The 113,319-nt window shown below is 58.5% G+C and carries 112 protein-coding genes, 1 tRNA gene, 1 other RNA gene and 1 pseudogene (2 of these 115 running past the window's edge); 78 read left to right on the top strand and 37 right to left on the bottom strand.

Annotated elements, in window-relative coordinates:
• Nucleotides 1–526, top strand: the final stretch of a protein-coding gene (locus TAN611_RS19200) for a polysaccharide deacetylase family protein (RefSeq protein WP_105232460.1). The gene continues 758 nt to the left of window position 1, outside the view; only the last 526 of its 1,284 coding nucleotides appear in the window; the start codon falls outside the window, past its left edge; it ends in the stop codon at nt 524–526.
• Between the two features lie 55 nt (nt 527–581).
• Here TAN611_RS19200 and panD read toward each other — a convergent pair whose 3' ends face one another.
• The 3 genes from panD to panB form a co-directional block, all read right to left on the bottom strand.
• Entirely contained in the window at nt 582–962 is a 381-nt protein-coding gene (gene panD / locus TAN611_RS19195) for an aspartate 1-decarboxylase (protein ID WP_015673742.1), read from the bottom strand.
• 119 nt (nt 963–1,081) lie between these two features.
• On the bottom strand, nt 1,082–1,936 hold the full coding sequence (panC, locus tag TAN611_RS19190) for a pantoate--beta-alanine ligase (RefSeq protein ID WP_105232459.1): 855 nt from the start codon (nt 1,934–1,936) through the stop codon (nt 1,082–1,084).
• Nucleotides 1,937–1,965: 29 nt separating this feature from the next.
• Nucleotides 1,966–2,760 carry a 3-methyl-2-oxobutanoate hydroxymethyltransferase gene (gene panB / locus TAN611_RS19185; protein ID WP_105232458.1) on the bottom strand — a complete coding sequence of 265 codons (795 nt, stop codon included), beginning with the start codon at nt 2,758–2,760 and terminating at the stop codon, nt 1,966–1,968.
• A gap of 214 nt (nt 2,761–2,974) precedes the next feature.
• Between panB and qseB the strand changes: the two genes are divergently transcribed.
• Both qseB and qseC read left to right on the top strand, forming a co-directional pair.
• Nucleotides 2,975–3,637, top strand: coding sequence for a quorum sensing response regulator transcription factor QseB (gene qseB, locus TAN611_RS19180; RefSeq protein ID WP_105232457.1), 663 nt, complete (start codon nt 2,975–2,977; stop codon nt 3,635–3,637).
• Nucleotides 3,634–4,983, top strand: a complete 1,350-nt coding sequence (gene qseC / locus TAN611_RS19175; protein ID WP_203066882.1) for a quorum sensing histidine kinase QseC — start codon at nt 3,634–3,636, stop codon at nt 4,981–4,983. The genes qseB and qseC overlap by 4 nt, the downstream gene beginning before the upstream one ends.
• A gap of 27 nt (nt 4,984–5,010) precedes the next feature.
• Here qseC and folK read toward each other — a convergent pair whose 3' ends face one another.
• The 6 genes from folK to thpR form a co-directional block, all read right to left on the bottom strand.
• Nucleotides 5,011–5,499, bottom strand: coding sequence for a 2-amino-4-hydroxy-6-hydroxymethyldihydropteridine diphosphokinase (folK, locus tag TAN611_RS19170; RefSeq protein WP_105232455.1), 489 nt, complete (start codon nt 5,497–5,499; stop codon nt 5,011–5,013).
• Nucleotides 5,499–6,815 carry a polynucleotide adenylyltransferase PcnB gene (gene pcnB / locus TAN611_RS19165; RefSeq protein ID WP_232251609.1) on the bottom strand — a complete coding sequence of 439 codons (1,317 nt, stop codon included), beginning with the start codon at nt 6,813–6,815 and terminating at the stop codon, nt 5,499–5,501. The genes folK and pcnB overlap by 1 nt, the downstream gene beginning before the upstream one ends.
• Before the next feature lie 353 nt (nt 6,816–7,168).
• The gene (gene gluQRS, locus TAN611_RS19160; protein ID WP_203066881.1) at nt 7,169–8,080 is read right to left on the bottom strand and encodes a tRNA glutamyl-Q(34) synthetase GluQRS; all 912 of its coding nucleotides are present in this window, start codon (nt 8,078–8,080) and stop codon (nt 7,169–7,171) included.
• 53 nt (nt 8,081–8,133) lie between these two features.
• A complete protein-coding gene (dksA, locus tag TAN611_RS19155; RefSeq protein WP_015673734.1) occupies nt 8,134–8,589 on the bottom strand; it encodes an RNA polymerase-binding protein DksA in 456 nt (151 codons plus the stop codon).
• Between the two features lie 182 nt (nt 8,590–8,771).
• A complete protein-coding gene (gene sfsA, locus TAN611_RS19150) occupies nt 8,772–9,479 on the bottom strand; it encodes a DNA/RNA nuclease SfsA (protein ID WP_203066880.1) in 708 nt (235 codons plus the stop codon).
• A 12-nt stretch (nt 9,480–9,491) separates the two neighbouring features.
• On the bottom strand, nt 9,492–10,019 hold the full coding sequence (gene thpR / locus TAN611_RS19145; RefSeq protein ID WP_105232452.1) for an RNA 2',3'-cyclic phosphodiesterase: 528 nt from the start codon (nt 10,017–10,019) through the stop codon (nt 9,492–9,494).
• 79 nt (nt 10,020–10,098) lie between these two features.
• On the opposite strand from thpR, the gene hrpB reads away from it, so the two are divergent.
• From hrpB to TAN611_RS19110, 7 genes are all read left to right on the top strand, one after another.
• The gene (hrpB, locus tag TAN611_RS19140; RefSeq protein ID WP_203066879.1) at nt 10,099–12,537 is read left to right on the top strand and encodes an ATP-dependent helicase HrpB; all 2,439 of its coding nucleotides are present in this window, start codon (nt 10,099–10,101) and stop codon (nt 12,535–12,537) included.
• A 101-nt stretch (nt 12,538–12,638) separates the two neighbouring features.
• Nucleotides 12,639–15,152 (top strand): bifunctional glycosyl transferase/transpeptidase, encoded by a 2,514-nt coding sequence (mrcB, locus tag TAN611_RS19135; protein WP_111736508.1) that lies wholly within the window; start codon nt 12,639–12,641, stop codon nt 15,150–15,152.
• Nucleotides 15,153–15,401: 249 nt separating this feature from the next.
• Nucleotides 15,402–17,600 (top strand): ferrichrome porin FhuA, encoded by a 2,199-nt coding sequence (gene fhuA / locus TAN611_RS19130; protein WP_105232450.1) that lies wholly within the window; start codon nt 15,402–15,404, stop codon nt 17,598–17,600.
• A gap of 48 nt (nt 17,601–17,648) precedes the next feature.
• A complete protein-coding gene (gene fhuC / locus TAN611_RS19125; RefSeq protein ID WP_105232449.1) occupies nt 17,649–18,446 on the top strand; it encodes a Fe3+-hydroxamate ABC transporter ATP-binding protein FhuC in 798 nt (265 codons plus the stop codon).
• The gene (fhuD, locus tag TAN611_RS19120) at nt 18,446–19,342 is read left to right on the top strand and encodes a Fe(3+)-hydroxamate ABC transporter substrate-binding protein FhuD (protein WP_105232448.1); all 897 of its coding nucleotides are present in this window, start codon (nt 18,446–18,448) and stop codon (nt 19,340–19,342) included. Before fhuC ends, fhuD begins: the two co-directional genes overlap by 1 nt.
• Entirely contained in the window at nt 19,339–21,327 is a 1,989-nt protein-coding gene (gene fhuB / locus TAN611_RS19115) for a Fe(3+)-hydroxamate ABC transporter permease FhuB (protein WP_203066878.1), read from the top strand. The genes fhuD and fhuB overlap by 4 nt, the downstream gene beginning before the upstream one ends.
• Nucleotides 21,328–21,523: 196 nt before the next feature.
• Nucleotides 21,524–21,850 (top strand): hypothetical protein, encoded by a 327-nt coding sequence (locus tag TAN611_RS19110; protein WP_105232446.1) that lies wholly within the window; start codon nt 21,524–21,526, stop codon nt 21,848–21,850.
• A 152-nt stretch (nt 21,851–22,002) separates the two neighbouring features.
• Here TAN611_RS19110 and TAN611_RS23570 read toward each other — a convergent pair whose 3' ends face one another.
• The 4 genes from TAN611_RS23570 to TAN611_RS19090 form a co-directional block, all read right to left on the bottom strand.
• On the bottom strand, nt 22,003–22,173 hold the full coding sequence (locus TAN611_RS23570) for a hypothetical protein (protein WP_238404480.1): 171 nt from the start codon (nt 22,171–22,173) through the stop codon (nt 22,003–22,005).
• Between the two features lie 133 nt (nt 22,174–22,306).
• Nucleotides 22,307–22,609, bottom strand: coding sequence for a contact-dependent growth inhibition system immunity protein (locus tag TAN611_RS19100; protein ID WP_105232445.1), 303 nt, complete (start codon nt 22,607–22,609; stop codon nt 22,307–22,309).
• A gap of 31 nt (nt 22,610–22,640) precedes the next feature.
• Complete coding sequence (locus tag TAN611_RS19095; RefSeq protein ID WP_370576235.1) at nt 22,641–23,447, bottom strand: RNase A-like domain-containing protein; 807 nt, start codon at nt 23,445–23,447, stop codon at nt 22,641–22,643.
• Nucleotides 23,448–23,634: 187 nt separating this feature from the next.
• On the bottom strand, nt 23,635–24,567 hold the full coding sequence (locus TAN611_RS19090) for a LysR family transcriptional regulator (protein WP_203066877.1): 933 nt from the start codon (nt 24,565–24,567) through the stop codon (nt 23,635–23,637).
• Nucleotides 24,568–24,666: 99 nt separating this feature from the next.
• Here TAN611_RS19090 and TAN611_RS19085 point away from each other — a divergent pair, with 99 nt between their 5' ends.
• Both TAN611_RS19085 and TAN611_RS19080 read left to right on the top strand, forming a co-directional pair.
• Nucleotides 24,667–25,101 carry a DMT family transporter gene (locus TAN611_RS19085; RefSeq protein ID WP_105232443.1) on the top strand — a complete coding sequence of 145 codons (435 nt, stop codon included), beginning with the start codon at nt 24,667–24,669 and terminating at the stop codon, nt 25,099–25,101.
• 10 nt (nt 25,102–25,111) lie between these two features.
• Complete coding sequence (locus TAN611_RS19080; RefSeq protein WP_105232442.1) at nt 25,112–25,564, top strand: DMT family transporter; 453 nt, start codon at nt 25,112–25,114, stop codon at nt 25,562–25,564.
• Nucleotides 25,565–25,627: 63 nt separating this feature from the next.
• Here TAN611_RS19080 and metK read toward each other — a convergent pair whose 3' ends face one another.
• Nucleotides 25,628–26,782 carry a methionine adenosyltransferase gene (metK, locus tag TAN611_RS19075; protein ID WP_105232441.1) on the bottom strand — a complete coding sequence of 385 codons (1,155 nt, stop codon included), beginning with the start codon at nt 26,780–26,782 and terminating at the stop codon, nt 25,628–25,630.
• A gap of 984 nt (nt 26,783–27,766) precedes the next feature.
• On the opposite strand from metK, the gene speA reads away from it, so the two are divergent.
• The 3 genes from speA to rluF all read left to right on the top strand — a co-directional run bounded on the left by speA (nt 27,767) and on the right by rluF (nt 31,774).
• Nucleotides 27,767–29,743, top strand: coding sequence for a biosynthetic arginine decarboxylase (gene speA / locus TAN611_RS19070; RefSeq protein WP_160030078.1), 1,977 nt, complete (start codon nt 27,767–27,769; stop codon nt 29,741–29,743).
• A 205-nt stretch (nt 29,744–29,948) separates the two neighbouring features.
• Nucleotides 29,949–30,869, top strand: a complete 921-nt coding sequence (speB, locus tag TAN611_RS19065) for an agmatinase (protein ID WP_105232439.1) — start codon at nt 29,949–29,951, stop codon at nt 30,867–30,869.
• A gap of 59 nt (nt 30,870–30,928) precedes the next feature.
• Nucleotides 30,929–31,774, top strand: coding sequence for a 23S rRNA pseudouridine(2604) synthase RluF (rluF, locus tag TAN611_RS19060; RefSeq protein WP_105232438.1), 846 nt, complete (start codon nt 30,929–30,931; stop codon nt 31,772–31,774).
• A gap of 121 nt (nt 31,775–31,895) precedes the next feature.
• Here rluF and TAN611_RS19055 read toward each other — a convergent pair whose 3' ends face one another.
• Nucleotides 31,896–33,134: an MFS transporter gene (locus TAN611_RS19055; RefSeq protein WP_203066876.1), complete on the bottom strand. Its 1,239-nt coding sequence runs from the start codon at nt 33,132–33,134 to the stop codon at nt 31,896–31,898.
• A gap of 381 nt (nt 33,135–33,515) precedes the next feature.
• Here TAN611_RS19055 and TAN611_RS19050 point away from each other — a divergent pair, with 381 nt between their 5' ends.
• The 14 genes from TAN611_RS19050 to TAN611_RS18985 all read left to right on the top strand — a co-directional run bounded on the left by TAN611_RS19050 (nt 33,516) and on the right by TAN611_RS18985 (nt 46,540).
• Nucleotides 33,516–33,833, top strand: a complete 318-nt coding sequence (locus tag TAN611_RS19050; RefSeq protein ID WP_105232436.1) for a non-heme iron oxygenase ferredoxin subunit — start codon at nt 33,516–33,518, stop codon at nt 33,831–33,833.
• Between the two features lie 3 nt (nt 33,834–33,836).
• Nucleotides 33,837–34,145: a recombinase-like helix-turn-helix domain-containing protein gene (locus TAN611_RS19045; RefSeq protein ID WP_105232435.1), complete on the top strand. Its 309-nt coding sequence runs from the start codon at nt 33,837–33,839 to the stop codon at nt 34,143–34,145.
• Nucleotides 34,146–34,164: 19 nt separating this feature from the next.
• The gene (locus TAN611_RS19040) at nt 34,165–35,208 is read left to right on the top strand and encodes an aromatic ring-hydroxylating dioxygenase subunit alpha (RefSeq protein ID WP_105232434.1); all 1,044 of its coding nucleotides are present in this window, start codon (nt 34,165–34,167) and stop codon (nt 35,206–35,208) included.
• Entirely contained in the window at nt 35,205–35,960 is a 756-nt protein-coding gene (locus TAN611_RS19035; protein ID WP_160030081.1) for an SDR family oxidoreductase, read from the top strand. The genes TAN611_RS19040 and TAN611_RS19035 overlap by 4 nt, the downstream gene beginning before the upstream one ends.
• A 30-nt stretch (nt 35,961–35,990) precedes the next feature.
• Nucleotides 35,991–36,785, top strand: coding sequence for an IclR family transcriptional regulator (locus TAN611_RS19030; protein WP_105232432.1), 795 nt, complete (start codon nt 35,991–35,993; stop codon nt 36,783–36,785).
• A gap of 147 nt (nt 36,786–36,932) precedes the next feature.
• On the top strand, nt 36,933–37,862 hold the full coding sequence (locus TAN611_RS19025) for a VOC family protein (RefSeq protein ID WP_105232431.1): 930 nt from the start codon (nt 36,933–36,935) through the stop codon (nt 37,860–37,862).
• Nucleotides 37,859–39,073: an NAD(P)/FAD-dependent oxidoreductase gene (locus TAN611_RS19020; protein ID WP_203066875.1), complete on the top strand. Its 1,215-nt coding sequence runs from the start codon at nt 37,859–37,861 to the stop codon at nt 39,071–39,073. Before TAN611_RS19025 ends, TAN611_RS19020 begins: the two co-directional genes overlap by 4 nt.
• 66 nt (nt 39,074–39,139) lie before the next feature.
• A complete protein-coding gene (locus TAN611_RS19015; RefSeq protein WP_105232429.1) occupies nt 39,140–40,396 on the top strand; it encodes an MFS transporter in 1,257 nt (418 codons plus the stop codon).
• Between the two features lie 30 nt (nt 40,397–40,426).
• Nucleotides 40,427–40,954, top strand: coding sequence for a cupin domain-containing protein (locus TAN611_RS19010; RefSeq protein WP_105232428.1), 528 nt, complete (start codon nt 40,427–40,429; stop codon nt 40,952–40,954).
• The gene (locus tag TAN611_RS19005) at nt 40,951–41,769 is read left to right on the top strand and encodes an alpha/beta fold hydrolase (protein ID WP_203066874.1); all 819 of its coding nucleotides are present in this window, start codon (nt 40,951–40,953) and stop codon (nt 41,767–41,769) included. Before TAN611_RS19010 ends, TAN611_RS19005 begins: the two co-directional genes overlap by 4 nt.
• Nucleotides 41,766–42,560: an SDR family oxidoreductase gene (locus TAN611_RS19000; protein WP_105232426.1), complete on the top strand. Its 795-nt coding sequence runs from the start codon at nt 41,766–41,768 to the stop codon at nt 42,558–42,560. The genes TAN611_RS19005 and TAN611_RS19000 overlap by 4 nt, the downstream gene beginning before the upstream one ends.
• Before the next feature lie 10 nt (nt 42,561–42,570).
• Nucleotides 42,571–43,365: an aspartate dehydrogenase gene (locus TAN611_RS18995; RefSeq protein WP_187044162.1), complete on the top strand. Its 795-nt coding sequence runs from the start codon at nt 42,571–42,573 to the stop codon at nt 43,363–43,365.
• A gap of 14 nt (nt 43,366–43,379) precedes the next feature.
• Complete coding sequence (locus TAN611_RS18990) at nt 43,380–44,849, top strand: aldehyde dehydrogenase (protein WP_111736520.1); 1,470 nt, start codon at nt 43,380–43,382, stop codon at nt 44,847–44,849.
• A 50-nt stretch (nt 44,850–44,899) separates the two neighbouring features.
• The gene (locus TAN611_RS18985; RefSeq protein WP_203067800.1) at nt 44,900–46,540 is read left to right on the top strand and encodes a thiamine pyrophosphate-binding protein; all 1,641 of its coding nucleotides are present in this window, start codon (nt 44,900–44,902) and stop codon (nt 46,538–46,540) included.
• 77 nt (nt 46,541–46,617) lie between these two features.
• Here TAN611_RS18985 and TAN611_RS18980 read toward each other — a convergent pair whose 3' ends face one another.
• Nucleotides 46,618–47,373 (bottom strand): M48 family metallopeptidase, encoded by a 756-nt coding sequence (locus TAN611_RS18980; protein ID WP_105232422.1) that lies wholly within the window; start codon nt 47,371–47,373, stop codon nt 46,618–46,620.
• A gap of 238 nt (nt 47,374–47,611) precedes the next feature.
• On the opposite strand from TAN611_RS18980, the gene tkt reads away from it, so the two are divergent.
• Nucleotides 47,612–49,606: a transketolase gene (gene tkt, locus TAN611_RS18975; RefSeq protein ID WP_105232079.1), complete on the top strand. Its 1,995-nt coding sequence runs from the start codon at nt 47,612–47,614 to the stop codon at nt 49,604–49,606.
• Between the two features lie 80 nt (nt 49,607–49,686).
• On the opposite strand, the gene TAN611_RS18970 is transcribed toward tkt, so the two are convergent.
• Nucleotides 49,687–50,019, bottom strand: coding sequence for a putative quinol monooxygenase (locus TAN611_RS18970; protein ID WP_105232420.1), 333 nt, complete (start codon nt 50,017–50,019; stop codon nt 49,687–49,689).
• Nucleotides 50,020–50,419: 400 nt separating this feature from the next.
• Here TAN611_RS18970 and epd point away from each other — a divergent pair, with 400 nt between their 5' ends.
• From epd to TAN611_RS18935, 7 genes are all read left to right on the top strand, one after another.
• Nucleotides 50,420–51,436 (top strand): erythrose-4-phosphate dehydrogenase, encoded by a 1,017-nt coding sequence (gene epd, locus TAN611_RS18965; RefSeq protein WP_111736523.1) that lies wholly within the window; start codon nt 50,420–50,422, stop codon nt 51,434–51,436.
• Between the two features lie 110 nt (nt 51,437–51,546).
• Nucleotides 51,547–52,710, top strand: a complete 1,164-nt coding sequence (pgk, locus tag TAN611_RS18960) for a phosphoglycerate kinase (RefSeq protein ID WP_105232418.1) — start codon at nt 51,547–51,549, stop codon at nt 52,708–52,710.
• A 165-nt stretch (nt 52,711–52,875) separates the two neighbouring features.
• Nucleotides 52,876–53,955, top strand: coding sequence for a class II fructose-bisphosphate aldolase (gene fbaA, locus TAN611_RS18955; RefSeq protein WP_105232417.1), 1,080 nt, complete (start codon nt 52,876–52,878; stop codon nt 53,953–53,955).
• Between the two features lie 36 nt (nt 53,956–53,991).
• Complete coding sequence (locus TAN611_RS18950; RefSeq protein WP_158684836.1) at nt 53,992–54,168, top strand: hypothetical protein; 177 nt, start codon at nt 53,992–53,994, stop codon at nt 54,166–54,168.
• Nucleotides 54,169–54,181: 13 nt separating this feature from the next.
• Complete coding sequence (gene mscS / locus TAN611_RS18945; RefSeq protein WP_105232416.1) at nt 54,182–55,048, top strand: small-conductance mechanosensitive channel MscS; 867 nt, start codon at nt 54,182–54,184, stop codon at nt 55,046–55,048.
• 289 nt (nt 55,049–55,337) lie between these two features.
• Nucleotides 55,338–55,952 carry an arginine exporter ArgO gene (gene argO, locus TAN611_RS18940; RefSeq protein WP_105232415.1) on the top strand — a complete coding sequence of 205 codons (615 nt, stop codon included), beginning with the start codon at nt 55,338–55,340 and terminating at the stop codon, nt 55,950–55,952.
• 200 nt (nt 55,953–56,152) lie between these two features.
• On the top strand, nt 56,153–56,884 hold the full coding sequence (locus TAN611_RS18935; RefSeq protein ID WP_015673690.1) for an oxidative stress defense protein: 732 nt from the start codon (nt 56,153–56,155) through the stop codon (nt 56,882–56,884).
• A gap of 41 nt (nt 56,885–56,925) precedes the next feature.
• Here the strand turns inward: TAN611_RS18935 and TAN611_RS18930 are convergent, their stop codons facing one another.
• Nucleotides 56,926–57,819 carry a LysR family transcriptional regulator ArgP gene (locus tag TAN611_RS18930; protein WP_105232413.1) on the bottom strand — a complete coding sequence of 298 codons (894 nt, stop codon included), beginning with the start codon at nt 57,817–57,819 and terminating at the stop codon, nt 56,926–56,928.
• Nucleotides 57,820–58,003: 184 nt separating this feature from the next.
• Between TAN611_RS18930 and rpiA the strand changes: the two genes are divergently transcribed.
• The gene (gene rpiA, locus TAN611_RS18925) at nt 58,004–58,660 is read left to right on the top strand and encodes a ribose-5-phosphate isomerase RpiA (protein ID WP_015673688.1); all 657 of its coding nucleotides are present in this window, start codon (nt 58,004–58,006) and stop codon (nt 58,658–58,660) included.
• Nucleotides 58,661–59,032: 372 nt separating this feature from the next.
• Nucleotides 59,033–60,271, top strand: a complete 1,239-nt coding sequence (serA, locus tag TAN611_RS18920) for a phosphoglycerate dehydrogenase (RefSeq protein ID WP_105232412.1) — start codon at nt 59,033–59,035, stop codon at nt 60,269–60,271.
• A 49-nt stretch (nt 60,272–60,320) separates the two neighbouring features.
• Here the strand turns inward: serA and TAN611_RS18915 are convergent, their stop codons facing one another.
• From TAN611_RS18915 to zapA, 3 genes are all read right to left on the bottom strand, one after another.
• Nucleotides 60,321–60,929 (bottom strand): 5-formyltetrahydrofolate cyclo-ligase, encoded by a 609-nt coding sequence (locus TAN611_RS18915; RefSeq protein ID WP_145961169.1) that lies wholly within the window; start codon nt 60,927–60,929, stop codon nt 60,321–60,323.
• Between the two features lie 52 nt (nt 60,930–60,981).
• Nucleotides 60,982–61,163: non-coding RNA, 6S RNA (gene ssrS / locus TAN611_RS18910), on the bottom strand.
• A 41-nt stretch (nt 61,164–61,204) separates the two neighbouring features.
• Nucleotides 61,205–61,537 (bottom strand): cell division protein ZapA, encoded by a 333-nt coding sequence (gene zapA, locus TAN611_RS18905; RefSeq protein ID WP_015673685.1) that lies wholly within the window; start codon nt 61,535–61,537, stop codon nt 61,205–61,207.
• Between the two features lie 321 nt (nt 61,538–61,858).
• On the opposite strand from zapA, the gene TAN611_RS18900 reads away from it, so the two are divergent.
• From TAN611_RS18900 to gcvP, 7 genes are all read left to right on the top strand, one after another.
• Nucleotides 61,859–62,437 carry a YecA family protein gene (locus tag TAN611_RS18900; RefSeq protein ID WP_105232410.1) on the top strand — a complete coding sequence of 193 codons (579 nt, stop codon included), beginning with the start codon at nt 61,859–61,861 and terminating at the stop codon, nt 62,435–62,437.
• A 50-nt stretch (nt 62,438–62,487) separates the two neighbouring features.
• Nucleotides 62,488–63,801 (top strand): Xaa-Pro aminopeptidase, encoded by a 1,314-nt coding sequence (gene pepP / locus TAN611_RS18895; RefSeq protein WP_203066873.1) that lies wholly within the window; start codon nt 62,488–62,490, stop codon nt 63,799–63,801.
• 1 nt (nt 63,802) lies between these two features.
• A complete protein-coding gene (gene ubiH / locus TAN611_RS18890) occupies nt 63,803–64,981 on the top strand; it encodes a 2-octaprenyl-6-methoxyphenyl hydroxylase (protein WP_203066872.1) in 1,179 nt (392 codons plus the stop codon).
• A gap of 58 nt (nt 64,982–65,039) precedes the next feature.
• Nucleotides 65,040–66,239 carry an FAD-dependent 2-octaprenylphenol hydroxylase gene (ubiI, locus tag TAN611_RS18885; protein ID WP_105232407.1) on the top strand — a complete coding sequence of 400 codons (1,200 nt, stop codon included), beginning with the start codon at nt 65,040–65,042 and terminating at the stop codon, nt 66,237–66,239.
• A 503-nt stretch (nt 66,240–66,742) separates the two neighbouring features.
• Nucleotides 66,743–67,840: a glycine cleavage system aminomethyltransferase GcvT gene (gene gcvT, locus TAN611_RS18880; RefSeq protein ID WP_203066871.1), complete on the top strand. Its 1,098-nt coding sequence runs from the start codon at nt 66,743–66,745 to the stop codon at nt 67,838–67,840.
• Nucleotides 67,841–67,871: 31 nt separating this feature from the next.
• On the top strand, nt 67,872–68,258 hold the full coding sequence (gene gcvH / locus TAN611_RS18875; RefSeq protein ID WP_105232405.1) for a glycine cleavage system protein GcvH: 387 nt from the start codon (nt 67,872–67,874) through the stop codon (nt 68,256–68,258).
• Between the two features lie 91 nt (nt 68,259–68,349).
• Nucleotides 68,350–71,229, top strand: a complete 2,880-nt coding sequence (gcvP, locus tag TAN611_RS18870; protein ID WP_187044169.1) for an aminomethyl-transferring glycine dehydrogenase — start codon at nt 68,350–68,352, stop codon at nt 71,227–71,229.
• 151 nt (nt 71,230–71,380) lie between these two features.
• On the opposite strand, the gene TAN611_RS18865 is transcribed toward gcvP, so the two are convergent.
• On the bottom strand, nt 71,381–72,061 hold the full coding sequence (locus TAN611_RS18865; RefSeq protein ID WP_105232403.1) for a GntR family transcriptional regulator: 681 nt from the start codon (nt 72,059–72,061) through the stop codon (nt 71,381–71,383).
• A gap of 126 nt (nt 72,062–72,187) precedes the next feature.
• Between TAN611_RS18865 and TAN611_RS18860 the strand changes: the two genes are divergently transcribed.
• The 4 genes from TAN611_RS18860 to TAN611_RS18845 are packed head-to-tail and all read left to right on the top strand — an operon-like array spanning nt 72,188 to nt 76,264.
• Nucleotides 72,188–72,898 (top strand): DUF2848 domain-containing protein, encoded by a 711-nt coding sequence (locus TAN611_RS18860; RefSeq protein ID WP_105232402.1) that lies wholly within the window; start codon nt 72,188–72,190, stop codon nt 72,896–72,898.
• Complete coding sequence (locus tag TAN611_RS18855; protein WP_203066870.1) at nt 72,898–74,247, top strand: amidase; 1,350 nt, start codon at nt 72,898–72,900, stop codon at nt 74,245–74,247. The genes TAN611_RS18860 and TAN611_RS18855 overlap by 1 nt, the downstream gene beginning before the upstream one ends.
• A 47-nt stretch (nt 74,248–74,294) precedes the next feature.
• Entirely contained in the window at nt 74,295–74,948 is a 654-nt protein-coding gene (locus TAN611_RS18850) for a DUF4286 family protein (protein ID WP_203066869.1), read from the top strand.
• Nucleotides 74,945–76,264: an MFS transporter gene (locus TAN611_RS18845; RefSeq protein WP_105232399.1), complete on the top strand. Its 1,320-nt coding sequence runs from the start codon at nt 74,945–74,947 to the stop codon at nt 76,262–76,264. Before TAN611_RS18850 ends, TAN611_RS18845 begins: the two co-directional genes overlap by 4 nt.
• A gap of 33 nt (nt 76,265–76,297) precedes the next feature.
• On the opposite strand, the gene TAN611_RS18840 is transcribed toward TAN611_RS18845, so the two are convergent.
• The gene (locus TAN611_RS18840) at nt 76,298–76,906 is read right to left on the bottom strand and encodes an HD family hydrolase (RefSeq protein ID WP_105232398.1); all 609 of its coding nucleotides are present in this window, start codon (nt 76,904–76,906) and stop codon (nt 76,298–76,300) included.
• A gap of 194 nt (nt 76,907–77,100) precedes the next feature.
• Here TAN611_RS18840 and TAN611_RS18835 point away from each other — a divergent pair, with 194 nt between their 5' ends.
• On the top strand, nt 77,101–77,781 hold the full coding sequence (locus TAN611_RS18835) for a hemolysin III family protein (protein WP_105232397.1): 681 nt from the start codon (nt 77,101–77,103) through the stop codon (nt 77,779–77,781).
• Between the two features lie 36 nt (nt 77,782–77,817).
• Here TAN611_RS18835 and ygfZ read toward each other — a convergent pair whose 3' ends face one another.
• The gene (ygfZ, locus tag TAN611_RS18830) at nt 77,818–78,810 is read right to left on the bottom strand and encodes a tRNA-modifying protein YgfZ (RefSeq protein WP_105232396.1); all 993 of its coding nucleotides are present in this window, start codon (nt 78,808–78,810) and stop codon (nt 77,818–77,820) included.
• 330 nt (nt 78,811–79,140) lie between these two features.
• Here ygfZ and sdhE point away from each other — a divergent pair, with 330 nt between their 5' ends.
• The gene (gene sdhE, locus TAN611_RS18825) at nt 79,141–79,407 is read left to right on the top strand and encodes an FAD assembly factor SdhE (protein WP_105232395.1); all 267 of its coding nucleotides are present in this window, start codon (nt 79,141–79,143) and stop codon (nt 79,405–79,407) included.
• Nucleotides 79,388–79,807 carry a protein YgfX gene (locus TAN611_RS18820; RefSeq protein WP_105232394.1) on the top strand — a complete coding sequence of 140 codons (420 nt, stop codon included), beginning with the start codon at nt 79,388–79,390 and terminating at the stop codon, nt 79,805–79,807. Before sdhE ends, TAN611_RS18820 begins: the two co-directional genes overlap by 20 nt.
• A gap of 30 nt (nt 79,808–79,837) precedes the next feature.
• Here TAN611_RS18820 and fldB read toward each other — a convergent pair whose 3' ends face one another.
• Nucleotides 79,838–80,356, bottom strand: coding sequence for a flavodoxin FldB (gene fldB, locus TAN611_RS18815; protein ID WP_105232393.1), 519 nt, complete (start codon nt 80,354–80,356; stop codon nt 79,838–79,840).
• Nucleotides 80,357–80,447: 91 nt separating this feature from the next.
• Here fldB and xerD point away from each other — a divergent pair, with 91 nt between their 5' ends.
• The 13 genes from xerD (at nt 80,448) to TAN611_RS18750 (ending at nt 93,159) form a co-directional block, all read left to right on the top strand.
• Nucleotides 80,448–81,347 carry a site-specific tyrosine recombinase XerD gene (gene xerD / locus TAN611_RS18810; protein WP_105232392.1) on the top strand — a complete coding sequence of 300 codons (900 nt, stop codon included), beginning with the start codon at nt 80,448–80,450 and terminating at the stop codon, nt 81,345–81,347.
• A 27-nt stretch (nt 81,348–81,374) separates the two neighbouring features.
• On the top strand, nt 81,375–82,091 hold the full coding sequence (dsbC, locus tag TAN611_RS18805; protein ID WP_015673664.1) for a bifunctional protein-disulfide isomerase/oxidoreductase DsbC: 717 nt from the start codon (nt 81,375–81,377) through the stop codon (nt 82,089–82,091).
• Between the two features lie 12 nt (nt 82,092–82,103).
• Entirely contained in the window at nt 82,104–83,834 is a 1,731-nt protein-coding gene (gene recJ / locus TAN611_RS18800; protein ID WP_105232391.1) for a single-stranded-DNA-specific exonuclease RecJ, read from the top strand.
• 203 nt (nt 83,835–84,037) lie between these two features.
• Nucleotides 84,038–85,136 (top strand): peptide chain release factor 2 gene (prfB, locus tag TAN611_RS18795; RefSeq protein WP_105232390.1). Its coding sequence is split into 2 segments (ribosomal slippage): nt 84,038–84,112 and nt 84,114–85,136, totalling 1,098 coding nucleotides; the frame shifts between segments, so codons are not numbered across the junction.
• 9 nt (nt 85,137–85,145) lie between these two features.
• Nucleotides 85,146–86,666 (top strand): lysine--tRNA ligase, encoded by a 1,521-nt coding sequence (gene lysS, locus TAN611_RS18790; RefSeq protein ID WP_105232389.1) that lies wholly within the window; start codon nt 85,146–85,148, stop codon nt 86,664–86,666.
• 158 nt (nt 86,667–86,824) lie between these two features.
• Nucleotides 86,825–86,898 (top strand) — tRNA-Gly (locus TAN611_RS18785).
• Between the two features lie 503 nt (nt 86,899–87,401).
• A complete protein-coding gene (locus TAN611_RS18780; RefSeq protein ID WP_203066868.1) occupies nt 87,402–87,977 on the top strand; it encodes a magnesium transporter in 576 nt (191 codons plus the stop codon).
• Nucleotides 87,978–87,998: 21 nt separating this feature from the next.
• A complete protein-coding gene (locus TAN611_RS18775; protein WP_203066867.1) occupies nt 87,999–88,787 on the top strand; it encodes a hypothetical protein in 789 nt (262 codons plus the stop codon).
• A gap of 480 nt (nt 88,788–89,267) precedes the next feature.
• Nucleotides 89,268–89,723 carry a hypothetical protein gene (locus tag TAN611_RS18770; protein ID WP_203066866.1) on the top strand — a complete coding sequence of 152 codons (456 nt, stop codon included), beginning with the start codon at nt 89,268–89,270 and terminating at the stop codon, nt 89,721–89,723.
• A 165-nt stretch (nt 89,724–89,888) separates the two neighbouring features.
• Nucleotides 89,889–90,671 carry a helix-turn-helix domain-containing protein gene (locus TAN611_RS18765; RefSeq protein WP_203066865.1) on the top strand — a complete coding sequence of 261 codons (783 nt, stop codon included), beginning with the start codon at nt 89,889–89,891 and terminating at the stop codon, nt 90,669–90,671.
• 12 nt (nt 90,672–90,683) lie between these two features.
• Nucleotides 90,684–91,115: a hypothetical protein gene (locus tag TAN611_RS18760; protein WP_203066864.1), complete on the top strand. Its 432-nt coding sequence runs from the start codon at nt 90,684–90,686 to the stop codon at nt 91,113–91,115.
• Nucleotides 91,116–91,249: 134 nt separating this feature from the next.
• On the top strand, nt 91,250–91,723 hold the full coding sequence (locus TAN611_RS18755; RefSeq protein WP_203066863.1) for a hypothetical protein: 474 nt from the start codon (nt 91,250–91,252) through the stop codon (nt 91,721–91,723).
• Between the two features lie 1,214 nt (nt 91,724–92,937).
• On the top strand, nt 92,938–93,159 hold the full coding sequence (locus tag TAN611_RS18750; protein WP_238404479.1) for a hypothetical protein: 222 nt from the start codon (nt 92,938–92,940) through the stop codon (nt 93,157–93,159).
• Between the two features lie 14 nt (nt 93,160–93,173).
• Here TAN611_RS18750 and TAN611_RS18745 read toward each other — a convergent pair whose 3' ends face one another.
• The 3 genes from TAN611_RS18745 to TAN611_RS18735 form a co-directional block, all read right to left on the bottom strand.
• Nucleotides 93,174–93,620: a hypothetical protein gene (locus TAN611_RS18745; RefSeq protein WP_203066862.1), complete on the bottom strand. Its 447-nt coding sequence runs from the start codon at nt 93,618–93,620 to the stop codon at nt 93,174–93,176.
• 262 nt (nt 93,621–93,882) lie between these two features.
• Nucleotides 93,883–94,557, bottom strand: a complete 675-nt coding sequence (locus tag TAN611_RS18740) for a DNA N-6-adenine-methyltransferase (protein WP_203066861.1) — start codon at nt 94,555–94,557, stop codon at nt 93,883–93,885.
• Nucleotides 94,558–94,611: 54 nt separating this feature from the next.
• Nucleotides 94,612–95,184 (bottom strand): hypothetical protein, encoded by a 573-nt coding sequence (locus TAN611_RS18735; protein WP_370576234.1) that lies wholly within the window; start codon nt 95,182–95,184, stop codon nt 94,612–94,614.
• A gap of 1,398 nt (nt 95,185–96,582) precedes the next feature.
• On the opposite strand from TAN611_RS18735, the gene TAN611_RS18730 reads away from it, so the two are divergent.
• From TAN611_RS18730 to TAN611_RS18715, 4 genes are all read left to right on the top strand, one after another.
• Nucleotides 96,583–96,948: a hypothetical protein gene (locus TAN611_RS18730; protein WP_203066860.1), complete on the top strand. Its 366-nt coding sequence runs from the start codon at nt 96,583–96,585 to the stop codon at nt 96,946–96,948.
• Nucleotides 96,949–96,963: 15 nt separating this feature from the next.
• Nucleotides 96,964–97,995, top strand: a complete 1,032-nt coding sequence (locus tag TAN611_RS18725; RefSeq protein WP_203066859.1) for a major capsid protein — start codon at nt 96,964–96,966, stop codon at nt 97,993–97,995.
• A gap of 60 nt (nt 97,996–98,055) precedes the next feature.
• Nucleotides 98,056–98,235, top strand: coding sequence for a hypothetical protein (locus tag TAN611_RS18720; RefSeq protein ID WP_203066858.1), 180 nt, complete (start codon nt 98,056–98,058; stop codon nt 98,233–98,235).
• Nucleotides 98,236–98,342: 107 nt separating this feature from the next.
• The gene (locus tag TAN611_RS18715; protein WP_203066857.1) at nt 98,343–98,657 is read left to right on the top strand and encodes a hypothetical protein; all 315 of its coding nucleotides are present in this window, start codon (nt 98,343–98,345) and stop codon (nt 98,655–98,657) included.
• A gap of 50 nt (nt 98,658–98,707) precedes the next feature.
• Here the strand turns inward: TAN611_RS18715 and TAN611_RS18710 are convergent, their stop codons facing one another.
• Together TAN611_RS18710 and TAN611_RS18705 are read right to left on the bottom strand one after the other, a co-directional pair.
• Entirely contained in the window at nt 98,708–98,953 is a 246-nt protein-coding gene (locus TAN611_RS18710) for a hypothetical protein (protein ID WP_121535418.1), read from the bottom strand.
• Between the two features lie 164 nt (nt 98,954–99,117).
• Nucleotides 99,118–100,344 carry a tyrosine-type recombinase/integrase gene (locus tag TAN611_RS18705; protein WP_203066856.1) on the bottom strand — a complete coding sequence of 409 codons (1,227 nt, stop codon included), beginning with the start codon at nt 100,342–100,344 and terminating at the stop codon, nt 99,118–99,120.
• A gap of 432 nt (nt 100,345–100,776) precedes the next feature.
• On the opposite strand from TAN611_RS18705, the pseudogene TAN611_RS23735 reads away from it, so the two are divergent.
• Nucleotides 100,777–100,887 (top strand): annotated as a pseudogene (locus TAN611_RS23735) (STM2901 family protein); the annotation flags it as partial.
• Nucleotides 100,881–101,207: a DUF1493 family protein gene (locus TAN611_RS18700; RefSeq protein WP_111736530.1), complete on the top strand. Its 327-nt coding sequence runs from the start codon at nt 100,881–100,883 to the stop codon at nt 101,205–101,207. The pseudogene TAN611_RS23735 and the gene TAN611_RS18700, both read left to right, overlap by 7 nt.
• 150 nt (nt 101,208–101,357) lie before the next feature.
• Here TAN611_RS18700 and TAN611_RS18695 read toward each other — a convergent pair whose 3' ends face one another.
• From TAN611_RS18695 to TAN611_RS18685, 3 genes are read right to left on the bottom strand one after another with little or no spacing between them, the layout of a single operon-like run.
• Entirely contained in the window at nt 101,358–102,125 is a 768-nt protein-coding gene (locus tag TAN611_RS18695; protein ID WP_203066855.1) for a molybdopterin-dependent oxidoreductase, read from the bottom strand.
• Nucleotides 102,115–102,723: a cytochrome b/b6 domain-containing protein gene (locus TAN611_RS18690; protein WP_203066854.1), complete on the bottom strand. Its 609-nt coding sequence runs from the start codon at nt 102,721–102,723 to the stop codon at nt 102,115–102,117. Before TAN611_RS18690 ends, TAN611_RS18695 begins: the two co-directional genes overlap by 11 nt.
• 14 nt (nt 102,724–102,737) lie before the next feature.
• A complete protein-coding gene (locus TAN611_RS18685) occupies nt 102,738–103,361 on the bottom strand; it encodes a DUF5666 domain-containing protein (RefSeq protein WP_203066853.1) in 624 nt (207 codons plus the stop codon).
• Nucleotides 103,362–103,500: 139 nt separating this feature from the next.
• Here TAN611_RS18685 and TAN611_RS18680 point away from each other — a divergent pair, with 139 nt between their 5' ends.
• Together TAN611_RS18680 and TAN611_RS18675 are read left to right on the top strand one after the other, a co-directional pair.
• Nucleotides 103,501–104,172: a heavy metal response regulator transcription factor gene (locus TAN611_RS18680; RefSeq protein ID WP_203066852.1), complete on the top strand. Its 672-nt coding sequence runs from the start codon at nt 103,501–103,503 to the stop codon at nt 104,170–104,172.
• Entirely contained in the window at nt 104,169–105,608 is a 1,440-nt protein-coding gene (locus TAN611_RS18675) for a heavy metal sensor histidine kinase (protein WP_105232385.1), read from the top strand. Before TAN611_RS18680 ends, TAN611_RS18675 begins: the two co-directional genes overlap by 4 nt.
• Nucleotides 105,609–105,653: 45 nt before the next feature.
• Here the strand turns inward: TAN611_RS18675 and TAN611_RS18670 are convergent, their stop codons facing one another.
• The gene (locus TAN611_RS18670; RefSeq protein ID WP_203066851.1) at nt 105,654–106,292 is read right to left on the bottom strand and encodes a glutathione S-transferase family protein; all 639 of its coding nucleotides are present in this window, start codon (nt 106,290–106,292) and stop codon (nt 105,654–105,656) included.
• Nucleotides 106,293–106,471: 179 nt separating this feature from the next.
• Here TAN611_RS18670 and actS point away from each other — a divergent pair, with 179 nt between their 5' ends.
• Nucleotides 106,472–107,227 (top strand): amidase activator ActS, encoded by a 756-nt coding sequence (gene actS / locus TAN611_RS18665; RefSeq protein WP_105232383.1) that lies wholly within the window; start codon nt 106,472–106,474, stop codon nt 107,225–107,227.
• Nucleotides 107,228–107,262: 35 nt separating this feature from the next.
• Here actS and lldD read toward each other — a convergent pair whose 3' ends face one another.
• The 3 genes from lldD to TAN611_RS18650 all read right to left on the bottom strand — a co-directional run bounded on the left by lldD (nt 107,263) and on the right by TAN611_RS18650 (nt 111,282).
• Nucleotides 107,263–108,402 carry an FMN-dependent L-lactate dehydrogenase LldD gene (gene lldD / locus TAN611_RS18660; protein ID WP_203066850.1) on the bottom strand — a complete coding sequence of 380 codons (1,140 nt, stop codon included), beginning with the start codon at nt 108,400–108,402 and terminating at the stop codon, nt 107,263–107,265.
• Between the two features lie 46 nt (nt 108,403–108,448).
• On the bottom strand, nt 108,449–110,029 hold the full coding sequence (locus TAN611_RS18655) for an L-lactate permease (RefSeq protein WP_197950954.1): 1,581 nt from the start codon (nt 110,027–110,029) through the stop codon (nt 108,449–108,451).
• A 332-nt stretch (nt 110,030–110,361) separates the two neighbouring features.
• Complete coding sequence (locus tag TAN611_RS18650) at nt 110,362–111,282, bottom strand: LysR family transcriptional regulator (protein ID WP_105232380.1); 921 nt, start codon at nt 111,280–111,282, stop codon at nt 110,362–110,364.
• Nucleotides 111,283–111,758: 476 nt separating this feature from the next.
• Between TAN611_RS18650 and TAN611_RS18645 the strand changes: the two genes are divergently transcribed.
• From TAN611_RS18645 to TAN611_RS18635, 3 genes are all read left to right on the top strand, one after another.
• Nucleotides 111,759–111,959, top strand: a complete 201-nt coding sequence (locus TAN611_RS18645; RefSeq protein WP_105232379.1) for a DUF4762 family protein — start codon at nt 111,759–111,761, stop codon at nt 111,957–111,959.
• A 190-nt stretch (nt 111,960–112,149) separates the two neighbouring features.
• Nucleotides 112,150–112,824 (top strand): thiol:disulfide interchange protein DsbA/DsbL, encoded by a 675-nt coding sequence (locus TAN611_RS18640; protein ID WP_105233505.1) that lies wholly within the window; start codon nt 112,150–112,152, stop codon nt 112,822–112,824.
• Nucleotides 112,824–113,319 carry the 5' portion of an ABC transporter gene (locus tag TAN611_RS18635; RefSeq protein WP_203066849.1) on the top strand. Its footprint extends 452 nt past the window's final position, so only the first 496 of its 948 coding nucleotides appear in the window; it begins with the start codon at nt 112,824–112,826; its stop codon lies beyond the right edge, outside the window. The genes TAN611_RS18640 and TAN611_RS18635 overlap by 1 nt, the downstream gene beginning before the upstream one ends.

Here is a 113,319-nt window from a genome sequence, read left to right as displayed (position 1 = left end):
TGATGACGGCCTGAAATCGGTATACCGCTATGCCTATCCGGTGCTGAAACAGTACGGCTTCCGCGCGACGGCATTTATTATTTCGTCACGCATCAAGCGTCATCCGCAGAAGTGGAACCCGGACTCGCTGCAGTTTATGAGCATTTCAGAGCTGAAGCAGCTGCAGGATGTGTTTGATATCCAGTCACATACCCACTTCCTGCACCGCATCGACGGCTATAAGCGGCCGATCCTGCTAAGCCGCAGCCTGCACAATATTACGTTTGATTTTGAGCGCTCACGCCGCGCGCTGTCGCAGTTCAACCCGCATGTGTTGTACCTGTCCTATCCGTTCGGCGCCTATAACCAGAAGGCGGTGCAGGCTGCAGAAGACGCCGGCTTCCATCTGGCGGTGACGACGGTGCAGGGAAAAGTAAAGCCGGGCGACAACCCGTATAAGCTGAAGCGGTTGTATATTCTGCGTACCGATTCGATCCAGACGATGGCGGATCGCATCGCCAATAAGCCGGGCACGGTGGTGCAGTAACGCCGATAAAAAAGGGGCTGAACCCGGTTCAGCCCCTCGTCATGTTTTCCGACCGTCAGGCAACCTGTACCGGCACCGCTTTTGCTTTGCGCTGCAGCTGGTTATCGCCCTCAAAGTAGGCGACTTTCGGGTGATGCTGGCGGGCATCGGCATCGCTCATCTGCACGTAAGAGCAGATAATCAGCAGATCGCCGACGCAGGCGCAGCGGGCCGCCGCGCCGTTGACGGAAATAATGCGTGAGCCGCGTTCGGCGGCGATGGCGTAGGTCGAAAAACGCTGACCGTTATCAACGTTATAAATATCGATAGCTTCATATTCCAGAATGCCGGCGGCATCCAGAAAATCCTGGTCGATGGCGCAGGAGCCTTCATAATGCAGGTCTGCCTGGGTGACTTTTACCCGGTGCAGTTTGCCTTGCAGCATAGTACGTATCATAGCGTTACCTTTCACAGGCGTGAGTTAAGTTCCGACAGCGAACAGCAATATCGTCACCGATATCTCCGGCCTTGTCTACTTGGCAGCGGGGGAAATGGTGACGACTGTGCAAAAAATAGTTACTCGGTCAGGTCGACCTGCTGATTATCAATCAGCCGGGCCTTGCCCAGCCAGGCGGCCATCAGCACCACCGCGCGCCGGCTGTCGGTGCCGAGCGGCTGCAGGCTGTCGGCGTCGCGGATAAACAGCTCGTCCGGGGTGAAGCCGGCGTTGCGCAACTGCTCGGCGGTCTGCGCCAGCAGTTCATCAATCTGCCGCTCACCGTTGCTCAGCCGTTCGGCCAGCGCCTGCATGATGCGGCTGAGCTGCGGCGCCTTCTTGCGTTCGTCCGCCGTCAGATAACCGTTGCGCGAGCTGAGCGCCAGGCCGTCTTTGGCGCGCACGGTCGGCACGCCGACGATCTCAATGTCGTAACCCATATCGGCCACCATTTTGCGAATCAGCGCCAGCTGCTGGTAGTCTTTCTCGCCGAAGCAGGCCAGATCCGGCTGCACCAGGTTGAACAGTTTGCTGACGATGGTCGACACGCCGCGGAAATGGCCGGGACGGCTGGCGCCCTCCAGCATTGCGGAAATGCCGGGGACTTCGACGAAGGTCTGCTCGCCCAACCCTTGCGGATAGACCTCCGCCGGCGCCGGCGCAAACACCAGATCGACGTTGTTGCGGGTCAGTTTCTCGCAGTCTTCCTGCAGGGTGCGCGGGTAGTTGGTCAGATCTTCCGGCCGGTCGAACTGCATCGGATTGACGAAGATGCTGACCACCACGATATCGCCGCGGGCGCGGGCCTCGTCGATCAGCGTCATATGACCGTCGTGCAGATTGCCCATGGTCGGCACCAGCGCGATGCGTTTTCCTTCCTGACGATAGCGGCGAATATGCTGGCGCAGCAGCGGCAGGGTTTGAATAATTAACATGTTGGCTCCCGGTTCAATAGGGCTGACGCTTAGTTAAATGAGTGTTCGGCCGCAGGATAAATACCCTGTTCGACTTCCTGAATATATTGCTGCACCGCGCTGCGCAGATCGCCGCTCTGGGCGAGGAAGTTTTTGGCGAATTTCGGCGTATGGCCGCCGGTGATGCCAAAGGCGTCGTGCATCACCAGAATCTGGCCGTCGGTGCCGTTGCCCGCGCCGATGCCGATCACCGGAATAGACAGCATGGCGGTGATTTTACGCGCCAGCTCGGTCGGCACGCACTCCAGCACCAGCAGCTGAATGCCGGCCTGCTCCAGATTCCTGGCGTCTTCAATCAGCTGGTTGGCTGCCGCCTCATCGCGGCCCTGCACCTTGTAGCCGCCGAAGATATTGACCGACTGCGGGGTCAGCCCCAGGTGGCCGCACACCGGCACGGCGCGGTCCACTAACATCTTCACCGTATCGCACAGCCAGCTGCCGCCTTCGATTTTGATCATATTGGCGCCGGCGCGCATCACTTCCGCCGCGTTGGCGAAGGTCTGTTCCGGGGTGGCGTATCCCATAAACGGCAGATCGGCCAGCAGCAGGCAGGCCGGCGCGCCGCGGCGTACCGCGCGGGTGTGATAGGCGATGTCGGCCACGGTGACCGGCAGCGTGGAGTCGTGTCCCTGCAGCGTCATGCCCAGTGAGTCGCCAACCAGCATGAGTTTGATACCCTGTTCTTCAAACAGTCTGGCGAAGCTGGCATCGTAGGCGGTCAGCGTCGCAAATTTGCGTTGCTCCTGTTTCCACTGGCGTAAGTGGGTCACGGTGGTGGGTTTCATCACAACGTCTCCTTGATAGCGCCGTGTGGCGTGCACCGGCGCTGACGGAAAAAAAGTGCAGTCATTCTACTGTAACCCTTCGGGGGTGGGTAGCGACGATAGTTATGGTTAAGATGTTCTTAAGAACCTTATGATGTAATAAGTAAATATCTCTTTCCAGACGGCCCGGCGAGCGCTGAAAACATGGCCGCCTGCGGCGAACAAAAGGACGCGCATGAGAATTCTGCTGATTGAAGACGACAAGATTATCGGTGACGGCATCAAGGTCGGGCTGAGCCAGCTGGGTTTCACCCTCGACTGGTTTACCGACGGCAAGCTCGGCAGACAGGCGCTGGGCAGCGCGCCCTATGATGCGGTGATCCTCGATCTCAGCCTGCCGGGCATCGACGGCCTCGATCTGCTGCGCGAATGGCGTCAGGCCGGCGAGGACGTGCCGGTGCTGATCCTGACCGCGCGCGATGCGCTGTCGCAGCGGGTGGACGGTCTGCAGAGCGGCGCCGATGACTACCTGTGCAAGCCGTTTGCGCTGGCGGAGGTGGCGGCGCGCCTGCAGGCGCTGATTCGCCGGCGTCACGGCCAGCTGAGCGCGCAGCTGACGCACGGCCGGCTGGTGTTCGACACCGCCGCGCGCAGCGTCACGCTGGACGGCGAGGTGGTGACGTTGACGCCGCGCGAACTGGCGGTGCTGGAGCTGTTCTTGCACAACAAGGGGCGGGTGCTGGCGCGGCCGCTGATTCAGGAAAAGCTGTACAGCTGGGACGATGAGGTGAGCAGCAACGCGGTTGAGGTGCATATTCACCACCTGCGCCGCAAGCTGGGCAACGGCTTTATCCGCACGGTGCACGGCGTGGGCTACACGCTGGGGGATGCCGGGTGAAACGTCTGAGCCTGCGGCTGCGTCTGATTATCCTGTTCAGCCTGCTGGCGCTGCTGACCTGGTGCGTCGCCAGCGCGGTGGCGTGGAACATCACGCGCGATAACCTGAATGAAGTGTTCGACACCCAGCAGATGCTGTTCGCCAAACGGCTGGCGACGGCCAACCTCGGCGATATCCCGCGTACCGCCAGCCTGCCGAAAACCAAAAAGCTGGTGCGCCACGGCAAGCGCGGCCAGCAGGATGACGATGCGCTGGCGTTCGCGATTTTCGACCGTCAGGGGCACATGCTGCTGAACGACGGTGAGAACGGCAAGGACATCGAATTTGACGGCCGGACGGCAGGGTTCGTCGATGGCCGGCTGAAAGGTGATGACGACCGCTGGCGGCTGGTCTGGCTGACCAGCCCGGACGGCCGCCAACGCATCGCCGTCGGTCAGGAGATGGAGTATCGGCAGGATATGGCCTGGGCGCTGGTGACCGGGCAACTGACGCCTTGGCTGGCGACGCTGCCGCTGCTGATGCTGCTGATCGCCATTGTGGTCGGGCGCGAGCTGCGTCCGCTGCGCAGCGTGGCGCAGGAACTGCACCGCCGTGCGCCGGATGATGACGCGCCGCTCAGGGCGCACCGGGTGCCGAGCGAAGTACGCCCGCTGGTGGACGCGCTTAACGCGCTGTTCGCCCGCATCAGCGCGATGCTGCAGCGCGAGCGGCGCTTTACCTCAGACGCGGCGCATGAGCTGCGCAGTCCGCTGGCGGCGCTGCGGGTGCAGACCGAGGTGGTGCAACTGGCCGGCGATAACGCCGAGGTGCGCGCGCACGCGCTGGAGAACCTGACCATCAGCATCGATCGCGCCACGCGGCTGGTGGACCAGCTGCTGACGCTGTCGCGGCTGGATGCGCTGCCGGATCTGCATCAGCAGGAGCGGGTTGACTGGCATCAGCTGGTGACGGCGACGCTGGCCGAACAGGAGCACGACGCTCATCGCGCGGGGATCGTGCTGCGTTATGAGGCGCAGGGAGCGCCGGCGCCGCGGCCGGGGCAGTCGCTGCTGCTGTCGCTGCTGGTGCGTAACCTGGTGGATAATGCGCTGCGCTATACGCCATCCGGCGGCACGGTGACCGTGACGTTAGAACAGCGCGTTCTGACGGTGGAGGATAACGGGCCGGGGGTGACGGATGAACATCTGGCGCGGCTGGGGGAACGTTTCTATCGTCCGCCGGGGCAGGAACAGACCGGCAGCGGGCTGGGGCTGTCGATTGTACAGCGGATTGCGGCGCTGCATGGTTTGCGGGTCAGCTTTGCCAACCGGCAAGACGGAGGCTTTAAGGTGCGGGTGATGCTGTAGCCGGCGCGACGCCCGTGGTCATGGGCGTCAGGCCGAGTGCCACAGCGTCATGCCGTTCATCGGCACACGCTGCAGGCAGGCGGCCAGCGGTTCGCCGTCCGGCAGAATCAGGTCGGGGGCGATTTCCGCCAGCGGGTAGAGCATAAACTCGCGCTCTTTCAGGCCATAATGCGGCACCGTCAGGCGCTCGCTGTCAATCACGCTGTCGCCGTACAGCAGCATATCGAGGTCGAGCGTACGCGGCCCCCAGCGCTCATCCTTGCGCACCCGCCCCTGGTTGCGCTCAATCTCCTGTGTGTGATCGAGCAGCTGTTCGGCGGGCAGCAGCGTATCCAGCGCCGCCACGGCGTTGAGGAAGTCCGGCTGGTTCTGCGGCCCCAGCGGTTTGGTGCGGTAGAACGATGAACAGGCGATCAGCCGGCTGCGCGGGAGATGCTCCAGCGCCTCCAGCGCGGCGTGAACCTGTTGCAGCGGCTGCGCCAGGTTGCTGCCCAGCGCGATATAAACGCGGATCATTATGCCCCTTCTTTACGCGGCGCGCGGCGGCGCGGCCGGCGCTGACGTGAACGGCGCGGCGCGGGATCGTCGCCCAGCGAGCTGAGCATGGTTTTTTGTCGCGCCGGCGTCGCATCCTGGAACTCGGCCCACCATTCGGTCAGGCGCTGCATCTCCGGGTTGTTCTCCACCTGGGCGCGCAGCGCCAGCAGATCGTAGGCGGCGCGGAATTTCGGATGTTCCATCAGCTTGTGCGCACGCTTGCCCTGACGACGCGACAGACGCAGCTGCAGCTGCCAGATATCGCGCACCAGCGTGGTGATGCGTTTCGGGATCGCCAGCGAGCGGCACTGCTCGTCCAGCACGTCGTTCATCGCCAGCGCGAAGGCGTCGTAATAGGCCAGGCCGCTCTCCTGCGCCAGTTTCTGCGCGTGCTCCAGCAGCGGATACCACAGCATGGCGGCGAACAGAAACGCCGGGTTGACGCGCATATTGTTCTGCAGACGGTGGTCGGTGTTTTTCAGCACCTGCACCAGAATACGCTCCATCGGCGTATTGTGGTTCGGCGTGAACTGACGGGCGATCAGCGGGAACAGCGGCTGGAACAGCTGGTATTCGCACAGTTTCAGGTAGGTCTGGAAGCCGTAACCGGACTGCAGCAGCTTCAGCGACTCTTCAAACAGGCGCGCCGGCGGAATATCGTGCAGCAGCGACGCCAGGCGCGGAATCGGCTCGGCGGTTTCTTCGCTGATGGTCATATCCAGCTTGGCGGCGAAGCGCACCGCGCGCAGCATGCGCACCGGGTCTTCGCGGTAGCGGGTTTCCGGATCGCCAATCAGGCGAATCACGCCCTGTTGCAGATCGCGCAGGCCGCCGACATAGTCGCGCAGGGCGAAGTCCGCTACGCCGTAGTACAGGCTGTTGATGGTGAAGTCGCGACGCTGGGCGTCTTCCTCAATGGAACCGAAGATATTGTCGCGTAGCAGCATGCCGCTCTGGGCCTGCTGGGAGGAATTCTTGTCGTGCTCCGGATTCTGCTCATGATGGCCGCGGAACGTGGCGACCTCAATGATTTCCGGCCCGAACATCACGTGCGCCAGACGGAAGCGGCGGCCGACCAGACGGCAGTTGCGGAACAGCTTGCGTACCTGCTCCGGCGTGGCGTTGGTGGTGATATCAAAGTCTTTTGGTTTCTTACCCAGCAGCAAATCGCGTACGCCGCCGCCGACCAGGTAGGCTTCAAAGCCGGACTTATTCAGGCGGTACAGCACTTTCAGGGCGTTTTCACTGATATCTTTACGCGAAATCGCATGCTGCTCACGTGGGATCACGGTCATAGGGCGCGTTCCCTCGGCGGCGGATGACGGCGCGCGCTTACGCGGCGCAGGGCGACGGCCGGCATGCTCCCGGCCTTTATCGGCGGAACGCTGGCGCGGCGCGGCAGGCTTCTGGGCGTCGGCGCGCTCTGTGCGAACCGGCTCGTGATTGTTGGCCGGCGCATCATCGCGGGCTGATTTGTCGTCGCCGATGAGTACCTTACGGCAGAAATTGGCTACTCGGGTAAAAATGGTACACCTCGATAGTGACGGATAAAAATGGCGCTCCCTTGCCGATGGCAAACCACAGCCGTATGGGGTTGCTGTGGTTTGACATCACTCGGGCTTATAAAAAAATAGCGGCTAATCATAGCTCACCATGGCGCCTTTGAGAATGCCGTTATGTTTTGCGGCAGGGCGAGAGCGGTCTGACGCGGCACCTTTGCCAGCGTCCAGTTTTCTATTGCCCAGCTCAATAATAACGGCAGATCAAGATCTTGCCAGCTTTCCGGCAGCGGTTGCTGCAAAAAATGCAGCGCGGCGATCAGCACCGGTCGCGGATCGCCGTCTGGCAGCGGCGGCGCGTGATTTTGCTTCGACAGCTTCATTCCCTGATTCCCCAGCGCCAGCGGCAGGTGGATATAATCCGGCACCGGCGCCTGCAGTTGACGGTACAGCGCTATCTGGCGCACCGTCGGTTCAATCAGGTCGGCGCCGCGCACGATTTCCGTCACGCCCTGAAAATGGTCGTCGACCACCACCGCCAGGTTATAGGCGAACAGGCCGTCGCGCCGGCGGATGATAAAATCCTCCTGCGCCAGCGCCGGGTCGGCGTGCAGCTCGCCCTGCAGGCCGTCGTGGAAGCCGTAGACCGGCGCGCTCTGCCGCAGGCGGATGGCGGCGTTCTGCGGGCCGAGGCGCAGCGCGCGGCAGTGGCCGTCGTACAGGCCGCCCGCCTGCTGAATACGGCTGCGGGTGCAGGTGCAGTAATAGCTGAGCCCCTGGCGTTGCAGCCAGTCCAGCGCGGCGCGGTAGGCATCGTGACGTTGGGATTGATAGAGAACCTGGCCGTCCCAGTGGAGGCCATAGTGGTCGAGCGTGGTCAGAATACGCTCGGCGGCGCCGGCGACTTCGCGCGGCGGATCGATATCTTCAATGCGAAGCAGCCACTGCCCGTGGCGGGCGCGGGCCTGCAGAAAACTTCCCAGGGCGGCGATCAGCGAACCGAAGTGCAGATCCCCGGAAGGAGAGGGGGCAAAACGCCCCACATAATGACTTTCTGGCATAATAACTCTGTGCGGCGCGCCGGTATTGCGCGCCGCGGGTAATAACGACTGAATCAGCCGGCCATCTGCTTTTCGCGGATCTCGGCCAGGGTTTTACAGTCGATGCACAAATCGGCAGTCGGACGCGCTTCAAGGCGACGAATGCCAATCTCTACGCCGCAGGATTCGCAGAAGCCGAAATCATCGTCTTCTACTTTCTTCAGCGTTTTCTCGATCTTTTTGATCAGTTTGCGTTCACGGTCGCGGTTACGCAGTTCGAGGCTGAATTCCTCTTCCTGAGTGGCGCGGTCCGCGGGATCAGGAAAGTTTGCTGCCTCTTCCTGCATGTGCGACACGGTACGGTCTACTTCGTCCCTGAGCTGGTTGCGCCAAGCTTCAAGAATGCGCTTGAAATGCGACAGCTGGGCGTCGTTCATATACTCTTCGCCCGGCTTCTCTTGATACGGCTCCACCCCAGCGATGGCGAGAATGCTCAAGGACGAGGTTTTACGGTTTTGCCCTTCTTGCATGTTGCTTCTCCTACATACACACGCACTATCGAATCCCCAATGCGGGGGAAAAACAGGCCGCTATAAATAACAGATGGTGAGTAGGTTGGCAATTATTCCTGTCGCCCGCTTGACAATGGTGTGAAGGAAGGCGTATTTGGCGATCTAATAATCGGCAGCCGATTTATTGGCGGCCTGACTATCTAATCGATAAAAAACGGTAACTTATCGGTGAGACTGATACCGTCAGGTGATAATTTAGCCCCATAACACACCACTTCTACTCCCGCCTGCTGAACCTGAGCCAACAGTGCCGCATAATGCGCATCTATATGATGAGCCGGGGCGACCTGGTCAATACCGCTGTGTAACACGGCAAAAAACAAGACCGCCCGCTGCCCGCTGTCGACCACGTTTTGCAGCTCGCGCAGATGCTTCTGGCCCCTGAGCGTCACGGCGTCAGGAAAGTAACCACGCTGTTGTTGCAGTAACGTGACAGACTTAACTTCAATATAGCAGTTAACCCGATTTTCTGCCTGTAATAACAAATCGATACGGCTGTTTTCGCTGCCGTATTTCACTTCGCCGCCAATTTTACTGTAACCAGATAATTCACTGATTAAATTGTGCTCAATTGCCTCGCGCACCAGCGCGTTGGCGCGCAGGGTATTGACGCAGATCCAATCCCCCTGTTGGGTGTGCGTCAGCTCCCAGCTGTGGGCGTATTTGCGCTTGGGGTTGTCCGAAGTGGAATACCAGACGGTATCGCCGGGCGTGGCGCAGCCGGTCATGGCGCCGGTGTTGGCGCAGTGCAGGGTAAAGGTTTCGCCCTGCGGCGTGACGACGTCGGCCAGAAAGCGCTTGTAACGTTTAATCAGGGTGGCGGATTGCAGCGGTGGCGTAAATTGCATGCGGTGTCTGTCCTAACTGAGCGCCCACTGTTCCAGCGGGTGGTAACGGGTGCGGCCGTTGTCAAACGACGACTGGTATAAGGAAAAATGCGTGACCGGCAGGCTCCAGCCCGGCGTGGCCGGCGGCAGCGCCACCGGGCGCACGGCGGCGCGCAGCAGGGTGATATGCGGGTGAAACGGCAGCGGGCTCTGATAACAGCCGCTGCGCGCCGCCTGCGAGCGCAGCATCTCCGCCAGCTGCAGCAGCCCGCGCGGCGCGCGTTTGCAACCGAGCCAGACCACGCCGGGGCGCGGCCAGTGACCGAGATCGTCAAGCTGCAGGCTGAAGCCGGGCTGGCTGATGCGTCCCGCCAGCCTTTTTAGCGCCGCCTCTTTCTGGCTGCTGACCTCACCGAGAAACGCCAGCGTCAGGTGCAGATTAGCGGCGGCAACCGGTCGGCCGTCCTGCGGCGCAAAGGCGTCGGCGCGCCAGCGGATGACCTGCTGCTGCAGGCTGTCCGGCAAGGGCAGGGCAAAAAACAGACGGCGCGAACTGGACATGTTTCCTCGGTAACTGAATGAATCTCTGGGCGCAATGCTACAATGAGCGCCGTTGATTAACTACCCCGTGGAGCGTTTTGTGTCTTTATTGCCCGTCAGCCAGGTGTTGGATGAATTGCTTGCCGCGCTGCGCAGCGCGCCGCAGGTGTTGCTGCATGCGCCGACCGGCGCCGGTAAATCCACCTGGCTGCCGCTGCAGATCCTACGGCAGGCCAGCCTGCCGGGGCGCATCATCATGCTGGAGCCGCGGCGTCTGGCGGCGAAAAACGTCGCTTATCGCCTGGCGCAGCAGCTGGGTGAGGAGCCGGGCCAGACGGTGGGCTACCGCATGCGCGCCGAAAGTAAAAGCGGGCCGCAGACGCGGCTGGAAGTGGTCACCGAAGGCATTCTGACCCGCATGCTGCAGCAGGACGCGGAGCTGCAGGGCGTCTCGCTGGTGATTCTGGATGAGTTTCATGAACGCAGCCTGCAGGCCGATTTGGCGCTGGCGCTGCTGCTGGACGTGCAGCAGGGGCTGCGCGACGATCTGAAGCTGCTGATTATGTCGGCGACGCTGGATAACGCCCGTCTGTCGCAGCTGCTGCCGGACGCGCCGGTGGTGGTGTCGCAGGGGCGCAGTTTCCCGGTGGCGCGCCACTATCAGCCGCTGGCCAGTCATCAGCGGCTGGAGGACGGCGTCGCCTCGGCGGTGAAACGCCTGCTGGTGGAGCAGTCTGGCTCGCTGCTGCTGTTTTTACCGGGCGTGGCGGAAATTCAGCGGGTGATGGAGCGTCTGCAGGGTGAAGTCGCCGGCGATGTCGACCTGTGCCCGCTGTACGGCGCGTTGCCGCTGGCGCAGCAGCAGCGGGCGATTCAGCCGGCCGTCGCCGGGCGGCGTAAGGTGGTGCTGGCGACCAATATTGCCGAAACCAGCCTGACGATTGAGGGGATCCGGCTGGTGGTGGACAGCGGTCTGGAACGCACGGCGCGCTACGATGTGCGTAACGGCCTGACGCGCCTGATGACGCAGCGCATCAGTCAGGCGTCGATGGTGCAGCGCGCAGGGCGCGCCGGTCGTCTGGAGGAGGGGGTCTGCTGGCATCTGTGTGCCAAAGAGCAGGCCGAGCGCGCCGCCGAGTACGCCGAGCCGGAAATCATGCACAGCGATCTCGGCGCTTTCTGGCTGGAGCTGCTGCAGTGGGGCTGCGTTGACGCCGGCCAGCTGAACTGGCTGGATCTGCCGCCGACTGCGGCGCTGGCGGCGGCTCAGCGGCTGTTGCAGACGCTGGGCGCCACCGATGAACAGGGCAAGCTGACGGCAGACGGACGCCGGATGGCGACGCTCGGCTGTGAACCTCGGTTGGCGGCGATGCTGTGCGCCGGCGCGGCGCTGGGGGAGGACGGCCTGGCGACCGCCGCGCTGCTGGCCGCCCTGCTGGAAGAGCCGCCGCGCAGCGGACAGCTGGATATGGATTACTGGCTCAGCCGACCGCAGCCGAACTGGCAGCGGCGCGCCCGCCAACTGACGCAGCGCCTGAAGGGGCGCGGCGGCCATGTGGACGCCACGCTGGCGCCGCAGCTGCTGGCGCACGCCTTTGCCGACCGCATTGCCCAGCGGCGCGGGCAGGACGGCCGCTACCTGCTGGCAAACGGCATGGGGGCGGCGATGAACCAGGACGAGGCGCTGTCGCGCGCGCCGTGGCTGATTGCGCCGGCATTGCTGCAGGGGGCGAACAGCCCGGATGCGCGCATTTTGCTGGCGCTGCCGGTGGACGTCGAACGGCTGGCGGCGCAGCGGCCGGAGATTGCCCACCAGCGCACCGCGGTGGAGTGGGATGAGGAAAAAGGCACATTGCGTGCCTGGCAGCGTCTGCAGATTGGCCGTTTGACGCTGCGCGCCCGGCCGTTGGCGAAACCGGCGGATGAGGAGCTGCAGCAGGCGCTGGTCGACTGGGTGCGTGGCCAGGGCTTATCGGTGCTGAACTGGGAGGGCGCCGCCGGCCAGCTGCGCGCGCGTCTGCAGTGCGCCCGGGAGTGGTTGCCGGAGGCCAACTGGCCGGCGGTGGACGACGAGGCGCTGTTGGCGGGGCTGGAGCAGTGGCTGCTGCCGGCGCTCGGCGGGGTGCGCGATCTGCGCGGTTTGCGGCAGGTCAATCTCGCCGAGGCGCTGGGCAACCTGCTGGAGTGGCAACAAAAACAGCGGCTGGATAATGCGCTGCCCACTCATTACACTGTGCCGACCGGCAGCCGCCTGCCGATCCGCTATGAGGCCGGCAAGCCGCCGCTGCTGCCGGTGCGTTTACAGGAGATGTTCGGCGAGCGGCACAGCCCGATGCTGGCGGAGGGTCGCATCGCGGTGGTGCTTGAGTTACTCTCTCCAGCGCACCGGCCGCTGCAGATTACTGCCGATCTGGCGGCGTTCTGGCAGGGCGCCTACCGGGAAGTACAAAAAGAGATGAAAGGGCGCTACCCGAAGCACGTCTGGCCCGATGACCCGGCCAATGCGCTGCCGACGCGGCGCACCAAGAAGTATCAGTAGCTGAATTCGGATGTTTCTTCTGTTCAGCCGGCTGATGCGGGAACAGATTAAGCACAAACTTTCACGGCCATCCTGGCCGTGCAGCGTGGAGAGTAACAGCAATGGCCGGGGATGACCGCGAGCCCATCGGGCGCAAAGGGAAACCACCCAAGCGCAGCGCGCCGCGCAGGCCGCCGCGCCGTCGTCTGGATGACGACGATGATGACTACCAAGCAAATAACTTTCAGGATGAGTATGACGATGATGAATATAACGACGAGGAAGAACGCATGCCGCGTAAGGTAAAGGCCGCGCCGCCTCGTAAGAAACGCCGTTGGCTCGGCTTGATGCTGAAAATCATACTGGTGCTCGCCGTGCTGCTGGCCGGTTACGGCGTCTATCTGGATTCGCAGATCCGCAGCCGCATCGACGGCAAGGTCTGGCAGCTGCCGGCGGCGGTGTATGGCCGTATGGTCAACCTGGAACCCGGCATGCCGTACAGCAAAGGCGAAATGGTCAAGCTGCTGGAGGGGATGCAGTACCGCCAGGTCAGCCGGATGACGCGCCCGGGCGAGTTTACCGTGAAGGCCAACAGCATTGAGATGCTGCGCCGTCCGTTTGATTTCCCGGACGGTAAAGAGGGGCAGATCCGCGCCCGTCTCGACTTCCAGAATAACCGTCTGGCGAAGATCGAAAACCTGGATAACCAGCGCAGTTTCGGCTTCTTCCGCCTGGATCCGCGGCTGATCACCATGCTGCAGTCGCCGAACGGCGAGCAGCGTCTGTTCGTACCGCGCAGCGGCTTCCCCGATCTGCTGGTGGACACGCTGATTGCCACCGAAGACCGCCACTTCTACGAGCATGACGGCATCAGCCCTTACTCGATCGGCCGTGCGGTGCTGGCTAACCTGACCGCCGGCCGCGCGGTGCAGGGCGGCAGTACCCTGACCCAACAGCTGGTGAAGAACCTGTTCCTGACCAACGAGCGTTCGCTGTGGCGTAAGGCCAACGAAGCCTATATGGCGCTGCTGGTGGACTACCGTTACAGCAAAGACCGCATTCTGGAGCTGTATCTGAACGAGGTGTACCTCGGGCAGAGCGGCAGCGACCAGATCCGCGGCTTCCCGCTGGCCAGCCTGTATTACTTCGGCCGTCCGGTGGATGAGCTGAGCCTCGACCAGCAGGCGCTGCTGGTGGGGATGGTGAAAGGGGCGTCGCTGTACAACCCGTGGCGCAACCCGAAACTGGCGCTGGAGCGCCGCAACCTGGTGCTGAAGCTGTTGCAGAACCAGGGCGTGATTGACGCGGAGCTGTATAACATGCTCAGCGCGCGTCCGCTGGGCGTTCAGCCGAAGGGCGGGGTGATCACACCGCAGCCGGCCTTTATGCAGCTGGTGCGTCAGGAGCTGCAGAGCAAGCTGGGGGACAAGGTGAATGACCTGTCCGGCGTGAAGATCTTCACCACTCTGGATCCGGTGTCGCAGGACGCGGCGGAGAAAGCGGTGGAAGCCGGCGTGCCGGCGCTGCGCGCTGCGCGTCACGTGAAAGATCTGGAGGCGGCAATGGTGATCGTCGACCGCTTCAGCGGGGAAGTCCGCGCGATGGTCGGCGGTGCCGAACCGCAGTACGCCGGCTTTAACCGTGCGCTGCAGGCCCGCCGTCTGGTGGGGTCGCTGGCCAAGCCGCCGACCTATCTGACCGCGCTGTCCGAGCCGGACAAGTACCGCCTGAACACCTGGCTGGCGGATGCGCCGCTGTCGCTCAAGCAGCCGAACGGCAGCGTCTGGCAGCCGAATAACTACGATCGCCGTTTCCGCGGCAAGGTGATGCTGGTGGATGCGCTGGCGCACTCGCTGAACGTGCCGACGGTAAATCTGGGGATGGCCGTCGGGCTGGATCAGATCAGCGCCACGCTGCAGCGCCTGGGCATTCCGAAGTCGGAAATCAATCCGGTGCCGTCCATGCTGCTGGGGGCTATCGGCCTGACGCCGATGGAAGTGGCGCAGGAGTACCAGACCATTGCCGGCGGCGGCAACCGTGCGCCGCTGTCTGCGGTGCGTTCGGTGATTGCCGAAGACGGCAGCGTACTGTACCGCAGCTTCCCGCAGGCGGAGCGCGTGGTACCGGCGCAGGCGGCCTATCTGACGCTGTACGCCATGCAGCAGGGTGTGGCGCGCGGTACCTCGCGTTCACTGTCGGTGAAGTTCCCGAACTATCATCTGGCGGCGAAAACCGGTACCACCAACGATCTGCGCGACAGCTGGTTTGCCGGCGTTGACGGCAAGGAAGTGGCGATCGCCTGGGTTGGGCGCGATAACAACGGCCCGGCCAAGCTGACCGGCTCCAACGGCGCGCTGACGCTGTATCGCCGCTATCTGGAAAACCAGACGCCGCTGCCGTTGCAGCTGCAGGCGCCGGAAGGGATCAACCAGATGAGCATTGATTCCGACGGTAACTTCCTGTGCGGCGGGGGCGGCTGGCGCACCATCCCGGTGTGGACCGATAACCCGGACGGCCTGTGTCAGGCCAGCCAGGCCGCGTTGCAGCAGCAACAGCAACAGGAACAGCAGACGCAAGAAGAGCAGAAAGGCTCCGACGGCGTCGCCGGCTGGATCAAGGATATGTTCGGCCAGTAAGGCCGCAGCGATAACGGCGGCCGCGACCGGCGGCGCGCCGATGCTAAAAACCCGTAACGGACGTTGCGGGTTTTTTTATTTTTCCGCTTAAGTTATTTCCATAGGGTTAACGGGGCTGAATCAGGTGACGGCCGTGGATTAGCGCGCCGAAATGCGCTTGCAGTTAAACTTCCCTTCTGCATAAAATGCGACGCTTATAATAATTATTATCGTTTACATTCTTCATTTAAATACATCAGAGAAACTAACATGGCTACCAAGCGTCCATCACCATCACCAACGGCGTTCAACCGTTTCCCCGTGCGCGGCAGCGCGATAGCCATCGCCGCCGCCCTGAGCGCCCTCAGCCTGTCGGTGCAGGCCGCCGAGAATAAAGCGGCCGGAGCAAAAGAAGATACCCTGACCGTGGTCGGCAGCAGTAACCGGCAGCAGGAAAGCGCCTGGGGCCCGGTCGGCACCTATGCCGCCAAGCACAGCGCCACCGGCACCAAAACCGATACCCCGCTGGTGAAAACGCCGCAGTCGGTCTCGGTGGTAACGCGCGAAGAGATGGAGATGCGTCAGTCGGAGACGGTGAAAAGCGCGCTGGGTTACACGCCGGGCGTGATGGTCGGCAACCGCGGCGCGTCCACCGCCTATGACTCGGTCAATATCCGCGGCTTCAGCTCGGTCGGCACCAATCTCTATCTGGACGGCCTGAAACTGCAGGACGACAACTACTCGATCTATCAGGTTGATCCCTATTTCCTGGAGCGCGCCGAAGTGCTGCGCGGGCCGGTTTCCGTCCTGTACGGTAAAAGTAACCCGGGCGGTCTGGTGTCGCTGGTCAGCAAACGGCCGACCGGCGAAGAGCTGCGTGAAGTGCAGTTCAAGATGGGCACCGATAACCTGTTCCAGACCGGCTTTGACTTCGGCGGCACGCTGGACGACGACGGCGTTTACTCCTACCGCCTGACCGGGCTGGCGCGCAGCGAAGACCAGCAGCAGGTGGGGGAACAATCCAAGCGTTATGCCATCGCGCCTTCCTTCAGCTGGCGGCCGGACGATCGCACCACCTTTACCCTGCTGAGCAGTTTCCAGGACGATCCTGACGTCGGCTACTACGGCTGGCTGCCGAAAGAGGGCACGGTGGAAAACGGCGTCAACGGCAAGCTGCCGACCAGCTTTAACGACGGCGAGCCGGGCTACAACAACATCTCGCGCAAGCAGCAGATGATCGGCTACAGCTTCGAGCATGCCTTTAACGACACATGGAGCGTGCGGCAGAACCTGCGCTACTCCAAGATGGACGTCGACTACCGCTCCATCTACGGCCTCGGCATCAGCCCGACCAACCCGAGCGAGCTGACGCGCGGCGTGATGAACTCCAAAGAGCATCTGTCCAGCTTTGCGGTTGATAGCCAGGCGCAGGCCAAATTCGCCACCGGCGATGTGGATCACACCCTGCTGATGGGCGTCGACTATATGCGTATGCGCAACGATATCGTGTATGAATACGGCACGGCGTCCAACCTCAACGTGGTGGCGCCGAACTACGGCAACGACAGCTACACCATCAACGGCAGCGCCAACCAGGTGAACCGTCAGGAACAGACCGGCCTCTACCTGCAGGATCAGGCGGAATGGAACAACTGGGTGCTGACGTTGGGCGGCCGCTACGACTGGAGCCAGACCTCCACCACCAACCGCGCGGCGCAGAATACGCGCAGCGAGCAGAACGACAGTGAGTTTACTGGCCGCGCCGGGCTGAACTATGTGTTCGACAACGGCATTGCGCCGTACTTCAGCTACAGCGAGTCGTTTGAACCGACTGCCGGCACCGACGCCTTCGGCAAACCGTTCTCGCCGTCGAAGGGCAAACAGTATGAAGCCGGGGTGAAATATGCGCCGGAGAACCGGCCGATCACCGCCAGCGTGGCGCTGTACCAGCTGACCAAGACCAACAACAAGGTGGCCTACCCGGACAACCCGGTGTTCAGCATCCAGGGTGGTGAAATCCGTTCCCGCGGCGTAGAAGTCGAAGCCAAAGCGGCGCTGTCGGCCAACGTCAACGTGCTGGGCTCGTACACCTATACCGACGCCGAGTACACCAAAGACACCACCAATCAGGGCCATACGCCGGCGGCGATTCCTAAACATATGGCGTCGCTGTGGGCGGATTACACCTTCCATGAAACCGCGCTGAGCGGCCTGACGCTCGGCTCCGGCGTGCGCTATGTCGGCTCCAGCTACGGCGACGAAGCGAACACCTTTAAAGTGAAAGACTACACGGTGGTCGATGCGGCGGTGAAATACGATCTGGCACGATTCAACCTGCCGGGTTCATCCGTTGGCATTAATATCAACAACCTGTTTGATAAAGAGTACGTCTCCAGCTGCTTCAATACCTACGGTTGCTACTGGGGCGCGGAACGTCAGGTGGTTGCGACCGCAACTTTCCGTTTCTAACCGGACAACCCCGGAGCGGCCGCGCTGCTCCGGGTAAAAATAGGGCCTATGCAGGATAAACATCTTCTCCAAGAGGCGACGTTCACGCTGGATAACGTGAGCTTCGCCGTCCCCGGCCGCATACTGCTGCAACCGCTGTCATTGACCTTTCCGCACGGCAAGGTCTGCGGGCTGATCGGCCATAACGGCTCTGGTAAATCCACGCTATTGAAAATTCTCGGCCGTCACCAGGCGGCGACCGGCGGGCAGGTCTTGCTGAACGATACGCCGCTGGCGCAGTGGGACAGCAAGGCGTTCGCCCGCGAAGTGGCCTATCTGCCGCAGCAACTGCCGGCCGCCGAAGGCATGACGGTGCGCGAACTGGTGGCCATCGGCCGTTACCCGTGGCACGGCGCGCTGGGACGCTTTTCCGCCGCCGATCGTCAGCACGTTGAAGAGGCGATCGCGCTGGTGGGCTTAAAACCGCTGGCCGGCCGGCTGGTGGACAGCCTGTCCGGCGGCGAACGTCAGCGCGCCTGGCTGGCGATGCTGGTGGCGCAGGACAGCCGCTGCCTGCTGCTGGACGAGCCGACCTCGGCGCTGGATATCGCCCATCAGGTGGAAGTGCTGGCGTTGATTCAGCGTCTGAGCCGCGAGCGCGGCCTGACGGTGATCGCGGTGCTGCACGATATCAATATGGCCGCCCGCTACTGCGACCATCTGGTGGCGCTGCGCGGCGGAGAAATGATCGCTCAGGGCGCGCCGCTGGAACTGATGCAGGGGCCGGTGCTGGAGCAGATCTACGGCATTCCGATGGGCACGCTGCCGCATCCGAGCGGCGGTTCACCGGTGAGCTTTGTCTACTGATGCATGATATGTCTTTTGATCCCTTCCGCCGCCGCCTGCTGGCGGCGCTGGCGCTGTCGCCGCTGCTGACCTCGCTGCCGGGCCGCGCTGCCGCGCCGCCTGATCTGGGGCGCATTGTGGCGCTGGAATGGCTGCCGGCCGAACTGCTGCTGGCGCTGGGCGTAACGCCGCAGGCGGTGGCCGATATTCATAACTACAACCTGTGGGTGCGTGAGCCGGCTCTGCCGGCGACGGTGGTTGACGCCGGCCAGCGCACCGAACCCAATCTGGAGCTGCTGCAACAGCTGCAGCCGTCGCTGGTGCTGCTGTCGCAGGGCTATGGCCCGTCGCCGCAGCTGTTGGCGCCGATTGCGCCGACCATGGAGTTCGCCTTTAACGACGGCAGCGGCAAACCGCTGACCGTCGCCAAAAACTCGCTGCGTCAGCTGGCGCAGCGGCTGGGGCTGGAAAGCCGCGCCGAGCGGCATCTGCAGCACTTTGACGCCTTCATCAGCGACGCGCGCCGGCGGCTGCAGGATTACACCCTCCAGCCGCTGCTGCTGTTCTCGCTGATCGATAACCGCCACGCGCTGGTGATCGGCCATCAGAGCCTGTTCCAGCAGGTGATGGACCAGCTCGGCATCGCCAACGCCTGGGCAGGGGAGACCAACTTTTGGGGCTCGGCGATCGTCGGTATTGAACGTCTGGCGGCGGTGAAAAATGCGCGGGCAATCTATTTCGATCACGGCAATCAGCGGATGCTGGCGCAGGTGAGCGCGACGCCGCTGTGGCAGTCGCTGCCGTTTGTGCGTCAGCAGCAGCTGCGTCGGGTGCCGGCGGTCTGGCTGTACGGCGCCACGCTGTCTGCGATGCGCTTTTGCCGGCTGCTGGAACAGGCACAGGAGGCGCGCGCATGAATCACAGACTGCGTATTTTACCGATCGCGCTGCTGGCGTTGCTGGCGGCCGCCGCCGGCGGTCTGAGCGTCTTTAACCTGTTGCAGCAGCTGCCGCTGGCGCAGTGGGGGCAGGCGCTGCGGGCGCCGGACATCGATAACGTGCAGCAGATGCTGTTCCATTACAGCCTGCTGCCGCGCCTGTGCATTGCATTGCTGGCCGGCGCCGGCCTGGGGCTGGTGGGCGTGCTGTTCCAGCAGGTGCTGCGCAACCCGCTGGCCGAGCCGGCGACGCTCGGCGTTTCAGCCGGTGCGCAGCTGGGGCTGACTATCGCCACGCTGTGGATGCTGCCGGGCGGCGCGCTGACCGAACAGCTGGCCGCGATGGCCGGTGCGATCGTGGTGGGCGCGCTGGTGTTCGGCGTGGCCTGGGGCAAGCGGATGTCGCCGGTGACACTGATTCTGGCCGGTCTGGTGCTGGGGCTGTACTGCGGCGCGGTCAGCAGCCTGCTGGCGCTGTTTAACTATGAACAGCTGCAGGGGCTGTTCCTGTGGAGCACCGGTTCGCTGAACCAGCAGGACTGGAGCGCGGTGCAGTTTATCCTGCCTCGTCTGCTGCTGGCGGCCCTATTGGCCGCGCTGCTGATCCGCCCGCTGACCCTGCTGGGCCTGGATGACGGCGTCGCGCGCAACCTGGGACTGGGGCTGGCGCTTGCCCGCTTCAGCGCGCTGGCGCTGGCGATCGTGTTCAGCGCTATGTTGGTCAATGCGGTGGGGGTGATCGGCTTTATCGGCCTGTTCGCGCCGCTGATGGCCAAAATGCTGGGGGCGCGCCGGCTGGCGCATCGGATGATGCTGGCACCGCTGCTGGGGGCGCTGCTGCTGTGGTTGACCGACCAGCTGATGGTGTGGCTGGCGCTGGTCTGGCGTGAAATTCCGACCGGCGCCGCCACCGCCCTGATTGGCGCGCCGCTGCTGCTGTGGCTGCTGCCGCGCCTGCGCAGCGCCGCTACGCCGCCGCCGATGAACCTGGGCGACCGGGTGCCGGCCGAGCGTCAGCATCTGCCGCGCTGGCTGGTGCTGGGCGGCGCGCTGTTGCTGGCCGGGCTGGCGGTGGCGCTGATGCTGGGGAAAAACGCCGCCGGCTGGCACTGGAGCGTCGGCACGGAGTTTGAATCGCTGTGGCCGTGGCGCTGGCCGCGGGTGCTGTCGGCGCTGGCAGCGGGCGTGATGCTGGCGGTGGCGGGGACGCTGATTCAAAAGCTGACCGGCAACCCGATGGCCAGCCCGGAAGTGCTCGGCATCAGCTCCGGCGCGGCATTCGGCGTGGTGGTGATGATGTTTATCGTGCCGGGCGATGCCTTTGTCTGGCTGCTGCCGGCGGGCAGTCTGGGGGCGGCGCTGACGCTGCTGGTGATTACCGTGGTCGCCGGACGCGGCGGCTTCTCGACCGAGCGGATGCTGCTGGCGGGGATTGCGCTCAGCACCGCGTTCACCACCACCATCTATCTGCTGCTGGCCAGCGGCGACCCGCGTATGGGCGGCCTGCTGACCTGGATTTCCGGCTCGACCTATGCGGTAACCGGGGCGCAGGCGATCCGCACCGCGCTGATTGCCGCGCTGCTGGTGCTGCTGGCGCCGCTGTGCCGCCGCTGGCTGACCATCCTGCCGCTGGGCGGCGCGACGGCGCGTTCGGTCGGCATCGCGCTGACGCCGGTGCGGCTGAGCATTCTGCTGCTGGCGGCGACGCTGACCGCGATGGCGACGCTGACTGTCGGCCCGCTCAGTTTTGTCGGCCTGATGGCGCCGCATATGGCGCGTATGCTGGGCTTCCGCCGCGCGCTGCCGCAGATGCTGATTGCCGCACTGCTGGGTGGTTTGCTGATGGTGTTTGCCGACTGGTGCGGACGGATGGTGCTGTTCCCTTACCAAATCCCGGCCGGCCTGCTGGCGACCTTTATCGGCGCGCCGTATTTCGTCTATCTGCTGCGCAGGCAGACCGCGTAGCGGCTCCGCCGGATTCTCCTCAAGTGCCCGGCCTACCGTAATGCCGGGCACTTAAGGCTATCAGCATTGTTTTCAAAGGGATATTTTACCTGTTTAGTCCGATCTTTCTCATACTCCCGTACGGTCAGCATTAGCCTTCTGGTCGGTTTTTTTTGTCAGGATAGCGGTATACTGAGAGGCAATAGGAGGTGGTGATGTGGCGATAACTGAAGAAGCATTATTGAGGTCAGGTTTTACGGCGAAAGACATACAGAAGCTCAGGAATAATAGTGCCAACTATGGCTCAACCATGGATGTCATTGTTTCAGACTTGGCAAACCGATTTTTGATCAATGTGTGGGTAACATTGGGTGTTTTTGCTGTCTGTCTGATAGCCTTGGTCTTGGGTTCCGTTGGCAGTGCTTTATCAGGCGTAGTTGCCGGCTTATTTGTCTTGTTAATCGGCTGGTTCACCGTCCCTGCGGGTCTGGCGTATAAGTCCTGGCGTTTCAGAAAACAGACTTACGAGCAATCTATTCGTTGAGTATCGGTATCTAGGTTTTTGTGTATTGGTTTTTTGATTCTATTGTTTTTTTATTGTGTACACCCTTGGGTACACGGAAAAAGGTCGTGCCCCATCATTCTGCCTGCTTTTTGCTCACACACTGCCGCCCTGGTCACTCAAGGGAGGTCTGCTTAGTGGACCAACTGGTGACTTGCGGGGCTAATAGCCGAATTTGTTCCAAAAAAATCCTTTGCCGTTGTTCCCCATAGCCCTGGCAACACATCGTTCCCCCATCGAGCACTGAATTCCTCATCAATCGACTCTGGATATGTCTCTTCAAATTCGACGATATCCGCGATCAAGGTATCGAGCTTCGATGATGGGTTGTCTTGAAGATAGAAACCTCTATAACGCTGGGAAGGGTTGTCGCCCCTGTGATTTCGCAGCTATCCTGTCCGAAATAAATTTGTATCAGATGTTCTGAGTGCGGAAAAGTTACCCATGACCTTTACTCAAGGTTTGAATGACTTTTTCGAGGAACCTCCGGGTGGAGTATCCCCATGCTGTTGGAGAAAATTCCCCTTCAGCTAGGTTTATAAAGGCAAACTCAAGTTGCGTATCATCCGGGTATAAACCCAGAAACATTTGGGCTTCATTCACTGTTTTTTGCACAGTCATAACATTTTCGGTGTCCCTGTAAGACTCAAGAATCTCCTCTACGGACTCCCCGAATAAATCGCAATCTTGTCCGAAAAAAACACGGACCAGAGTACCAAGGTTAGGTGTTTGAGATGCCATACATTCCCTTATCTGATAATTGGATAGGCTGTCAAAATGTAATAGGTTTACCGTTGTACACTTTCTTTAGCAGAACCACGCGTACGGAGTTAGAAGTTAACTTTATGGAGTTCCCTTGCCTGTAGCCAAAACCAATCGGTTTACCTGCGTTGTGTGTCAGTTCAAGCACGTTAGTTGATGTTGGCTGTTGTGCCCATCTCTTAATTAGCGCTTTATTGAATCTCAGTGTTCGACTTATCGCCTGTTCGGCGGTGCGCAAATCAGTAAACGTTGATGCGGATTGCATGGTTGGGCTCTTAGCTAAACGCTCAAGTAGTTCCTCGGGTGTTTTGGCAACATGCTTGCTAATCGTATGTCCGCCGCCTTTTATACCGGGGACAGACTCATGCTCAATCAGCTTTACCTTACCCATACGAACAGAGGAAACTCGCGCCGCGCCTATCACTGTCGCAAACACCAATGGCACCGCAACATCTACTGTAAGCCCTACGTTATAGGCCGTCTCATCATCCGCGCCTAGGGTTTTAGCCATTGCGACAGCAGATTGATAGGTATCGGTAGTTGTCGGCTGACCGGTGACGATCTGATTGGAAGCGGCCTTGATGCTGTCCAGGCTGTGAGTGCCCATAATAACGCAGCCGACTTTGGTTAAAAGCGTGGGGTCAGGTGCATAACACATCGCGCCAGCACCAATGAGTTCAACAACGCCACCAGCAAGACCCAAACCGCCAAACAGGCGATTGCTTAAGGTTTCCCCCTCAGTGACATTCTTGTCTGACATGGCTGCCGCCAGTTGTACCGGTGAAAGCACAACCTTTAAACCTTCCTCTTTTGTCATATCATTTCCATCCATTAGATTGGTTTAATAGAACACATAAATAACATGGAGGGGATTTTATGATCAGTATGAAATTACGATTTTAAGCTCCCCTTGCCTAGGCGTTATAAATCGTGAGGTTAGTTTAACACTGGGCTATTCCCCAAATCAGCGCCAGGATACGTAAAGGGAAGAGGTCAAAAAAAGGTCAAAACTGCCAGTAAAGCGGCTCGCCAAACGCCTCCACGTAGTGATCGATCACCGCCCTGACGTTCAGCGGCGGGCGGCGGGCGTGCGGATAGACGGCGGCGATCTGTTGCGGCTCGGTCTTTATCGCCGTCTCAAACTCCGGCAGCAGCCTGACCAGCTCGCCGTTTTGCAGACGCTCGCCCATCAGCCAGTCGGGAAACAGCACCAGTCCCATGCCGCCCAGCGCGGCGACCAGCAGCGTTTCCGCATTGTTGGACGTTAACAGCGGGGAGAGCGGATAGTGCACCCAGGCGTCGCCGGGGGCGCGAAACAGCCAGCGGTTCGGCCCGGACGAGCCGCGGTACACCAGACAGCGGTGGCGGCTGAGCTCCGCCGGGCTTTGCGGCGCGCCGTAACGGCGCAGATAGGCCGGCGAGGCGGCGAGGTAGTAGCGCAGCTCGCCAAACACCCGGGCGTGGAAGGAGGAGTCCGTCAGCGTGCCGATGCGGAAGATAACGTCTGCGGCATCGCGATGCGGATCGATAAAGTCATCGGTCTGCACCAGATCGATCAGCAGGCGGGGGTAGCGGGCGGCCAGCGCGGGCAGGGCGGGCGCCACGTGGCGCTGGCCGAAGAACACCGGCGTATTGATGCGCACCAGCCCGGACGGCTCCAGCGCCCGCTCCTGCAGTTCCTTGCGCGCCTCGTCCAGCTGTTCGGCCATGCTGCGCGCATAGTCGATAAACAGCCGCCCGGACTCGGTCGGTATCACCGCGCGCGTATTGCGGTAAAACAGCTGCTGCCCCAGCGCATCTTCCAACTGGTGAATAATGCGCGAGACCTTGGAGGCTGAAATGCCGCGCTGTCGCGCGACAGCGGAGAAGTTCTGTGCGTCAAAGACATCAATAAAAATCTTTAACGCGCTGACATTAATCGCGTCGGTATCCAGCATTGATGCAAATCCTGCAAAGGTGTTTAACGGATTATACCGTTTTTCTTCGTTTTCTGCCGCTGTAAGCTTCTCCGCCTGATTCATCGGAGAGCATTTGCTATGCAACTTTTACTGATTTTACTGGTTATCGCAGGCGGGATGGGCCTGTCGGTAGAGGCGGGATTGCTGGGGCCGCTGGGCGGCGAGGTCGGCGATCTGTGGGCGACGTTCAGCATCTTCGGCGTTGGCGCCGCGCTGACTTTCCTGCTGATGCTGTTTTTCAGCCCGCGCAACAGCCCATCCTTTTTTGCCCAGCCGGGCTGGCAGCTGCTGGGCGGCGTGCTGGGGCCGATCTACGTGGTGATTCTGACCGTGGCGACGCCCGCCATCGGCGTGGCGCTGACCATGATCGGCATTCTGGCCGGGCAGGTCTTCAAAAGCCTGATTATCGACCATTTCGGCCTGTTGGGTACGCCGCACCGGAAAATAGACGCCAGACGCATTCTCGCGCTGGTTTTCATCATCGCCGCGCTGGCGCTGGTCGCGCAGGGTTAAGGGGGACACCATGACGATATTGATGATTTTACTGGCGGTGGTTGGCGGTGCAATGCTGAGCATTCAGGCGGCGATCAACGGCCAACTGGGCAGCAAAGTGGGCGTGTTCCGCAGCGCCTTTCTGACCTTTTCCGTCGGCGCGCTGGTGACCGCGCTGCTGATTTTCTTCTTTGAACCCAAACAGGCGGTCAGCCTGCTGGATGTGCCGAAATGGCAGCTGGTGGGGGCGCTGTTCGGCGTGCCTTACATTGTCATTATGGTGCTGGCGGTGCAGCGTATCGGCACGGCGGTGGCGACGGTGGCGGTGATTTTCGGCCAGTTGACGATGAGCATGCTGATCGACAACTTTGGCTGGCTGGGCAATGCCGCCATCGGCTTCTCCGCCAGCCGGCTGGGCGCGATTGTCTGTCTGGCGATTGCGCTGGGCTTTATCTACTCCAGCAGCCGGACATCGGCGAAGTAGGACGGTTTGGCAGGGTAAAAAAAAGGCCGGGCATGATGCCCGGCCTTTCTGTTTGGCGCTGGTTTATTTCAGACCGGCGGCGTCGCGCAGCAGGGCAGCCTTGTCGGTCGCTTCCCATGGGAAGTGTTCGCGGCCGAAGTGGCCGTAGGCGGCGGTTTCGCGGTAGATAGGCTTGAGCAGATCCATCATCTGAATCAGGCCGTACGGACGCAGGTCGAAGAATTCGCGCACCAGCAGGGTCAACTGCTCGGTCGGTACTTTCTCGGTGCCGAAGGTTTCCACCATGATGGAGGTTGGCTCCGCCACGCCGATGGCGTAGGAGACCTGGATTTCGCAGCGGTCGGCCAGGCCGGCGGCAACGATGTTTTTCGCCACGTAGCGCGCGGCGTAAGCGGCGGAACGGTCAACCTTGGACGGATCCTTGCCGGAGAAGGCGCCGCCGCCGTGACGCGCCATGCCGCCGTAGGTATCAACAATGATTTTACGCCCGGTCAGGCCGCAGTCGCCCATCGGGCCGCCGATAACGAAACGGCCGGTCGGGTTGATGTGGTACTTGGTGGCGGCGCTCAGCCACTCGGCAGGCAGAACCGGCTTGATGATCTCTTCCATCACCGCTTCTTGCAGATCTTTTTGCGCAATCTCTTCAGAGTGCTGGGTAGACAGCACCACCGCATCGATGCCGACGATTTTACCGTCGTCATACTGGAAAGTGACCTGGCTTTTCGCATCCGGACGCAACCACGGCAGCGTGCCGTTTTTACGCACTTCAGACTGACGCTGCACCAGACGGTGCGCATAGGTGACCGGCGCCGGCATCAGCACGTCGGTTTCATTGGTGGCATAGCCAAACATCAGGCCCTGATCGCCTGCGCCCTGTTCCAGCGGATCGGTGCGGTCTACGCCCTGATTGATATCCGGCGACTGCTTGCCGATGGCGCTCAGCACCGCGCAGGAGTTGGCGTCGAAGCCCATATCGGAATGCACGTAGCCGATGTCGCGCACGGTGTTACGGGTGATCTCTTCGATATCGACCCAGGCGCTGGTGGTGATTTCGCCGCCAACCAGCACCATGCCGGTTTTCACGTAGGTTTCGCAAGCGACGCGGGCTTTCGGGTCCTGCTCCAGAATGGCGTCGAGTACGGCATCGGAGATCTGGTCGGCGATTTTATCAGGATGTCCTTCAGAAACGGATTCAGACGTGAAGAGGTGTTTAGCCATTGTATTCTTTACCTTGCATAAGACGGGTGGAAATTACTGCACAGCGCTGGAGATCCGGGCATCGAAGCGAAGGGTCTTCCGCTGATGGCGCGAGATGCATCCTGCAACGCCCCTCAGGCAAAGCCGTTAAGCAGTTTTTTCGGTTAACCAGTATATCCCTTCGTCTTCCACTCAGGCGGCGTCTTTGGCAGCCCGTTGACGTTCATCAGGTATATAGATGGATTAACATCTGGACGTCTATTTTAGGTTATGCTTTAGCCGGATTGCCAGTATTTTTTTGCCGTTTATCGCTTTTCCTCTGGCGCACCGACGCCATTTTCATCGCTTGAAACAGTTTGCGGCAAATTTTCATTTTGCATTTTGCCCGGGTTATCGGTATAAACTGCGCGCACGGCTCATTTGCTGGCCAATACGGCGACATAAGTTGTAAAGGTCTGTGAATCCGCTGCAGGCGTCCCGACGGACGCTGCCGCTTCATAGAACGGTCACGTTCTTACACTACTATTAGAGGCCTGGTCGTTCTGCTGAACGACGCGCGTGGAGGTGGTTGGATTAATGATCCGTTGTCTACCGGCTGTTGGTTCCCGACAGCAGTGCCAGTCCGGCACCAATTCTTCTGTTATCTCCCGTCTTTTCTCTATTTCACCTACCCGGTGTGATAAACATCTGGGCGCTACTCAGGATTCTCGGGCCGGCTAATCCCGCCTGACCGACGTTGCCGTCAGGCTGCGCCGGGCCGGCTGGTATTTCGCTCGTCTGAAGCACTGAACAAGGGTAGCCTGCAGCCTTCCTGTGGGATGTTTCTTGGCCTGATTCACGAGGTTTGAACAGGGTGTCTTACAATTATAGGGGTAACCAACCGATCGCCAGACGCGAACGGCCGGCTGATGTGCCGCCGCCAATGCGTCAGGCTGGGTTGTTCTCGCGGGATGTAGCTGCGATAGTGGCTGACTACGTCGTCAGAACGGGAAATGAGGCGAATTAATGTCTGATGATCTAATGAATAACCGCGCGTCAGCAGCGGGTGAACCAGTTTCTTTGCGCTCCATGCAGGAGGTTGCCATGAATGACCGTAACGCCAGCAAGATGCTGCGTACGTATAACGTCGCCTATTGGGGCAATAATTATTATGACGTCAATGAGCGCGGCCATATCAGCGTGTGTCCGGACCCGGACGTTCCCGAAGCGCGCGTCGACCTTGCTGAACTGGTGAAAGAGCGTCAGAAAGAGGGGCAACGCCTGCCGGCGCTGTTCTGCTTCCCGCAGATCCTGCAGCATCGCCTGCGTTCGATTAACGCCGCCTTTAAGCGTGCGCGCGAGTCGTTCGGCTATCAGGGCGGCTATTTCCTGGTGTACCCGATCAAGGTCAACCAGCATCGGCGCGTTATCGAGTCGCTGGTCAACTCCGGCGAACCGCTGGGGCTGGAAGCCGGCTCCAAGGCGGAGCTGATGGCGGTGCTGGCGCATGCCGGCATGACCCGTTCGGTGATTGTCTGTAACGGTTATAAAGACCGTGAATATATTCGTCTGGCGTTGATCGGTGAAAAGCTAGGTCACAAGGTGTACCTGGTGATCGAGAAAATGTCGGAAATCAATCTGGTGCTGGAAGAAGCGGAGCGCCTGAACGTGGTGCCGCGCCTGGGCGTGCGTGCGCGTCTGGCGTCTCAGGGTTCCGGCAAATGGCAGTCCAGCGGCGGCGAGAAGTCCAAGTTCGGCCTGGCGGCTGTGCAGGTGCTGAAGCTGGTGGAAACCCTGCGCGAGGCGGGGCGTCTGGACAGCCTGCAGCTGCTGCACTTCCACCTGGGGTCGCAGTTGGCCAACATTCGCGATATCGCCACCGGCGTGCGCGAGTCGGCGCGTTTCTACGTTGAACTGCACAAACTGGGCGTCAATATCCAGTGCTTCGACGTGGGCGGCGGCCTGGGGGTCGATTACGAAGGCACCCGCTCGCAGTCCGACTGTTCGGTCAACTACGGCCTGAACGAATACGCCAATAACGTGATCTGGGGCATCGGCGACGCCTGTAATGAACACGGTCTGCCGCACCCGACGGTGATCACCGAATCCGGCCGCGCGGTGACCGCGCACCATACGGTGCTGGTGTCCAACGTGATCGGCGTGGAACGCAACGAGTTCAGCGAGCCGGAGCCGCCGGTGGCGGATGCGCCGCGCGCGCTGGAAAGCATGTGGGAAACCTGGCTGGAGATGAACGAGCCGGAAAACCGCCGCTCGCTGCGCGAATGGCTGCACGACAGCCAGATGGACCTGCATGACGTACACACCCAATATGCGCACGGTATGCTGGATCTGACCAAGCGCGCCTGGGCGGAGCAGCTGTATCTGAACATCTGCAACAAAATCCAGCAGCAGCTGGATCCGAGCAACCGCGCTCACCGGCCGATTATCGATGAGCTGCAGGAGCGGATGGCGGACAAGTTCTACGTCAACTTCTCACTGTTCCAGTCGATGCCGGACGCCTGGGGGATCGATCAGCTGTTCCCGGTGCTGCCGCTGGAAGGGTTGGATCAGCCGCCGGAAGGGCGCGCGGTGCTGCTGGACATTACCTGCGATTCGGACGGCACCATCGACCATTACGTCGACGGCGACGGCGTGGCGACCACCATGCCGATGCCGCCGTACGATCCGGAGAACCCGCCGGTGCTGGGCTTCTTTATGGTCGGCGCCTATCAGGAAATTCTGGGCAATATGCATAACCTGTTCGGCGACACCGCCTCGGTTGACGTGTATATCTTCCCGGACGGCACCATCGAAGCCGAGCAGTCCGACGACGGCGACACCGTGGCCGATATGCTGCAGTATGTGCAGCTGGACCCGACGGCGCTGCTGGCCAAGTTCCGCGATCAGGTGAAAGAAACCGATCTGGATAACGCGCTGCAGGCGCAGTTCCTGGAAGAGTTCGAAGCTGGCCTGTACGGTTATACTTACCTGGAAGACGAGTAACGCCACGGCGCGGATGGCGTCATCCGCGCCGACTTGAAGCCTGAGGAAAATCGGGCGATAATTCAGGCCATCAGCAGCGCTGAAAGCTGAAAAGAACGTTTACATCAATCCCTTCCTCGTCGGGCTAACGACGCGGAGGGGATTTTTTTTTGTTGGGCCTGTGACGTTGCGCCGCGGGCGAAATGTTGAACGATGAGGATTTACTATGAGCACCTTAGGTCATCAGTCCGATAATTCTTTAGTGTCCAATGCCTTTGGTTTCCTGCGTTTTCCGCTGAATTTCATGCCGTATGACAGCGATGCGGAGTGGGTGATTACCGGCATTCCCTTTGATATGGCGACTTCCGGCCGCGCCGGCGGGCGTCACGGGCCAGCGGCGATCCGCCAGGTGTCCACCAACCTGGCGTGGGAAGGCAACCGCTGGCCGTGGAGTTTTGACCTGCGTGACCGGCTGAACGTGGTTGACTGCGGCGATATCGTGTTCAACTTCGGCGATGCGCAGGACATGAGCGACAAGCTGCAGGCCCATGCGGAGAAACTGTTGCAGGCCGGCAAGCGCATGCTTTCCTTCGGCGGCGATCACTTTGTCACGCTGCCGCTGCTGCGCGCGCACGCCAAGCACTTTGGCAAAATGGCGCTGGTGCACTTTGACGCACATACCGATACCTACGCCAACGGCAGCAAATTCGACCACGGCACCATGTTCTACCATGCGCCGAACGAAGGCCTGATCGATCCGCATCACTCGGTGCAGATCGGCATCCGCACCGAATTCGACCACGATAACGGCTTCACCGTGCTGGATGCGGCGCAGGTTAACGATCGCGGCGTGGACGATCTGCTGACCCAGATCAAACAGATCGTCGGCGATATGCCGGTGTATCTGACCTTCGACATCGACTGCCTGGATCCGGCCTTTGCGCCCGGCACCGGCACGCCGGTAATCGGCGGCCTGACTTCCGATCGCGCGCTGAAGCTGCTGCGCGGCATGCAGTCGCTGAATATCGTCGGTATGGACGTGGTGGAAGTGGCGCCGGCCTATGACCAGTCGGAAATCACCGCGCTGGCCGCGGCGACGCTGGCGCTGGAAATGCTGTATCTGCAGGCGGCGAAAAAGCAGGCGTAAGCGAGAGTAGTGCAAAACCCCGGTCTTGCCAGAGACCGGGGGATTTTATGGAGACAGGCATGCTGGCCAAACCATCTGTACGGCTGAACAAATATATTAGCGAAAGCGGGATCTGCTCGCGTCGCGATGCCGATCGTTATATCGAACAAGGCAATGTTTTTATTAATGGCAAGCGCGTGGCGCTGGGCGATCGGGTATTTCCGGGAGATGTGGTCAAGGTTAACGGCCAGCTCATCGAGCCGCGTAGTGAAGACAACCTGGTCTTCATTGCGCTGAACAAACCGGTAGGCATTGTCAGCACCACGGAAAGCGGCGAAAAAGACAACATTGTCGATTTCGTGAATCACAGTACGCGTATTTTCCCGATCGGGCGGTTAGATAAAGACTCGCAGGGGCTGATCTTCCTGACTAACCACGGCGATCTGGTGAACAAGATCCTGCGGGCCGGTAACGATCACGAAAAAGAGTATCTGGTGACGGTCAATAAACCGGTCACCGATGAATTTATCCGCGGTTTAGCGGCGGGCGTACCGATGCTGGGCACGGTGACCAAAAAATGCAAGGTGAAGAAAGTCTCCGCCTCGGTGTTTCGCATCGTGCTGGTGCAGGGGCTTAACCGCCAGATCCGCCGCATGTGTGAACATTTTGGCTATGAGGTCACCAAGCTGGAGCGGACCCGCATTATGAATGTCGGGCTGGCCGGCTTACCGCTGGGAGACTGGCGGGAATTAACGGATGACGAACTGATCGCGTTGTTTAAACTGATTGAGGATTCCTCGTCGGAAGCAAAACCGGCGACCCGAAAACCGGTGGTCAACAAGGCCAAAAAAGCCAGTAAACCCGCCGCGCTTCCCGCCGGGCGCAAGCGGTTCACCCAGCCAGGCCGTAAAAAGAAAGGGCGTTAGCGACAGAGCTGCGCCGCCGGCAAATTTGTCCGGCGGCGTATGCCGTTACGATCCCATCCCCCTGCTTTTCCTGCATCGCTGACTTGAAGACGTCAGCCCTTAAAATCTGCAGTTTCGCAGCTTACGGGCGCTGTGCCAGCGGCCGGGCCGGGCGCATTTTGCCAAACAGCACGCCGCCCGCCAGCAGCGTGACCAGCTGCGAGGCGATCAGCACCGCAAAGCCGGATGACACCGTGCCCTGAGCGGCCATAACCAGCCCCATGATCAGCGGAATAAAGGCGGAAAACAGATTGCCGATGCCGTTGATAATGCCGTAGGCGCTGCCGACCGCCTGCGGCTTGGCGTAGTGCTGCAGCAGCGTCGGGATCGCCGCGCCCTGCAGGCCCCAGCAGGCGTTGGCCGCCAGCAGGAAAAAGGCGATCCAGCCGGTCTGAGCGCTGTTCATCAGTCCGGCCACGCACAGCGCGGTGGCGCCGCCGCCGATGGCAAAAATCAGCGGCGCCTGGTGCCGCTGCATCCGGTCGAGCAGCGCGCCGCCGAGATATTTCGCGCCGATGCTGACGATAAACGGCAGCGACGCCATCGCCCCCATCTGTTTAATCGAAAAGCCTTTTTCGTCGATCAGGTAGGCCGGCAGCCAGGCGCTGGAGCCCCACAGATAGCTGAGGGTGGCGATCTCCACCAGCATAATCCAGCCGAGCATCGGCGTCTGCCAGGCGTCGCTAAAGGTGCGCCAGACGCGTGCCAGCACCAGCGTGGCGGCACGCGGCGGCGGCGCGCTTTGCGCCGGGCGGATAAACGCGCGGATCAGCCCCAGTCCGGCCAGCAGATTAAACGCCGCCAGTAGGTAAAACGACATCGCCCAGCCGAAATGGGCCATCAGAAAGCCGACCAGCGGAAAGCCGAGCGCCAGCCCGAGCGACACGCCGAGCGCGCTGACGGCGTTGGGTTTGCCTAACTCATCGGCCGCGAAGTGGTCGCTGATATACATGGTTTTCAGCGAAAACAGCGGCCCTTCGCTGATGCCCAGCAGGGCGCGCACCAGCAGCAGCCACAGGACGCTGCCCGCCAGCGGCGAGGCGGCGGTCAGCAGCGCCCACAGCAGCACGCTGAGCGTCAGCGCACGGCGGTAGCCCATCAGCGTTTCCAGAAACGGCGTCAGCAGCAGCGCCGCCAGGCCGTAACCGAGCAGAAAGGCGGTCATCAGCGTGCCCTGATGCACCCGGTTATCCCCCAGGCCGAAGTGATGCAGAAAATCCGGATTGACCACCATCACGGCGATATTTACCCGATCGACATAGGCGATGACGATCAGGAACAGCAGGGCGAACACGCCGTACCAGCGCTGACGAGCATTCACAAAGCACTCCTTAACACGGTGATAAACCTGCGCGGCGGGCGGCGTTTGCCGGGCCTGAAGGCGGGGATTACCCCTCTGAATGTAAAATTATTGTTTCATGAAAGCGCGCAGTTATCGGCGCGAGAAAACTTTTACGCCGCTTTTTATGCAAAAATCAACGCTTTTTGGCATATAAATTCACGATGTAATGCATAAATACCATCGTATTTTCATATCGGTGCATTTTTTCGTGATCTCCTCCGCATTTGTAATCTTTAAACAACCTTTTATTAACAATTGTCGTCCGGCTCGCTTGACGAAACATTCGCCAGTTTTATAGTGGGCGTATTAAATAAGAAACTGAGTTTCATATATGAAACAAAGAGATAGAGGGTTTTAGCAATGAGCTGGAAGAACGTGTGCGAAGTGTCTCAGGTAAAAGAAGATTTCCCTTACTCGGCGACGGTAGACGGCAAAGAGGTCGGGGTGTATCTGATCGACGGGCAATACTACGCGCTGGAAGATGTTTGCCCGCACGCCTACGCCTTGCTCAGCCAGGGGTTTGTTGACGACGGCAAAGTGGAGTGCCCGCTGCACGAAGCGCTGTTTGACGTACGCACCGGCCAGTGCCTGCGTGAACCGGGCGGCCGCGACCTGCAAACCTTTCCCACCCGCGTGATCGACAATCAGATCCAGATCACCGTCATCGAGGAGGAGTAATTCATGCAACACATTACCGATTTCAACCCGTGGCTGCCGGACACCCAGCAGGTGATCCCGGCGCGCGAGGGCGGCAACGGCCAGATCCATCAGCCGGGCAGCTACCAGAATGTGATCTGGCAGACGCGCGCCCGCGTACCGGACGGTTTTGAAACGGCGTTGGTCGCCGCGCTGGAAGAGATCTTCGAGGGCGGGGCGAGCGAGCTGGATCAGATCGTCAGCGCGCTGAATCAGCGCCGTCTGTTCGATCGCAACGGTCAGCCGTGGAATGAAGCGGCGTTCCGCGAATTCCTTCACGTTAACGGTTTCTGAGCAGCACTGGGAGAAGACAATGACAGCAAACACAACATCCTCCGCGCAGACGTTACAGAACTACCTTGATCAGGGCTTACGCGGTATGTGGTATCCGGTACTGGCCAGTTGGGAAGTGGGCAATAACCCGGTCGGCATCACCCGTCTGGAGCAGCAGATCGTGCTGTGGCGCGACGCGCAGGGCGCGATCCACGCGCTGGAAGACCGCTGCCCGCATCGCGGCGCACGGCTGTCGATGGGCTGGAACCTCGGCGATCGCATCGCCTGCTGGTATCACGGCGTGGAGGTCGGCGGCGACGGCGAGGTGAAAGACGTGCCGGCGGTGGATCGTTGCCCGCTGGTGGGGCAGAAATGCCTGCGTTCCTACCCGGCGCAGGAGGCCTACGGCGCGGTGTTCCTCTATTTCGGCGTCACCGCCGACGAAGCGCCGTCTGAACTCACTTTCCCGCAGGAGCTGGCCGACGACGCGTCTTACAGCAACTTCCTGTGCACCGCCAGCTGGGACTGCAATTACCAGTACGCGCTGGAAAACGTGATGGATCCGATGCACGGCACCTATCTGCACTCGTCATCGCACTCGATGGCCGAAGGCGATCGCAAGGCGGATATGGCGCTGGAGCCGACCGACAGCGGCTTTATCTTCAAGAAAAACGGCCAGATCGGCGTCAACTTCGACTGGGTGGAGTTCGGTAACAGCGGCGCGTACTGGATGCGGCTGTCGATCCCGTACAAACAGCGTTTCGGGCCGGGCGGCCACTTCTGGATCATCGGCATGGTGGTGCCGGAAGACAAGGATCACTGCCGGGTATTCTTCTGGCGTATCCGCAAGGTGAAGGACTGGCAGCGCGATCTGTGGCGCTTTATGTACCGCAACCGGCTGGAGGCGCTGCACTGGGACGTGCTCGAACAGGATCGCATCGTGCTGGAGAACATGGCGCCGAACGCCCGCAGCCGCGAATACCTGTACCAGCATGACGTGGGGCTGTCGCGCCTGCGCCGCATAATGCAAAAAGAGGCGCAAAAGCAGCTGGCGATGCTGAGTGAGCTGGAGGCGGCGCAGTGAGCGGCCTGCTGACGGACAAGCGCATTGTGGTCACCGGCGCGGCGCGCGGCCTCGGCCGCAGTTTCGCCGCGGCGATCGCCGAAGCCGGCGGCAGCGTGGTGCTGTGCGACATCCTGGCGGACGAACTGCAGAGCACCGCGGCGGCGCTGCGCGAGCAGGGCGCGCAGGTTGAGACGCAGGTTATCGATCTGGCGTCGCCGGCCTCGATTCGCTCGGCGTTCAGCGCCATTGGCGCGGGCGGTGCGATCGACGGCCTGGTGAATAACGCCGCGCTGGCGACCGGCGTCGGCGGCAAAACCATGATGGAATACGATATCGAGCTGTGGGACCGCGTGATGCAGGTCAACGTGCGCGGCACCTGGCTGGTGAGCCAGGCGGCGGTGCCGCTGCTGGCGCAGCGACCGCACGCCAAGATCGTCAACGTCGCGTCCGATACCGCGCTGTGGGGTGCGCCGCGCCTGATGGCCTATGTGGCCAGCAAAGGGGCGCTGATTGCGATGACGCGCTCGATGGCGCGCGAACTGGGCGAGCAGAACATTTGCGTCAACGCCATCGCGCCGGGCCTGACGCGGGTGGAGGCCACCGAATATGTGCCGGCGGAGCGCCACCAGCTGTACGAGCAGGGGCGGGCGCTGACGGGGGCGCAGCACCCTGATGATGTAACCGGCAGCGTGCTGTATCTGCTGTCGCCGCTGGCGAATTTCGTCACCGGTCAACTGCTGCCGGTGAACGGCGGTTTCGTATTCAACTGACCGCCGGACGGCGAGAGGAAGGAACAGAGCATGGCGGATGAACAAACGTGTAAATATCTGATCCCCGGGCTGGATCGCGGTTTGCAGCTGCTGTTGGCGTTCGGCGAGCAGCACAAGGAGATGACCTTTGCGGAGCTGCACCGTCTGGTCGCCATGCCGAAGGCGACCGCCTACCGGGTGGTGCAGACGCTGGAACATCTGGGCTTTCTGGAGCGCAACCCGCGCACCAACACCTTCTCGCTGGGCATCAAGGTGCTGCGGCTAGGGTTTGAGTATATCGCCTCGCTGGACGTGGCGCAGGTCGGGCAGCCGGTGATCGAGCAGCTGCGCGATCGCAGCCAGTGCAGCAGTCATCTGGCGATCCGCGACGGACGCGACGTGATCTACATTGCCCGCGTCAGCGCCGCCGGATCGCAGATCAATCAGGTCAGCGTCGGCACGCGTCTGCCGGTGCACCAGACCTCGCTGGGACGCATGCTGCTGACCCGCACCACGCGCGAGGAGTTTGAACGTCTTTATCCGCAGCAGAGCCTGCCGGGCAGCGGGCCGGGCACGCCGGCCGACCGTGAAACGCTGTGGCAGATGGTGCAGCAGGATAAGGCGCGCGGCTATGTGATCGGCGAGTCGTTTTTCCGCCACGGCATCTCCTCGATCGTCTACCCGATCTTTAACCGCGATCTGCAGGTGGAGGCGGTGGTCAGCATTATGGTGCCGTTCGATCAGATCCCGGCCGAGGATCGCGAGCGGCTGCGGATGGAGGTGCGCGACGCCGCCGGGAAGATTTCCGACTTCCTTGGCGCCCCGCCGCGGGCCGACGTCGGCTAACACTATTTCATGTGGGGCGGGGAGCGATGCCCGCCCACGGGTTTTCCCAACGACAAGGTTTAGCTACCGCGTGAGGCGCCTGAAAAGCAGGCGCCGGGGAACGATCATGCCTGAAACAGGCGTTTCAGAGAACGTGAGGCACAAACAATGAGCGTAATTGGCATCGAACAGCTGGAATTTGGCGTAGAAGATCTGCCAAAGTGCGAGAAATTCATGCGGGACTTCGGCCTGCAGGCGACGGCGGGCCAGCCGTCGGCATTTACCACCCTGAGCGGCGCCGGCGTGCAGCTGCGTCCGCTGGACGACGACGACCTGCCGCCGGCTTTCGAAAGCGGTTCAACGCTGCGCCGCATGACCTGGGGCGTCGCCGGCCCGGCGGAGCTGGCGGCGTTGGAAGCACGGCTGGCGCAGGCACCGGGTTTTCAACGCCAGGGCGAGATGCTGGAGTGCCGCGATCCCAACGGCATGACGCTGCGTTTTGTCGTCAGTCGTCAGCGCGAGGTGTCGCTGCCGGTGACGCCGATTAATCAGTGGGGCGACGTGCGTCGTATCGACCAGCCCAGCCCGGTCTATGAGCAGGCGCAGCCGATCAATATCGGCCACGTGGTGTTCTTTGTCGACGATCTGGCGGCCACCGAGCGCTTTTACCGCGAGGCGCTGGGTTTTCAGGTGTCCGATCGCTATATCGACCGCGCGGTCTTCCTGCGCACTCAGGCGCGCGGCGGCCACCACAACCTGTTTCTGCTGAAACTGCCGAACCGTGCGCGCGGGCTGAACCACGTGGCGTTTACCGTACGCGATATTCATGAAGTGATCGGCGGCGGTCTGGCGATGAATAAAGAGCAGTGGAGCACCTTTATCGGCCCCGGACGTCACCCGATCTCTTCGGCCTACTTCTGGTACGTCAACAGCCCGACCGGCGGCGCGTTTGAATACTACACCAACGACGATTTCCTGACGGAGAACTGGCAGCCGCGCGAGCTGGAGCATTCGCTGGTGTCGTTCACCGAATGGGCGGTGGAGGGCGGCATCGATCACGATACCCGCCGCCAGCATAAACCGGCGGAGGCGCTATGAGTCAGCCGATTTCCGCAGGCATCGTTATCGTCGGCGGCGGTCAGGCCGGCGGCTGGGCGGCGAAGACGCTGCGTGACCGCGGCTATAGCGGCACGCTGTCGGTGGTGAGCGATGAACCCTACGACTTTTATGAGCGTCCGCCGCTGTCCAAGGCGGCGCTGCTGGACGACGAAGCGCCGCTCAGCCGTCTGTTCAGCGCCGAGACGGTGGCGGCGCTGAATATCGACTGGTATCGCCCGCTGCGCGCCGAAGGCATTAATGCCGACGACCAGACGCTGCAGCTCAGCGACGGACGGCAGCTGCATTTTACACAGCTGCTGCTGGCGACCGGCGGTCGGCCGCGCCTGCCGGACGCCCGCTGGGCCGATTGCCCGCAGGTGATGACCCTGCGCTCCTGGGACGACGCCGCGCGCCTGCGGCAGGGGCTGCTGCGCACTCGCCGTCTGGCGATCGTCGGCGGCGGCTGGATCGGGCTGGAAATTGCCGCCTCGGCGCGCAAACTCGGCGTCGAGGTGACGGTGTTTGAGCGTCAGCCCGCGCTGTGCATGCGCAGCGTCGGCGCTGACGTTTCGCAGGCGCTGCTGGCGCTGCATCAGCAGCAGGGCGTGACGCTGCACTGCGACTGTGGCGATATTCAGCTCGAACAGCGCGGCGGCGAGGCGTGGATCGCCAGCGCGGTCAGTGAGGCGCAGCCGTTCGATCTGGTGGTGGTCGGCATCGGCGTGGAACTGAACCTGGCGCTGGCGCACGGCGCCGGGCTGCAGGTGGACGGCGGCGGCATCGTGGTTGACGGCCAGGGACGCACCAGGCATCCGGCGATTTTCGCCGCCGGCGATGTGGCGCGTCATCCGACGCTGGGGCTGTGCCTGCAATCCTGGGCCTACGCGCAGAATCAGGCCATCAGCACCGCCGGTGCGATGCTTGACGCCGATGCCCCGGCCTACGACGACGTCGCCTGGCTATGGTCGGATCAATATGACGTCAATATCCAGATCCTTGGCGTGCCGATGGGCGGCGTACATCAGGTGACGCGGCGCACGCCGCAGTCGCAGGTGTTTTTTACCCTGAATGCCGACCGGCAGCTGGTGCAGATGGTGGCGTTTAACGACGCGCGCGCCATCAAACTGGGCAAGCGCTGGCTGGCCAGCGGACGGGTACTGGATCCGGCGCAGCTGGCGGATGCGGAATTTTCTCTGATGGCGTTGAAGTAATCCCGGCGGCTTGCAGGCCGGGCCTGTAAGCGCCAGAGGGTAACGCCCAAGCGACGGGAGCGTTTCATGACTCTGCAACAGATTGACGCCCGCGACGGCCGGGTGGGGGAGGCCGTTGTCGAAAATCAGCCGCAACAGGTGCGCTGGTCGGTGCCTATTGCGCTGTTTGCCTGCGTACTGCTGGCGTTTTTCGACAAGATAAGCATTGCGGCGCTGTTCTCCGACGCCGACTTCCAGCAGGCGCTGGGCATCAGTTTCGATCCGACGCGTCTCGGGCTGCTGATGAGCGCCTTTCTGTTTTCTTACGGCTTCTCATCGATGCTGCTGAGCGGCATTGGCGACCGGCTGAACCCGGTGCGGGTGCTGATCGGTATGATGGTGGTCTGGGCGCTGCTGATGGTGATGATGGGCTTTACCCGCTCCTATCACACCATGATGACGCTGCGCATTCTGCTCGGCATTGCGGAAGGGCCGCTATTGCCGATGGCCTACGCCATTATCCGCCAGGCGTTCCCGCAGCGCCTGCAGGCGCGGGCCACCATGCTGTGGCTGCTGGGCACGCCGCTCGGCGCGGCGCTGGGCTTTCCGGTGACGCTGTTTATCCTCAACACCTTTCACTGGCAGGCGACTTTCTTCTTTATGGCGTTGCTGACGCTGCCGGTGATGCTGCTGGTGCTGTTCGGCCTGCGCCATCTGAAGGTGCAGCGGGTGGCGCAGAACCAACAGAGCACGCCGGCCGAGCGTAAGCAGCACCGGCACGAGCTGCTGCGCAGCCCGCATTTCTGGATGATCTGCCTGTTTAATATCGCGTTTCTGACCTACCTGTGGGGCATGAACGGCTGGCTGCCGAGCTATCTGATTAAGGGTAAAGACATCCATCTGGAGCATGCAGGCTACCTCTCCTCGCTGCCGTTTATCGCCATGCTGCTGGGAGAGGTGCTGGGCGCCTGGCTGTCGGACAAACTCGACCGCCGCGCGCTGGCCTGTTTCCTGTCGCTGGCGGGCGCCGGCGTGGGGCTGGCGGCGGTGCTGCAGCTGTCGGGCACCTACAGCGTGATTGCCGCCATGGCGCTCAGCACCTTTATGTGGGGCGCCGGGGCGCCCAACATTTTCGCCCTGCTGGCGAAAGCCACCAGCAGCAAGGTCAGCGCCACCGCCGGCGGGATTTTCAACGGAATGGGGAATTTTGCCGGCGCGCTGGCGCCGGTGCTGATGGGGGCGCTGATCGCCGCCAGCGGCAATATGGATAGCGGTCTGCTGTTTTTGGTGGTGACCGCCTTTGTCGGCTGCATCATTTTGCTGCCGCTGCTGAAGAAGTATTGAGTTTGCCAAATCAATTGAGGAGTGAGAACCATGTCTCAGGTTGACAACAAAGCCGGCATCAAGCCGCAGGATATCGCCATGGCGGACTGGGTGGAATCACGCATCGCCCGCTTTGAAGGTCGCAAATATGACTGGAACGCGCTGAAGTTCCAGGCGGATTTCGACCCGAAATACCGCCGCGCGCAGATGCGCTACATCGGCACCGGCGCCACCGGCGTGGCGAGCGATACCAATACCGTGCCGGCCGGCAATTTCACCTTCTCCACCATGGTGCTGCCGTCGAAGTGCGAAGGGCCGCTGCACCTGCATGACGATGTGGAAGAGGTGTTCTTTATGCTGAAGGGCACCATCACGCTGATGATTCAAGACGGCGAGGAGTATTACGAAACCGTACTGAAAGAGCGCGATCTGATCTCGGTGCCGGCGGGGATTTACCGCGGGCTGTTCAACCACGGCGAGGAAGAGGCGCTGATGTGCGTGATGCTCGGCACCGCCAAGCCGGAGATCCCGACCTATCCGGCGGACCATCCGCTGTCGAAAGTGAAGCGCAACGGATGAACGCGCTGCCGGAACGTCAACAGGCGCAGTGCGGCGACTACCGGCTGAGCTGGCGCGAGGCCGGTCAGGGACGGCCGGTGCTGTTGCTGCACGGCATCAGCTCCGGTTCCGCCTCATGGCTGAAACAGTTTGCCGATGCGGCCCTGCTGGACGGCCACCGGCTGATCGCCTGGGACGCGCCGGGTTACGGCGACAGCGCCGCGCTGGCGAACGCCGAGCCGCAGGCCGCCGATTATGCCAACGCATTGGCGGCGCTGGTCAGCCACCTGGCCCTGCGCCAGCCGCTGCTGGTGGGGCATTCGCTGGGCGCGCTGATGGGCAGCGCCTATGGCGCGGCTTATCCCGACGGTCTCTGCGGCCTGGCGCTGGCCGACCCGGCGCAGGGCTATGCGTCGGCCGATGCGGAGAAACGCCGGCAGGTGTTCGCGCAGCGCCGGCAGATGATGGACACGCTGGGGCCGCAGGGCTACGGCGAACAGCGCGCCGCGGCGCTGCTGCGTGCCGATGCCGATCCGCAGGATATCGCCTGGGTGCGCCGCGGTATGCAGCAACTGCAGCCGGACGGTTTCCTCAGCGCCGCCTGGATGCTGGCCAACGACGATATCAACACCTATCTGGCGCGCTATAGCGGCCCGCTGCAGGTGTGGTGCGGCGAGCAGGACACCATTACGCCGCCGGCGGCGGCAGAGACGCTGGCAGCGCGGCAGGGTGCGCCGCTGCGTCTGATCGCCGCCGCCGGGCACGCCAGCTATCTGGACGCGCCGGCGTGCTTTAACCGCTACGTGCGGGACTTTACGGGAGCGATTCAACCATGAATTTCCAGATTGAAAACCGGGTCGCGGTGGTTACCGGCGGCTCGTCGGGCATCGGTTTTGAGACTCTGCGCCTGCTGCTGGCGGAGGGGGCCAGGGTGGCGTTCTGCGGCCGCAGTCAGGACAAACTTGACGGTGCGCTGGCGCAACTGCAGGCCGAGTTTCCGCAGGCGCAGATTTTGGCGCAGCGCTGTGACGTGCTGGTGCCGGAGCAGGTGGCGCAGTTTGCCGGGCAGGTCGAGGCGCGCTTCGGCGGCGTGGATATGCTGATCAATAACGCCGGGCAGGGCTTCGTTTCCCACTTTGACCAGACGCCGCGCGCGGCCTGGCTGCACGAGGCCGAGCTGAAACTGTTCGGCGTGATTAACCCGCTGCAGGCATTTTTGCCGGCGTTGGAGCGCTCGGATATCGCCTCGATCACCTGCGTCAATTCGTTGCTGGCGCTGCAGCCGGAAGAACACATGATCGCCACCTCGGCGGCGCGCGCCGCGCTGCTCAATATGACGCTGACGCTGTCGAAAGAGCTGGTGACAAAGGGCATCCGCGTGAACTCCATTCTGCTGGGGATGGTGGAATCGGGCCAGTGGCGCCGCCGCTTTGAAGAGCGCAGCGACCGCGAGCAGAGCTGGGAATCCTGGACGGCGGCGATTGCCGAACGGCGCGGCATTCCGATGAAACGGCTGGGCAAACCGCAGGAACCGGCGCGTGCGCTGCTGTTTTTGGCGTCGCCGATGGCGTCGTTTACCACCGGCGCGGCGCTGGACGTCTCCGGCGGCTTCAACCGCCATCTGTAGGAGCAGAGTAATGAAGAAAATCATGATGATTGGCTACGGCGCGATGGCGAAGGAAGTGTTGTCCCGCCTGCCGGAAGGCGTGGAACCCGGCTGGATCGTGGCGCGCGAGCCGCATCATGCGGCGATTGCCGCCGCCTTTGACGGCCGGGTGCAGGCGCTGAGCGATCCGCGCCAGTGCGACGGCTGTCCCGATCTGGTGCTGGAGTGCGCCAGTCAGCAGGCGGTCGCCGAGTTTGGCGAAGCGGTAGTGCGGCGCGGCTGGACGCTGGCGGTGATTTCCACCGGCGCGCTGGCGGACGCCGGGCTGCAGCAGCGTATCCAGCAGGCCAGCCGCGAGCATCACGGGCGGGTTTGGGTGCTGTCCGGCGCGGTGGCGGGCATGGACGGGCTGGCGTCGGCGCGCGAAGGCGGACTGACCAGCGTCACCTATCAGGCCAGCAAAAGCCCGGCCAGCTGGCGCGGCAGCCCGGCGGAAAGCCTGATCGACCTCGATGCGGTCAGCGAAGCGCAGGTGTTTTTCGAGGGCAGCGCGCGTGAAGCGGCACGGCAGTTCCCGGCCAACGCCAACGTGGCGGCTACCATTGCGCTGTACGGGCTGGGTATGGACCAGACGCGGGTGCGCCTGCAGGTGGATCCGCATACGCGGCGCAATACGCACCGGCTGCAGGCGCAGGGCGCGTTTGGCGAATTTCAGATTGAGTTAAGCGGCAATCCGCTGGCCAGTAACCCGAAGACATCGACGCTGGCGGCGCTGAGCGCGGTACAGGCCTGCCGTCGACTGCTTGACGGCGAACTGACGGCATAAAGGGGAATAACAGTATGGCGATACAAAAGATTTTTCTGGCCGGGCGCTGGTGCGAAGGGCGGGGTGAGCCGATGCGCTCCACCTTCCCGGCCGACGGTTCGCTTAATGCGGAGCTGCGCGCCGCCGACGTGAATGACGTCAACGAAGCGGTTGAAGCGGCGGAGCGCGCCTGGCGTGACCCACAGTGGCGCGGTCTGGTGCCGCATCAGCGCGCGGCGATTTTATACCGCGTCAGCGATCTGATTAGCGAACAGCTGGAGACGCTGGCACAGCTGCAAACGCGCGACAACGGCAAACCGCTGGCGGAAACCCGCGGCCTGGTGGCCAGCGCGGCGGCCACCGCGCGCTATTTCGCCGCCGCCTGCGAAGTGCTGGAAGGGGAGTTGCCCACCCAGCGCAACCGCGAGGTGATGACGCTGAGCCAGTACCAGCCGCTGGGGGTGATCGCTGCCATTACGCCGTGGAACTCACCGATCGCCAGCGAAATGCAGAAAGTGGCGCCGGCGCTGGCGGCCGGCAACGCGGTGATTCTGAAGCCGGCGGAAGCCACGCCGCTGATGGCGCTGAAACTGGCGGAACTGTTTGAGCAGGCGGGGCTGCCCGCCGGCTTGCTCAGCGTGCTGCCGGGCAAAGGTTCGGTGATTGGCGAGGCGCTGGTGCGTCACCCGCTGGTGAAAAAGATTTCCTTTACCGGCGGCACCGGCACCGGCCGTCACCTGGCGCATATCGCCGCCGAAAAACTGATCCCAACTTCGCTGGAGTTGGGGGGCAAGTCGCCGACCATCGTGCTGGAAGACGCCGATCTGGAACAGGCGGCGCGCGGTATTTGCTACGGCATTTTCAGCTCGGCCGGCCAGGCGTGCATCGCCGGTTCGCGGCTATTTGTGCACCGTTCACTGTATCAGCCGCTGCTGGCGCGGCTGTGCGAACTGGCGGGCGGGCTGCGTCTTGGCAACCCGCTGCAGCCGGGCGTGCATTTAGGGCCGCTGATTAATGACAAACACCGCCAGAGCGTGGCGGAGTACGTTGCGCTGGCGCGGCAGGAGGGCGGTCGGGTGCTGATCGGCGGCGAAGCGCCGGCGGATCCGCAGCTGGCGGACGGCAGCTATTACCTGCCGACCATTATTGACGGTTTGAATAATGACGCACGGGTCTGCCAGGAGGAGATCTTCGGGCCGGTGCTGGTGGCGATGCCGTTTGACGATGAACAGCAGCTGATCGCCATGGCCAACGATTCGGTCTACGGCCTGGCCGCCGGCATCTGGAGCCGCGATTTCCCGCGCGCCATGGCGCTGGCTGAGCAGCTGGAGACCGGCACCGTCTGGGTCAATACCTACAAAACATTCTCGATTTCCACGCCGTTCGGCGGCGTGAAACAGAGCGGCCTGGGACGGGAAAAAGGGTTGCACGGCATCAAGGCCTATATGCAACAGAAAAGCCTGTATCTGGCGCTGAGCCATCAGGTGAACCGCTGGAGCGACTGAGCGCGGCGCACGATGTATCCCTACGCATGACTATGATAAGAAGGCAGATGATGAGCGATAAAATAACGGTTGGTGAGGCGATAGCCCGGACTCTGGAGCAATACGCGGTGTCGGCGATGTACGGCATCATCTCGATTCATAATTTGCCGATCGCCGATGCCGTCGGACAGCGCGGCGCGATCCGCTTTGTGCCGGCGCGCGGCGAGGCGGGCGCGGTGACGATGGCCGACGCCCACGGTCGTTTCTCCGGGTTGGGCGTGGCGCTGACCAGCACCGGCGCCGGCGCCGGCAACGCGGTGGGTGCGATGATTGAAGCGCTGAACGCCAACACGCCGCTGCTGCACATCACCGGCCAGGTGGAAAAGGCGTATCTGGACGCCGACGCCGGCTTTATTCACGAAACCAAGGATCAGATGGGCTTCCTGCGCGCCTGTTCGAAGCGCGCCTACCGGGTCAACAGCGCCGAGCAGGCGGTGGCGGTGATCCAGCGGGCCATCCAGGAGGCGAAAACCGTGCCGTGTGGCCCGGTGGCGGTGGAGATCCCGATTGATATTCAGAGCAGCCTGGTTTCCCGCGCGGTGCTGACGCCGGCCATTGCGCCACCTGCCTTGCCGGCGGCGGATGCGGCGGCGGTGGAGCGTTTGTATCAGCGCCTGAAGGCCGCCAAGCGACCGCTGCTGTGGCTGGGCGGCGGCGCGCTGGGCTGCGCAGCGGCGGTACAGCGGCTGGCGGACGCCGGCGTGGCGGTGATGTCCAGCACACACGGGCGCGGTATTCTGCCGGACAGCCACCCGCGCAGCCTGCGCGCTTTCCATAATTCGCCGAGCGTGGAGCAGATCCTCAATCGCTGCGATCTGACGCTGGTGGCCGGTTCGCGCCTGCGCAGCAACGAAACCCGCACCTGGACGCTGCCGCTGCCGCGCCCGCTGGTGCAGATCGACATCGACCCGGCGGCGGCCAACCGCAACTATCTGGCGGATGAGCAGGTAAACGGCGACTGCGGCGCGCTGCTGACGGCGCTGGCGGCGCGTTTTGCACCGGGCGAGAAAGTGGACGCCGGATGGGACGCCGAGATAGCCGCTGCGGTGCAGCAGGCGGAGCAGGCGCTGCGCGAGCAGTCCGGCGAATATGCCAAGCTCAGCGACGCGATTGCCGCCGCCCTGCCGGATGACGGCCTGCTGGTGCGCGATATCACCGTGTCCGGCAGCGTGTGGGGCAGCCGTCTGTTCCGCGCCGTGGCGCCGCTGTGCAATATTCACTCGCTGGCCGGCGCCATCGGCATGGGGCTGCCGATGGCGATTGGCACCGCGCTTGCCAACCCGCAGCGTAAAGTTGTCGGGCTGGTGGGGGACGGCGGTCTGGCGCTGGGGCTGGGGGAGCTGGCGACCATGGCGCAGGAACAGGCCAATATCACGCTGCTGATCATGAACGACGGCGGCTACGGCGTGATGCGCGGCATTCAGGACAAGTACTTCGCCGGCCGTCAATACTACAACGAACTGCACACCCCGGCGTTTGCCCAGGTGGCGGAGGCGATGGGGCTGAAGGCCTGGAAGATTGACAGCGCCGAGCAGTTCGGCGGCGTGCTGGCGGAGGCGATCAACTACCCGGGACCGTCGGTGGTGGAAGTGGATATGAAACAGGTCGGGCCGCTGACCTTTGCCGGGCCGCCGCAAAAGACGCTGTACTGAATAAACCACAGGGACGGCTTGCCGTCCCTGTGGTTGAGAGCGATTAGCGGGGGACTGCAGCCCCGCCAATGGCCGGGTTACTTGCCTTCAGCGGCGATGCGATCGCGGATGTGCTGCGCGCGCGCTTCGGAGGACGGGTGATCGTCAAACATGCTGCTCTGACGCCCGGCTTCCATCTTGGCCAGTTTTTCGAAACTGGTCGCCAGCCCGTTCGGATTGATGCCGCGTTTCTTCAGCAGATCGAACGAGTAGTCGTCCGCTTCGCTCTCCTGCTTTTGGGAGAACTGGGCGCTGACCAGCTTCTCACCGATATCCGCCAGCTGCGACTGCGACAGCGAGCCGATGATGCCGCCGGTCGAGGCCGCCGCGGTGCGCAGCGCGACCGTGCCGTACGCCACCTGCATCGCCTTGCGGGTATGGCCCAGCGCCACGTGGCCCATTTCATGGCCCAGTACGCCTTCCACTTCGTTGTCGTTCATCATGTCCATCAGGCCGCTGTAGACGCGGATACAGCCGTTGGCCATCGCCCAGGCGTTAACGTCTTTGGTGACGTACACCTTGTAGTTGGCCGGCGTGCCGTCAATATTATCGCCCAACGCTGCCGCAATTTTGTTCAGGCGCTTGACGTAGCTGCTGTTGGCCGGCGCGATTTTTGCCTTGCTGTCCATCTCGACGCAGGATTTATCACTTAACGCTTTGACATCGTCGTTGCTCAGGGTCGCCGCCTGGAACGCCTGCGCGCCAGACTGCATCAGGGCGTTGGGATCAAGGCTTTGACAGCCGCTGACCAGGGTGGCAATGCCTAATGCAATCAAAGAGGTACGGATTTTCATGAAGCCATCTTCCTATGATAGTAACAAGGGATTTTATACAAATGAGCAGAAACAATTTCGCTCGCAACAGCCTAGTGTACGACACTCGGCGGCAAAATAGTGTTATTCCGAAAATAGGGCCAATCGTGCTAATAAGTTGTGAACTCGCTCTCATTTACTATTAGGGATTGCCGTTCTTATGCCGAGTCTGAGAAAATGGCAAACTTGACTGCTTTTTTCATCCGACTTGGAGTAAAACATGTCCTCTCGTAAAGAGCTTGCCAACGCCATCCGCGCACTCAGCATGGACGCCGTACAAAAAGCAAAATCCGGTCACCCGGGCGCCCCTATGGGCATGGCCGATATCGCCGAAGTCCTGTGGCGCGACTACCTCAGCCACAACCCGACCAACCCGCACTGGGCCGACCGTGACCGCTTCGTCCTCTCCAACGGCCATGGCTCCATGTTGATTTACAGCCTCCTGCATCTCACCGGCTACGACCTGCCGATGCGCGAGCTGGAAAACTTCCGTCAGCTGCATTCCAAAACACCGGGACACCCTGAATACGGCTACACCCCGGGCGTCGAGACCACCACCGGCCCGCTCGGGCAGGGTATCGCCAACGCCGTCGGTTTCGCCATCGCCGAACGCACCCTGGCCGCGCAGTTCAACCGCCCGGGCCATGATATCGTCGACCACAACACCTACGCCTTTATGGGCGACGGCTGCATGATGGAAGGCATCTCACACGAAGTCTGCTCCCTGGCCGGCACCCTTAAGCTCGGCAAGCTGACCGCCTTCTACGATGACAACGGCATCTCCATCGACGGCCACGTCGACGGCTGGTTCACCGACGACACCGCCAAGCGTTTCGAAGCCTACGGCTGGCACGTGGTACGCGGCGTGGACGGCCACGACGCCGACGCCATCAAGGCGGCGATTGAGGAAGCCCGCAAGGTTACCGACAAGCCGTCCCTGCTGATGTGCAAGACCGTTATCGGCTTCGGCTCGCCGAACAAGGCCGGCACCCACGATTCCCACGGCGCGCCGCTGGGCGATGCCGAAGTGGCCGCCACCCGCGAGCAGCTGGGCTGGCACTACCCGCCGTTTGAAATCCCGCAGGACATCTATGCCCAGTGGGACGCCAAGGAAGCCGGTCAGGCGCGTGAAGCGGCCTGGAACGACAAGTTCGCCGCCTACGCCGCCGCCTTCCCGGAGCTGGCCGCCGAGTTCACCCGCCGCATGAGCGGCGAGCTGCCGGCCGACTGGCAGGCGCAGGCCAAGGCCTACGTCGAGCAGCTGCAGGCCAACCCGGCCAACATCGCCAGCCGCAAGGCGTCGCAGAACGCGCTGGAAGCCTACGGCAAACTGCTGCCGGAATTCCTCGGCGGCTCCGCCGACCTGGCGCCGAGCAACCTGACCATGTGGTCCGGCTCCAAGGCGCTGAACGAAGACCCGGCGGGCAACTACATCCACTACGGCGTGCGCGAGTTCGGCATGAGCGCCATCACCAACGGCATCGCGCTGCACGGCGGCTTCCTGCCGTACTCGGCGACCTTCCTGATGTTTGTGGAATACGCGCGTAACGCGGTGCGCATGGCGGCGCTGATGAAGCAGCGCAACGTGTTCGTCTACACCCACGACTCCATCGGTCTGGGCGAAGACGGCCCGACCCACCAGCCGGTGGAGCAGCTGGCCAGCCTGCGGGTCACGCCGAACATGAGCACCTGGCGTCCGTGCGACCAGGTGGAGTCGGCGATTGCCTGGCAGTACGCCATCGAGCGCAACGACGGCCCGACGGCGCTGATTTTCTCGCGTCAGAACCTGGCGCAGCAGCCGCGTACGGCGGAGCAGCTGGCGAACGTGTATCGCGGCGCCTACGTGCTGCAGGACTGCGACGGCACGCCGGACGTTATCCTGATTGCCACCGGCTCGGAAGTGGAGCTGGCGGTCGAGGCGGCGGGTCAGCTGACGGCGGCGGGCCGCAAGGCGCGCGTGGTGTCGATGCCGTCGACCGACGCGTTCGACAAGCAGGATGCGGCCTACCGCGAGTCGGTGCTGCCGGCGGCGGTCACGGCGCGGGTGGCGATTGAAGCGGGCATTGCAGACTACTGGCTGAAGTACACCGGGCTGAACGGTGCGGTGGTGGGCATGACCACCTTCGGTGAGTCGGCGCCGGCGGACCAGCTGTTCAAGGAGTTCGGCTTCACCGTGGAAAACGTGGTGGCGCAGGCTCAGGCACTGCTGAAGTAAGCGGCTGAAAGCAGCCATCATAAAGGCGCCCTTGCGGCGCCTTTTTCGTAGAGATAACCGTATATTCGGCTATGGACTGATTACGCCTTGGACGGTTCCAGTTGGGTCAGTTTTTGCACGTTCAGGCTTTCCAATTTCCCATCCAGCGCTTCCAGGAAATCGTCGTGATAGCTCATCGCCACGTGTTCTTTCAGCGTCTGTTCTGACGTCCAGCGCTCAATAAACACGAAGGAAACTTTCCCCTGGTTCTGCAGATCGCGCACATCGGGAATTTCGCGTGTTTCATGCAGGTCATACTGCAGGCAGCCGGCCTCGTTGTGGGTCTGCGGCACCATCTTTCTGGCTGCGGTTCTGACGGCGTCAACGAATTCCGGCCGCGGGGTCAGGGTGGCGACAATCTTAACTTCACTCATTATTGGCTCCTTGTATATGCCCTGTAAATGTAAGGCGTATGGGAAAAGGCAGATGAAAAAACGATCGGCGACATGCTGTGGGTAGTAAGCAAAAGTGTGCGCCAGATCATTTTATTACCGCAAAGTGTCCGCGAGTTGACAGACAACGTGTCGGATCTGTTCCTTTTCAAAAAACTTTGGTTTATGCTCGGCTGAAGCGTTTCAGTTGGCACAATTGGCCGCTGAAAGTGGCAGAGTGAGCGGTTATTTTTACATATATGGTTGGTGAATAATATTACGCAGCGATTCACAGCAGACGGTACGCTAAAGTATTCTATATAGATTAGCAGGATAACTCGTCAGCGCCACCCGCAATCCGGTGAATAAGTCCGGCAGGGAGGGCCATTTAGCAGGAACAAGCATGACCATCCGCATAGCGATAAACGGCTTTGGCCGCATTGGCCGCAGCGTTTTACGCGCACTGTATGAATCAGGAAGACGCGCCGAAATTACCGTGGTGGCAATCAACGAGCTGGCGCATGCCGAAGGGATGGCCCACCTGCTGAAATATGACTCCAGTCACGGGCGTTTTGCCTGGGACGTGCGTCAGGAGTGCGACGTACTGACGGTGGGCGACGACGCGATTCGTCTGCTGCATCAGCCGGCGTTGGAGCAATTGCCGTGGGGCGAACTGGGCGTGGACGTGGTGCTGGACTGCAGCGGTGTGTACGGCAGCCGTGAGGATGGCGAAGCCCATCTGGCGGCCGGCGCGAAGAAAGTGCTGTTTGCCCATCCCGGCGGTAACGATCTGGACGCCACCGTCGTGTTCGGCGTCAACCACCAGACGCTGCGGGCGGAACATCGCATCGTTTCCAACGCCTCCTGTACTACCAACTGTATTATTCCGGTGATCAAGCTGCTGGACGATGCCTACAGCATCGAGTCGGGTACGGTCACCACCATTCACTCGTCGATGAACGATCAGCCGGTGATAGACGCCTATCATACGGACCTGCGCCGGACGCGTGCGGCAAGCCAGTCGATCATTCCGGTCGATACCAAACTGGCCGCCGGCATCACCCGTATTTTTCCGCAGTTTTGCGATCGTTTTGAAGCGATCTCGGTGCGTGTGCCGACCATTAATGTCACGGCGATCGATCTTAGCGTCAGCGTGAGTTCACGGGTGAAAGTGACAGAGGTCAACCAGTTGCTGCAAAAGGCCGCACGGGGATCATTTCGTGGTATAGTTGACTATACGGAACTACCATTAGTCTCGATTGATTTTAACCATGATCCGCACAGCGCCATCGTCGACGGCACGCAGACGCGGGTCAGCGGACAGCACCTGATCAAGACCCTGGTCTGGTGCGATAACGAATGGGGCTTTGCCAACCGGATGTTGGATACCACCCGGGCAATGGCCGCAAGCGGTTTCTAGTACGGCGGCGCCGTTTGGGCGCGGTCGTTTAAACCCGCAGGATTCCGGGCGATAGCCTGAAAGAGGCGGGGATAGGCAACTTTATAGAGAATCAACCAAGAGGGTTCACCATGTCTGTAATTAAGATGTCCGATCTGGATCTGGCAGGAAAACGCGTTCTTATCCGTTCTGATCTGAACGTACCAGTGAAAGACGGTAAAGTGACTTCCGATGCGCGTATCCGCGCTTCCCTGCCGACTATCGAAGCTGCGCTGAAACAAGGCGCGCGCGTGATGGTAACCTCCCACCTGGGCCGTCCTACCGAAGGCGAGTACAACGAAGAATTCTCTCTGCTGCCTGTCGTCAACTACCTGAAAGAGCACCTGAGCAACCCGGTGCGTCTGGCGAAAGACTACCTGGAAGGCGTTGACGTTGCCGAAGGCGAGCTGGTGGTGCTGGAAAACGTGCGCTTTAACAAAGGCGAGAAAAAGGACGACGAAACCCTGTCCAAAAAATATGCGGCGCTGTGCGACGTGTATGTGATGGACGCCTTCGGCACCGCACACCGTGCGCAGGCCTCTACCCACGGCGTTGGCAAATTCGCACCGGTCGCCTGTGCCGGTCCGCTGCTGTCCGCAGAGCTGGAAGCGCTGGGTAAAGCGCTGGGCAACCCGGCCCGTCCGATGGTCGCCATCGTCGGCGGTTCTAAAGTTTCCACCAAACTGACCGTCCTGGATTCCCTGTCTAAAATCGCCGATCAGCTGATCGTCGGCGGCGGCATCGCCAACACCTTCGTGGCGGCGCAGGGCAACAACGTCGGCCAGTCGCTGTATGAGCCTGATCTGATCGACAACGCCAAGAAACTGCTGGAAACCTGCGATATTCCGGTGCCGACCGATGTGCGCGTGGCGACCGAATTCTCTGAAACCGCAACGGCGACGGTCAAGCAGGCCAACGAAATTCAAGACAACGAGCAAATTCTGGATATGGGCGACGTTTCAGCCGAGCGTCTGGCCGTTATCCTGAAGAACGCCAAAACCATTCTGTGGAATGGCCCGGTTGGCGTATTCGAGTTCCCTAACTTCCGTAAGGGGACCGAAATCGTGGCGCGCGCCATTGCAGACAGCGATGCTTTCTCCATCGCTGGCGGCGGCGACACCCTGGCGGCGATTGACCTGTTCGATATCGCCGACAAAATTTCCTACATCTCCACCGGCGGCGGCGCGTTCCTGGAATTTGTTGAAGGGAAACAACTGCCGGCGGTAGTGATGCTGGAAGAGCGAGCTAAGCAGTAATTCTGACAACGGGGGGCGCAAGCCGCCCGTTTGTTTTATTCCGCGCCGGTTGCGGCGCGGGGTAGAAACGATTTACATCCATCTACCCGATGACCCTTGGCCGGACGCCTGGCGTACGAACGGGGGAAAGAGGGTACAACGGCAGACGAAACGGGACAAAGTAACATGTCTAAAATTTTTGATTTCGTAAAACCGGGTGTCATCACTGGCGATGACGTTCAGAAAGTCTTTGCAGTCGCTAAAGAGAACAACTTTGCGCTGCCGGCGGTAAACTGCGTCGGCTCCGATTCCATCAACGCAGTACTGGAAGCCGCGGCTAAAGTACGTGCGCCGGTAATCGTGCAATTCTCCAACGGCGGCGCCGCGTTTATCGCCGGCAAGGGTCTGAAGACTGACGTTCCTCAGGGCGCAGCGATTCTGGGCGCTATCTCTGGTGCTTACCATGTGCATCAGATGGCTGAACATTACGGCGTGCCGGTTATTCTGCATACCGACCACTGCGCGAAAAAACTGCTGCCATGGATCGATGGCCTGCTGGACGCCGGTGAAAAACACTTTGCCGCTACCGGCAAGCCGCTGTTCTCTTCCCATATGATCGACCTGTCTGAAGAGTCGCTGGAAGAAAACATCGAGATCTGCTCCAAGTACCTGGCGCGCATGGCTAAAATCGGCATGACGCTGGAAATCGAACTGGGCTGCACCGGCGGTGAAGAAGACGGCGTGGACAACAGCCATATGGACGCCTCCGCGCTGTATACCCAGCCGGAAGACGTGGCTTACGCGTACGAAAAACTGAACGCCATCAGCCCGCGCTTCACCATTGCTGCCTCGTTCGGCAACGTGCACGGCGTGTACAAGCCGGGCAACGTCAAGCTGACTCCGACCATCCTGCGTGATTCTCAGAAATTCGTTTCCGAGAAGTTCAACCTGCCGCACAACAGCCTGAACTTCGTGTTCCACGGCGGCTCCGGCTCCAGCGACGCAGAGATCAAAGAATCCGTCAGCTACGGCGTGATCAAAATGAACATCGATACCGATACCCAATGGGCGACCTGGGACGGCATCCTGCAGTACTACAAAGAAAATGAAGGCTATCTGCAAAGCCAGCTGGGTAACCCGAAAGGCGCCGATCAGCCGAACAAGAAATACTACGACCCACGTGTCTGGCTGCGCGCTGCACAGTCAAGCATGGTGACGCGTCTGGAACAGGCCTTCAAGGATCTGAACGCGATCGACGTTCTGTAATCCCCGGCCGGCGCGCCATGAGCGCGCCCGTGTCTGATGCTGAAAGGCTCCCTCTGCGGGAGCCTTTATTTTTGGGGCGTATCCGATATTTTTGCCCAACTTTTGCTGGCAGAGTTGGCAACGCGCACCATTGTTGGTTACCCTTACCCGGTGGTTTCCGCATCGGTCAATGCGATGTATTTTTGCGATTTCTCCCGCTGGGAGCTTTTTTAATTAGGACGTTAGAATGGAAGATCTCAACGTAGTAAACGGTATTAATAATGCCAGCAGCTGGCTGGTAAAAAATCAGGATCTGCTGATTCAGTATGCGGTGAATATCGTCGCGGCTATCGCGATTCTGATCGTAGGTATGATCATTGCCCGCGTGGTCAGCAATGCGCTGAACCGGGTGATGAAAATGCGTGGTATTGACGCCACGGTTTCTGATTTCCTGTCGGCGATGGCGCGTTACGCCATTCTGGCCTTCACCTTTATTGCGGTGCTGGGACGCGTCGGCGTACAGACTACCTCGGTGATTGCCGTACTGGGTGCCGCCGGTCTGGCGGTTGGCCTGGCGTTGCAGGGCTCACTGTCCAACTTTGCCGCCGGCGTGCTGCTGGTAGCGTTCCGTCCGCTGCGTGCCGGTGAATACGTCGACCTCGGCGGCATTGCCGGTACCGTCGATCAGGTGCAGATTTTCTCCACCACGCTGCGTACCCCGGACAATAAAACCATCGTGGTGCCGAACGGCAAAATTATCGCCGGCAACATCACCAACTACTCCCGCGAGCCGAACCGCCGCGTGGATATCGTGGTGGGCGTCGCCTATAACGCCGATATCGACACGGTGAAAAAGGTGCTGAACGACGTGATCGCCGCTGACAAGCGCATCATGCACGATAAGGGTGTGACCGTACGTCTGAACGAAATGGCGCCGTCTTCCCTGAACTTCGTCACCCGTTCATGGACCACCAATGCGCAGTATTGGGATGTTTACTTCGATCTGATGGAAAACTTCAAGCGTGCGCTGGATGCCAACAATATCGGCATTCCGTTCCCGCAGATGGACGTTCATCTGTATCGTACCGACGGCACTTCCGCTAAAGCGGAATAATGCCGCAAGGGGGCTTGAGGTTGATGGCAACGTTGTCGGATGGCTCGAGATCCCCGGGCTTGGCGTAACGAGGAGCGCTGCGGCGGCTGATGCCGCTACGACCCCATCGTCACGCTCTCCCTAATCACTGACTTTGTCAGTACTCTGAGGGGCCGCAAGGCCCCTTTTTTCCCCCTCCTGCCCGAGTCATTAATATCCTTAATGGCGAATTAGAATTATCAATTTCACCTAATAATAGCTTCCTCGTATGATGCGCTCGGTTAATCGACGTATCTGATGAGGACTTGCCATGCTTGCCGTTTTTCTACAGGGTTTTGCGCTTAGCGCCGCGATGATTTTGCCGCTGGGGCCGCAAAATGTGTTTGTGATGAATCAGGGGATCCGCCGGCAGTATCATCTGCTGGTGGCATCGCTGTGCGCGCTCAGCGATATTGCCCTGATCTGCGCCGGCATTTTCGGCGGCAGCGCGCTGCTGCACCGCTCGTCGCTGCTGCTGATGCTGGTGACCTGGGGCGGCGTCGCCTTTTTGCTATGGTACGGCTGGGGAGCATTTCGCACCGCCTTTAGCCGCCATATTGCCCTGGCCAGCGTGGCCGAACTGGCGCAGAGCCGCTGGCGTATTGTGGTGAGCATGCTGGCGGTCACCTGGCTGAATCCGCACGTCTATCTGGATACCTTTGTGGTGCTGGGCAGTCTGGGCAGCCAATTCGCGCCGGAGGTGCGCTCCTGGTTCGCTTTCGGTGCGGTCAGCGCCTCTGCCGTCTGGTTTTTCGCGCTGGCGCTGCTGGCCGCCTGGCTGTCGCCGTATCTGAAGACGCCGCTGGCGCAGAGAATCATCAATATTCTGGTGGGGCTGGTGATGTGGGCCATCGCCGCGCAGCTGGCCTGGCACGGCATGCAATAAAGCCGCCGCTGGGGGCAGGATCATAATTTGGCACTAATCTGAATTAAAAAAACCGGACGATATGCTAGGGTTGATGGCAAGGAACTGATTATTCATTCCGGACGATGGCTGCGTAAATGATGGTAAATTGACTGTCGGCCGCGGTGGAATATCGGCATGAATAAGCAGGAATCAGAACAGCCTGTCATTAAGGAGACACTGTGAAGCTAAAAGCATTGGCTATGGCCGCAATGGTTGGATTAGGAACGTTACCGATGGCGCTGCAGGCGGCGGAAGTGCCTGAAGGGCCGCACGTGGTGACCTCCGGGACGGCCAGCGTCGACGCCACCCCGGATATCGCAACGTTGGCGATTGAAGTCAGCGTATCCTCCAAGGATGCGTCGCAGGCAAAAAAACAGGTTGATGAACGCGTTGCGCAGTATTTCGACTTCCTGCAGAAAAACGGCATTGAGAAAAAAGATATCAGCGCCGCCAACCTGCGTACGCAACCGGAATACGATTACCTGAAGAGCGGCGAGTCAGTGCTGAAAGGCTATCGTGCCGTGCGTCAGGTGCAGGTGACGCTGCGCAAGCTGGATAAACTGAATGAGCTGTTGGACGGCGCGCTGAAGTCCGGCCTGAATGAGATCCGCGCGGTGGAGCTGGGCGTGGCGAATCCGGACGAGTACCGGCAGAAGGCCCGTCAGCAGGCGATTGAGAATGCTACGCAGCAGGCGGCGTCGCTGGCCCAGGGCTTTAAAGCCAAATTGGGGCCGGTGTACAGCATCCGCTACCACGTTGCCAACTATCAGCCGATGCCGGTTGCCCGTATGTATAAGGCTGCCAGCGCCGCGCCGGAAACCAGCGCCGCGCAGACTTACGAGCAGCAAAGCATTCACTTTGACGATCAGGTTGACGTGGTGTTTGAACTGCAGCGCGGCGGCGCGCAGTAAGCCGCAGATAGTACAGCAGGGCGCCGGTCACGGCGCCTTTTTTAATCCTGTCGCAGAACCTGACGGCCGTGCTCCAGCAGGGCGTCGGTCACTTTACGCATCATGCGGCTTTCCGGCGCGAAGCGGTGCCAGAACAGCATCCGGCGCTGGAGCAATCCCGGGGTTAAATCGACAAGTTCGCCGGACGCCAGCTCTTTCTCGATCTGCAGGTGCGGGATCATACAGCAGGTGGTGCCCTGGCGCGCCAGCTGCACGAAAGCCTCCGACGAGTTGACGATATGGCAGGGTACGCTGCCCGGCGAAAGATCGAAGTTTTGCTGCAGGAAGGCCTGATGCATGTCGTCCAGATGGTCGAAGGCGACCGCCGGCGCTTTCAGTAGCGCCGAGCGGGTGACGCCGTTCGGGAAATAACGTTCGGCAAAGCCCGGCGAGGCGACGAACAGGTAGTCCAGCGCACCGAGCTGATCGACCAGGCAACTGGGCAGTGGCTGCGGCTGAATACTGACCGCGCCGACCACCTCGCCGCGGCGCAGGCGCTCCTGAGTGCGGGTTTCATCTTCCACCTGCAGGTTCAGACGAATCGGCGAGTCGGCCAGCACCGGTTTTAACGCCGGCAGCAGCCAGGTTGCCAGACTGTCGGCGTTGACCGCCAGCGACAGCAGCAGCGGCGTATCGACACCGGTATCGTTGCCCAGCCACTCTTCCTCCAGCAGCTCCACCTGGTGCAGCAGCGCCAGCAGCTTTTGCCCCTGTTCGGTGGGGCGCGGCGGTACGGTACGGACCAGCAGCGGCTGGCCAAACAGATTTTCCAGCTGTTTGATGCGTTGAGATACCGCCGATTGGGTGATGCAGAGTTTTTGTGCCGCGCGTTCAAAGCCGCGTTCACGGATCACCGCGTCCAGCGCTTGTAGCGTTCTGTAGTCTGGGCGTTTCATCGGAGAGATATCCCTTAACGTTAATGGTTTCTGGCACTATACCTTAAATAGCGCCGCTTGCATCACAGCACAGGCGTGACGCTTGGCGCGCACGGGCCACAATTTGCGATCCATACCTGCATTCAGCGAGGCGATTTACCCTATAATACGCATACGTTTTCGTATATAGGCAATGGAAAATAGCATGACGCAGGATGAACTGAAAAAAGCGGTAGGCTGGGCGGCGCTGGAATACGTGAAGCCGGGCACCATCGTCGGCGTGGGCACCGGGTCGACCGCCGCCCACTTTATTGATGCGCTGGGGTCAATCAAGGATCAAATTGAAGGCGCGGTGTCCAGCTCCGACGCCTCCACCGCCAAGCTGAAAAGCCTCGGCATCCACGTATTCGACAGCAACGAAGTAGACTCGCTGGATATTTACGTCGACGGCGCGGACGAAATCAACGGCCATATGCAGATGATCAAGGGCGGCGGCGCAGCGCTGACGCGTGAAAAAATCATCGCCGCCATCGCCCGCAAATTTATCTGCATCGTGGATGCCTCCAAACAGGTGGACGTGCTGGGCAAGTTCCCGCTGCCGGTCGAAGTGATCCCGATGGCGCGCTCCTACGTGGCGCGCGAACTGGTGAAGCTGGGCGGTCTGCCGGAGTATCGTCAGAATGTGGTCACCGATAACGGCAACGTGATTCTCGATGTGCACAATCTGAGCATCACCGACGCGGTGGCGCTGGAGAACAAAATTAACGGCATCGCCGGCGTGGTGACCGTCGGGCTGTTCGCCAACCGTGGCGCCGATGTGGCGTTGGTCGGCACGGCGGACGGCGTCAAGGTGGTCGAATAACCACCGGCTGTGTATGCAGGCTGCGCCGCCCGGCGCAGCCCGTTGCCGGCATAATTTTCAGCAGAAAACATCTTTTCTTTAATCCGCCAAATTTGGTGACATATGTCACATTCTCGTCATAACCTCGGTTAAGCTTCTGCCAAATTCTTTCTGCATGGCATTTTCAACCAGAATCACCCCTCTGAACTCTCCCTTGTGCTGAGGGGCGGGCAATCGTTTGTATTGCCGCCCGCGTTATTTTTGTTATGTTGGTGGTCGAGCTGTTTTATCTCTTCCCGTCATCCGGCTGCCGGCAAGGTGGAAACCCTGCGGGGCGCCCGCGAGCGGAAGAGGGGACAGCCGCTTCTGAAGTCTGAACATAGGGTCGGGTAAATGGCAAAAGTATCATTGGAGAAAGACAGGATTAAATTCCTGTTAGTGGAAGGGGTTCATCAAAGCACGGTGGATAATCTGCGCGCTGCCGGTTATACCAACATTGAATATCACAAAGGTGCGTTAGACACCGAGTCACTTAAGGCATCGATCCGCGATGCCCATTTCATCGGCATCCGATCGCGCACGCATCTGAGCGAAGAGATCTTCGCCGCGGCCGAAAAGCTGGTGGCGGTAGGCTGCTTCTGTATCGGCACCAACCAGGTGGATTTGAAAGCGGCGACCAAACGCGGCATCCCGGTGTTCAACGCACCTTTCTCCAATACCCGATCCGTTGCCGAAATGGTGCTGGGCGAGCTGCTGCTGATGCTGCGCGGCATCCCGTCGGCCAACGCTAAGGCGCACCGCGGCGTGTGGAACAAGCTGGCCGTCGGCTCGTACGAAGCGCGCGGCAAGAAGCTGGGCATCATCGGCTACGGCCATATCGGCACCCAACTGGGCATCCTGGCCGAAGGGCTGGGGATGAAAGTGTTCTTCTACGACATTGAGAACAAACTGCCGCTGGGCAACGCGCAGCAGGTGCGTCATCTGTCCGATCTGCTGAATATGAGCGACGTGGTGACCCTGCACGTGCCGGAAACGCCATCGACCAAAAACATGATGGGCAAGGACGAGATGGCGCTGATGAAGCCTGGCTCGATCCTGATCAACGCCTCCCGTGGCACCGTGGTGGATATCCCCGCGCTGTGCGAGGCCCTGTCCAGCAAACACCTGGCGGGCGCGGCGATTGACGTGTTCCCGGAAGAGCCGGCCACCAACAGCGATCCGTTCAATTCGCCGCTGTGCGAGTTTGACAATGTGATCCTGACGCCGCATATCGGCGGTTCTACCCAGGAAGCGCAGGAAAACATCGGCGATGAAGTGGCCGGTAAACTGGCGAAGTATTCCGATAACGGCTCCACGCTGTCGGCGGTTAACTTCCCGGAAGTGTCGCTGCCGGCGCACAGCCCGAACGCCAGCCGCCTGCTGCATATCCATGAAAACCGCCCCGGCGTGCTGACCCAGATTAACCAGATCTTTGCCGAAGAGGGCGTCAACATTGCCGCTCAGTATCTGCAGACCGGCCCGGAAATTGGTTATGTGGTCATTGATATTGAAGCGGAAACCGAACGCGCCGACGCGGCGCTGCAGCGAATGAAGGCCATCCCAGGCACCATTCGCGCGCGTCTGCTGTTCTGATTGGCGTTTTAACGCGGATTAAAGAGGCCGGGCTTGTCCCGGCCTTTTGCTATTGGGCGATTTGCCAGGCCCAGACTTTGGAAGGGGTGACGATTTCCGGCAGCGGGATATCCCAGTGTTCGGTCGGGATGCCGTCCACCTGCTGGCAGTCGTGCGCCAGCCCTATCGGATAAGGGCCGCCGTGCTGCCACTGTTGCAGCGTGCGGTCATAGAAACCACCGCCCATGCCCAGACGCTGCCCCTGGCTGTCGAACGCGACCAGCGGCGCCAGAATGACCGCCAGCTGTGAGGTCGGCAACACGTTGCGCACGTCCAGTTCGGGTTCGAGGATGTTAAAACGGTTGGGGCGCAGCACGCTGTCGGGGTGGTAGTGTAAAAACAGCAGGTTGCCCGCGCTGAACGGGTGCAGCACCGGCAGATAAACCTGTTTGCCCATATGCCACAGACGCTCGATTAACGGGCGGGTATCCAGTTCGCCGTCAAAGGAAAGAAACGCCGCCACGCTGTCGGCCGCAATAATACGCGGATGAGAAGCGATGCGTTCGGCGGTTTGCCGGGCGAAAGTATGCTGTTGCTGCGCGGAAAGCGCACGGCGTCGCTGACGGATTTGCTGACGGATGTCTTGCCGCTGTTTGGCGAACTGAGGTTGGTAATGCATCATGGGCATGATCGCATAGCGCGTTAAAGGCCGCGTAAACCTGATGAAAGGGGGAATCTCCGAGATGCCGTCGCAGGCTGTAACCCTTGAACCCGAGGTTCAAGGTGAACGTACCGTCGCAATCTTAAGGCTTCTCGACAAGCGAGCATGCTCACCGATCGCGGAGCAATACATTCTGTTTGTACTAAATATCGGCTCAGGGGACTGGCCCGCTGGCAAACATCTCAGAGAAATTTTGTACTCATTGCCGAACCGTTAGCGTTCAGCAAGTTATGTTATTCGAATTGTGCATCATCCTGACGGTCAGAGATGCGACCTTGCTCAAGCAGCGCCTGTTCAATGGTCTGTTGCAGCATACGGATGCGCTGTTCCATATTGGCCGCATAATCACGAGTTTTCAAGCGTTCTTGTGCGAGTTCGTGACAAACATTCAACGCGGCAATGAAAACCAGCTGTTCAGTATTTGTGACTCTAGTGCGAACTTTGAGATCTTGCAACCGCTGGTTAAGATCGTCCGCCGCCATGTTCAACGCATCTTGTTGTTCTGGCGGGCAATTAACCCTTAACGAACGGCCAAAAATTTGAATATCTACTGGTTGTGCAGACATGCCACCTTCCTGCCTAAATTTCGCGCCGGCTCCGGTCTATCGAAGCGGGGCGCCACTATATATACCTCGGTACCAAGATACAACCCCTTAAAACACGGCGTTTTATCCCGTGGTTATTCAGTAACCTGATGATAATCTACTGTGCGTCGCGCCGGCAGTCAAAAAAATAGCCAGGCCGCTGCGAACGCTGTCGTTATCCCGGCCAACCCTGACCACAGACGGATTGTCACCAACCACTGAAGGGGCGTGCTTATCTGGTGTAACCACGAGCCTTGGTGGTAGCATAACACGAACTTATCCTGCCAACGATGACGAATACGCATGTCTATACAGAATACATACCCAAATTACTTCACCTTGTCCGCCGCCCTGAACCAGCAGGCGGTGGCGCTCACCGCCGCTGAAATGCACGGTTTAATCAGCGGTTTGCTGTGCGGCGGCAACAATGACGCCAGCTGGCGCACGCTGGTGCACGACCTGACCAATGAAGGTGTGGCGTTCCCTCAGGCGCTGAGCCAGCCGCTGCAGCAGGTGTATGATCTGATTCATGAGACGCTGAGCGATGATGAATTTATGTTCCAGCTGATGCTGCCCGAAGGCGAGGCGGTCACGGTGTTCGAACGCGCTGATGCTCTGTCCGGCTGGGTCAATCACTTCCTGCTGGGCCTCGGCATGATGCAGCCGAAGCTGGCGCAGGTGAAAGACGAGGTTGGCGAAGCCATTGACGATCTGCGCAGCATCGCGCAGCTGGGCTACGACGAAGACGAAGACCAGGAAGAGCTGGAGCAGTCGCTGGAAGAAGTAGCGGAATACGTCCGTATGGCGGCAATCCTCTGCTATAACGAATTCAACCGCCGTAAACCGACCGCGGTGGAAAACGTCAAACCTACATTGCACTAAAGATTTGTATCGACCGTGCGCTTCGGCCGACTTGATTTCAGGAGAAGGACATGACTCAGCAGGAATTTCAGAACCGCCGCCAGGCGCTGTTGGCGAAAATGGCGCCGGGCAGCGCGGCGGTGATCTTTGCCGCGCCGGAAGCAACGCGCAGTGCAGATTCAGAATATCCTTACCGCCAGAACAGTGATTTTTGGTATCTGACCGGTTTTAACGAGCCGGAAGCGGTGTTGATTCTGATCAAGAGCGATGAAACGCACAGTCATAGCGTATTGTTCAACCGGGTGCGCGATCTGACGGCTGAAATCTGGTTTGGCCGTCGTCTGGGGCAGGAAGCGGCGCCCGTAAGGCTGGGTGTCGATCGTGCGCTGCCGTTTGATGAAATCGATGAACAGCTGCATCTGCTGCTTAACGGCCTGGATGTGGTGTATCACGCGCAGGGCGAATATGCCTATGCGGACCGGATCCTCTACGCCGCGCTGGATAAGCTGCGCAAGGGCTTTCGCCAGAACTTCCAGGCGCCGGCCACCGTCACCGACTGGCGGCCGTGGCTGCATGACATGCGGCTGTTTAAATCGGCCGAAGAGCTGGCGGTAATGCGCCGCGCCGGGGAAATCAGCGCGCTGGCGCACACCCGCGCGATGGAAAAGTGCCGGCCGGGCATGTTCGAATATCAGCTGGAGGCGGAGATTCATCACGAGTTTACCCGCCTCGGCGCCCGCTACCCGTCGTATAACACCATCGTTGGCAGCGGTGAAAATGGCTGCATTTTGCATTACACCGAAAATGAAAGTGAGATGCGCGACGGCGATCTGGTGCTGATCGACGCCGGCTGTGAATATCAGGGCTATGCGGGCGATATTACCCGCACTTTCCCGGTCAACGGCAAATTCAGCGCGCCGCAGCGGGCGGTGTACGACATTGTGCTGGCGTCTCTCAACAAGGCGCTGGCGCTGTTCCGGCCGGGCACCAGCATCGGCGAAGTGAATGCGGAAGTGGTGCGCATTATGGTCACCGGTCTGGTGGAGCTGGGCGTGATGAAAGGCGAGGTTGAACAGCTGATTGCCGAACAGGCGCACCGCCAGTTCTTTATGCATGGCCTGAGCCACTGGCTGGGGCTGGATGTGCACGACGTCGGTCATTACGGTTCGCCAAACCGCGACCGGGTGCTGGAGCCGGGCATGGTGCTGACGGTGGAGCCGGGGCTGTATATCGCGCCGGATGCCGACGTGCCGGAAGCCTATCGCGGCATCGGCATCCGTATTGAGGACGATATCCTGATTACGCCGGACGGCAACGAGAACCTGACCGCCAGCGTAGTGAAAGACGCCGATGCGATTGAAGCGTTGATGGCGGCGGCAAGATAAGATGAGCGTAATTATCGTTGGCGGCGGGATGGCCGGAGCGACGCTGGCGTTAGCGCTGTCGTCGCTGACGCAGGGCCGGGTGCGCATTGACGTGGTTGAGGCCACGCGGCCGGGCGACCGGATGCATCCGGGATTTGACGCGCGCGCCATTGCGCTGGCGCAGGGCACCTGTCAGCAGCTCAGCCGCATCGGCGTCTGGCCTGCGCTGCGCGACTGCGCGACGCCGATCTCGCAGGTGCACGTCAGCGATCGCGGCCACGCCGGCTTCGTCAATCTGTCGGCGCAGGACTATCAGGTCGAGGCGTTGGGGCAGGTGATCGAACTGTACGACGCCGGCCAGCGGCTGTTTGCCCTGCTGGAAAACGCGCCGGGCGTGATGCTGCACTGTCCGGCCAAAGTGATCGATGTGACGCGCAGCCGCGAGCAGGCCGAGGTGCTGTTGGATAACGGGCAGCGCCTGAGCGGCCAGTTGATGGTTGCGGCGGACGGTTCGCGTTCCGCGCTGGCGCGCGCCTGCAACGTGCAGTGGCGGCAGCAGGACTACCCGCAGTTCGCCACTATCGCTAATGTGACCAGCGAGCAGGACCCGCAGGGCCGCGCTTTTGAGCGCTTTACCCGCCACGGGCCGCTGGCGTTGCTGCCGATGTCGCAGGGGCGCAGCTCTCTGGTCTGGTGTCACGACCGCGACGATCGTGAACGGGTGGACGGCTGGGACGACGCGCGTTTTCTGCAGGAGCTGCAGCAGGCGTTCGGTTGGCGGCTGGGGCGGATGCTGCAGGTCGGCAGGCGCCACAGCTATCCGCTGAGTCTGTTGACCGCGCAGCAGCACGTTTCCCACCGTCTGGCGCTGGTGGGCAATGCGGCGCAGACGCTGCACCCGATCGCCGGGCAGGGCTTCAACCTGGGGCTGCGCGACGTGATGTCGCTGGCGGAAACCGTGGCGGAAGCGTCGCAGGCCGGCGAGGATCTCGGTGCCTACGCGGTGCTTGGCCGCTATCAGCAGCGGCGGCAGCAGGACCAGCAGGCAACCATCGGCGTGACCGACGGCCTGATCAAATTATTCGCCAACCGCTATGCGCCGCTGGTGGTTGGGCGTAATCTGGGCCTGATGGCGATGGAACATTTGCCCGTGGTGCGCGATGCCTTTGCCAAACGCACCCTGGGCTGGGTCGAGCGCTAGGCCGATGGCCGCGATGTCGCTCCCCGTTATTTAAGGCGTTTTTAAGGAATTAAGCAGCATGCAATCATTCGATGTGGTTATCGCCGGCGGCGGTATGGTGGGACTGGCGCTGGCCTGCGGCCTGCAGGGCAGCGGCCTGCGCGTGGCGGTGCTGGAGCACCGGCAGCCGGAGCAGGGCGTTCCGGAGCAGCTGGCGCTGCGCGTTTCCGCCATTAATGCGGCCAGCGAGCGCCTGCTGCAACAGATTGGCGTCTGGGACGATATTCTGCAGCTGCGCGCCAGCGCCTACAATGCGATGGAAGTGTGGGACCGCGACAGCTTCGGTAAAATCGCCTTCCGCGGCGATGAGTGCGGCTTCAGCCATCTGGGCCACATTGTTGAAAACAACGTGATCCAGCAGGCGCTGTGGCGCAAGGCGCAGACGCTGTCGGACGTCACGCTGCTGACGCCGGCGGCGTTAAAACAGGTCGCCTGGGGTGAGAACGACGCCTTTATCACGCTGGAGGACGGCCGCATGCTCAGCGCACGTCTGGTGGTGGGCGCGGACGGCGCCAACTCCTGGCTGCGTCAGCACGCCGATATTCCGTTGACCTTCTGGGATTACCGCCACAGCGCGTTGGTCGCCACGATTCGTACCGAAGAGCCGCATCAGGCTACGGCGCGTCAGGTGTTTCACGGCGACGGCATTCTGGCCTTCCTGCCGTTTGGCGACCCACACCTGTGCTCGATCGTCTGGTCGGTGGCGCCGGAGGAGGCCGAACGGCTCAGCCAGCTGTCGCCGGAGGCGTTTAACCGCGAACTGAGCATGACCTTCGATATGCGTCTGGGGCGCTGTACGCTGGAAAGCGAACGGCTGACCTTCCCGCTGACCGGACGCTACGCCCGCAGCTTTGCCGGCCATCGTCTGGCGCTGGTAGGGGATGCGGCGCATACCGTACACCCGCTGGCCGGGCAGGGCGTCAACCTGGGCTTTATGGACGCCGCGGAGCTGATCGCTGAACTGAAGCGCCTGCAGCGGCAGGGCAAGGATATCGGCCAGCACCTGTATCTGCGGCGCTATGAGCGCCGCCGCAAGCACGGTGCGGCGGTGATGCTGGCCAGCATGCAGGGTTTCCGCGAACTGTTTGACGGCAACAATCCGGCCAAGAAGCTGCTGCGCGATGTCGGCCTGCGGCTGGCCGACAGCCTGCCGGGCGTCAAGCCGAAGCTGGTGCGTCAGGCGATGGGGCTGAATGACCTGCCGGAGTGGCTGACGTAAGGCTGCCGACGCGCGGTATCTTATTTAGCATCAGGGGGCGCTATCACGGCGCCCCTGTTTTTTTAGGCCTTCAGTCATCAATTTTCCTTATATTACCCTTCATTTGAAATAATCTAATTTAACGCCCGATAACCCATTAGTTTTTATAATCCGATGTAAAAAAGGCAAAGGCTATAACTCCTTCTCTTACAGCGTGTTTGTTATATAACATCGGACATTTGCCGCTTTAATTGTTAATTTTGTGCCTTAAGACGCATTTTTCCAGTGAAAAACTCTGCACACTAACGCGACATTTTTCCTCCCGCGCACCGCGCTGAGCCTATTTTAACTTATGGTTAAAAACGACGTTCGGTGATAAGTTCGGGTAAAGGGTATCGTTTGCGTCGTGCTGATGGGCGCCTTTTTTCGCCACGGTTTCGCACGGCATTTCAACCCCGGAATGTATTCCGCCAGCCGCCATGCGGCCGGCATGATGACGGGGACATTGTGGAAAGAGGGATAAGATGGCAAAGCAAACTCCACTGTATGAGCAGCACGTGGCATGCGGCGCTCGCATGGTCGATTTTCATGGTTGGATGATGCCGCTGCATTATGGCTCGCAGATTGATGAGCATCACGCCGTGCGTCAGGACGCCGGCATGTTCGATGTCTCCCACATGACTATTGTCGATTTGCACGGCGCCCGCACCCGGGAGTTCCTGCGCTATCTGCTGGCGAATGACGTCGCCAAACTGACCCAGCCCGGCAAGGCGCTGTATACCGGCATGCTGAACGCTTCCGGCGGCGTGATTGACGATCTGATTGTTTACTTCCTGACGGAAGACTATTTCCGCCTGGTGGTTAACTCCGCCACGCGCGACAAAGACCTGGCGTGGATTGAACAGCATGCCGCGCCGTACGGCGTAGAGCTGCAAGTGCGCGACGACCTGGCGCTGATCGCGGTGCAGGGGCCGCAGGCTAAAGAGCGCGCGGCCATTTTGTTCAATTCGGAACAACAGCAGGCGGTGGCCGGTATGAAACTGTTCTTCGGCGTACAGGCCGGCGAGCTGTTTATCGCCACTACCGGCTATACCGGCGAGGCCGGCTATGAAATCGCCTTGCCGACAGAGCAGGCGGCCGACTTCTGGCAGCGCCTGCTGGCGGCGGGCGTGAAGCCGGCCGGCCTCGGCGCGCGCGATACGCTGCGTCTGGAAGCCGGAATGAACCTTTATGGTCAGGAGATGGATGAAGGCGTATCGCCGCTGGCGGCCAATATGGGCTGGACCATCGCCTGGGAGCCGCAGGACCGTCAGTTCATCGGCCGCGATGCGCTGGAGCAGCAGCGCGAGCTGGGCACCGAACAGCTGGTCGGATTGGTGATGACGGAAAAGGGCGTATTACGTAATGAGCTACCGGTGCGTTTCACCGATGAAGCGGGCCAGACGCACGAAGGGGCGATCACCAGCGGGTCGTTCTCGCCGACGCTGGGCTTCAGCATCGCGCTGGCGCGGGTGCCGGCCGGCATCGGCGACCAGGCCATCGTGCAGATCCGCAACCGTGAAATGCCGGTGAAGGTCACCAAGCCCGGTTTTGTACGTGCCGGTAAGTCACTGATTGATTAATGATTGATTTTATTTGAAGGAGCCGCGGGCGATGAGCAATGTACCAACTGAACTGAAATACGCCACCTCTCACGAGTGGGTGCGTAGCGAAGGCAATGGCGAATATGTGGTGGGTATCACCGAACACGCGCAGGAACTGCTGGGCGATATGGTATTTGTCGATCTGCCGGAAGTCGGCGCCACCGTTGCCGCCGGCGACGACTGCGCGGTGGCGGAGTCGGTGAAAGCCGCGTCCGACATCTATGCGCCAATCAGCGGTGAAATCATCGCGGTGAATGAAGAGCTGGACGGCTCGCCGGAGCTGGTCAACAGCGATCCTTACGCTGACGGCTGGCTGTTCCGCATCAAGGCCTCTGACGAAGCGGAGCTCGGCAAGCTGCTCGATGCCGCCGGTTATCAGGCGTCTATCGAAGAGTAATGGTTACCACGCCCCGCACGCTGACGCGTCGGGGCGTTTTAGTTATTAAGGCTACATCCCGTACCACGTAAGCATTCAGGAATTTGTCGCAATGACTCAGACACTCAGCCAACTTGAACACAGCGAAGCGTTCATTGAACGCCATATCGGCTCTTCTGCACAGCAACAGCAAGAGATGCTGGAGGCGGTGGGCGCCCGCTCGCTCAGCGCGCTGATCCAACAGATTGTGCCGGCAGATATTCAGCTGCCGGGGCCGCCGCCGGTTGGCGATGCGGTGACTGAACATCAGGCGCTGGCCGAACTGAAGGCGATCGCCGGCCAGAACCAGCGCTACAAATCCTATATCGGCATGGGCTACAGCTCGGTGCTGACGCCGCCGGTGATCCTGCGCAACATGCTGGAAAATCCGGGCTGGTACACCGCCTATACGCCGTATCAGCCGGAAGTGTCGCAGGGCCGTCTGGAAGCGCTGCTGAACTTCCAGACCGTGACGCTCGATCTGACCGGGCTGGATCTGGCCTCCGCCTCGCTGCTGGATGAGGCTACCGCCGCCGCCGAAGCAATGGCGCTGGCCAAGCGCGCCAGCAAGCTGAAAGGCGCCAACCGTTTCTTCGTCGCCGACGATGTGCACCCGCAGACGCTGGACGTGGTGCGTACCCGCGCCGAAACCTTCAACTTTGAGGTGATCGTCGATAAAGCGGAAAAAGTGCTGGAGCTGGAAGGAGTGTTCGGCGTGCTGCTGCAGCAGGTGGGCACCACCGGCGAGCTGCACGACTACGGCGCGCTGCTGGCCGAACTGAAATCCCGCAAAATCATCACCAGCGTGGCGGCCGACTTTATGGCGCTGGTGCTGCTGACCGCGCCGGGTAAGCAGGGCGCCGACGTGGTGTTCGGCTCCGCGCAGCGCTTCGGTGTGCCGATGGGCTATGGCGGCCCGCACGCGGCCTTCTTTGCCTGCCGTGATGAATTCAAGCGTTCGATGCCGGGCCGTATCATCGGTGTTTCCCGCGACGTTGCCGGCAATACCGCGCTGCGTATGGCGATGCAAACCCGCGAACAGCATATCCGTCGTGAAAAGGCCAACTCCAATATTTGTACCTCGCAGGTGCTGCTGGCCAATATCGCCAGCCTGTATGCGGTGTACCACGGGCCGCAGGGCCTGAAGCGCATTGCCGAACGTATCCACCGCCTGACCGATATTCTGGCGGCCGGGCTGCAGCAGGCCGGCCTGCAACTGCGTCACAACAGCTGGTTCGACACCCTGACGGTAGAGGTGAAAGACAAGGCGGCGGTGCTGGATCGCGCCCTGAGCTTCGGCCTGAACCTGCGCACCGATATTCACGGCGCGGTCGGCATCACGCTGGATGAGGCCACCTCACGTGAAGACGTGCAAACCCTGTTTGCGGTGCTGGCCGGCGACGGCCACGGGCTGGACATCGATGCGCTGGATGCGGCGGTCAGCGCGGCAAGCGCCTCCATTCCGGCGGCGATGCTTCGTCAGGAAGCGATCCTGACCCACCCGGTGTTCAACAGCTACCACAGCGAAACCGAAATGATGCGCTATATGCATCGTCTGGAGCGTAAGGATCTGGCACTGAACCAGGCGATGATCCCGCTGGGTTCCTGCACCATGAAGCTGAACGCCGCGGCGGAAATGATTCCGATCACCTGGCCGGAGTTCTCCGATATGCACCCGTTCTGTCCGCCTGAGCAGGCGACCGGCTACCAGGTGATGATCGGTCAGCTGTCCCAGTGGCTGGTGCAGTTGACCGGCTATGACGCGGTCTGCATGCAGCCGAACTCCGGCGCGCAGGGGGAATATGCCGGCCTGCTGGCGATTCGCCGTTATCACGAAAGCCGCAATGAAGCGGGGCGTCACGTGTGCCTGATCCCAAGCTCGGCGCACGGCACCAACCCGGCTTCCGCCCAGATGGCGGGCATGAGCGTGGTGGTGGTGGCCTGCGACAAGAATGGCAATATCGATCTGCACGATCTGCGCGTCAAGGCCGAACAGGCAGGAGCGGAGCTGTCATGCATTATGGTGACCTATCCGTCCACCCACGGCGTCTATGAAGAAACCATCCGCGAAGTGTGCCAGATCGTGCATCAGTTCGGCGGTCAGGTGTATCTGGACGGCGCCAACATGAACGCGCAGGTCGGCATCACCACGCCGGGCTACATCGGTGCGGACGTTTCTCACCTCAACCTGCATAAAACCTTCTGTATTCCGCACGGCGGCGGCGGCCCGGGTATGGGGCCGATCGGCGTGAAAGCGCATCTGGCGCCGTTTGTGCCCGGCCACAGCGTGGTGCAGATTGACGGCGTAACCACCCAGCAGGGCGCGGTGTCCGCCGCGCCGTTCGGCAGCGCGTCGATTCTGCCGATCAGCTGGATGTACATCCGCATGATGGGGGCGGAAGGCCTGAAGCAGGCCAGCCAGGTGGCTATCCTTAATGCCAACTACATCGCCACCCGCCTGAAGGATGCCTATCCGATTCTGTACACCGGCCGCGACCACCGCGTGGCGCACGAATGTATTCTGGATATTCGTCCGCTGAAAGAGGAAACCGGCATCAGCGAGATGGATATCGCCAAGCGCCTGATCGATTACGGCTTCCATGCGCCGACCATGTCGTTCCCGGTAGCGGGCACGCTGATGGTTGAGCCGACGGAGTCAGAAAGTAAGGTTGAGCTGGACCGCTTTATCGAGGCGCTGCTGTCGATTCGCGCAGAGATGGAGAGCGTGAAGCAGGGGGCATGGCCGCTGGACGATAACCCGCTGGTGAATGCGCCGCACGTGCAGGCCGAGCTGGTGGGCGACTGGCAGCACGCCTACAGCCGCGAGCTGGCGGTATTCCCGTCCGCTGCGGTGCGTGAGAACAAGTACTGGCCGACCGTGAAGCGTCTGGATGACGTTTACGGCGACCGCAACCTGTTCTGCTCCTGCGTGCCAATCGGCGAATATCAATAACGCATAAGCGAACGCTGAACATCAAGGGACACCGCATTATGCCGTGTCCCTTTTTTATTGCGACGGCTTAACAGCCGCAGAGCAGGTGAATATCCTCGGGGGTGCGGGCGAACAGTTCGGCGAGCAGCCGGCATCACCGCCCGGCAAACCGTTATGCATCGTGCAACAGCGCGCTACGGAAGGAGAGGATATGCGCCTGCGCCGCGCTTTCCGCCGCGTCCGCATCCTGCTGCGCCAGCGCGGCGATAATCGCCCGGTGTTCGTCGATCACTTCCTGCATATGGCCCTGCCGGGACAGCGAGGTCGCCCAGAAGCGCTGGGCGCGTGCGTGCAGCACGCTGAGAATGTCCGCCAGCATGGCGTTGCCGGCGATCTGCGCCAGCGCCTGATGGAACTCATGATCCAGCGTCATCATGCGCACCCGATCGCGCGCCTGGCAGGCGGCTTCAATCTGCTGGTTGATGGCCTCCAGGCTGGCGATCTGCGGTGCGCTGGCGCGCTTGCTGGCCAGCCGCATACACAGCAGTTCATTGGCCAGCCGCACGTCAATCAGCTCCAGCGCATCGTCGATCGACAGCGGTGCCACCATCACGCCTTTACGCGGGATCACCTGCAGCAACCCTTCATTCGCCAGCCGGTGGATCGCCTGATTGATCGGCGTGCGCCCCATCGCCAGATCGTCCATCACCTGCGCCGTATTCAGGTACTCGCCGGGCTTATAGCTCAGCGTCACCAGTGCCTGTTTAAAGCGTCGGTAGGCCAGTTCGTTCTGCGACAGGCCGGCTTCCTCTACCGTCGGGAGTTCCCGGCGCTCTGCGTCAACGGTCTTCACACTTTGCTCCTGCAACCAGAAAGTTTTTAGACATAGTACACAAAAACATGGCACGGAAATCGCTTATTTAGCAACTGAAGATATAGTGAAATTTCACTGGAATTTAACACCAAGGAAACAGATGCCATGCAACTAACCTTCACTTTACCTGATTCGGCGGGGGCTGAGGCGCTGAATGTGGCGATCGATCATCTGGTGATCGCCGGCTGGACCGGGCGCGACCATGAGGCCATTTTGCACCATATCAGGGAACTGGCGGAGCTGGGCGTGCCCCAGCCGAGTGCAATTCCGCTGTTTTATCGCGTGGCGGCCAATCAGCTTAGCCAGTGCGACAGCGTTGAGGTGGTCGGCGGCGCCAGCTCCGGCGAAGCCGAACCGCTGATCTTCACCCACCGCGGCGAGCTGTATGTGTCGCTGGCTTCCGATCACACCGACCGTCAGCTGGAGGCGCACAGCGTCGCGCTGTCGAAGCAGCTGTGCGTCAAGCCGGTTGCCTCTGCGGCCTGGCCGCTGCATGAGGTGGCGCCGCACTGGGACAGCCTGATTCTGCGTTCCTGGATCCGCGAGGAGGGGGAGTTTCGTCTTTACCAGCAAGGCACGTTGGCCGGCCTGCGCACGCCGGGGGACTTGCTCGAACGTTATCTGGGCGGTGTGCAGACGCCGGAGTGTCTGACAATGCCGCAACCGCCGGAAGGGCTGGCGATGACCTGCGGCACCCTGGCGGCGATCGGCGGCATCCGTCCGGCGGCGGAGTTTCGTATGGAGCTGGTGGACGAAGTGCTGGGTCGCACCATCAGTCACGCTTATCGCAGCGTTGAATTACCGGTGGTGGCGTGATGGAAAACTGGACATTACGACAGGCCGCCGCCGCACTCGCCAGCGGCGATATCACTTCTGAACGGCTGACCGCCGACGCGCTGGCGCGAATTGACGACCCGCAGGGGGAAGGGGCGCGAGCGTTTATCCGCGTGTATCACGACTGGGCGCGGCGACAGGCGCAGGACGCCGACCGCCGGCGTGCGGCCGGGCAGCCTCTCTCTGCGCTGGACGGCGTGCCGGTGTCGGTTAAAGACCTGTTTGACGTGGAGGGCGAGGTCACTACCGGCGGCTCACGGACGCTGATGCAGGCGCCGGCGGCGCAGCGTCATGCGGCGGTGGTGGCGCGGCTGCTGCAGGGCGGCGCGGTGGTGATCGGCAAAACCAATATGACTGAATTCGCCTACTCCGGCCTGGGCATTAACCCGCATTACGGCACGCCGGCCAATCCGTGGCGGCGGGAGGAGCGGCGAATTCCCGGCGGCTCCTCGTCCGGCGCCGCGGTGGCGGTCAGCGACGGCATGGGCTTTGGCGCGATTGGCAGCGATACCGGCGGCTCGGTGCGCATTCCGGCGGCGTTCTGCGGCCTGACCGGCTATAAGCCCAGCGCCAGCCGCATCGACATGACGGGCGTGCAGCCGCTGTCGCCGTCGCTGGACTCCGTCGGCGTGATTGCCCACGGTCTGGCGGACTGCATCGCGCTGGATGGGCTGATTGCGCGGCAGCCGTTGCTGCCGACCGCCCAGCCGTTGGCGCAGGCGCGCTTTGCGCTGCCGCAGACGCTGGCGATGGATGAACTGGACGAGACGGTGTCCGCGGCGTTTCAGCGTGCGCTGCGGCGGCTGGTGCAGGCGGGCGTGCGGATTGACGCCCTGCCTTGCGATGAGTTTGCCGAACTGGCGGCGATCAACGCGGCCGGCGGCTTTACCGCGCTGGAGTCCTGGCAGTGGCACCAGACGCTGATTACCGAGCAGGCGGCGGCCTATGACCCGCGGGTGCTGTCGCGCATCCGCCGCGGTGCGGCGCTGGGCGAACTGGACGGCCGCCGGCTGCGGGAGCAGCGGCTCGACTGGCAGCGGCGGGTGGCCGGTTCGCTGCAGGGCTACCACGCGTTGCTGATGCCCAGCGTGCCGTTTGTCGCGCCGACCATCGCCGAGCTGGAGGCCGATGAGGCGCACTACTTCCGGATCAACGGCGCCGCGCTGCGTAACCCTTCAATCATTAATTTCCTGGACGGCTGCGCGGTGTCGTTGCCGATTCAAGCGCCGGGCGAAGCGCCGGTAGGGCTGATGGTCGCCGGTCTGGCGCAGCAGGATGAGGCGCTATTGGGCTGGGCGCTGTCCGTTGAGCGCTGTCTGGCCGGCGCGTAATTTCCGGCGGGCGCGCCCGCCTCATAATGAGCTAACAGGAGAGTCCCATGACCGGAACCCCGAACGGAATGCTGTTTGTTGCAACCGATGTCGCCGCGCAGGATGAGGCGGATTTCAATCGCTGGTATGACCGTGAACACGTGGAAGAGCGGGTGCGCATCGACGGTTTTTTAAGCGGCGCGCGCTATCAGGCGCTGCAGGGCGGACGCAAATACCTGGGCCTGTATAAAACCGTCTCGCTCGACAGCTTTACCTCTGCGGCCTATCACGCGGCGTTTACCCGGCAAACGCCGTGGTCGGTAGCCAGCCTGGATAAAATGGTAGACCCGATGCGGCGGGTATGCGCCGTGGCGGCGGTCACCGGCTTTGGCTGCGGCAGCCACCTCGGCGTGATAACGTTTCCGGCGGAAGACGCCGCCGTGCTAACGCCGCGCGTTTCCCAACTGGGGGAAATGCTGTCCGCCGAGGCCGGGTTTGTCTGCAGCAGCCTGCTGCTGCCGGACGCGGCGCTCAGCACGCCGCTGCCGAAAGAAGCGCCGGATAACCGCACGCTGTCACCGATGCTGCTGATTGAAAGCAGTAGTGCCGAAGCTGGCGAGCGTCTTAACGCGCTGGCCTGTCAGCAGTTGAATATCGCCGCAGATGCCGTGCTGCGTTACGCCCTTGGCTGGCAACTTACCGCACAGGAGCTGAAATCATGAGCACTTCAACCACCGATACGCCGCTCGATAGCGCAGCAGCGCGCAGCGAGGCTGCGCCGAACACCGGCAAACTGGCGGCGGCCAGCTCCATCGGCACCGCGCTGGAATGGTACGATTTCACCGTTTACAACATTATGGCGGCGCTGATTTTTAATCACGTTTTCTTCCCTTCCTTCGACCCGCTGGTCGGCACCATACTGGCGTTTTCCACCTATGCGGTCGGCTATGTGTCGCGGCCGATCGGCGGTATGGTGTTCGGCCATCTGGGCGACGTGCTCGGCCGACGCTTTGTGCTGGTCACCACGCTGCTGATCATGGGCGCCACCACCGCGCTGATGGGCATGCTGCCTGGTTACGCCAGCTGGGGCATCTGGAGCCCGCTGCTGCTGGTGACGCTGCGCTTTATTCAGGGTATTGCGCTGGGCGGCGAGTGGGCCGGGGCGGTGTTGCTGGCGATGGAGCACGGCAAACCGCAACAGCGCGGGCGCAACGCGTCGTTTGCCCAGGTTGGCCCCTCCTGCGGGACGCTGGTGGGCACCGGGTTTATCACCGTGGTGACGCTGGCGATGTCGGCGGAGGACTTCCAGCAGTGGGGCTGGCGCATACCTTTTCTGTTGAGCCTGGCGCTGGTGGCGTTCGGCCTGTGGCTGCGGCGCGGCGTGGGCGAGACGCCGGCGTTTCTGCAACTGGCGGCGAACCGCGATGTGACGCACGCGCCGCTGCGTGAAGTCTTCAGCCACTATAAACGCCCGCTGCTGATCGCCGGCGGCTCGCGTATCGGTTCCGACGTGCTGTACGCGCTGGTGGTGGTGTTTACACTGACCTATGTCACTACGGTGCTGAACCTGCCGCGGCCGCTGGCGCTGGCCGCCACCATGCTGGGGGCGGTGGGCAATGCCATTACGGTGCCGCTGTTCGGTGCGCTGTCCGATCGTCTGGGACGGCGCCCGGTGTATATCGGCGGTGCGCTGGCGGCAATCGTCTGGGCCTTTGTGTTCTTTGTGCTGCTGGACAGCACGCAGCCGGTGCTGATTTGTCTGGCGGTGGTGGTGGGACTGCTGATTCATGCGGCGATGTACGGCCCGCAGGCGGCGTTTGTCACCGAACAGTTTCCGACGCGGGTGCGCTATGCCGGCTCGTCGCTGGCCTATACGCTGGCGGGGATTGTCGGCGGCGGCTTTGCGCCGCTGATTATCACATCGCTGTTTAAATCGTATGACAGCACGTTGGCGATCTCGGCCTATGTGACCCTGACGCTGCTGATCACCCTGTGGGCGGTGTTGGCGGCCAAGGAGACCGCCCATAAGCCGTTGTAACATCGACGCCGGGCGCACAGGCCCGGCGCTTTATCACTTCAGCCAGCCTTTACGCTGCGCGTCCTGCAGATGGTGCAGCAGATGTTGCCACAGCTCCGGATAGACCTCGGCAATCATCTCGTTGCGCGACAGCACCTGCTCCAGCGAGATGCCGTTCTCCACCCAGCTTTGCCCCTCATTATGCAGGTTCATCAGCATCGGCATGGTGCGGTCCAGCACCAGCGCAAAGCGCGCGTCGGCGGTTTCGGCATCTTCATATTCCTGCCATAAAGCGGTGAAATACTCGCGCTGTGGCTCCGGCAGCATGCCGAACAGGCGGCGCGCGGCGGCGACCTCCTGATCGTGAATGGCGGCGCGGGCGGCCAGGTCGTACACCAGCACGTCGCCGGCGTCGATCTCGACGATATCATGCAGCAGCGCCATCTGAATCACGCGCTGGATATCAACGTCCTTACCGGCGTAGGGCGCCAGGCTCATGGCGGCGATGGCAAAGTGCCAGCTGTGCTCGGCGGAGTTTTCCTGACGCTGGGTGCCCAGCACTTTGGTGCGGCGCTGAACGCTCTTGAGTTTGTCGATTTCCATCAGGAACCGGATGACTTCGGTCATGGCGCCAAATTCTAATGCGGGTACGGCAGATGACATGGTACAGCCTCGGTGTAGGTGACGTTAAAACCCAGCGATTGTAGACCAGCGGCGGGGGGATTTCGATATTTTCAGCATGTTACAAGCGTTCACATTTTTATTTTAGCGTACACGTGTACACTGGAATTATTCTCAGTTAAGCTGCTTTTGCGTTAATTTCACGCAATGCAGGCGTTTTTGAGGGCTGGAATATTATGGATAAAACGGACGTGGCGAAAGCCGGGACGCAGGCGGACAAGACGGCGAAATCGGCCTATCCGTGGGCGGAAGAGATCGCCAACAGCGTCAGTCACGGTATTGGTCTGGTTTTTGGCATTGTCGGCCTGGTGCTGCTGCTGGGGCAGGCTATCGACACCGGCGCCGGGGCGACGGCGATCACCAGTTATAGCCTGTACGGCGGTAGCATGATCCTGCTGTACCTGGCCTCAACGCTGTACCACGCCATTCCTCATCAGAAGGCCAAACACTGGCTGAAAAAATTTGACCACTGCGCCATTTACCTGCTGATTGCCGGCACCTATACGCCTTTCCTGCTGGTGGGGCTGGGGTCGCCGCTGGCGCGCGGGCTGATGGCGGTCATCTGGGGCATGGCGCTGCTCGGCGTGCTGTTCAAACTGGCGTTTGCCCATCGCTTTGAAGCGTTGTCGCTGGTGACCTATCTGACTATGGGCTGGCTGTCGCTGATCGTCATCTATCAATTGGCGACGCGGCTGGATATCGGCGGCGTGACGCTGTTGGCGGTCGGTGGGGTGGTGTACAGCCTGGGAGTGATTTTTTACGCCTCCAAGCGCTGGCGCTTCGGGCACGCCATCTGGCACGCTTTTGTGCTGGGCGGCAGCGTATGCCACTTTATGGCGATTTATCTCTACGTCTGATGATTGCCGCCCGGCCGTGCTGCCGGGCGGCGAAGGTTACTTCTCTTCTGCCAGCGAGTAAGGCAGCGGCATAATGCTGAGTTCGCCGCCGGCGTCCTCGCGCAGCCGCAGCTTGCTGTCCGCCGCCAAATCGTTATTCAGCACCGCCTGCACCCACAGCGTACCGTCGGCCAACTGGCTGGCGGCCAGCACGGTGCCGGTACGGCGCCAGTTTTCCCCCAGCTGCAGTTCCAAATCGTCCGCAGCGGCCGGCACCCGGCTGCCTTTCCCGGCCAGCCAGTACAGCGCGCGTTTGTTGGCGCCGCGGAATTTGGCGCGCGCCACCATTTCCTGGCCGGTATAGCACCCTTTACTGAAGCTGATGCCGTCCAGCGCCTGCAGGTTGGTGGCCTGCGGGATCAGCTGCGCGCTGGTGGCTGCGTCGATGATCGGATAGCCGGCTTCAATATCCAGCGTCAGCCATTGGCGGCTGTCGTTTTGTTCGGCCTGCTGCTGCAGACGGCTGACCAGCTGTTCGGCGACTGCCGCGCTGGTCACCAGCAGGAAGCGTTCTGCCGGCTGGCTGAAGTGCAGCAGCGTGGTGTCGCCGTCCTGCGCCACCGGATGCTGTGCATCGGGTAACTGGCTGAAGACGTCCGCCAGGGCGGCGCGCGCCTGGAAGCCGGCCACGCCAAGCAGCACTGCATCGTTGTCGGCGGCGATGGTCACTTTTGAGAACACCGCGTATTTTTTGATCTCTGCCAACTGGCTGTCCAGCAGGCTGCGACGCTCCAGATAGGCGAAGCCCTCACCGCGCCGGAACAGGCGCAGGTTGCTCCACATTTTGCCCTTGGCGTCGCAGTGCGCGCAGAGAACGTGCCGATCGTCCGCCAGCGCCTCAACGTCGGCGGTAACCTGCCCCTGGAGATATTTCACCGTGTCGGGGCCATTCATCGTCACCAGCGCCCAGTCTTCCAGAGAAATCAGCGTCAATGGCAGATGGGAAGAGGCGGAAGGCTGACGAGGTGGAAAAGGAGTTGTGAACGTCATAGTCGGTTCCTGATTAACGTTATACCCGGCCGCGCTGCCGCTTTAATGATTCCGGGTATCCGGCTTACCTGAAGGCGTAGACCTACCATGGTAAAAGAGGGCGCAGGCTTTGCAAACAGTTATTCCGCCGCAGCGCTTTTTTTGCTATTTCGCGCTAACATTCTTCCCGCCGTGTATGTCAAATTGTTACTCTATACGCTTATGGCTCGTGCTACTCTTGCACATCGCTCGTGAGCCGACGGAATTATATTGCGCGTGTGTTGCCATACGGTGTGTCGGTTGAACCCTACGCTGGCTTTGCCACGCTGAACAGAGGTTGGTCATAACAACATGGATATTAATAACAAAGCGCGTATTCACTGGGCTTGCCGCCGTGGAATGCGTGAGCTGGACATCTCCATCATGCCGTTTTTCGAGCATGAGTACGATTCATTGAGCGAAGAGGATAAGGCGCTGTTCGTGCGTTTGTTGCAGTGTGACGATCCCGATCTGTTTAACTGGCTGATGAATCATGGCGCCCCGCAGGACGCTGAATTGCAAAGAATGGTGACGCTGATCCAGACGCGAAATAAAGACCGTGGCCCAGTGGCGATGTGATGTTCGCATCTCCTGGCGTACTCAGCTTATCTCGTTGTTGGCGCATGGCGCGCTGATATTGCTGATCCTGATTTCGCCGTGGCCGGAGAGTTACGATCCGGTCTGGCTGTTGCTGCTGACGCTGGTGGTTTTTGAATGTATTCGCAGTCAGACGCGTATCGCATCGCGCCAGGGGGAGCTGCGTCTGCTCTCTGCGCCGCAGCGGGTAATCTGGCAAGGCAAGGAGTGGCGGCTGGTCCGGCGCCCATGGATGCTGCGCTATGGCATGCTGCTGACGCTGCAGGCGAGCGGAAAGCGTAAACGCCGGCGGCTGTGGCTGGCGTCGGACTGCATCAGCAGCGCGGAGTGGCGGCAGTTGTGCCAGCGGATGCGGCTGGTCAAGGATGAATCTGAAGGCTGAATTTGAGGGGCGCAGAGGCGCCCCGGACGTTTACAGCAGCGGCTCCATTTCCAGCAGGATCTGTTCGCACCATTGCTGCAGCCGATCTTCGCTCATTTCATATTGATTGACGTCATCCAGCGCCAGGCCGACAAAATGTTTGCCGTCGGCGGCCAGCGGTTTCGGGCTGGTGAATTCAAAGCCTTCGGTAGGCCAGAAGCCGATAAACTGTACGCCGAGCGGTTTGAGGTGATCGTGCAGCATGCCCAGCGCGTCGAGGAACCACTCGCCGTAGCCGAACTGGTCGCCCATGCCGTACATAGCGACGATTTTACCTTTAAGGTCGAGCGTGGCGATTTGCGGCCAGACCGCTTCCCAGTCCTCCTGCAGTTCGCCGAAGTCCCAGGTCGGGATGCCAAGAATCAGTACGGAATAGTCTTCCATCAGAGTGGGGGAGACGTCTTTCAGATTATGCAGGTCGACCAGATCCTCACCCAGAATTTCACGGATTTTTTCCGCCGCCATTTCGGTGTAGCAGGTGCTGGAGCCGTAAAACAGACCAATCTTCATGTTTAAACCGTTATGTTGCCGTTCATGGAATTGCAACCAGTGTACCATAAGGCATAATGCCGCAGGTTGAATCAAATCAAGAGGGGTTGGCGTGCAACAGCAGGAGAATGCGCTGGTTGAGCAATTTTTAGATGCGCTGTGGCTGGAACGTAATCTGGCTGAGAATACGCTCGCCTCTTACCGTCTGGATCTGCAGGCGCTGACGGCCTGGCTGGCCGGACGTGACCGCACCTTGCTGGACGCCGAGGCGCTGGATCTGCAGGCGTTTCTGGCCGAACGGGTGGAGGGCGGCTATAAGGCGAGCAGTTCGGCGCGGTTGCTGAGCGCCATGCGGCGGTTGTTCCAATACCTGTACCGGGAAAAACAGCGCGCCGACGACCCGACCGCGCAGCTGGCGTCGCCCAAGCTGCCGCAGCGCCTTCCGAAAGATCTGAGCGAGGCGCAGGTCGATGCGCTGCTGCAGGCGCCGTGCGTCGATCAGCCGCTGGAGCTGCGCGACAAGGCGATGCTGGAAGTGCTGTACGCCACCGGCCTGCGGGTGTCCGAACTGGTCGGCCTGAGCATCAGCGACGTCAGCCTGCGACAGGGCGTGGTGCGGGTGATCGGCAAGGGCGACAAAGAGCGGCTGGTGCCGCTGGGCGAAGAGGCGGTGTACTGGATTGAGAACTACCTTGAGCACGGCCGTCCGTGGCTGGTGAACGGACAGGCGCTCGACGTGCTGTTCCCCAGCCAGCGCTGCAAGCAAATGACCCGGCAGACCTTCTGGCATCGAATCAAACACTATGCGATCCTAGCCGGCATCGACAGCGAACGTCTGTCTCCGCACGTGTTGCGCCACGCGTTCGCCACCCATCTGCTGAACCATGGCGCAGATTTACGTGTCGTACAAATGTTGCTGGGGCATAGCGACCTCTCCACGACGCAAATTTACACGCATGTAGCAACCGAACGACTGAAACAGCTACATCAACAGCATCATCCGCGCGCCTGATGCGCCGGGTTCGAAAGGAATGGAAGAATGAAAAAAGGTTTAATGCTGCTTTCCCTGCTGGTGGCTTCGGTGACCGGTTCCGCACATGCCGATGATGCGGCGATCAAATCGGCGCTGGGCAGCCTGGGTATCAAGCAGGCTGACGTACAGCCATCCCCGGTGGCGGGGCTGAAAACCGTGCTGACCGACAGCGGCGTGCTGTACGTGTCCGAAGACGGTAAACACGTGCTGCAGGGGCCGCTGTATGACGTCAGCGGCAAAGAGCCGGTTAACGTGACCAATAAACTGCTGGGCGGCAAGCTGGACGCGCTGAAAGATCAGATGATTGTCTACAAGGCAGCGAAGGAAAAACACGTGATCACCGTGTTTACCGATATCACCTGCGGCTACTGCCACAAACTGCATCAACAGATGAAAGAGTACAACGATCTGGGTATCACCGTGCGTTATCTGGCGTTCCCGCGTCAGGGGTTGAACTCCCAGGCGGAGAAAGACATGCAGTCTATCTGGTGCACCGCCGATAAAGCCAAAGCGTTTGACGCGGCGATGAAGGGCGACGCGGTGTCACCGGCGACCTGTAAAACCGATATCAGCAAACATTACGAGCTTGGCGTGCAGTTCGGCATCCAGGGTACGCCGGCGATCATCCTGCAAAACGGCATGGTCATCCCGGGCTATCAGGGACCGAAAGAGATGGCGGCGATGCTGGACGCGCATCAGGCCGCCCTGCAAGCCGGTGGTTAATCACCGGTGAGTATGATCAAAACGCAATTACGCCGCCGTGAGGCGGCAAGCGACGCGCAACTGCCCGCACAATTGCACCCTTTGCTGCGCCGGCTGTACGCGCTGCGCGGGGTCAGTGAAGAGCGGGAGCTGGAACGCAGCGTCAAAGGCATGCTGCCGTGGCAGCAGCTGGACGGCATCGATACGGCGGTGGATATTCTGCAGCAGGCGCTGGCGGACGGCCGGCGCATCATGATCGTCGGCGATTTTGACGCCGACGGCGCCACCAGTACCGCGCTGACGGTGCTGGCGCTGCGCAGCATGGGCGGCGGTGACGTGCAGTATCTGGTGCCGAACCGCTTTGAGGACGGCTACGGCCTGAGCCCGGAAGTGGTGGAGCAGGCGGCGGCGCGCGGTGCTGAGCTGATCGTCACCGTGGATAACGGCATCTCTTCCCATGCCGGCGTCGATGTGGCGCACGAGAAAGGCATGCAGGTGCTGGTGACCGATCACCACCTGCCGGGCGAGACGCTGCCGGCGGCCGAGGCGATCGTCAACCCCAACCTGCGTGGCTGCGTATTCCCGTCGAAGGCGTTGGCCGGCGTCGGCGTGGCGTTCTACCTGATGCTGGCGCTGCGCGCCCGGCTTCGCGACAGCGGCTGGTTCGAACAGCGTGCGCTGGCCATGCCGAATCTGGCTGAACTGCTGGATCTGGTGGCGTTAGGCACGGTGGCCGACGTGGTGCCGCTCGACGCCAATAACCGTATTCTGGTGTATCAGGGGCTTAATCGCATCCGCGCCGGTAAGTGCCGTCCCGGCATCCGTGCGCTGCTGGAAGTGGCCAACCGCGAGGCGCGCAATCTGGCGGCCAACGATCTGGGCTTTGCCCTCGGCCCGCGGCTGAATGCGGCGGGACGTCTGGATGACATGTCGATCGGCGTGGCGTTACTGCTGAGCGATGATATTGCGCAGGCCCGTATGCTGGCCAACGATCTGGACGCATTGAACCAGACGCGTCGCGAGATAGAGCAGGGCATGCAGGCCGAAGCGCTGCAGCTGTGCGACCAGTTGGAGCGCAGCAGCACGGCCCTGCCTTACGGGCTGGCCATGTACCACCCGGAGTGGCATCAGGGCGTGGTCGGCATTTTGGCCTCGCGCATCAAAGAGCGTTTTCACCGCCCGGTGATCGCGTTCGCGCCGGCGGGCGACGGCATTCTGAAAGGCTCCGGCCGTTCGATTGCCGGCCTGCATATGCGTGATGCGTTGGAGCGGCTGGACACGCTGAATCCCGGGCTGATGATGAAGTTCGGCGGGCACGCGATGGCCGCCGGTCTGTCGCTGGAAGAGGCGCGCTTTGACGAGTTTCGCCAGCGCTTTGGCGAGCTGGTGGGCGAGTGGCTCGACCCGGCGATGCTGGAGGGCGTTATCTGGTCTGACGGCGAACTGGCAATGCAGGAGCTGACGCTGGAGACGGCGGAGCTGCTGCGCGAAGGCGGGCCGTGGGGGCAGGCGTTCCCGGAACCGACGTTCGACGGCAAGTTCCGCATTCTGCAGCAGCGGCTGGTGGGTGAGAAGCACCTCAAGCTAATGGTGGAGCCGCTGGGCGGCGGCCCGCTGCTGGACGGCATTGCGTTTAACGTGGACACCACGCTGTGGCCGGACAGCAGCGTGCGCGAAGTGGAACTGGCCTATAAGCTGGACGTTAACGAGTTCCGCGGCAACCGCAGCGTACAGTTGCTGATTCAGCACCTGTGGCCGTACTGACGGCAGCCAAAAGATAGCATTCAGGGGCGCCGCGCGGCGCCCTTATTTTTCCCTGGATAAACGCTATAAACTGTGCTCTGGATCCGTTAGAATTAACGGTTCTATGGCGATTGGGTCGCCTATATTCTCTCTGGTTCACGCCGCATTGCGCCGGTTCCCTTGCCGGGGGATATACAACCTCTAACGAAAGAACGCGAAAAATCATGTTTGAAATTAATCCGGTAAAAAACCGTATTCAGGACCTGTCTGAGCGTACCGCCGTTCTTAGGGGGTATCTTTGACTATGATGCCAAGAAAGAACGCCTGGAAGAAGTAAACGCCGAGCTGGAGCAGCCGGACGTCTGGAACGAGCCTGAGCGCGCACAGGCGCTGGGTAAAGAACGTTCGGCGCTGGAAGCCATCGTTGAGACCATCGACAGCCTGAAACAGGGCGAAGAAGACGTTAACGGCCTGCTGGAGCTGGCAGTTGAAGCCGACGATGAAGAAACCTTTAACGAAGCCGTGGTTGAGCTTGATCAACTGATCGTCAAGCTGGAACAGCTAGAATTCCGTCGTATGTTCTCCGGCGAATACGACAGCGCCGACTGCTACCTGGACATTCAGGCCGGGTCAGGCGGTACTGAGGCGCAGGACTGGGCCAGCATGCTGCTGCGCATGTACCTGCGCTGGGCCGAAGACAAGGGCTTTAAAACAGAAATTATCGAAGAGTCTGACGGTGACGTTGCGGGGATTAAATCCGCCACCATCAAGATTATCGGCGACTACGCATTCGGCTGGTTGCGTACTGAAACCGGCGTTCACCGCCTGGTGCGCAAGAGCCCGTTTGATTCCGGCGGCCGTCGTCATACCTCGTTCAGTTCGGTGTTCGTTTACCCGGAAGTGGATGACGATATCGATATCGACATCAATCCGGCGGATCTGCGCATCGACGTTTACCGCGCTTCCGGTGCGGGCGGCCAGCACGTCAACAAAACCGAGTCTGCGGTGCGTATTACCCACCTGCCGACCAACATCGTGGTGCAGTGCCAGAACGACCGCTCACAGCATAAAAACAAGGATCAGGCATTCAAACAGCTGAAGGCGAAGCTGTATGAATACGAGATGCAGAAGAAAAATGCTGATAAGCAGGCGATGGAAGACAACAAATCCGATATCGGCTGGGGCAGCCAAATCCGCTCTTACGTGCTGGATGACTCCCGGATCAAGGATTTGCGCACCAGCGTAGAAACGCGTAACACGCAGGCCGTATTGGATGGCGACCTGGATAAATTCATTGAGGCAAGTTTGAAAGCCGGGTTATGAGGAACAAAAATGTCTGAGCAACAACCACAGGGCGCCGATCAGGCGTCGGATCTCAATAACGAGCTGCAGTCACGTCGTGAAAAACTGGCGGCGCTGCGCGAGAACGGCATTGCGTTCCCGAATGATTTCCGTCGTGACACCACGTCCGACAAGCTGCACGCAGAATATGACAGCAAAGACAACGAAGAGCTGGAAGCGCTGGGCGTAGAAGTGACCGTCGCCGGGCGTATGATGACCCGCCGTATCATGGGCAAAGCCTCCTTCGTTACGCTGCAGGACGTTGGCGGCCGCATTCAGCTGTACGTCGCGCGCGACGACCTGGCGGAAGGCGTCTACAACGAACAGTTCAAGAAGTGGGACCTGGGTGATATTCTCGGTGCGCGCGGCAAGCTGTTTAAAACCAAAACCGGCGAGCTGTCTATCCACTGCACCGAACTGCGTCTGCTGACCAAGGCGCTGCGTCCGCTGCCAGACAAGTTCCACGGCCTGGCCGATCAGGAAACCCGCTATCGTCAGCGCTACCTGGATCTGATTGCCAACGAAGAATCTCGCCACACCTTCAAGGTGCGTTCGCGCATCATGTCCGGCATCCGCAACTTTATGGTGGGCCGCGACTTTATGGAAGTGGAAACCCCGATGATGCAGGTGATCCCGGGCGGTGCCTCCGCGCGTCCGTTTATCACCCACCACAACGCGCTGGACATCGATATGTACCTGCGTATTGCGCCGGAGCTGTATCTGAAGCGTCTGGTAGTCGGCGGTTTTGAGCGCGTTTTCGAGATCAACCGCAACTTCCGTAACGAAGGCGTATCGCCTCGCCATAACCCTGAGTTCACCATGATGGAACTCTATATGGCGTATGCGGATTACAAAGACCTGATTGAGCTGACCGAGTCGCTGTTCCGTACGCTGGCGCAGGACGTGCTGGGCACCACCAAGGTGCCATACGGCGATGAAGAGTTCGACTTCGGCAAGCCGTTTGAAAAACTGACCATGCGTGAGGCGATCAAGAAGTATCGTCCTGAAACCGACATGGCGGACCTGGATGATTTCGATAAGGCGAAGGCGATTGCCGAGTCTATCGGCATCAAGGTAGAGAAGAGCTGGGGTCTGGGCCGCGTAGTGACCGAGATCTTTGAAGAGACGGCGGAAAGCCATTTGATTCAGCCGACCTTCATCACCGAATACCCGGCGGAAGTTTCCCCGCTGGCGCGCCGTAACGACGAGAACCCGGAAATTACCGACCGCTTTGAGTTCTTTATCGGCGGCCGTGAAATCGGCAACGGCTTCTCCGAGCTGAATGACGCAGAAGATCAGGCGCAGCGTTTTGCTGACCAGGTTGCCGCGAAGGATGCCGGCGACGACGAAGCGATGTTCTACGACGAAGACTACGTGACCTCTCTGGAACACGGTCTGCCGCCGACCGCTGGTCTGGGCATCGGTATCGACCGTATGGTGATGCTGTTTACCAACAGCCACACCATCCGCGACGTTATCCTGTTCCCGGCAATGCGTCCGACGGCCAAGTAACCGGCCGCAGCCTTAATCAACCGGTGCGGGTGACCGCGCCGGTTTTTTTATGCGCAGCGCATGTTCAGAATAACTAACTGCTTAAAACATCGGCAGTTATGCGTTAACTCCGCTTGCCCGCCGCCAAGAAGCGGTTATAATGCCAAACGCACACCTAAGCGGGTGTAGTTCAATGGTAGAACGGCAGCTTCCCAAGCTGCATACGAGGGTTCGATTCCCTTCACCCGCTCCAAGTTCTACTTATAAATCAAAGTCTTGATTTATAAGGACACCTAGCTGAGGTGATTTCTCACCTACAACGCTATCTGTACCATTGAACTACACCCGTAACTGTCACTGTTTGGTGTGTGGTTGATCTGTGAGCATATCAAACCGTTGGCGGTCGTTCCAGCGTCTTACCGCGATAGCAAAACAAGAAACCTAAGCCCCACTGTAGGCTCTAAATACTCACAGAAAGCTCATAGCAAGGCGCATTTAAGCCCGATGTCACTAAACAGGTTCATGGTGGTTTTCGTCCCTGCACACGATATGTAGGCTCTGCCAGCGTTTCAGCCACGCTTCCCTTAGGGGATACACGGTTATCCTGATAAGACCTTGTTCTGAGTAGATCACTGATGCTATCGCTAACGCTTCGCTTGTTGTTGTACCACCAACGGGGCTTTATGGAGGCTATTGTCTTAAATTTAGTTCGCTGTAAAATTGAGCATATAGAATAGGTTAACAAGAAGAATATTTATGGGATGGTGGAAAGACCTCAGCAAAAACAGCATTTCGGGGCTGATTGTTGCTCTTGTTACAGGTAGTGGTGGGTTAGCCGTCGTGGTGTGGCTATGGCGCTACATCAAGCAAATTTATCACTGGTTGGTAAGCATTATGGCTCACCCTGTAACGATACCCGTATGGGGAATAACCATTTTATCGGCAATATTGTTAGCGCTTGTGCCTGTTATTACACATATAATGAGTCGAAATAATGAAAAAGAAGCCTCTGCACAGACGGGCACTTTCTTAGATTATACCAATGATACAATTTTTGGAATGAACGTATCTTGGCGTTGGATTAAACCCTATGGCAATAAAAATTATACATTGAATTCCATTGAGGTAAGATGTCCAGAATGCTCTGGTATATTAAGTGAATACTCCGATTCTGATCGGTATAATCGTTATGTGTACCCATTAATTAAATGTGGGTTTCATGATTGTGGCTGGCATATCGCTCGTGAATTTGAACGTATTAGCTATCGGGATATGGATTATAAATTGACGCAGGAAATCGACCGGCGATGCTATCAGCGCTTTGGGAAGTGATTTTTTTTTTGAGAGGTGAAAATGAAAGGAATATGTAAGTTATGCCTTGAAGAAAAAGAGTTAATGGAATCGCATAGCATTCCAAGAAGTTATTTCAAGCGGTTAAAGAAAAACGATTCACAATTGATTGTGGTGCGAAAAGGCAGTAGGCCAAAGCGAGAAAATGTTGACCCTAAGGAGCCTTTGCTGTGTTTTGAGTGTGAGCAATTTATTAGTACTGAATACGAGTCATACGGCATTAGGTTACTGAGAAATCATCATAACATAAGGAAAAACTCTGATCATATTATAGTTAACTCATTTAATTATAAGAGGTTTTATCTATATTTGCTTAGTATCCTCTGGCGTGCTTCAATATCAAAAAATATACATTACTCTACTGTTGTAGGTGTGCATGAATTAGATGAGTTCATGCGGCATTGTGTAAAAAATAACTTGATTAGGGTAAGTAAATTAAACCAATTCAAGGTGGATCATCTCATAAAAATATGTGTATTTCGGCTTGTTGATAGTACGAATAATATTGGTGATATTGAAATTAAATCTGTTTTGAGTAATTTCTCGTTTAGAGAGGTAGAGCAAGTTAATGGATTTTCATGGTTCTTTGTTGCGGAGGGCTTTGTTATCTTTTATGTGTTTAGCCTTGGTAAGGATTATAATGATGTTAGGAAAATGCGATTGAAGTCTCAGCTAAAGAGTGGTAGCCATCAGAAGATATACAAAATAGAAATTTCCCAAGACTCTCTATTTAGAGATATTTTCAATGATTTGATTGCCGCCGCAAAGGGTGATTTTGAAAAAATTGAGTAAGAGTTGTATGTATGGAGTAAAGTGAAATGGTTTCGTGGCAGAACCTACATTATTCGCATTGATTTTTAAATAACTCATGGTCACTTTCGTCCCTGAAGGGTTCAATGCGGTTGTTTGGGTTCCATTTATTCCACACTCTCAAATGTCTTTGTATGAGAGCAGGGGCGAACAACAGTCGTTTAGGCCTTAATGAATCGATCCTTGACAATCTACCCCGATATCCGGATATTGTCGGCTTCACCAAACCCGTATCATACCTAAAATCAAAATGCAACATTTATCAATAAATATCTGGACATTTTAAACGTTCCATGACATAATAGTATTTATAGATTAGTGAGTTAGCTAAAAATCACAGTATTCTCAATACTTCCCATACTGATTTATAAACATATCCTTTGACAGCACAAGAGATAGCCCCCTTCTGGGTGCTTCCTTCCGTGTTGCGATTTTCTTTTTCCAAACTTAAGAGGTAACCCTATGAAACAGACCGAATTCATTCGGCGGTCTACTGCCGACCAGATCCTGAAAGCGCTGATAGCGAACCGGATTAACCGACACATGGTTTATGCATACCGTAAACGCCACCCCAATGATGAGGCCGGGATCGAGAAAACTGGTGATGCACTGGAACAGTACCGAGTGTACTTGCTGGAACAGAAGCGCCAGCCACCGAAACCAACAGCGGCGACATTGGCCCTTGCCGATTTACTAGATGAACATCATCCACACGGCAATGTCCGATCTCCGATGACGAAAGAGTTGATCGAAAGGCAAAAGCGACTCGTTCAACTAGCGTTTGGCCGTGATATCAGCACCGAACAGGTATTTACACTCTGGGCTGCATACAGCATGAATAGTTATAGCGAATTCTCTCATCAGGAGTATCTCACCCACAGGGATAACAATTCCCAACTACGTGATGAGGGCATGTGAAGATGGAGAAGAAGGCCAAAAATGCGTTCCTCTTAGAGCTGAACAGCACAGATTTCAATGCAGTCATGAAGCACTGCCAAAACAACGGCATTTCGCCACACAAATTTATGAGAGCCGCCGTTAGATCGGCTCTCGCCGTGAACAATCCTGTAGAGGAGAGAGAAAGTGACAGTAGCAAGCGCAAAAATTAAGCGGTCAGACCCGTATTATGATGTCAAAAAACGTAGAGATATCACCCCATCAGCTAAAAATGTTTATTACGCATTACTCAGTTTGCAGAAGACCTGTGAGGACGTTTATCCGAGCCATGATTGGATAGCTGATGAATGTGGGATATCTAGAAGCACATCGATCAGGGCGGTGGCAGAATTACATAGGCTCGGTTTTATTATCAAGACCCAACGGGGAAGTATGAAAAGCAATATGTACTCTGTTGTGCTCCCGGCTGACTTGCCAGCAGAGCAACAAAAGGTTAAGTCGCAGAACAACATCCAGCCGTCAGAAATGGAACAGGGGCCAGCAGGAGCACGGGTGCAGGGAGATGTAGATGAGCATGACCGTGATTCAAAAACAGAATGCCGCACGCCGTACAATGATCAAAACAGCCATGATCCGGTTGAGGTTGGTCAGCCTGATGTTAACCCTGCTGATGTGGTTCCCGAGCTGAAAGCTGCGCCAGTGCCTGCTGTGCTACCACATTTACAGGGGGATGATGAATTTTCCATCTGGTGCTCAGTCGCCAAGCGTGATCAGTTAAATATCCCGGTTGTAGATATCCTCAAGGACTGCAACGGCGAGAGAAACAAGGCCGCAGCGAGCGTAAAACTCATGATTGATCACATGCGTAAGCGGCGAAAAGATGAGCAACGGCGGCAGGTTGAACATCTGGCGAATGAGGATACTAGCGCCGATGGCCTGTTGGATGAGGAAGAAGAAATTCCATTCTAAGGGAGGTATTGCATGGTAATGACCGATAGCGAGAAATCTCGCATCTCAGAAATCGAAGAAAAGCTCCGCGAACGTAAAGCAAGAAAAGTAAGACTTAGCGATTACGCACCACACATAGTAACCGCCGTTAAATCTGCACTTGTTCAAGGTCGGCCACTGGACAAAATCTGCAAGTTGTACGCTGTCCCGGCATCCTTGGTACTGCATCTGCAACGAACATATAACAAACGATTTAGACGAAAACATTTTTTGTCGAGTAGGGACAAGATCTTCTATATCACCCAGATGCAAAGTGAAGGCAAGGCTGATGAACAGATAGCAGAGTTCCTCGATTTATCCCTGAATGGCTTCCGCTCATGGTGGCGACGCTTTCGGGAATATCCTGTTCCAACATCACCAAGTCCAGAAAAACCTTCGCACTACAGCCAGTTCTCATACCATTAAATAACAATGTCAGTACAAAAACCAGACATCAGCCGATGGGCCATTGATGCGCTTTTCTACGCATTAAAACCAAGAGTAATTATCACTCTGATTATTATTATTTTCATAACCGATTACATATTGAGGGTTCCCACATGAGTATTTTTGAATCGATCGTAGATTCCCTGAAGTCACAAATTGAACGACAAGCGGCGGAGGTTGAACAGAGTTCAATCAGCAAAGCTAAAGACGGGCTGGCAGCGACTATCGCCGAGCATATTAAGAAACAGACTGCACAACCGGCAGCAGCTGAAGAACCAGCCACGCCAGCGGCAGAGATTCGCAAGATAAAGAGCAAGGGTATCGCCCTAACTCATAAGGATCAGGGTGGGCCTGCAAATGGCCGTCCAGTTTCCCTACTGATAAAATCATCAGACCAACCAACCATTAAACGCCAACAGTTGATCAGTAGGTCGGGCGTCCCGATGTTCATCCGCAAGGCCAACGGTGAACTACTTAGCCCCAGCGGCCAGTTGATCACTGAATCCCTGATGAAAACTATCAGAAAATTGAATATTGAATTCACCATTCAAGAAGAACAATCAGGGACGAGGGTCTGTAATGGATGATATCGAAACAATCAGCGACTTTATCAGTCTGGATACCCCGGAGTGCATAGCCGATAGCGTGGACATGAGTGATCTGTTCCCTCAGCTATGGGCTGAGAGCCTTCTGTATGAGGGTAACAGTGATAAGCCTCTACCTCTCATTGGGTAGGGGCTTTCTCATTACTTCAATAACTGTCGTAATTATTCCAATTAAATACATTTAAATATGAATTAATAGGATGGAATGTAATTATGACTGAGCAATAAACGTACAGTTGCGGTAGTGCGTGGTAGGCACTTAAGGAATATTGAGCAAGTGGTAACGGGTCTGTAGGTCTTGGGGCAGTAGGCATCGTAAAATATATTGTGCGGATAAACATTTTTATTGTAGGGTAATGGGCTAAACACAATATCGGTATTCACTTTAAAAATAAAACACTGTTTCATTTCCCACAAATGATATTCATTTCATTTTGAAAATGAGATTCATTATCATCTTTGAACAATGCCGGGGAACCCGGTCAGATATCCCAAAACAGGGCAAAGTCAGATGCCTAAAGGGGCAATTTGGTTTCACTGGTAGAATTGAATGAAAGCGCCGAAAGTCGCAATATCGGTATTTTAGGAGTGACTTACCCACAAGCTGATCGACTTATCCACATTTGCAATCTTCCCTGTAAAATCTGGTGTGTTCTGCCCCTCATTGCTGCCGCAGGATTGGCATAGCGTTACCAAATGGGGCGAAGTGGTAGAAAGGCAACTGGTCGGGGTTGTTGCAAAGGTGCAGATAACGGTCATTATGTTAAATAGAACGCCTTTGACGTGCTACAGAGCTGTGTAAAACATCCAATCTTCTCTCAGGGCGCTTGTAAGGGCTTATGCATAGGGTAGGTAGGGTTAGGTCGAGTTAGGGCCGTAGCGTAGCGCTGAGGGGCCTCTGTAATGATGTGATGGTATGCAAGCAGGAGTATCAGCGTTTCCCTGATATTTGAGAAAGATTCTCATTATCAAAAATGGTAACCCGAGGACTGTCAAGCACCGATATCCGTACGCTGTGATATTTTCATCCATTCCACACAAATGACCCCCTACCTGAAGTGGCACCCCAAAAACTGGCGGGCAGTGGCCTGTAACCACTGGGGCCATAAATCGTTATCGTCTACTCTGCATTACATCGGAGCTACACAAGCCAAGGCTGACGATTTCGCAGGTAAATATTCGTTGGGAGAGTTGGTATGAAATACACCATGAGAATGATCATTCTGTTGGCTTCGGCGGTAGCCATATCACCGGCTTATGCGGGTAAGATCACCATGAGCAATCCGACGAGTGAGAAGCTTTCCAGCGGTAAGACGCTATGCATCTATGAGGATGCGATCCACAGCTTCCAGTTCGTCACAAAGGGGAAGTGCCCTTACGCTAAGACTTTCTCAACAACAGAGGAAGGCTCGGAATAAGGGGCTGTAGTGAATCAATATGAATTGCAAAATGTTTGCGTACCCACTTTATTGCAGTACGTAGTAACAGGGCGTTGACTATTCCACTGATTTATCTGTTCTTGTTGCATCCGAACATTTTCATTGTTGATCCGAATCTGCTGTGTTCTATCTTCGATCATTAAGCTTATGTCGTTACATTGAGCTTTTGTTGGTGGGCTAGTTGAGGCTCGCGTTGTCATTTCGGCCACATAGGTCTGCAATAAATTTGGGTCATATGTATAAGATCTATTCATAGTATCGGATAGGTAGCGAAGCCCGAGAGCTGCCACGGTTCGATCCATGTTTCCATCTTCATTGCATTTACGTACAGCGGCAAGCAATGTTGCGGTTTGCTGGTATTGGCTTTGATTCATAGTTGGTTTGGGAGCACAGCCAACTACAGATATTGCGATAGTGCAGATTAAGAATGTACGTTTCATATTTCTCACAAAAGTTGTTTTATCATAATTCTTACACTTTAATATCATTGCTAACGTTTGCCTTAACGTCAACAAAAGTAAGAGACTGTGTTCCCACTGATCCGTCTTTCCTCTGGGTGCTGCTGGTACTCATGCTGATCGTGACGGCCATCCTGATGACCATTGCCAAACGCATCATGCGGAAGATGTGGTTTTTTATTGCTCAGCATATCCCATAAATGCGGGGCTTATTGGGATTTATCGTATGCTACATGTCCGTGCTCTACAGCCGTCTAATAATCCTATGCAGAGTTGAACGTGGTAATCCGGTTATCACTGCCATCTCCGCTATCGTTTGTACCTCGCGGTTGTCCCATAGGCGGATGATCTGATCTAGCGTTTTCCAATCATAAACGGTAGGGCGTCCACGTCTCGAGCCAGCATTGATCACATGCAACGGCAGTAGGGTATCTGCACAAATTGACGTTTGTCGGACTTCCCCGGTTCGGGATTCTTTGCGATACACCACGACACAAACAGGCAGAGGGGCACGGTTGAATTGTCTAGTCTGGGTAACCCCTGATGCGGGGATAAACCGCATACCCCTATGACACCATCGGATTTCGTGGCAATGGGGATTAGCAAATACATGATCTAGAAAATACGTTGCCTGCGTCCGGGCTGGAACAATCATCACGCAGCAATCCGCCGCAGCGGCCTTTGCTAGGAATTCCCCACACATGGAATATGGAGGGTTACAGAAAACAGTATGCCCCTCCCAACATTGGCTCAATGCGTCAGTCTCTGCCGTCCAGTAGGTAGAATGTAGGGCGTTTTCTTCGGATGCTGCTGCATCTACCGTAAATGTAAATTCCCGATGCAGATTTTCATATACGCGGCGTGGCGTCCGCCATTCATCAGACCCGCCATGTTTTTTCCCATTCTGTGCGTACCGCATCCAACATTCACCAGCTCTCAGAGTGAAACAATGAGGGGACAACCCCCTCCATTTTTAATCTAGCAGATTGCTGAGAGGCGTTAATGTGACATAGAGATAGTCATCATCACGCTCTTCGATTGTGATTGGCATGTCTACACCATTAGTTAAGACCGCCTTAGCTCGGTAATATTTGGCGGAAACCGTTTCAAGGTCTTTAACAATAATGCATTTGGTATCGTTGCTTTTATCTTTGAATATTGAAGTGGTTATTTCACATGCTGCTATTTTGATAGATTCTCTTTTATCTATGGTAATACTTATGTACACGGAGCCAAGAGCTATAAGCACATAGACTGCTAGCCAAAGCCATTGCATCATACCTGCTGCTTTGGCTCGACCGAATGCATAGATTGGTGGAAAAATGATAATCCCTAATGCCGAACCGATGAATTGAGACTGAGATTCGTGAGTGGATTTAACCATCTCTTTTTGGTCAAAGAAAACACAGGTAATACTTGCTATGTAAAAAATTGCATAAGCAATCTTATCATTACTTGTGAAATAGTAAGCTATTGGTACTATAAGCGGGAGTATTAGGAACAAGTAAAAGTAAATGTTTTTTATCTTGGCGGGCTGAGTGGTCACAGTGATCTCTTTTTAATCATAAATGTTAATAATGCAGTGTGGATTATTGTACCGTAATAGAAGTGATCAGTGGACGGACATTGTTAGAATTTTGCTATGATCGCCATTGTCCTGACAGAAATCGAGGGGGCACTAGTAGGAGTGAAGTTCCATTTTGACACTAGTGAAGTTCCATTTTGACACTAGTGAAGTTCCATTTTGACACCCAATAATACTAACTTATAACATTAACTCTATAATACTAGCTTTATAATCTTTACTCCCTTCGGTCGTAAGGCGTGGCTACGCATTTCCCACACTGGAGAACACTGGATGTGTTCGAAGGGTAGGGAAAGAGATAGTTTAAGGGTTTTTAGGTTTGTTTGGTTACTTGAGAGAGCCTATAGGCTATCGGGTCTACTGTTGGTTATGGTGACTAGTCACCTCGGGCATTGTCCCATGGACAAGCCACCTTTTGGGCAATGGAGAGAGCTACGCTCTCGACCTTTGGAATATGTCACGAGGCTGATAGCCGAGAGTCAAGCGGGCGGCGGGGGCTGGCGGTCATCACGCTGAACAAGTAACCAAACCATACCTAACACACCTGACCATTACCTTACTCGCTTACCATTACTTACCACCTGATTAAACCCCACAACTTAGAATCCTTCCTGTACGGCATCAGGTTCAACGCTAAGCCTAAATCCATGCCATTGCATTACCTAAGTGGATAAAACGCCGCAAGGTGGCTTACACCTCGCTTTGTTGGGTTCTGTATTGCATGAGTTCATACCAAAACTTCAAATTCACATATTGCAATGCATGTCAATAGGAATTTCGTATTTATTATTGATAATCATTCTCATTAGTGTTATAATAGATATTAGAGATAAGACGGTATGCCAACTTGATATCTCTAAAAGCCACAGCGCCTGAATGCTGGGCAATGCCCTTCGGGGTAGCCAAAAATCCTGATTCCCCTGATCAGGTCATTTTGATGAAGCCGTGAGAAGCTGAGATCAGAGCAAGGTTCAGTTTTCATAACTGGCCTTTTTTAAACCGATTCACCATTGATCCAATTAATACAATCGATTTAAGAAAGGTGCGAATTTAGGCCCTTCGCCCCGGTGCTGGCGTTCGCGCCGCACCAATCTATTAGAGGCAGGCGGTTACCACTCCTTTCCGCTGTAGGCTCTCTGATCTGGACATTATCAGGGAGCTGCCTCCCACATCCCTGTGGATGCCTTGTTGTAAACGGTTGGTGCCCCGCTTCGGCGGGGTTCTTTTATCCGTATACCAGACAAGCCCACACCCAAAGAAGCCACCCAACGAATTCTCAAATTATTGAGATAAACCGCCATCACTGGCGGTGGGCGTCTTACGTCCAATTTTCAACCAACTGTTATAAGGATTTCACTAATGAGTATTACAAGCAACGGCTCACAGGCGGTAACTCAGGGCGATATCATCGTTCGTTCTGAAACCAGCCATTTCAACCGCACCGAGCATAAATTTGCGGCGGCAACTTTGACGCGTGTTCCTGAGGTGGGCGACATCGTAGATGCAGTGACCGGCGAACTGTCGGACGGCACCAAAGATCAAGTTTTGGTTATCCATGTTCAAAACGACGGCCAAAACGCTGTTGGTAAGGATTGCCTGACCGTGATCGCAGACAAACTGATCTATATCAGCACCGATTACATCAAAGCGGCTGACCGAGCAGCAGCTATCGCAAAACTCGTAGCAGACGAACACGTTCGCCTAGCTGTTAACGCCAACGCATAAGAAGGAAGATAAAAAATGGCTAAAAAAGAATTCGACAATGTGGATCTAGTCGGCAGTTACAAAAGTATCCCAGTTCAACCGGCGTTTCTGCAATCCATCGGTGCTTTTGATGAGAAGCCGGTTAAAACCGTGAAGATCGACGTTGATTTCCTGAAGGCAGAGAGTGCCAAACTGTTTGAGACCACGCACCGTTACGGTTCCGACCTGAACACCATCAAGACCTCCAAGGGGCAGAGCTTCTCTGTCGAGCTACCACATGAGTATGCTCATGCAGAGATTTCTGCATCTGATTTCCAAGGCCGTCGCGCCATCGGCTCAGAGGATGAGGTAACCGTTGAGAGCCTAATGGTTCAGAAAATGGCGGATCTGAAAGACTCACACGTCCGAACTAAAGAACTGGCGCTGTGGAATGCGCTTGCTCATGGCACTGTCATTGATGACAAAACCAACGGCGGTAGCGTGGATTGGGCTAGTACATTTGGTGCGACTCAGGAAAGCGGCACGGTATCCAGTGCCGTAACTGGTGACCCCCTGAAAGACCTATCTTTGCTGGTTAGCAAACTGCGTCGCAACATGGGCGGTTGGGTACGTAATAGCAAGGGCATCGTGGTTCTGGCGGGTGATGATCTGTTCAATGCTATCAGGTTCCATCCACTGGTTGCAGCTGCCGCTAAACAGGGCTTGATTGACGGCTCCTTTATCTATGGTGCTGGTGAGGTTAATCCGGGTTTCAATATGTTTAGCCCGTTTGCCAATCTGACAATCGTGCAGAACGATAACCCAGATTTTGAACTGGCGGCAGATAGCGGTCTGGCGTTCCCGCTGTTCCGTAAAACCATGGGAACCGTGCAGAGTCCGTTGACATCTTACTACGGCCCAGCGTCTCGTGATCTGCAAATGGCGCGTAACGGTGCCGCTCGTGAATCTTTCGTTTGGTCTACTGAAGGCGAAATGCACAATATCAAGATCCATCATGAATCGAGCCAGATCGCTGTGAACTACGATATGAGTTTCACCGCAGCTATTAAGCTGGCCCCGGCAAACTAATAGCTAAAGCATTGGGGGCTACATTAGCCCCCGGCTAAAAATTGATAGGAGAGGAACACGATGAAAATTTTGATATTAGATGCTCGAGGCCAGCCCTTGTTAAGCGGTGGTGACGCGCTGCTGAATGTTGCCGAAATATGCCGAATGCTCGGTGTTCATCGCAGCACTTTTAACAGCATGGTTGATCGATACGGTTCTGTTGAACAGGCGATCAGGCAGTACAAACAGAAACACAAATGAAGCCCGCCAAGCGCGGGTTTTTTTATGGATGAATTGAAATCATTAGCAACATTTAGACGCTTTGAGTAACATGAATTTCCCTCTGAATATGAGCTTTGATTCACATTATGAAAAAGACGATGTTTTCTGCTTTAGCAATCCTATTGGTTGCTGGTTGTGCTACTAAACAGTATCCGCAAGCTCCTATGGTTAGCACTGAAGAAGCCTCGACATTTGACTGTAAAGCACTTGAACAAGAGATCGCTAAAGGTCATAGCATGCAAGAACAGATCGATCAGACAGGGCAATTTGATGGTCGAACCGTTCTCGGGTTTTTAGGTGATTTTGGTATTGGTAATGGGATGGCTAAGAGTGATGCTCGCCAAAAAGTTCAGGGTCGTCTGATGCAACTCGAATCGCTTAAAACAGTTAAGTGTAAGTAGTACAAAAATAGTGAAAGGGAGGGGAGAACCTCCCTTAAAATATGGATGACTTAACGGTCTTTATTTGACTGGGAGAGAACAGAGGCTGCAAGCTCCTTAGTTTCCTCACTGTATTTGGAGCTTCTGAGGACTCTAGAGGCGATGTCTTCCATTTCGCTTCCGGTTTGATGTGTCGTACTTCTTTGAGATAGCGCAGAGCCTGCTAATTTTTTTTGGATATCTGATGCGTTGGAATTTGCCAGAACCTTTGCGGCTTTGCTAGCTATGTCCTGCGAGGTTTTCTTTGAGTTTGCCATAGAGATTATCTCTTTTTAAGTTGGGCACAATGAATCGCTCATATAGTGTATGATAATTGTTGCATGGCACTATATGTAGTTAAAATGTATGAGTGCGCAGCAATAAAATCAAGAAGGATATGGGTAAAGCTCTGTAAAATTCCTAGTCCCTTAGCTAAGCCAAATTACAAGCCCTCATAATTCACCAACTCTATGATATTCCTTAACTCTTCAAGCTCAGCCCCTTGGCTGTAAACTTGTTTCGCCATTGTCTTCTGTGTGTGGCCTACAAGGGCCGCTATTCGGCTGTCATCTATGTTGTGCCTATCCAAACAGGTGATGAACATTCCCCGCAAACTGTGGAAACATTGCCTATCGCTCGCCGCAGGCAAGACACGATTTCTTAGACGGGTAAATCTCTGACTGAAATAAGGGGCTTTCTTTCCATCGCTTCGAGTAACGCTGTTTGCGCTTGGCAACAGATATTCATTACCCCGGCTCAAGTACTTTTCTATCACTCCCACAATTAGCGAATGCACCGGAATTGTTCGAATCCCCGCCTTGGTCTTACTCTTGCTAATGTGGAGCGATAACCCACCGCCATCCCTGATCACATCGACACACCGAAGGCTACAGATCTCATCCAACCGCATCCCCTGATACAGTCCGATTAGGATCACATCCCTCAGTTCATCGTCTGCCGTGTTAAGCAGTTTTGTTGCCTCTTCAATAGTAAATGGTTCATAGCTCTCGACGGTGGATTTCGCTTCCAACGCATGGCCTTTGAATGGGCAATCAGCAGGGATACCGTCATAACAGCGCCGGGCGTACTCATAAACCGCCGAAAGGCTTGATAGGTAGTTCTGGACAGTTTGGGAGGATTTAGCTTTCTTCTGTTCCTTGATGAAGCCAGAAACCTGTGTTCTACGTATTTCCTTCAGTGCGATGTTTGGTACACCAACAGTTTCGAGAAATAGGTTAACGCTTAGTAGTGTCTTGGATAGTGTGGCAAGCTGCCGCTTGTCCTGATATTCCGCTAGGTACTCGTCCCTGACCGTAGCCAAAGTAAGGGGAGCATGCTCAAGCTGCGGGTTATCAGCACTGATCAGTGGCGTAGGTAAACTAATCGCCGCTCTTTTTGGCTGTGTTCCGGTTAGATAATGAAGGGCGGCTATGCCTCGTTGAACACGGATATCAGGCGTATCAGGTTTAAGCTGATTCTTGATCTTGTTGAACTCAATGATCATGTGGTCACGAAAATCACGTGCTTGCACTAAGTCCCGTGTTCCTGTGCTTTTCCTGAAGGCTCGTTTCCCTTCGCAGATTGCCCGCATATACGTAGGGACAAAGACCTGAAAGATCCAAATACCGTCCCTGTTTTGATATAGATACTGATTACCCTTGATCGCCATGATTCTGTTCCTGTATTCTCACAGGATCAGTTACAAGAAAAGTACAATGTAGAGATGGATTAACGGCAGCTTCCCAAGCTGCATACGAGGGTTCGATTCCCTTCACCCGCTCCACGCATTTCTTATCAATCAACTATCTGACTTGTAAGCACTATCAGAAAGATAATTCCTCATCTGCACTGCTCTTCGCTCAATTGAACGATGCCTGTAGCTGCTACCGTCAGGGGTGTGTTAGATCTGTGAGCATATAAAACCGTTGGCGGCCGTTACAGCGTCTTACCGCGATAGCACAACAAGAAAAACCAAGCCGTGCCACAGGCTCTAAACACTCACAGAAATCTCACAGTAAGGCGTATTTAAGTCCGATGTCACTAAACAGGTTCATGGTGATTTTCGTCCCTGCACACGATATGCAGGCTCTGCTAGCGTTTCGCCGTGCCTGTTGTAGGATGGGGCATTCTTGCCGGCGATATTGCTGCAATTGCATTTAAAGCAACGGTTAAGTACAACACGATAGCTCGTGGGAGTGACAAGTTATGGTAACTGATGAGGATGTTTTAGCGTTTTTTCGTAAAGAACTGCCCATGGTTACTACTTTGCGTTTGAAGCCTGTCCCGCTTGAGTTGGATACCGTTTTACAAGAGTTCTCAGAGATAGATGACTTGGCGCCGGCAATAGATAGGTACAGCGAAACATTCAATATTGATGTGTCCATACTGGATATTGAATGTTATTACCCGTGGGCGATCCCATGGTTTTTCCGCAAATGGTTTACGACAAAACCCGTTAAGCAGTCCAAAAAACCTCTTACCGTGCGTATGTTCGCGGAGTCTGCCAAGGCCGGTCGCTGGCTGTATGATTAACATTCATTATCGAATTAGGCACATCAGCGGTGCTCTCCTTGCTCATCGTTTGGTTCGCTAACGTAAGTTCAAGTGGCCAAAAAAAGGGCGGTGAGAGCACCCTGGATGGACGTTGCCAGAATTTCCTGGTCGATAAGCCTCTCCCGCGCTTTAAATCCCGCTGAACCAGTTGTAGCCCTGGTCTTCCCAATAGCCGCCGGGGTTGGTGTCGCTGACGAAAATGGCGGCGATATGTTTGGCGTTTTTAAATCCCAGCTTGGTGGGCACCCGTAGCCGCAAGGGGTAGCCATATTCCGCCGGCAGCGCCTTACCGGCAAAATCCAGCGCCAGAATGGTTTGCGGATGCAGCGCGGTGGCCATATCAATGCTGGAGTAGTAGCGATCCGCGCATTTAAAACCGACGTAACGCGCGTTGAGATCGGCGCCAACATGCTGCAGAAAGACGCGTAGCGGCACGCCGCCCCACTGGCCAATCGCACTCCAGCCCTCTATACAGATCAACCGGGTGATCTGGCTCTGCTGCGGCAGGCGCTGCAGTTGTTCGAGGGTCCACGGCGCTGTTTTCGCTACTTTGCCGGAGACTTCCAACTGATAACCGCTCAAATCGACTTCCGGCACGTTGTATTCCGGGTAGTAGGCGTTAAACGGAAAGGGATGCGTGATCTGATCAGGGTGGTAGGTCTGCGCCAGGCGCTGTCCGCTGAACAGCCAGGACTGGACCCGATCGTTCCAGCGGGACATCGCCCACAGCACTTTATCGACCTGATCGCCATCTTGCAGATTACAGCCGGTCAGCATCGCCACGCCGCCCAGGGTCAGACCGGAGCGAAGCAGCAGCCGGCGCTGCAGATTCACCAGCTGTTTTTTCTGATCCGGTTCCAGCGTTGGTGCGCGGGGCGACGTTTTTTTATCCTTCACGTTTACCTCCTGACAGCATGGCCCACAGCGTGCGCGGTACGATAATCACCATCAGCAGGTGAATGATGACAAACAGCCCGACCGCCGCCATGGCGAAAAAGTGCACATAGCGCGCGATATCAAAACCGCCGAACAGCGCCACCAGCCAGGAGAGCTGCACCGGCTTCCAGATCGCCAGCCCGGAGAGCACCAGCAACAGGCCGAGCACCAACACGCCGAGATACATCAGCTTTTGAATCGCATTGTATTTGCCGTCGCGGTGTTGTAGCCGCAGCGTCAGCGCCAGCCAGATATCACGCCGCAGCGCGCTCAGGCGCAGCGGCAGCAGGTCGTGACGAAAATGGCCGCTGAACAGGCTCCACAGCAGATAGCACAGGCCGTTGAGCGCCAGCAGCCACATCAGCGCCAGATGCCAGCCGATGGCGCCGCCCAGCCAGCCGCCGAGCGTGACGGCGGGCGGAAAGCGGAAGTCGAACAGCGGCGAGGCGTTGTAGATTTCCCAGCCGCTCATAAACATGCACGTCATGGCAAACAGATTAACCCAGTGGGTGATTCTGACCGGCCAACGGTGCACCGGTCGCGACAGTGAGTCTTTCATCGCGGCCTCCCGCATTACATCGGCGGCACGGTACCGTCTTTACCGGCAGAAATGCGCGTGGCGACGCGTTCACCTTTGTCGTCAGCGGCGGAGAACAGCACGATATGCGTGCCGGGTTTCAGCAGGCTGCGATCGCCGGGATCGAGCGTCACAATCGGCGTGCCGTCCGGCACGATGACGGTTTTCTGCTGGTTGTTGTAATTGACCGTCAGGGTGCGGCCGTTGGCGTTCACCAATTTACCGACGGTGCCGTTGGTCATGGTATCGACTTTGCCATCGGCGGATTGCCAAGGGGAGTGGCCCTCACCGGAACCGCGCAGGCTGGCGGCGAAGACATGCACCTCCAGCGCTTTCAAACTGCCGTCGGCCTGCGGGACGGCGGCGGTGCCAATAAAGCTGTCGGGTTTGATATCGGCGGTTGACCCTTTCGATACGCTCAGCACTTTGGTCTGGTCGTTGAGTTTCACGCTGACTTTTTCCCCTTTACGGTCGGTCAGCTGCAGGCTGTTATCGGAAACCTGATCGATAGTGCCGCGCAGCGGGGCGATGACTTTGCCGGGCATTTGGGCGGCGGCGATGCCGCTGCACATCAGCAGGCTGGACAGCAGTAAACCGGCAATACGACGTTGAGTAAGCATTATGTTCTCCTGTGGTTGATTGCCGATTAAGCATGGTTGAAGGATTGGGACAGCACCATGTCTGTTTGATGACATTAATGTCATCAAGCCGCGTGGCTGAAACTGCTACTCTGTTTGCAGAAAGAGTGAGGTGGTGAGAATGCGCATATTAGTGGTTGAAGACGATACCAGCACCGGCGATTACCTGAAAAAGGGGCTGGGGGAGGCCGGATACGGCGTTGATCTGGCGCGTAACGGCACCGATGGCCTGTTCCGGGCGTTGGAGCATGGCTACGATGCCATCGTGCTGGACGTGATGCTGCCCGGAATTGATGGCTGGCAGATTATTGAGGTGCTGCGTAAGAAAAGCGATGTGCCGATCCTGTTTCTGACGGCGCGCGACGGCGTGCAGGACCGGATCCACGGCCTTGAGCTGGGCGCCGATGATTACCTGGTCAAACCGTTTTCGTTTACCGAACTGGTGCTGCGCCTGCGCACGCTGCTGCGTCGCGGCACGGTGCGTGAGTCCGATCACTACGCGATCGCCGATCTGCACATCGATGTGCTGCGGCGCAAGGTGATGCGTCAGGAGACGCTGATTCCGCTGACCAATAAAGAGTTTATGCTGCTGCATCTGTTGGTGCGGCGGGAGGGGGAGGTGCTGTCTCGCACCATGATTGCCTCTCAGGTCTGGGATATGAATTTTGACAGCGATACCAACGTGGTGGATGTCGCCATCAAGCGGCTGCGCGCCAAAGTCGACCGGCCATTTGCGATCAAATTGATTCATACCGTGCGCGGTATCGGCTACGTCTGCGAGGCGCGTCCATGAGTACGTTGGCCCGGCGCTGGCGGACGATGTCCCTGACGTTACGCAGCGCCATCCTGTTCGCCGTGGTGGCGGCGCTGGTGGTCAGCGCTGCGGGCAGCTACCTGTATGGCGCGATGCGTCAGGAAATGGTCAACCGCAGCGATCTGCAGGTGACCGGACGTATCGACTATTACCGGAAATTACTGGGTCAGCGCTTTTTAGTGGAGCGGCTGGTTGCCAATACCGGGTTGTTCGAAAATATGCTGGGCAACGAACAGGACGTCCTGATCTTCCAGCTGCAGGGGCAAAAACCGTTAATCAACGTTAACCCGGCCAGGCTGACGCTGCCATCGGTGGTGCCAACGCCGGTCGGTCAGCCGCAGCGGCTGAAGGCAGTGCGCGCCGGGGAGACGCCGCAGGGCGTGCCGATCCGGCTGGCATCGGCGCTGGTGAAGCTGGAGGACGGCAAAGTCCTGCAAATTTCGGTGGCGCATGTGATGGCCAACGAACAGAAAATGCTGGCGCGTTATCTGTGGCGCGTGCTGGCGGCGGTAGGGATGGCCTTCGCGCTCATTGCGCTGCTGGGATACTGGGTGATGCGCCGTGAGCTGCGGCCACTAAGGCGCATGGCGGCGCAGGCGGCGGCGATCGCGCCCAGTACGCTGTCAACCCGGCTGAGCGAGCACGGAGCGCCGCAGGAGCTGCGGCAGCTGATAGTGTCATTCAACGCCATGCTTGACCGGATAAACGACGGCTATCAGCGCTTGACGCAGTTCTCCGCCGATCTGGCGCATGAGATCCGCACGCCGGTAGGCGCTCTGATGGGCCAGTGTCAGGTGGCCCTGTACCAGCCCCGCAGCGTGGAAGAGTATGAAACCCTGCTCTCCACCAATATGGAGGAATTGGAGCGTATCTCACGCATGGTGGAGAATATTCTGTTTCTGGCCCGTGCCGGCAACGCGCAATCCGCGCTGAATTACCGCACGCTGGATATGGCGGCGGAGCTGCAGCGGGTGGCTGATTACTTTGAAGGCTTGGCAGAAGAGCGTGGTATTCAGCTGACTTGCCAAGGGGGCGGGCGGCTGTGGGCCGATGCCATGCTTTTTCAGCGGGCGCTGAGCAATCTGGTCGCCAATGCGGTGCGTTATGCCGATGGGAACAGCCAAATAATACTGCGGGCCGGGACGGAGGGTGACGCGTGCGTGGTACGGGTGATCAATCAGGGGGCGCCAATCGACGCCGCACACCTGGATAAACTGTTCGACCGGTTCTATCGTGCTGACGCCGCACGCAGCAGCCAAGCCAGCGGGCTTGGGCTGTCAATTGTACGCGCCATCATGACGTTGCACGGTGGCGAGGCCTGTGCCCAGTGTTACCCGCAGCCGCCGGCCGCCCAAATCGTGTTCAGCCTGCTATTTCCGGCAAATCCGCAGGAGGCGCATGACGGGAGAGGGTAAAAACCGGCTCCCGTCATGCGCCGTTTCCCTTCGGCTAACGACGTATTAAGCCCTTAATGCTTCGTAAGACACCATAACGTGTTCGCGGAAGGCGGGGCGTTCCGTCAGCCGATCGTAGTAGCTGCGCAGGTTTGGCAGTGGTTGTCGGCCGATGTCTATATCGTAGTAACGATACAGCACGTGCCCGAATTGGATATCTGCGGCGGAAAATGTGTCGCCAGCCAAAAACGTCTGGCCTGCGAGGCGCTGTTCGGCAATCATCAGTTTGTTCTCAAAGGCCTGCAGCGCTTGGTCGATCGCGGCGGGATCGCGTTCAGCTGCGGGCGTACGCACCACGCGCCAAAAGATCGGCGCGGTAAACAGCAGCGCTACGTTCAGTTTTGACCATTCCATCCAGCGGTCTACATTGGTTCTGGCGATTAAGTCGGCGGGCCAGAATTCGTCCGGCGCATAACGGTTTGCCAGATAGCGCAGGATGGCGCCGGTTTCCCACAGCGGCGGGAGGTCGCCATCTCGGAGTACGGGGATGGTACGGTTCGGGTTCAGCGCATAAAATTCGTCGCTGTCCGTGCCGCCGAATCGGTGCCCGACGTCATGTCTTTGATACGGTAAACCCAGCTCGCCAATGCACCACATAAGCGCCTGTACATTGGATGAGCTCTTTCTTCCCCAAACTTCCAGCATGAATCTGTCCTTCTTGCCAATTGATGTACGCTAACGGGAGCGCTCCATTAGAAAAGTCGAAAATAGAATGATGGCGGGAAAGCCTGCTTTTTGACTGCCCGTTTTCAGGTGTTAACATAGACGGTTATTATGCACCTTGCGTATACCATTATTGACATACGGCTGATTGAGGATAGGTTTTGAGCAGAGGGAATATATCTGCGGCGTGGCGCCGTCTGGCGGTGTGTCTGACGCTTGGCCTGCTGTTGGCGGGCTGCTCAGGCAAAAATAACTACAACCGTGATTATGATAAATTGCCTAAAGGCAGCTACAGCGGCAGTACCTATACCGTCCAGCGTGGCGATACGCTGTATTACATCGCCTGGATTACCGGCAATGACGTCAGCACGCTGGCGCGCACCAACAATATCCGTCCGCCTTATAGTCTGGCCGTCGGGCAAAAATTAAAAGTCAGCCCCGGCACGACGGCGAAAAGCACAAGCCGCAAATCCGGCGGTCGCTCTTCCGGCAGCGTGCTGACGAAGAGTACGCCTCCGCCGGGCGTCTCACGCTGCTGGCGTTGGCCGACCGATGGCAAGATCGTTGCCCGCTTCTCAACCTCTGACGGTGGTAATAAGGGTATCGATATTGCGGGCCGCCGCGGGCAGCCGGTTTACGCCAGCTCCAAGGGCAAAGTGGTGTATGTCGGCAACCAACTGCGCGGTTACGGCAACCTGATCATGATTAAGCATGGTGAAGATTTTATTTCGGCCTATGCGCATAACGACACTACGCTGGTGCGTAACGGGCAGGATGTGAAAGCCGGGCAGAAAATTGCCACCATGGGCAGCAGCGGCGCCAATTCTGTCCGCCTGCATTTCCAGATTCGCTATCGCGCGACGGCGCTGGATCCGCTACGTTATTTACCGCCTCAGGGGCGTGCTCCTTCCTGTTAAACGAAAGGGCCGGCAATTACGCCGGCCCTTTTTACTTACAGCGTTTTGACCAGCGAATCCCGGGTGATCTCGCCGATGGTTTTGGCGCCGGTCAGCGTCATCGCGACCCGCATTTCTTTATCAATCAGATCCAGCAGGTTCGCCACTCCGGCTTCGCCGGCCGCCGCCAGCGCGTACACGAAGGCGCGCCCCAGCAGGACGCTGTCGGCGCCCAGCGCAATCATCCGCACCACATCCAGCCCGTTGCGGATGCCGGAGTCGGTCAGAATGGTGATATCGCCTTTGACCGCATCGGCAATCGCCGGCAGAGCGCGAGCGGTGGAAAGAACGCCATCCAGCTGGCGGCCGCCGTGGTTGGAGACCACAATACCGTCAGCGCCGAAGCGTACGGCGTCTTTGGCGTCTTCAGGATCAAGAATGCCTTTAATGATCATCGGCCCCTGCCAGAACTCGCGGATCCACTCCAGATCTTTCCAGGAAATCGACGGATCGAAGTTGGCGCCGAGCCAGCCGATATAGTCCTCCAGGCTGGTTGGCGTACCGCGATAGGCGGAGACGTTGCCAAGGTCGTGCGGTTTACCGTTGATACCGACATCCCACGCCCACTGTGGGTGGGTCATCGCCTGTAAGATTCGGCGCATGGCGGCGTTCGGGCCGCTCATGCCGGAGTGCGCATCGCGGTAGCGCGCGCCGGGAACCGGCATATCGACGGTGAACACCAGGGTTTTAACTCCGGCCGCCTGCGCCCGCTCCAGCGCGTTGCGCATAAATCCGCGATCTTTCAGCACATACAGCTGAAACCACATCGGCCGGTTGATGGCCGGCGCCACCTCTTCGATCGGGCAGACCGAGACGGTCGACAGCGTGAAGGGAATGCCCTTGTTGGCGGCCGCGCGCGCCGCCTGCACTTCACCGCGCCGTGCGTACATGCCGGTCAGGCCGACGGGCGCCAGCGCCACCGGCATCGCCAGTTTCTCGCCGAACAGGGTGGTTTCCAGGCTTAGCTCGGACATGTTGCGCAGCACGCGCTGGCGCAGGGCGATATCGGCCAGATCCGCCGTGTTGCGCTGTAGCGTGTGTTCAGCATAGGCTCCGCCATCAATGTAGTGGAACAGAAAAGGCGGAAGTTTTGCCTGTGCTGCGGCCCGGTAGTCGGTTGAAGCGGAGATGATCATAATGCGTCCCTTACTTTATCGTTAACTTAAACTTACTGTGATTCGCTCAGAATGCCAGTATCAGCGCCATGCCGGCGGCGATTGCGCCATAAACCAGCATGGGCAATATGGTTTTTCTGATGATCTTGCCCTCGGCCTGAGTAATGCCGAGGATTGAGCAGACGGCGATGATATTGTTCAGGCAAATCATATTGCCCATCGCGCCGCCTACGGACTGCAATGCCAGCGTCAGGTTGACGTTTAAACCGCTGCTGACGGCGATGGAGTGCTGAATACCGCCAAATGTCAGGTTGGAGACGGTATTCGAACCGGAGAAGAACGAGCCGAGTGCGCCGAGAAGGGCGGAAAACAGCAGCCAGCTGGCACCGGTGGTATCGGCCAGCGCTCTGCCGATAATCATCACCGGCGCGTTATCCCCGCCCAGCATCAACAGATTGACCATAATCAGCGCACCGAGCAGGGCGATAAACGGCTTGCCGATACTGCGGGTGGTATCACCGAAGATCCGATGTACCTGTTGCCCACTTAATCTGAACAGCGGAATGGCGAGTAACACCACCAGCAGGAAAGGAATCAGGGCCGGCACGTACAGCGTTTTATAACTGGCCTGGGCGCTGGTGCCCAATACCTGCTGCAGTTCAATAATCAGCGCCTTGCTGATGCTGAGTTCACCGAACCATCCCAGGCTGCCCTGCCACAGCAGGGCGCTGCTGTTAAGCAGGGATTTCAGCCCCAGTTGGTGGATGCGCGTGACGATCAGAATCACTATCAGCAGCAGCGTCGGCGCCATGGCTTTAAGTACTTGGCCAAAGGGTACCGGCTGAGCGGCGGACGGGGTTCTGTCGCGCGTCAAGCCGATATTGGCGCGGGCCAGCAACACCGATAATGCCAGGCCGATGGCGCCGCCCAGCAGTGCCGGAAATTCGTAGTTAACCTGCGCCAGCAACAGGTAAGGTAGCGTGCAGCTCAGCGCACTCAGCAGGATAAACGGCAGGTTTTGACGGATCTGCCGCCAGGAAACGATAAAGCGCAGTGCCAGAAGCGGAATAACCAGGCCGGCGACGGTGTGGATTAACGCGGTTTGGCGGCCGATCTCCAGCAGGTCGGCGTCGCTCAGCCCCAGGTTGGCAAAGCCGAACCAGGTCGGGGTGCCCACGGCGCCGAAAGAGACCGGCACCGAGTTCATCACCAGCGTCAGGATAGCAACGCGCAGCGGATTAAACCCCAGCCCAACCAGAATCGGCGCGGCGATAGCGGCCGGCGTGCCGAAGCCGCTGGCGCCCTCAATCATAAAAGCAAACGCCCAGCCGATGATCATTAGCTGGGCGACAGGGTTGGGGCTGATATTTTCCAGCCAGTTGCGCACCACGTTTTCCGCCCCGCTGATTTGCATCAGTTTATTGAGCAAAATGGCGCCGGCGATAATGGTAATCGGGGTGAAAACCGCAACCAGCGCGGTAATCACATTGGCATGTAATAGGAGCAAGTCGCCGTTGAACCACAGCAGCTGTAAAGCATAGACCACAAGGGCGGTTAACGGCAGAGCGATATAAGCGGGGACGCCTTGGTGTTTCGTCATCATCCATATCAATAAGATGATCGGAGCGATACTGAAAAACAGGGACATAGGATCCTCAGCGATTATTATTTTTATGCGGTAGGGCGATCGGAAATCGTCAATGTTTGCGACGGTATTATTCTAATCACAACATTATTCGATGTTCTACGTTGCATTTTTGCAACAATTGTAGAACGGACAGAACAGAGCATTCGGCTGGAATGAGAAGAGAAAGTGTGCGTGTTTTATTATGATTTAAATCATTAGGTTAACGTGGGGTATTGTGTGATAAAGGCGCGTGGTCACATTTATTAGGCGTTAATCAGCCATAGATTATCGCCTAAAATCACCTAATCGAACGCTCACCGCTGCCAGAATGGCGGCTGATAACGTGACGTCCTTCAAAAATAATGGCTGATTCTTTTATAACTACCAATGATATGTTCGATCAGCAGACGGGTTTTTAACGGTAAATTACGGGTGTAGGGGTAAACGGCATAGACGCCGAGCACTTTTCCACAGTGGCCATTTAGTATTTCCATCAGTTTTTCATCCTGCAAATCCTCATACACCATGCAGCGGGGAACCATCGCGATGCCATGCCCGGCGATCACCGCTTTGCGAATGGCGCGGGCATTATTGGCGGAAAGATTGCCGTTGACCTGCAGTTCCTGAATATCGTCGTGGCCGGGCTGTTTGACCAGCCAGTTGGCGGTGCCGCTTTCTTGATAGGTATAGGTCAGACAGTTATGCGCCAACAGATCGGCGGTGGTTTGCGGCTGCGGGTGTTGTTCAAGGTAGGCCGGGGAACAGACGATCACCCAGCGCGAGTCCAGAATGTGCCTGGCGATCAGGCTGGAGTCGGGCATGGTGCCGGTGCGTATCGCTAAATCGATGCCTTCGTTGACCAGATCGACAAAGCGATTTTCCAATCGCATTTCGACCTTGAGCTCAGGATGCTGCGCGCAAAATTCGGCGACGCTTTCGCTGAGCAGCAGTTCGCCGGAAATGGTGGGCACCGACATTCGTATGGTGCCGGTCAGCGCTTCGCTTTTTTCACTGACCGCATACAGCGCCTCCTGCATTTGCGCGCTCAGGGTTTTGGCGTGATGGTATAGCATCGCGCCGCTTTCGGTTGGCGTCAGGCTACGGGTGGTGCGATACAGCAGGCGGGCGCCGAGAGATTTCTCCAACTTGCCGATACGTTTACTGATGACTGAGCTGGTGATACCGGCGCTTTCCGCCGCTTTGCTGAATGAGCCGCAATCGACGATAAGCGCAAAGAGTATCAGGTCGTTGGCGTATTCATGGGTTGGCAACATAGCGACCGACTGTCCTGTATAAATGCTGTTGCGAATAGTGTACGGGCTGACGGCGGGGAAACAAACCGTTATGGAGTAAGTTTTAGGCGGATTGAGTTGAGGTACTGGTCGGAGCAGATCGCATCCCAAGATTCATCAGGATTATATAAGAGTTATCCTGCAATGACATTTATGTGATATATAATCATAAATATATGTATGGTTTATTTTTTCCCCACTAAACTGACAGAAACCGAGAAATATCCTGTTATTGCCTCATGTTAAATTGAGTCATGATGTAATGATTAGATGAAAATCTTATTGATCTACCTATTCTCGATGGTTATTCTTCTCTCAGATTTTATATGTGAAGAACTCCATGAATAGGAAACTACATTTTAATAAATGTGGCTTATTTCCACGCTTATTGAAAATAATCATCCCCCTCAGGATGAAGCAATGGTAAATTTGTAGCAGTTAAACATAAGGATATAGCAATGAAAAAAGTAACCCTGTCGGCAGCGGAAGCGGTGATTGGCGGTAAGTGCAAAAAAAATTGCACGGACAGTTTTGAATGGATTGGCACCGATCCAAGCAAGGTGTGCACCCTGGTGCGTTCCTGTACTGATAAATACGGTAAGATACACCAGACATCTATCCCGGCAGTCGACGAAAACCAGTGCCGTGGGGATGGCTAATTGATATTGTCTGATATCAATTCATATCAGTGAATTAAAGTTTATACGGATGCGGCGTGTTTTAGCTGCATCCGGTTTTTGTGTTGCAGAATTTCAAAACATATGCGCAGTATGTTTTATTCTAAAAATAACAGGATAGCCTGTCATTTTTAGTGTGATGGATCTGCGTTAATTTTCAGGATGAATGATTATGTTGAAAAAACCACTTTATTTTATCGTATATACATTATTTATTATTATTATCTCCTCACTGATCACGACAGCTTACATTCATTATTTTGTGATGGGTGCGCATAGTGACGATGACGCACCGGCGCTGACGTTTATCAGCGATGAGCAGATTAAAAACAGTCCGTTAACCGATGACAATGCGATTGTCGAGATCTTCTCTTATGGCTGCCACTACTGCGCGGTCAATGAAAACAATGTGAAAGACCTTGAGGCTCAGCTGCCGGCAGGCAGCAAACTTGTCCGCCTGCATATCGGCAACCCGCAAAACAGCGGTCTGTCCGCCTATGCGCCGCTGTTCGCCACGCTGTCGGTGATGGGACTGGAAGATAAATACCGTGAAAGCGCCTACCAGGCGATTATCAAAGAACGCCAGGATCTCAGCGACCCGGCGCAGTTGGGGCAGTGGCTGCTGGATAACGGTATCGATCGAACTGACTATCGCAGCGCCAGCCAGTCGCAGGAGGTCAAGGACCTGTTGGCTTATATGACGGCGGTGAGCAGTTACTACAAAGTGAACGCGACGCCGAGTTTTATCGTCAATAAAAAATGGTTGGCTCAGCAGGATAGCGATTTTCCTACCTTTAGCAAAAAGTTGCTGTCGCTGCTGAAAAACGATAGCCCGCAGGAACCGTAATGCGTTTCTTTGCGGTATGGGTCTACCTGAGCGCCTGTAACCTGTGGGACCGTGCGATCGGCCAGTGGCATCGGGTGCTTTGGCTGCGCGCCCGACTGCTGTGTCTGATACTGCGGCATACCGATTACCGTCTGGCATTGGCGGTGAGCGAGGCCAGCCGCTGGCTGCCGTTCGTCAATCGCGGACTGCGGGGGCGTGCCGCTGTGGCGCGCGCCAATCAGCGTTCCCTGCTAGGCGACGGGCCGCAGGTAGACTTTATTCGTCAGATGCGTCGCCGGCAGGTGTTGGAGTTGGCGGCGACCTACGGACGTAATCGTCAACTGCTGGCGCAGATGGCGTCCTGCAGCGCCCAGCTGAATCAGGTTGTCTCGCCGCTGCATGCTGCCGGTTCCCCAGTGATACTGGCGCCGCTGCACATGGTTTCCGACATTCTGGCGGGGATGGTGGGCGGCGAGGTGTTTCCCGGCAAAGCGACGGTGATCGTCTCGTCCGGCG

Source organism: Serratia sp. Tan611, assembly GCF_905188235.1.
Taxonomy (GTDB): Bacteria; Pseudomonadota; Gammaproteobacteria; order Enterobacterales; family Enterobacteriaceae; genus Serratia_B; species Serratia_B rhizosphaerae.
Note: the sequence above shows the minus strand (reverse complement) of the source record. Positions and strands in the feature narration are given on the sequence as shown.

Excerpts from the sequence above, each read along its gene's own strand:
- TAN611_RS18930 (WP_105232413.1), bottom strand. The coding sequence starts at position 57,819 with ATGAAACGCCCAGACTACAGAACGCTACAAGCGCTGGACGCGGTGATC.
- TAN611_RS18750 (WP_238404479.1), top strand. The coding sequence starts at position 92,938 with ATGAAATACACCATGAGAATGATCATTCTGTTGGCTTCGGCGGTAGCC.
- rluF (WP_105232438.1), top strand. The coding sequence starts at position 30,929 with ATGCTGGCCAAACCATCTGTACGGCTGAACAAATATATTAGCGAAAGC.
- mscS (WP_105232416.1), top strand. The coding sequence starts at position 54,182 with ATGGAAGATCTCAACGTAGTAAACGGTATTAATAATGCCAGCAGCTGG.
- fhuA (WP_105232450.1), top strand. The coding sequence starts at position 15,402 with ATGGCTACCAAGCGTCCATCACCATCACCAACGGCGTTCAACCGTTTC.
- pepP (WP_203066873.1), top strand. The coding sequence starts at position 62,488 with ATGACTCAGCAGGAATTTCAGAACCGCCGCCAGGCGCTGTTGGCGAAA.
- ygfZ (WP_105232396.1), bottom strand. The coding sequence starts at position 78,810 with ATGACGTTCACAACTCCTTTTCCACCTCGTCAGCCTTCCGCCTCTTCC.
- zapA (WP_015673685.1), bottom strand. The coding sequence starts at position 61,537 with ATGTCTGCACAACCAGTAGATATTCAAATTTTTGGCCGTTCGTTAAGG.
- TAN611_RS19010 (WP_105232428.1), top strand. The coding sequence starts at position 40,427 with ATGTCTCAGGTTGACAACAAAGCCGGCATCAAGCCGCAGGATATCGCC.
- TAN611_RS19040 (WP_105232434.1), top strand. The coding sequence starts at position 34,165 with ATGACAGCAAACACAACATCCTCCGCGCAGACGTTACAGAACTACCTT.
- TAN611_RS19095 (WP_370576235.1), bottom strand. The coding sequence starts at position 23,447 with ATGACAAAAGAGGAAGGTTTAAAGGTTGTGCTTTCACCGGTACAACTG.
- TAN611_RS18725 (WP_203066859.1), top strand. The coding sequence starts at position 96,964 with ATGGCTAAAAAAGAATTCGACAATGTGGATCTAGTCGGCAGTTACAAA.
- ubiI (WP_105232407.1), top strand. The coding sequence starts at position 65,040 with ATGCAATCATTCGATGTGGTTATCGCCGGCGGCGGTATGGTGGGACTG.
- TAN611_RS19100 (WP_105232445.1), bottom strand. The coding sequence starts at position 22,609 with ATGGCATCTCAAACACCTAACCTTGGTACTCTGGTCCGTGTTTTTTTC.
- TAN611_RS19005 (WP_203066874.1), top strand. The coding sequence starts at position 40,951 with ATGAACGCGCTGCCGGAACGTCAACAGGCGCAGTGCGGCGACTACCGG.
- TAN611_RS18995 (WP_187044162.1), top strand. The coding sequence starts at position 42,571 with ATGAAGAAAATCATGATGATTGGCTACGGCGCGATGGCGAAGGAAGTG.
- TAN611_RS18655 (WP_197950954.1), bottom strand. The coding sequence starts at position 110,029 with ATGTCCCTGTTTTTCAGTATCGCTCCGATCATCTTATTGATATGGATG.
- metK (WP_105232441.1), bottom strand. The coding sequence starts at position 26,782 with ATGGCTAAACACCTCTTCACGTCTGAATCCGTTTCTGAAGGACATCCT.
- lysS (WP_105232389.1), top strand. The coding sequence starts at position 85,146 with ATGTCTGAGCAACAACCACAGGGCGCCGATCAGGCGTCGGATCTCAAT.
- pcnB (WP_232251609.1), bottom strand. The coding sequence starts at position 6,815 with ATGACCGTGATCCCACGTGAGCAGCATGCGATTTCGCGTAAAGATATC.
- gcvH (WP_105232405.1), top strand. The coding sequence starts at position 67,872 with ATGAGCAATGTACCAACTGAACTGAAATACGCCACCTCTCACGAGTGG.
- TAN611_RS18690 (WP_203066854.1), bottom strand. The coding sequence starts at position 102,723 with ATGAAAGACTCACTGTCGCGACCGGTGCACCGTTGGCCGGTCAGAATC.
- TAN611_RS18900 (WP_105232410.1), top strand. The coding sequence starts at position 61,859 with ATGTCTATACAGAATACATACCCAAATTACTTCACCTTGTCCGCCGCC.
- TAN611_RS18710 (WP_121535418.1), bottom strand. The coding sequence starts at position 98,953 with ATGGCAAACTCAAAGAAAACCTCGCAGGACATAGCTAGCAAAGCCGCA.
- TAN611_RS18970 (WP_105232420.1), bottom strand. The coding sequence starts at position 50,019 with ATGAGTGAAGTTAAGATTGTCGCCACCCTGACCCCGCGGCCGGAATTC.
- dksA (WP_015673734.1), bottom strand. The coding sequence starts at position 8,589 with ATGCAAGAAGGGCAAAACCGTAAAACCTCGTCCTTGAGCATTCTCGCC.
- tkt (WP_105232079.1), top strand. The coding sequence starts at position 47,612 with ATGTCCTCTCGTAAAGAGCTTGCCAACGCCATCCGCGCACTCAGCATG.
- pgk (WP_105232418.1), top strand. The coding sequence starts at position 51,547 with ATGTCTGTAATTAAGATGTCCGATCTGGATCTGGCAGGAAAACGCGTT.
- dsbC (WP_015673664.1), top strand. The coding sequence starts at position 81,375 with ATGAAAAAAGGTTTAATGCTGCTTTCCCTGCTGGTGGCTTCGGTGACC.
- sdhE (WP_105232395.1), top strand. The coding sequence starts at position 79,141 with ATGGATATTAATAACAAAGCGCGTATTCACTGGGCTTGCCGCCGTGGA.
- TAN611_RS18670 (WP_203066851.1), bottom strand. The coding sequence starts at position 106,292 with ATGCTGGAAGTTTGGGGAAGAAAGAGCTCATCCAATGTACAGGCGCTT.
- TAN611_RS18980 (WP_105232422.1), bottom strand. The coding sequence starts at position 47,373 with ATGAAAATCCGTACCTCTTTGATTGCATTAGGCATTGCCACCCTGGTC.
- TAN611_RS18915 (WP_145961169.1), bottom strand. The coding sequence starts at position 60,929 with ATGCATTACCAACCTCAGTTCGCCAAACAGCGGCAAGACATCCGTCAG.
- TAN611_RS18860 (WP_105232402.1), top strand. The coding sequence starts at position 72,188 with ATGCAACTAACCTTCACTTTACCTGATTCGGCGGGGGCTGAGGCGCTG.
- fldB (WP_105232393.1), bottom strand. The coding sequence starts at position 80,356 with ATGAAGATTGGTCTGTTTTACGGCTCCAGCACCTGCTACACCGAAATG.
- TAN611_RS18740 (WP_203066861.1), bottom strand. The coding sequence starts at position 94,557 with ATGCGGTACGCACAGAATGGGAAAAAACATGGCGGGTCTGATGAATGG.
- gcvP (WP_187044169.1), top strand. The coding sequence starts at position 68,350 with ATGACTCAGACACTCAGCCAACTTGAACACAGCGAAGCGTTCATTGAA.
- TAN611_RS19000 (WP_105232426.1), top strand. The coding sequence starts at position 41,766 with ATGAATTTCCAGATTGAAAACCGGGTCGCGGTGGTTACCGGCGGCTCG.
- epd (WP_111736523.1), top strand. The coding sequence starts at position 50,420 with ATGACCATCCGCATAGCGATAAACGGCTTTGGCCGCATTGGCCGCAGC.
- TAN611_RS18745 (WP_203066862.1), bottom strand. The coding sequence starts at position 93,620 with ATGAAACGTACATTCTTAATCTGCACTATCGCAATATCTGTAGTTGGC.
- TAN611_RS18715 (WP_203066857.1), top strand. The coding sequence starts at position 98,343 with ATGAAAAAGACGATGTTTTCTGCTTTAGCAATCCTATTGGTTGCTGGT.
- TAN611_RS19015 (WP_105232429.1), top strand. The coding sequence starts at position 39,140 with ATGACTCTGCAACAGATTGACGCCCGCGACGGCCGGGTGGGGGAGGCC.
- TAN611_RS18775 (WP_203066867.1), top strand. The coding sequence starts at position 87,999 with ATGAAAGGAATATGTAAGTTATGCCTTGAAGAAAAAGAGTTAATGGAA.
- folK (WP_105232455.1), bottom strand. The coding sequence starts at position 5,499 with ATGATCCGCGTTTATATCGCGCTGGGCAGCAACCTGGCGCAGCCGCTG.
- serA (WP_105232412.1), top strand. The coding sequence starts at position 59,033 with ATGGCAAAAGTATCATTGGAGAAAGACAGGATTAAATTCCTGTTAGTG.
- argO (WP_105232415.1), top strand. The coding sequence starts at position 55,338 with ATGCTTGCCGTTTTTCTACAGGGTTTTGCGCTTAGCGCCGCGATGATT.
- TAN611_RS18720 (WP_203066858.1), top strand. The coding sequence starts at position 98,056 with ATGAAAATTTTGATATTAGATGCTCGAGGCCAGCCCTTGTTAAGCGGT.
- TAN611_RS18990 (WP_111736520.1), top strand. The coding sequence starts at position 43,380 with ATGGCGATACAAAAGATTTTTCTGGCCGGGCGCTGGTGCGAAGGGCGG.
- TAN611_RS19090 (WP_203066877.1), bottom strand. The coding sequence starts at position 24,567 with ATGCTGGATACCGACGCGATTAATGTCAGCGCGTTAAAGATTTTTATT.
- TAN611_RS19050 (WP_105232436.1), top strand. The coding sequence starts at position 33,516 with ATGAGCTGGAAGAACGTGTGCGAAGTGTCTCAGGTAAAAGAAGATTTC.
- TAN611_RS18680 (WP_203066852.1), top strand. The coding sequence starts at position 103,501 with ATGCGCATATTAGTGGTTGAAGACGATACCAGCACCGGCGATTACCTG.
- TAN611_RS18985 (WP_203067800.1), top strand. The coding sequence starts at position 44,900 with ATGAGCGATAAAATAACGGTTGGTGAGGCGATAGCCCGGACTCTGGAG.
- thpR (WP_105232452.1), bottom strand. The coding sequence starts at position 10,019 with ATGTCCAGTTCGCGCCGTCTGTTTTTTGCCCTGCCCTTGCCGGACAGC.
- TAN611_RS18835 (WP_105232397.1), top strand. The coding sequence starts at position 77,101 with ATGGATAAAACGGACGTGGCGAAAGCCGGGACGCAGGCGGACAAGACG.
- fhuB (WP_203066878.1), top strand. The coding sequence starts at position 19,339 with ATGAATCACAGACTGCGTATTTTACCGATCGCGCTGCTGGCGTTGCTG.
- ubiH (WP_203066872.1), top strand. The coding sequence starts at position 63,803 with ATGAGCGTAATTATCGTTGGCGGCGGGATGGCCGGAGCGACGCTGGCG.
- TAN611_RS18845 (WP_105232399.1), top strand. The coding sequence starts at position 74,945 with ATGAGCACTTCAACCACCGATACGCCGCTCGATAGCGCAGCAGCGCGC.
- TAN611_RS18840 (WP_105232398.1), bottom strand. The coding sequence starts at position 76,906 with ATGTCATCTGCCGTACCCGCATTAGAATTTGGCGCCATGACCGAAGTC.
- gluQRS (WP_203066881.1), bottom strand. The coding sequence starts at position 8,080 with ATGCCAGAAAGTCATTATGTGGGGCGTTTTGCCCCCTCTCCTTCCGGG.
- TAN611_RS19030 (WP_105232432.1), top strand. The coding sequence starts at position 35,991 with ATGGCGGATGAACAAACGTGTAAATATCTGATCCCCGGGCTGGATCGC.
- TAN611_RS18770 (WP_203066866.1), top strand. The coding sequence starts at position 89,268 with ATGAAACAGACCGAATTCATTCGGCGGTCTACTGCCGACCAGATCCTG.
- TAN611_RS18755 (WP_203066863.1), top strand. The coding sequence starts at position 91,250 with ATGAGTATTTTTGAATCGATCGTAGATTCCCTGAAGTCACAAATTGAA.
- TAN611_RS19025 (WP_105232431.1), top strand. The coding sequence starts at position 36,933 with ATGAGCGTAATTGGCATCGAACAGCTGGAATTTGGCGTAGAAGATCTG.
- panC (WP_105232459.1), bottom strand. The coding sequence starts at position 1,936 with ATGTTAATTATTCAAACCCTGCCGCTGCTGCGCCAGCATATTCGCCGC.
- TAN611_RS18855 (WP_203066870.1), top strand. The coding sequence starts at position 72,898 with ATGGAAAACTGGACATTACGACAGGCCGCCGCCGCACTCGCCAGCGGC.
- fhuC (WP_105232449.1), top strand. The coding sequence starts at position 17,649 with ATGCAGGATAAACATCTTCTCCAAGAGGCGACGTTCACGCTGGATAAC.
- fbaA (WP_105232417.1), top strand. The coding sequence starts at position 52,876 with ATGTCTAAAATTTTTGATTTCGTAAAACCGGGTGTCATCACTGGCGAT.
- TAN611_RS18700 (WP_111736530.1), top strand. The coding sequence starts at position 100,881 with ATGGTAACTGATGAGGATGTTTTAGCGTTTTTTCGTAAAGAACTGCCC.
- speB (WP_105232439.1), top strand. The coding sequence starts at position 29,949 with ATGAGCACCTTAGGTCATCAGTCCGATAATTCTTTAGTGTCCAATGCC.
- gcvT (WP_203066871.1), top strand. The coding sequence starts at position 66,743 with ATGGCAAAGCAAACTCCACTGTATGAGCAGCACGTGGCATGCGGCGCT.
- TAN611_RS18640 (WP_105233505.1), top strand. The coding sequence starts at position 112,150 with ATGTTGAAAAAACCACTTTATTTTATCGTATATACATTATTTATTATT.
- TAN611_RS19080 (WP_105232442.1), top strand. The coding sequence starts at position 25,112 with ATGACGATATTGATGATTTTACTGGCGGTGGTTGGCGGTGCAATGCTG.
- speA (WP_160030078.1), top strand. The coding sequence starts at position 27,767 with ATGTCTGATGATCTAATGAATAACCGCGCGTCAGCAGCGGGTGAACCA.
- qseB (WP_105232457.1), top strand. The coding sequence starts at position 2,975 with ATGAGAATTCTGCTGATTGAAGACGACAAGATTATCGGTGACGGCATC.
- TAN611_RS18780 (WP_203066868.1), top strand. The coding sequence starts at position 87,402 with ATGGGATGGTGGAAAGACCTCAGCAAAAACAGCATTTCGGGGCTGATT.
- TAN611_RS18645 (WP_105232379.1), top strand. The coding sequence starts at position 111,759 with ATGAAAAAAGTAACCCTGTCGGCAGCGGAAGCGGTGATTGGCGGTAAG.
- TAN611_RS18760 (WP_203066864.1), top strand. The coding sequence starts at position 90,684 with ATGGTAATGACCGATAGCGAGAAATCTCGCATCTCAGAAATCGAAGAA.
- lldD (WP_203066850.1), bottom strand. The coding sequence starts at position 108,402 with ATGATCATCTCCGCTTCAACCGACTACCGGGCCGCAGCACAGGCAAAA.
- mrcB (WP_111736508.1), top strand. The coding sequence starts at position 12,639 with ATGGCCGGGGATGACCGCGAGCCCATCGGGCGCAAAGGGAAACCACCC.
- TAN611_RS18675 (WP_105232385.1), top strand. The coding sequence starts at position 104,169 with ATGAGTACGTTGGCCCGGCGCTGGCGGACGATGTCCCTGACGTTACGC.
- TAN611_RS19085 (WP_105232443.1), top strand. The coding sequence starts at position 24,667 with ATGCAACTTTTACTGATTTTACTGGTTATCGCAGGCGGGATGGGCCTG.
- TAN611_RS18705 (WP_203066856.1), bottom strand. The coding sequence starts at position 100,344 with ATGGCGATCAAGGGTAATCAGTATCTATATCAAAACAGGGACGGTATT.
- TAN611_RS18730 (WP_203066860.1), top strand. The coding sequence starts at position 96,583 with ATGAGTATTACAAGCAACGGCTCACAGGCGGTAACTCAGGGCGATATC.
- TAN611_RS19045 (WP_105232435.1), top strand. The coding sequence starts at position 33,837 with ATGCAACACATTACCGATTTCAACCCGTGGCTGCCGGACACCCAGCAG.
- TAN611_RS18650 (WP_105232380.1), bottom strand. The coding sequence starts at position 111,282 with ATGTTGCCAACCCATGAATACGCCAACGACCTGATACTCTTTGCGCTT.
- recJ (WP_105232391.1), top strand. The coding sequence starts at position 82,104 with ATGATCAAAACGCAATTACGCCGCCGTGAGGCGGCAAGCGACGCGCAA.
- sfsA (WP_203066880.1), bottom strand. The coding sequence starts at position 9,479 with ATGCAATTTACGCCACCGCTGCAATCCGCCACCCTGATTAAACGTTAC.
- TAN611_RS19020 (WP_203066875.1), top strand. The coding sequence starts at position 37,859 with ATGAGTCAGCCGATTTCCGCAGGCATCGTTATCGTCGGCGGCGGTCAG.
- panD (WP_015673742.1), bottom strand. The coding sequence starts at position 962 with ATGATACGTACTATGCTGCAAGGCAAACTGCACCGGGTAAAAGTCACC.
- rpiA (WP_015673688.1), top strand. The coding sequence starts at position 58,004 with ATGACGCAGGATGAACTGAAAAAAGCGGTAGGCTGGGCGGCGCTGGAA.
- TAN611_RS18850 (WP_203066869.1), top strand. The coding sequence starts at position 74,295 with ATGACCGGAACCCCGAACGGAATGCTGTTTGTTGCAACCGATGTCGCC.
- TAN611_RS18685 (WP_203066853.1), bottom strand. The coding sequence starts at position 103,361 with ATGCTTACTCAACGTCGTATTGCCGGTTTACTGCTGTCCAGCCTGCTG.
- fhuD (WP_105232448.1), top strand. The coding sequence starts at position 18,446 with ATGCATGATATGTCTTTTGATCCCTTCCGCCGCCGCCTGCTGGCGGCG.
- TAN611_RS18950 (WP_158684836.1), top strand. The coding sequence starts at position 53,992 with ATGCTGAAAGGCTCCCTCTGCGGGAGCCTTTATTTTTGGGGCGTATCC.
- panB (WP_105232458.1), bottom strand. The coding sequence starts at position 2,760 with ATGAAACCCACCACCGTGACCCACTTACGCCAGTGGAAACAGGAGCAA.